This is a genomic window from Ruegeria sp. CDSA034 (assembly GCF_059612275.1).
The window spans coordinates 625,274-737,974 of record NZ_JBXWQH010000001.1; the positions used below are offsets into that span (position 1 = coordinate 625,274).

The window sequence follows — 112,701 nt, forward strand, 5'->3', positions numbered from 1 at the left end:
AAACCGCGAACTCGATCGATCGCCTATTCATGACTGCTCCTTATTGTGAACTTCGTTGCCTTAAGTATCCCCACCGACTCCGCAACGCTGACATTTAAGAAAAGGAGCGTCAGTAGTCCAACGTGCACGTCACTTGTAACCAAATATCCGACAAAACAACCGTTTCATCAGCACTCCTACCCAGTTTTTGAGTTCTTGATGTCGGCTAAAAGCTTGTTACGCATCAGTAAGAAGGCAGCAACCAGGATCAAGGCCACGTAAAAAACTAGTTTCTCGTGGGAGGCGTATGGCTTTGGGAGGAAGTCGACGTCGGGGATTTCAATGCCGAAGAACTCTATTGGTAACGTGTACCTGACCGCTACTAGGTAAGCTACTGCGCTGAGAATATAGCAAACCTTCAGGGCGACCTTTTGATTAATCATAACGCCTCCACCCTCCTTATTGTGAACTAAACCAATGGACCACGTGGAGGAGCGTTCCCACAACCAGCAAAAATAACGATATTGTCTGGGCACAGATAAACACCCAAGTAATTGCCGATAGCTCATCCGTCTTTTCAAAAAAGTTACCGAAAAATACGAGTCCCAGATATGAAAGAACAAAAACCAAAGCCAACCATTTCAAAGCCCTACGCCTCCACATTGTGAACTAGCTCAAAAAATTCAGGAGGGCTTGTGACCCAACTGCTAAGAACGCAAATGCCGCTGCAAGCTTACCCCGGCCACTGATCACCTCTTCACGGTTCGTCACCTGCTTAGGTAGATGGTAAGAGGCGGTATACCAGTTGAAGGCTGAGAATCCGCCGAATATCACCACAGCCCATTTCAACACTTTAACAAAAAAATCAATTCTCCTTATTGTTGACTTAGAACGTCTGGTCCGAGCCCATTTTAATCAATACTGCGCGTTCGATAGATGACTGCTTTGCCGGTCATTTTGCAGCTCACTGTAAGGGCAGACGTCTTCTTCAAATGGAACATAGCGGCGGCGAAAGCTAGTACCTTCCACGGCTGCTGGAAGACTGATCCTATCCATCCTGAAATGCCGAAAATCCTCCCTTACCGGGTCCCAGCCCACGAGGTACCATAAAGGGGGCAGGATCAGCATTGCCTGTGGCTCCACTTTGCGGCGGGTCCGCCGTCCTTTTGCATCGCGATACTCAAACGAGATGAGCCTGCGTCCAAGGAATGCCACTTCAACGGCGGGAAGCAACTCAGTATCCATTTTGCCCAAGTCCGAAAGGTCTTGCAGCGGGGACAATTGACCAATGTGTAAGCAGTCCAAGAAAGCGCGCAGGTCGCGCACTTTGTCTGCGGGCAGGGCCTTTTCGATCTTGGCTAGTCCGGCATCTGCCAGTTCCGAGAAAGGAAGGTTTCCCGCCGCCCGCATGGCTGCCACGCTGATGAGCAGTGCAAAGACCTCAGGCACCGATAACTTGGCCGTTGTCTGCATGGATTGCGGATCAAGCTGCAAGCCGCCACCCCGCCCCACGTCGGAATGGATCACATAGCCTTCATCCCGAAGCGCGCTGATATCACGAAGGACTGTGCGGCGGGACACGCCCACCCCATCAGCAAGGGCATCAATAGTGGATGTACCGTTTCGGCGGAGGGTCCGCACAATCTTTTCGTGTCTGAGTCGAACATTCATTCTGACACGATAGCACAAATGGTGACAACTTTTGTCACTGTTTTGATTTAAACCGGTTCCAGAAACGCAAAAAATGGAGAATTCGACATGGAACGGACTGCAGTGAATCCCTGGGAGTGGTCGCTCAAACTTGGCTACAATCAGGCCGAGGTGATCAAAGGCACGACACGTCAGGTCATTTGCGCAGGGCAGACAGCGGTGGACGAGAACGGCGCGCCCCAGCACCCTAGCGATATGCGTGCGCAGATCGATTTGGCCCTGGACAATCTGGAAGCCGTAATCAAAGAAGCTGGCATGGATCTGAGTAATGTCATCAAGCTGGGCGTCTATGCCACTGATGTGGATGAGGCATTGAAGAACTTCGATCTGCTGGGGATGCGCTTTGGCCCGCATCGGGTCGCCCCGCCCATGACCTTGCTGGGTGTCACACGCCTCGCTATCCCCGGATTGCTGTTTGAGATAGAAGCAACCGCAGCTGCATAGGTGAGATCATAGCGGCCATTTGATTTCGAAAACCAAGTGGCTGCCATGTCCCGCATAGCGGACCTATCCCTCCCCCCGCACCAGCACATCCAGCATGCCCGAGATATCCTCAACCTCTTCCGCGATCACATGGGTCACCGAATGCGCCCGCTGCATCCGGCCCGTGACCCGCAGCAGCCGCCCCGAGATCACCGCCCGGCGGAAGGTTTCGTAAATTTTGCGCCAGACCACCACGTTCACGATGCCGGTCTCATCCTCGAGCGTGACAAAGATCACCCCCTTGGCCGTCCCGGGCCTCTGCCGCAGGATCACCAGCCCCGCGACCGCCACCAGCGCGCCCTCAGGCGGGTCGTTCAACCGGTTGGCGGGCAGACACGCGGGCGGCCGCGGCCAGTTCCGGTCCGAAGACACAGGGCGGGTAGGTAACGCAATCATGAGAACAAAAATAGAACAAACGCAAGGAAAGTCCATAGGCGGCTTGACGAGTCGCAAATGAGGCTGGAAAGACCTAAATGCCTTCACTATGGAAGAATTCGACAAGCGAAAGAGGAAGACGCACGCAATGGCAAAGATTACCTATGTCGAGCACGGCGGTACCGAACATACAGTCGAAGTCGCCAGCGGCCTGACCGTCATGGAAGGGGCCCGTGACAACAATATCCCCGGCATCGAGGCCGATTGCGGCGGCGCCTGCGCCTGTTCGACCTGCCATGTCTATATCCACCCCGACTGGGTCGAGAAGGTTCCGGCCAAGGACGACATGGAAGAGGACATGCTGGATTTCGCCTTTGAACCCGACCCGGCCCGCTCGCGCTTGACCTGCCAGATCAAGGTCAATGACGAATTGGACGGGCTGGTTGTTCAAATGCCCGAAAAGCAGATCTGATGCTTTTCAAAGCGATCGCGGCTGCCGCGATCGCAATTGGAATCTTTCCGAGCGAGACAAGATCTCAGCAGCCATGGCAGTATGAGCCGCTGGGTTCGGCAGAGTACTCCGAACCCACTGTGCGATACCCGCACGGGGTACTCGGTGATCAGATTGAATACGGCGCTCTGATCCTGCAATATGCGCCGGAATGGGCGAAATACACAATCCGGCTGCCAAAAGAGCGCGTTTTCGAAGATATCCGACCGCGCCTGATTGATATTGACAACGATGGCCGTCGCGAAGCTCTGGTGGTTGAAAGCCATCGTGACAAAGGTGCACGGCTTGCAATCTACAATGGCGGCGGCCTGATTGCCGCTACGCCCTACATCGGAACCCGCTTTCGCTGGCTCGCTCCGGTCGGAGCGGCCGACATGGATGGCGACGGCAACGTCGAGATCGCCTATGTCGATCGCCCTCACTTGGCCAAAACCCTGCGCATATGGCGATTTGCAGACGGCGAGCTGACCGAAATCGCATTGCTGCCCAATCTCACCAATCACCGTATTGGAGAAGATTTCATCTCCGGCGGTCTGCGCGATTGCGGCGGCACTCCGGAACTGATCCTCGCCAACGGCAACTGGACCCGCGTCATCAGCGTCACTTACGAAAACGACTGGACCACCCGCGACCTCGGCGCGTTTACCGGCCCCAAAAGCCTGAACAACGCGCTCAAGTGCTGATCCGCCTCTTCATCTGGCTAAAAATTTCCTGTGAGTGAGGCGATAGGCCGAAGGGGCAAAGCCCCCTGACCTACCGACTGTTCAAAGAGCCCGCCAGCCGATATCGCGGCGGTAAAAGCCTTCGGGCCAATCCACACCTTCAATCATCGCATATGCCCGATCGCGCGCCTCTTGCAGAGTATTCCCGCGCGAGGTCACATTCAGCACGCGCCCGCCTGCGGCTTGAACCTGCCCATCAACGGCCTTAGTGCCAGCGTGAAAGACCATGTTGCCGCTGTCCTCAGGAAGCGCATCCAAGCCCTTGATCGCAGATCCTTTTACGTAGGAACCCGGATACCCCTGTGCCGCCATCACAACAGTGATCGCATGATCGTCGGCCCAGTTTACCTGTGTCTCGCTCAAACGGCCCTCGGCCGCGGCATGAAGCAGGTCCAGAACCTGGGCACCAAGCCGCATCATCAGAACCTGGCATTCCGGGTCACCAAAGCGGACGTTGTATTCGACCAACCTCGGTTGGCCGTCCTTGATCATCAACCCCGCATACAAAACGCCCTGAAACGGCATGCCCCGGCGCTTCATCTCGGCCATGGTCGGGCGCACGATCTCTTCCATCGCGCGCGCCTCGATCTCGGCACTCAGGACCGGCGCTGGGGAATACGCCCCCATACCGCCCGTGTTCAGGCCCGTGTCGCCTTCTCCTACGCGCTTGTGGTCCTGCGCCGTGCCAATGGACAGAATGTCCTCGCCATCACACAAGACGAAGAGAGATGCCTCTTCGCCCTCCATGAACTCCTCAATCACCACCTCGGCCCCCGCGCCACCAAAAGCGCCGCCGAACATGTCGTCGATGCCCTCCAGCGCGGTCTGTTCGTCCATGGCGACGATCACACCCTTACCTGCCGCCAAACCATCGGCTTTGACCACGATCGGCGTGCCCTGTTTGCGGACGTAAGCCTTGGCAGGTTCGGCCTCGGTGAACCTTGCATAGGCTGCGGTCGGAGCGTTCGACACGTCACAGATTTCCTTGGTGAAACTCTTCGATGCTTCCAACTGCGCCGCATCTGCCGACGGACCAAAGACCAGCACACCCGCTTCACGCAGACGATCCGCGACTCCAGCGGCCAGGGGCGCTTCGGGGCCGACGACCACGAAGTCAATCGCGTTCTCTTCGGCAAAACTGACAACCGCGCCGCCGTTTTCGACATCCAGTGCCGCGCACTCGGCAATTTGTGCAATCCCTGCATTTCCCGGCGCCACGATCAGTCGGTCACATTTGGGATTTTGCATCACCGCCCAGGCGAGGCTATGTTCCCGCCCGCCGCTGCCGAGAATAAGGATGTTCATGAAGGTCTCCGATCTGCTTGGCCTCGCCTTCCGGGCGTTCTAAGCTGGCCGGGCATTTGACACAAGGCGCTGAAATGTCCGACCTGCTTGATGACCCGATCCCGGGCCAAAACACCCCTGAATACACCGTTTCGGACATCTCGGGTGAGGTGAAACGCACGCTCGAGGGCACGTTCGGGCGAATCCGTGTGCGTGGTGAGGTCGGACGCGTGTTCACAGCGCGCTCGGGGCATCTGTACTATGACATCAAGGATGACCGGAACGTTTTGGCCTGCACCACCTGGAAAGGTCAGGTTTCGGGCCTCTCGGTGGTGCCGGAAGAAGGTCTTGAGGTTGTCGTCACCGGGCGCCTGACGGCCTTTGGCGCGCAATCGAAATACAACCTGAACGTCGATGAGGTCGCGGTCGCCGGGCAAGGCGCACTTATGGCCTTGCTGGAAAAGCGCAAGAAACAGCTCGAGGCTGAAGGTCTGTTTGCGCCCGAACGGAAAAAGCCTCTGCCGTACCTGCCTCAGATCATTGGCGTGGTGACTTCACCATCTGGTGCTGTGATCCGGGACATTCTGCACCGCCTGCGGGATCGCTTCCCGCGCAAGGTGCTGATCTGGCCTGTCGCTGTACAAGGTTCCAACTGCGCACCCGAGGTTGCGCGGGCCATCGACGGTTTCAACAAACTGACGCCGGGCGGCTCGCTGCCCCGGCCCGACCTGATCATTGTCGCCCGGGGTGGCGGATCGATCGAAGACCTTTGGGGGTTCAACGAAGAAATCGTTGCACGCGCGATTGCCGCGTCGGACATTCCGCTGATTTCTGCCGTGGGTCACGAAACGGATACAACGCTGATCGACTTCGTCTCGGATCGACGCGCGCCAACCCCGACCGCCGCGGCTGAACTTGCCGTGCCGGTTCGGATGGAACTTCTGGCCTGGACGGGTGAGCAAGGTGCACGCCTTTCTCGTGCAGCGACGGACGCGGTTCAAAGACGCTCTCAACGGCTTCGCGACCTGTCACGCGCGTTGCCGCGCCCGGATAGCTTGTTGAACACCCCACGCCAACGCCTTGACTTAATTGCGGATCGGCTGGCACCCGCACTAAATCGCGGCGTGCAGAACCGACGTCTGCAAGTTGTCGAGCTGTCTGCACATCTGCGCCCTTCGACGTTGCGCAATCTCGTTTCGACCAGAAACGAGGCCTTACGCAACCTGTCATCCCGTCTGTCTCTGCGCCCAATCCACAGAGAGATCGAACAACAAAAGCAGAATATCAACAGGTTGGCCGACCGTATGAACGCGGCACAGGCCACGCGCCTGGATCGGATGCGGCAACAGCTGGACGCCGCTGATCGCCTGCGTGAAACACTTAGCTACAAGGCGACGTTGCAGCGTGGCTACGCTGTGGTCCGAGCTGAGGGCGAGGTTCTGACAACCAAGAAACAGGCGTCAAAGCACAGCGCATTCGAGATCGAATTCGCAGATGGTCTGCTGAATACGAGCCAGCCCACGACTTCACCGGCGGCACCTAAGAAGTCAGCAAAGAAAGATGCACCGGACCAGGGCTCGCTGTTCTAGCCGAATGCGCCTTCAGACCCCGACTTCGGGGCCGAGACAAACCATTTCTTCATTGATGTCCTCGGCCTCGTACAGCTCGGTGGCGTCCGAGTTGCCCTCGAACAAGGCGATCAGGCCCCCGTCAGACTTGGTAAAGACCCAGCATTGCGGGTCAATCCGGTCTTCGTAGACAAAGCAGATCTGGCCCGCTTGTTCGTACCAGACACCCTCTTTGCAATTGCCGTCCAGAAAAGACCAGATCACGCGGCGATTGGGCAAATAGCGTTCGACGCCGTAAACCGTTCCCTGAAACCCATAGAACATGGTTTTTCCGCGCGTATAACTGTCGAATTCAGCCCCAGACAAAGCTGACTGAGCCGCTGCCGTCTGCGCAGAAAGTGTCAGAAGAATCGCAATACGCCTGAGCATGGGAACATTCTGACAGATGCCGGTCAGCATCGCCAACAGACAATCCCCTAAAACCGGCTGCCTTAACGTCACCGCTTGAGTTGTAATGGCGATCCCGGTGATGCTGCCAAAAATAGCCAAATGGGGGGCATTTGATGACAACCGCTCTTTTCTGGATCGCTGCCGCGAGCGCGCTGGCCTATTTGCCGATGTCACCGCGCCCGGCCAGCCCCCTGCGATCCCTCTTCAAGACGGCCTCTGTCGCGCTACTGGCGCTGGTTGCTGTCTTAAGTGGCGCCCCCATGCTACTGACCCTTGCGCTAGTCCTGTGCGCCTTGGGCGACGCGCTGTTATCACGCGAGACGGACTCGACCTTCATGGCAGGGATTGGTGCATTTGCAGCAGGCCACCTGGCCTATATCGCTCTGTTCCTCAGTCACCCATCCAGCGACACTGCTCTGATCTTGGACAAGCCCGGTTTTTTTTGGTCGCTGATCATCCTCGGGATCGTTGCCGCAACCCTGCTCGCCCCCCGCGCCGGTGACCTCAAGGTACCGGTTCTGGGCTATATCCCGATCATCCTTGGCATGGGCATTACGGTCCTCGCCTTGCCCGAGGCGGGCGCGTTACGCTGGGCCCTGCCCGCCGCACTGGCCTTCATCGCGTCGGACCTGATTCTGGCGACTGAAAAGTTTCTGCTGCCTGACGGCCATCCGGCGCTACGCATCACGCCCTATATGATCTGGATCCTGTACTGGGGCGCGCAAGCGGGGCTGTTGATTGCGTTTTTGTGACCCTTTGCAACTGCCGCAAATCCGCATTAGGTGAGGGGAACACCTGCGGAGACTAAAAATGGCGTTTTTCTCAAAGCTCAAGGACAAGCTGTTCAAATCCTCGTCCCGCCTCGAACAGGGGCTGGATGCCATCGTCGAAGATGGTGGCGAGGAAACGACCGCCCCCGATCCAGTTATCCCCGAGCCTGAGCCGCAGCCGGAACCGGTTCCCGAAGTTCCACAGCCGGTGCCAGAGACACCTGAACCCGCCCCTGTGCCACAGCCGGTCGAAACACCTGAACCCGCACCGGTCGATCCAACCCCTGCCCCGCCGCCGCCTGAGGCCGCGCCATCCAAAGGGGTGTTGGGACGCCTGTTTGGCCGGAACGAAGCCAAGGCCGTCATCCGTCGTACGTTGGACGACGATATGCTTGAGCAGCTAGAGGAACTGCTGATCGCCTCGGATATGGGCGTCGACACCGCTTTGCGGGTCACATCCAACATGGCCGAGGGGCGGTTGGGCCGGAAACTCTCCACGCAAGAGATCAAGCAATTGCTCGCCCAGGAAGTCGCCCGTGTGATGGAACCGGTTGCCAAGCCTCTGCCCATCTACCCCAAGCGCCCGCAGGTCGTGCTGGTCGTTGGCGTCAACGGGTCCGGCAAAACCACAACCATCGGTAAGCTGGCCAGCCAGTTCAAAGCCGCGGGCAAAAAGGTCGTCATCGCCGCCGGGGACACCTTCCGCGCCGCCGCCGTCGAACAGCTCCAGGTCTGGGGCGACCGCGCCGGCGTGCCGGTGCTGACCGCACCCGAAGGGTCAGACCCAGCCTCATTGGCTTTCGACGCCCTGACCCGCGCGCAGCAAGACGGTGCAGACCTGCTGATGATCGACACGGCCGGGCGCCTGCAAAACCGATCGGATCTGATGGAGGAACTGGCCAAGATCGTCCGCGTGATCCGCAAAATCGACGAGACCGCCCCGCACAACACGCTGCTGGTGCTGGATGCCACCACTGGCCAGAACGCGCTGAGCCAGGTCCGGACATTCCGCGATCTCGCTGACGTGTCGGGCCTGGTGATGACCAAACTCGATGGCACCGCCAAAGGTGGCGTATTGGTTGCACTGGCCGACAAGTTCGGCCTGCCGATCCATGCCATAGGCGTCGGAGAACAGATCGACGACCTCGCCCCCTTCGACCCTGAAGAGTTCGCCGCCGCCCTCACTGGCCTGGACCAAACCTGATCCCCCCTTCATCTGGCCCCAAATATCCTCCGGGGGTCTGAGGGTGGAAAACCCCCAGCCTCTCCTCCCAGCGAAAAGACAGACATTTGAGCGACTGGCTGATTTCTCTCGAAGGCACCGAAGCGGGCCATCAGCTGGCTCTTGGCCTCGCTTTGATGGCCGCCTTCCTGCATGCTGTATTTGGCGCGTTGCAGAAAGGCCGTCACGATCCCTGGCTGTCCCGTGGGGCAATCGACGCCTGCTATTGCCTGATGGCCGCCCCTTTTGCCTTTTTCGTGGTGCCGTGGCCTGAACCCTACATGTGGTCCATCTTCGCCGTGGTCTGGATGATCCACATCGCCTACAAGGTCCTTCAGGCGATGGCCTATACAAAGGGTTCATACACTGTCGTCTACCCGGTCGTACGCGGCACTGGCCCCCTTTTCACGGTCATCGGCGCCTATCTGCTCTTTGGCGAGACCTTTACCGGGATTCAATGGTTTGGCGTTTTGGTTCTGCTGGCCGGTATCTTCGGCCTGGCCGCCTATAATTTGCGTTTTCTGGAAACCAACCGGGAAACGCTGGGCATAGCGCTGGTACTGGCCATCGCAACCGGCCTGTTCGTCGCGCTCTACACCACTTATGACGCCTATGGTATCCGGGCCACCGCCGACCCGTTCACCTTTCTGGCGTGGTTTTTCATGATCGACGGTTTTGCGATGCCGATTTACGCATTCCTCAGATGGCGCGCCATGATCAACCGCCCAGCCGTTGGCCCATTGATGTTGCGGGGCTTGGCCGGAGGCATCATCGCCCCTATGTCCTTCGGAGCAATCATGCTGGCCACCCGCTTGGACAAGGTCGGCGAAGCCGCCGTTCTGCGAGAAACCTCGACGGTCTTTGCGGCGCTGATCGGGTGGTTGGTGTTAAAAGAAACTGTGGGGCCAAGACGGGTCGCGCTGATGGCACTGATTGCATTGGGCGCCGTAATAGTTGAAATGGGCGGGTAAAAATCAGGAAACCGACATGTCAGGCAAAAAAGAAATCAATCCGTTTCTGAAACAGGCGTTAGAGCTTGGGCCCCCACTGGCCTTTTTCTTCATCTACCTACGCCTGCGTGACGACAGTTTCCTGATCGGAGGTACCGAATACTCCGGCTTTATCGTCGCCACGATCATCTTCGTCCCGCTGATGCTGGCCGCTATGGGTATCCTCTGGTACTTGACCGGCAAACTGAGCCGGATGCAGATATTTACCGCCTTCATGGTCATCTTCTTTGGGGGCCTGACTGCGTGGTTCAATGATGAGCGGTTTTTCAAGATGAAAACCACGCTGGTTTACGGTTTCTTCTCGGTCATCCTTGGAATCGGCCTGCTGCAGGGGAAATCCTATCTGGCCTATGTCCTCGAAGACATGCTGCCGATGCGCCATGAGGGCTGGATGATCCTGACCCGCCGGTTGTGCGGCTGCTTTGCGGTTCTGGCCGTAGCTAATGAATTTGTCTGGCGCACCATGTCGACGGACCTGTGGGTCAAAATTGAAACTTTCGCCTTTCCGATCGCGCTGATGGCGTTCCTGATGCTTCAGTTCAGTCTGTTGCAACGCTACATGGATGATCCAGACCACCAATAGGCGAACACTGATAATCGGCGCGCAGCTTATGCGTTTGCTTTCATATTGAGCCGTCACACAGCGCGCAATCAGGCAAACCAATAAAAACCTTGGAATAATAGCCCGGCTGTGGAACATTGGGGCACCACTCAACACCAGCAGCCGGAGACCCCTCAACCACATGAAGGCACTCCCAAACAGCGGATTCCTGTCCGAGGCATCAGACCGACTCAGGGCTATGCTTTCGGCACTCGCGACCGAGATTTCCTTGGATCAGGGCCAGGTGCTGTTTGAGCAGGGGGACGAAGGCGATGCGCTGTATGTGATTTCTGAAGGTACGCTCGAGGTTTCATTCCTTGCGATGAGCGGGCGCAAGCTGTCTTTGACCCTTATGAAGCCGGGCGAAGTGTTTGGCGAAATTGCGTTGTTCGACAGCGGACCGCGGACCGCTACGATAGCAGCGGCCGAGCCATCTAGCGTGCTGCGCGTGCGCCGCAGCGACGTGATGGACCAGATCCGCCAGCACCCCGATCTTGCCGTCGACATGATCCGTCTGGCGGGCCTGCGCATGCGCTGGATGGGGTCACAGCTAAACGAACAAGTGTTCTTGCCGATGCCCATTCGTCTGGCGCGCAAATTGCTGCATCTGTCTGCCCTTCAGGACGACCCCGCCATGCGCATCACCCTGTCCCAAAGCGAATTGGCCGAGTTCGTCGGTGCCACGCGCGAGGCTGTATCCAAGACGATTTCCACTTGGAAACGCGACAATGTTGTCGAGGCATCCCGCGGCGGGTTGATGATCCAGGACTTTAACGCCCTGAAAGAACTGGCCGAATCCGACTTAATCTGACCTTGTGACCTCCTTCACATACGGCGCATGCCAAAATAGCTAATGTCTTAGTTGTTACCGTAGGGGGCCAGAGAATCATCCCCGATATCTGTCCACTGGCCTCTCCCTGTACCAGAGCCATGCGCCTCCCCGGCGTGTGGCTCACTTACTTTCAGCGCCACGTGAAACGGAAAAGGCCGAGGCATTGCCCCGGCCTTGTCACAACGTTTGATGTGGTGCGTTACTCGCCCAAACTCAGCGCCACAAAGCGGGGGTCGCCACCGCGTCGTACAAGCAACAACAGCGATTTACGCCCGGCCTCACGCGCTTCTTCCATGCGTGCTTCCAGATCTTCAATCGACGTCACCTTTTGCTGTCCAGCCTCGGTGATCAGATCGCCGGCGCGCAACCCTTTGGAAAACGCCTCAGACGCTTCATCCACTTCGGTCACAACCAGCCCATCGGCGTCTTCTTCCAGACCAAGATCCGTGCGTAGCGTGTCCGTCAGCGGCGAAATGGTCAGACCAAGAATGTCAGCATTCTCTTCCGTTGGAGCCTCAGACGTTTCCTCCTCGCCCTGATCGGCCCGTTCGGCATCCTCACGGCGCCCCAGAGTAACTAGGACGGTCTGTGTTCCGCCATCGCGATGCACGACAACACGCACGGCTTTGCCCACGGTTGTCTCGCCGACCTGACGCACAAGGCCGCGTGTATCTTCGACCTCGACCCCATCAAAGCTGAGGATCACGTCACCAGCCAGCAGACCAGCATCTTTCGCCGGCCCATCCGGAACATCGCTGATCAGCGCACCGCCCGGTTTGGCCAACCCCATTGCCTCGGCCATGTCCTCGGTTACGTCCTGAATGCGAACGCCCAGCCAACCACGGCGGGTTTCGCCAAATTCACGCAGTTGGTCGACCACCTTGACCACGACGTTGGACGCCATTGAAAAGCCGATCCCGATCGAGCCGCCGTTGGGCGACAAAATCGCTGTATTCACACCAATCACTTCGCCATTCATGTTGAACAGCGGACCGCCCGAGTTGCCCCGGTTGATGGCCGCGTCGGTCTGGATGTAGTCGTCATACGAACCGCTCAGCGCCCTGTTGCGGGCCGAAACGATCCCGGCCGAAACCGAGAAGCCCTGCCCCAACGGGTTGCCCATGGCAATAACCCAATCACCGACACGGGCGACGTCACTGTCGCCAAACTGCACGTATTGCAGCGGGCCCGGGGCCTCGACCTTCAGCAGCGCAATATCGGTTTTCTCATCCGTGCCGATCACCTTGGCAGGCAGTTCCTCCGGCGGCTGTCCATCACCGGGGAAGAACTCCACCAGGATTTCATCGGCCTCGGCGATCACGTGGTTGTTGGTGACGATGTAGCCGTCCTCGGAAATCACGAACCCCGAACCCAGCGCGTTGCTGCGGCGCGGGCGATTTTCATCATCACCGTTCCGGTCCTGAAAATCGCGAAAGAAATCTTCGAACGGTGATCCCTCGGGCACAATGCCCTGCGGGCCGGTCTGGCCTTCGATCAACGTTGAGGTGGTAATGTTGACCACGGCCGGGCTGATCTTTTCTGCCAGCGGCGCCAGGCTTTCGCTCCGCGCCTGCGCAGCGACGGATTGGGCCAGAACAAGAATCATCCCTGCAATGGCCAGCCACATCAGCCGCATGAAACCAACACCCTCGTCCTGCCGGACCGAAATACTGCGTGCGTGTGCCTGCACTTGGGAACTCCTTGTCAACAAGTCTTGTAAAACTGCCCTCGGGCAAATCTTCTCAGGAACTAATGTAGTCGGTTTGTCCTTGCCCGCAACTCGGGATCGCGGGGAAATCACCTGCAAGTGAGGTCACCGCATCAAAACCCAACCTGATAAGCCCCCCATAGCAGGACAAACCCACTAACTACGCTCAGCAGACCGACCAGCCGCCGCGCCTGCTCGGGCAGTGACCGCAGTGCCTCTAACATGCGCTCAATAAGCGAAGGGGCCAGCGCATAGGCCAGCCCCTCTACAATCAATACCAGCCCGAAAGCCAGAAGGATCAGCCCCATTATTCGGAGGCCGCAGCAGCCGGAGCTGGTCGTCCGGTCGGCGAAGCGAGGTAGTTGAAGAACTCTGAATCCGGGCTCAGAACCAACGAGCTATTGCCGCCCTGCAACGCGTTCTCATACGCGGTCAGCGAACGGTAGAATTCAAAGAACTCCGGGTCCGCGCCATAGGCTTCCGCAAAGATCGCGTTACGTTCGGCGTCCGCTACACCACGGGTGATTTCGGCCTCACGACGTGCATCTGACACCAGTTCGACCACGGTCCGGTCAGCTTGCGCACGCACACGCTGCGCCGCCTCGTTACCACGGGCACGTTCGTCTGTTGCTTCACGTTCCCGCTCGGCCTTCATACGGTCGAAGGTCGCCTCAAGGTTGGCCTGAGGCAAGTCGGTCGCCTTCAATCGCACGTCGATTACAGTCACGCCCAGCGCCTGTGCTTCGGCAATCGCGCTGTTTCGGATGCGCAGCATCAGTGCCGCACGGTCCGAGCTCAGGATGTCACGGGACGAAACCGAGCCCAGAACTTCGCGGGTTTCGGCCCGCAAAATACGATCCAGACGATCCTCGGCAACCGGGATACCACCGACACCAACGGCCTGGCGGAACTGGTTCAAATCTGAAATCCGGTACCGTGCGAATGCATCGACAACCAGACGCCGATCGTCCAGAGGGGTCACCTCAAGGGGCTGTACGTCAATAGACAGGATACGGTCGTCATAGCGGACAACTTCTTGAATCACCGGGATTTTGAACGCCAAACCGGGGTCTTCCTTGACCGCGACGACACGACCAAATTGCAAGACCAGCGCGCGTTCACGTTCATCCACGATGAAGATCGAAGACAGGCCAACGACGCCAAGGATCACGACAAGAATGAGGATAATGGGTGATTTACGCATCAGTTGCTCTCCCCGGCTGGGCTACGACGCAGCTCGTTCAGCGGCAGATAGGGCACAACACCCTGCCCTTGCCCGGATGAGTTCTGGTCCAGAATGATTTTGTCAACGTCACCCAGAATCTGCTCCATTCGCTCCAGATACAGACGCTTACGCGTCACATCGGGTGCTTTGGAGTATTCTTCCAGAACTGCGCTAAAGCGGCTGGCTTCACCCCGCGCACTGTTGATCTGTTGGGCACGATATCCTTCTGCCTCTTCCAGAACCTGCGCAGCTTCGCCGCGCGCTTCTGCCAACACCTTGTTCGCATAGGCATCGGCTACGTTCTGCAACCGGTCCCGTTCCTGCGCAGCAGCTTGAACGTCGCGGAAGGCGGCGATCACATCCTGAGGCGGGTCGGCTTTGTCAAAGTTCACGCGGACAATGTTGATCCCTGAATCATAGCTGTCCATTGTGGACTGGATCAGTTCCTGCAAGCGATCCGCGATAACACCACGATCCCGGTTCAGGATCGGTGCAAGCTCGCTTTGAGCGATAATCTCGCGCATCGCTGATTCCGACACCGCACGGATCGTTTGGCGCGGATCACGCAAGTTGAACAGGAACTTCGCAGGGTCGTTGATGTTCCAAACGACTTGATAGTCGATATCGACCACGTTTTCGTCGCCGGTCAGCATCAAGCCATCATCGCTGCCGCGCGCGCCGCCCATATCTTCGTTCTGTTCACGGGTGACCGGGATGACTTCGGCGGTAACGAAAGGCCACGGCGCAAAGTTTAGACCCGGATTTCCGACGGCCGAGAATTCGCCGAGGAACAACTCAACCGACTGTTCTTCGGGCTTGACCGTGTAAAAACTGGCCGCCCCCCACAATACCGCCGCGACGACGACACCAATAAGAACCGTACCTTTTGTGAAGATGGGGCCACCGCCGCCAGAGCCCTGACCGTTGCCACCTCGGCCTGAACCGCCGCGGCCGCCCATAAGGACGCGCAGCTGTTCCTGGCCTTTCTTCATCAGCTCATCAATCTCGGGGATCTGCGGACCATCGCCTTCGGGGGGCTTGCGCCCATCACCGTTGTCACCCCGATTTCCTCCGCCGCCCGAGGAGCCTCCGCCCCCCCAGGGGCCGCCGCTATTGCCCGCCATATGTATCTATTCCCTTGTGTTGGACCGTGTGATCACGGGTTCCCTTGTAACTTGTGTGCGCGCGGTTGCAAATCAAGCAGTGCGCACAGGTTGCCGCATTGTTACCAATTCCTCTGCCATCACCGGATGAACGGCAACCGTGCGGTCGAAATCTTCCTTGGTTGCGCCCATTTTGACGGCAATGCCAGCCAGCTGGATCATCTCACCCGCGCCCGGCGCGACGATGTGACAACCCAGAACCTTACGGGTCGCCTGACTGACGATCAGCTTCATCAGCACGCGCTGTGTTCCACCAGCAAAAGCTTTTTGCATTGGCTTGAACGAAGTCGCGTAAACCTCAATCGGTTCCTGTGCCGCGCCTTCTTCTTCGCTTAGGCCTACCGTTCCGAATTCCGGCTGGGTGAAGATCGCGGTCGGGATCAATTCATGATCCACAGGCGTCGGGTTGCCTTTGAACACGGTTTCGACAAAGGCCATCCCCTCGCGGATCGCGACGGGTGTCAGGTTCACGCGATCGGTCACGTCGCCGATGGCATAGATCGAGGGTACGCCAGTCTGGCTGTACTGATCCACCACGATCTCACCTTTGCGGCCACGTTCCACGCCCAGCGCCTCGAGGCCCAGATTATCCGCATTCGGCGCGCGCCCGGTGGCGTACATAACCACGTCGAACTGATCCTCGGTGCCATCGGTGGCCTTAACGCGGATCTTGTCGCCTTCTTTGGTCATTTCCAGCACATTGGTGCCCAAACGAACATCGATGCCGTTCTGGCGCATCTCTTCACAGATCAGGCCACGCGCCTCTTCGTCGAAGCCACGCAAGATTTGTGCACCGCGATAGAATTGAGTGGTCTTGACGCCCATCCCGTTCATTATCCCTGCAAACTCGCTGGCGATGTAACCGCCGCCGACGATCAGAATGCTTTGGGGCAGTTTTTCAAGGTGAAAGATTTCGTTCGACGTGATCGCCAGGTCCGATCCCGGAAACTCCGGTACGACCGGACGACCGCCTGTGGCGATCAGGATGTGCTTGGCTGTCTTGCGTGTCCCATCCGCCAATTCGACCGTATGTGGATCCACAACGGTCGCCCGCTGGTCAAAACTTTCGACACCGTTGTTCTTCAGGATATTGCGGTAGATGCCTTCAAGCCGGTCCAGTTCAGTCACCAGCTTGCCGTGAAAAGTATCCCAGTTCAAAGCACCGGCCTGAATGTCCCAGCCATAGGCTTGCGCATCACCGACCATGCCAGAAAACTCGCTGGCGAAGACCATCAGTTTCTTGGGCACACAGCCCCGGATGACACAGGTGCCGCCGTAACGGTCTTCTTCGGCCAGCCCCACCTTGGCACCGTTCTCACCAGCTGCCACACGTGCGGCCCGGACCCCGCCTGAGCCTCCGCCGATTACGAACAGATCATAGTCAAAGCTCATTTGTCCTGCCTCTTCCAAATTTCCGCAAGTGCCCGCAGGCCTTGCATGGGGTGTACTCTATCTCGCGCTGCTGTCCAGAGTGATCGCCGGGGCGCCGGCCTCTTCGATTTCTCGAACTTGCGCAGGGAACCGCTGCAGCGTTGTGAACAAACGCCCAGATATGGTTGCTTTTGTTTTATTCAACGACGGCCTCCGCGTCTTGGATTGGTCAAACCAAGTGCCAACTTGTACGTGTCCCAAATCGTTCGCGGTCACGACTTCACTCAAAGCAATGTAGTGTCCGAATAAAACAAGGGAAGAATAGCGATCTGTGTCTGCTCCGCTTAATCGGCCAGATCCGAGAACAAGTTCTCGCCTGCCTCCACCGCCTGATCAAGTTCGATCGTTCCATCGTTGATATCGCGCAGCTCGACCCGACCATCGCCGTGGCCGATCACAACTTTGTCACAGATGTCGATGAACAAACCATTCTCGACCACACCCGGAACCTGATTAAGCACCAGCGCCAGTTGCCTGGCATTTCCGATGCGCTGAAGGTGCAGATCCAGAATGTGATTGCCCTCATCCGTGACAAACGGCGCCTCTCCGTTCATGCGCAGCGCGGCTGAGGTGCCGAGAACATCCATCGTATCCAGCGCCTCTTGGATCAGCGTTCGCGTAGTCTGCCAGCCAAAAGGGATAACCTCGACCGGCAAAGGGAATGCGCCCAGTGTTTCGACCTCTTTCCCGGCGTCAGCAATGACGATCATCTGATCGCTTGCCGTGGCAACGATCTTTTCCTGCAGATGGGCGCCGCCGCCGCCTTTGATTAGGTTCAGATCGCCGTCAAATTCATCCGCGCCGTCGATGGTCAGATCCAGCCAACCCGCCTGATCCAGCGAGACAACCTCGATCCCCAACTCACGGGCCAGTTGCGCGGTACGGGTTGAGGTCGGAACAGCCTTGATCCGCAAACCTTCCTGCTGCACCCGCTCTCCCAGACGGCGGACCATCCAGGCGGCCGTTGATCCGGTGCCCAGCCCAACGCGCATCCCGTCCTGAACCATGTCAGCGGCCCGTCGCGCCGCGGCATATTTGGCTTTGTCTATGGGTGACAAATCTCCGGTCATTGTTGCATTCCCCCTTGGTATTGCGGAATTTATACGGAATGTCCGACGCAACTGCGAGCGCCAATTCGCCGATCCAGCAGGCCAACTTGTCGCGAAACTACGCGTTTCCTATTGGAAACGTCGCAATCGAGACGTTCGACATCCCTGCTGGTGTATACATACAGCCCATGAACGCGCCCTACAGATTGCACTTTGCCCCCGACAATGCCTCTCTGGTGATCAGACTGGTGCTGGAAGAGATGGGCCTGCCTTATCAGACGGCTTTGGTGGATCGACGGCAAAACGCACAGGATGGCGCGGCTTACAGAGGGTTGAATCCGAACGGCCTGATCCCGGTTCTTGAAACGCCACAAGGTCCGATCTTTGAAACAGCCGCCATCCTTTTGTGGCTGGCAGATACACATGCGCAACTGGCTCCCGCCTCTGACAACCCGGATCGGGCTGCGTTCCTGAAATGGCTCTTTTTCGCATCGAACACTTTACATGCCGATCTGCGCATCCTGTTCTATGCCGAAAAATACATCGACACGGCACAGGCCGAAACCTTGCGCAACGGTATTCGCCCGCGCCTGCGCCAACATCTTCGGGTTCTGGATGACGTTGCTAAAACTGCGCCCAGCTGGTTGCACGCCGATCAGCCCTCGGTCCTTACATACTACCTTGCCTGCCAGATGCGGTGGATGTCCCTTTACCCGGAGCGCGCTGATCGCAGTTGGTATCAATTGGCGGATACGCCTTACCTGCAATCCATTCTGATGCGCCTGGAAAGCCGTCCCGCAATCCGGGCTGCCATCGCGGCCGAGGGGTTGGGGGTTACCCCCTTCACCAGTCCATCTTATGCTCACCCTCCAGAAGGCTCTGCTAACTGATATGTTCTTGTCTGTTTTTGATATGTTCAAAGTGGGCATCGGCCCGTCCTCGTCACACACAATGGGGCCGATGGTTGCCGCCGCACGGTTTCTGGACCTGATGCGCGCCTCGCCGTTTGAATTCGCCGGTCTTCGCGGATCGCTGCACGGATCGCTGGCTTTTACTGGCGTAGGTCACGCAACAGACCGGGCTACGATCCTTGGGCTGGCCGGGTTTGTTCCTGACACCTATGACAACGACAAGGCCGAGGCCGCGTTGGCTGCTATTGCTGAAACGCACTCAGTCACGCCCGAGGGGTTGCCGACCCTGCAATTCGATCCAAAGGCCGATCTGATCTTTGACTACGACCACAACCTGCCGGGTCACGCCAACGGTATGATCCTGATGGCTACCGACGCACAAGGCGACGTGATCCTGCGGCAGGTCTATTATTCCGTAGGCGGCGGTTTTGTTCTGACCGAGGAAGAACTGGCCGAAGGCAAAGCCACCAATGACGGCCCTGCCGTGCCTTTCCCGTTCCACTCGGCGGCCGAAATGCTTGAGATGGCAAACGCCAGTGGCAAAAGCATCGCCCAGATGAAGCGCGAGAATGAAATCGCGCGGGGCTGTGCGGACAGTTTCGCCAAAGGCACCGCGCGCCTTTGGGAAGTCATGAACAACTGTATCGAACGTGGACTGAAGACGGATGGCATTCTGCCCGGCGGCCTGAAAGTGCGCCGCCGCGCCAAGGGCATCCACGACGCGTTGTTGGCCGAACGGGGTATGAACTTGAACGCGCCGCACACCATCAACGACTGGATGAGCGTCTATGCGATGGCGATAAACGAGGAAAACGCGGCTGGCGGGCAAGTCGTCACTGCGCCCACAAACGGGGCAGCTGGTACGATGCCTGCCGTACTGCGCTACTACCTCGATCACGTTCCGGGTGCCTCGGAAAGCCATATCGAGGACTTCCTCCTTACGGCAGCTGCCATTGGCGGGCTGGTCAAATACAACGCCTCGATCTCAGGCGCTGAGGCTGGGTGTCAGGCTGAAGTTGGAAGCGCCTCGGCAATGGCTGCAGCGGGCCTCTGCGCCGTGATGGGTGGTACGCCCGAGCAGGTCGAAAACGCCGCCGAAATTGCATTGGAGCATCATCTGGGCATGACCTGCGACCCGGTCGCTGGTCTGGTGCAAGTTCCTTGCATCGAACGCAACGGTTTGGCGGCCATCAAAGCCGTCTCGGCTGCTTCACTTGCGCTGCGTGGCGATGGGAAACACTTCGTGCCGCTGGATTCAGTGATCGAAACCATGCGCCAGACCGGGCATGATATGCATGAGAAGTACAAGGAAACGTCTCTGGGCGGGTTGGCCGTAAACGTGCCAAACTGCTGACAGTGACAGCAATGGAGGTCAACGATGCAAGGACATTGCCTGTGCGGCACCATCCGCTACGAGGTTGATCCTCCGGTCCTGTCCTGCGTGAGCTGCCATTGCGATAGTTGCCGCAGGCAATGTGCGGCGCCGATGACGACCTATTTTGGCGTGCGCGACGGGCAATGGCGCTGGACTGGCGAGTCTCCGAAAACCTTTAATTCCTCGCCCGGTGTCGAGCGCAGCTTTTGTCCCAATTGCGGCACGCCGATCTCGTTTCGATCCCAAGCAATGTCGGACGTGCTGCATTTGTATGTCGCCACATTAGAGGATCCCAACCAATTGCAGCCCACACTGCACGTGGCCCATGAAGAACGGCTGGATTGGCTGAAACTGGACGACGACCTGCCCGTCTGCATCGGACCCGACTACACGAAGGTGCAGCCGATTTCATAGACGCTTTCAACCGGGTGCCAAAACCCGTAGCGTCGCCGCATGACCCAGGATCGTCCCGTCTTTGGCATCTTCTTGATGCTGTGTTTTTGCGTGCTTGCACCGATGGGCGATTCCATCGCCAAGCTGCTGGGTGAGACGACACCGGTCGGCGTTCTGGTGTTTATTCGCTTTGCCGTTCAGGCGTTGATCCTGATACCTTTGGTGGCCCTGACCAGGCGGCACTGGCGCATGCGTGGACGTCTTGTGTGGCTGGCGTTCATCCGAACGGTTCTGCATATCGTCGCTATCGCGGCAATGTTCAGCGCACTGCAATACTTGCCGCTGGCGGATGCAGTCGCCATCGCCTTTGTCATGCCCTTCATAATGTTGTTGCTGGGCAAGTACGTGCTGGGTGAAGAGGTCGGTATGCGCCGCCTGATCGCCTGCGGTGTCGGGTTCGTGGGCACTCTGCTGGTCATCCAGCCCAGCTTTGTACAGGTCGGTGCCGCCGCTCTGTTACCCTTGGTCGTTGCAATTGTCTTTTCCCTTTTCATGTTGGTGACACGACAGATTGCCAAGGAAACCGACCCGATCGCCTTGCAAGCCGTGTCCGGAGTGATGGCGACGGTTCTGCTGCTGCCGGTTCTGGCGCTGGGAACACTCGGCAGTGTTTGGGAGCTGTCTTTCATTGTTCCCGAGCGTGAAAGTCACCTGCTGCTGATCGGAATCGGTGTCCTGGGCACTGTCGCGCATCTATTCATGACGTGGTCGTTGCGCTATGCGCCGTCCGCCACGCTGGCCCCCATGCAGTATCTTGAGATCCCAGTGGCGACGTTCTTTGGCTGGTTGATCTTCCATGACCTTCCGGATGGCATGGCCGCTGTCGGCATTGGCATCACCGTCGGCGCAGGCCTGTATGTCATTCTGCGCGAGCGGGCCAGCGCCCGGTCTGCCCCGACAGAAACGCCTGCGTAACCTGATCTAGAGCGTATCGCGGCACCATCACCAGCAATCCCGGCGCATCCACCGTCAGTTCAACATCCGCCAGCGCGCGGTTGGACGTGCCTACCTGCCCGCCTGGTTCCATCACCAAATCGTCGATGGGCCACTCCAGCCCTCTGCTGGTACCGGTTACCCGCTGAAACGGAAAAAATGAAACGACATCGCCAGGGGTGATACACAGGGAAATCTGTGGAGGCGCATGGAAGACGACCTCGGTCTCGCCCAACAGGACACAGGGGCGATCCTGTCTCTGAACCAACGTGTTAAGAACAGCAAGCTGATGGTCCAACCTCCCGCCCAAGAACCCTGCCCCCAACACAACAGGCGCGTCGATGCTGCGCAGAGCCTTGTCAAAATCCGTGCTGTTTTGTTCCCGTATGGGATACAACCGGTCCACTGGAATTTGGTCTTTGTGTCGGCTGTCCAGCGAATCGAAATCACCAATCACGGCATCAGGGAGGCGACCCGATTCTACCAATGGGGCGGCTCCACCATCGGCCGCCACGACCGTATTGGCGCGAATCAGCATCACCTCCAGGTCGTCAGGGCCGATTTCCCCACCTCCGACCAGTGCAATTGGCTCAAATGACCGTACAATTGGGCGTTTTTTACTTAGATTGATCATTTTTCCCGGATTTGGACACATTGAGACCACAAAATGATAGGTTCATGCAGAGAGTTCCGAGCCAATAGGTGTGCCTGCATAAGGTGGTTGGCTCTCGTAGTTTGTAGAGGACGTGCGTCTGATGGTACAGAACAACAAGGTATTGACCGTTTCTTATGGAACCTTCTCCTGCACTTTGGAAGGATTCGACGATTCATTCGAAACGATGAAGGCAATCGCAGAATACTTCCGTGATCTTTCTGCCGACGATCGGTATTTTGGTTCTGAACCCCCACAGCCTGACGCAGAAATGCTGACCCGGATCGCACAGCGTGACGCCGCAAAACATGTAGAAGCCAGCCAGAGCGATTCCGGCCTGTTGCTGCGCGCGACCCAGCAGGCTGCAAAGCCAACCCCTGCTGTGGTTCCAACCGCTGCGCAAGCAGACCCCCAAGTGATGAACCCCAGTGCCACCCCCCCTGCACAAGGGGCCGAGTCGTTCTTTGCTGATGCCGAGCCGGTTGAAAGCGCGCCTGCCCCAGCTGCCGACAGCATTGCCGCGAAACTACAGCGCATCCGCGCCGTCGTTTCGCATTCCGAAGAAAACTCGGTGATTTATACTGAAGACGAAGACACAAGCCTGGGTAATCAGCCAGCTGCTCCGAAGGATGCGGTCGCCGCCGCGTTTGAGGCGGGTTCGCTCGAGGCGTCGGACCTTTCGGAATCGGACAAGCCCGAAGCAGCCGCTGAAACTATGGCACCAGCTTTTGAGGCAGAAGAAATCGAGGACACCCCTGCCGTGGCAGAGCCAGTGGCAGAAGCCGAAACAACGGAAGAACCGGTAGAACCCGTGCAGCCATTCTCGATGCAGCAGGACGCCGACTACGAAGACGAGGAAGAGGCGCCCACGCCATCGGCACTGTTCACCGATCTTGAAGAAACGGCCGAAACCGATGAGCCCGGCAATATCCTGAGTGAAGAGACCGAAGAGGATCAGATCGAAGAGGTCGCAGAGACCCAAGAGGGTTATCTGACCGCCGAGGATGAGGCCAATGTTCTAAGCGAGATTTCGAAGGTCGAGGCCGCAATGGACGGTCAATCATCGAACGAAAATGCACTGGATCAGGATTTGTCCCGCCTGATGGACAAGGCCGACAGCCAGATGGATGACCCGGCGACCAGCACGCAGCGCGAAACCTATTCGCATCTGCGCACGGCCGTCGCCGCAACCGAAGCTGAGCGCGAGGATCGGCCCCAGCAAGAAGAGTCCGAGGAAAGCGGATATCGCGGCGATCTGACCTCGGTCGTCAGCCCGCGCCGCCCCGAGATTCAAGTCACCAGCATGCGCCCTCAGTCGGACACCTCGTCGCCACTGAAACTGGTTGCGGAACAGCGTGTCGACGCAAGGGAACAGGACTCCGGTCCAGTGACCCCGCGCCGCGTCACGTCCAAGTCAGAAGACGAAGCAGGCGACTCCAACGAAGAAGGTGGTTTTGCCCTGTTTGCACAGGAACAAGGCGCACAATCGCTGCCCGACCTGTTGGAAGCTGCAGCCGCCTACTTGTCGTTCATCGAAGGTCAGGAACAATTCTCGCGCCCGCAGTTGATGAACAAGATTCGTTCGCTCAAGCAGGATGACTTCAACCGTGAAGAAAGCCTGCGCTCGTTCGGTCAATTGCTTCGGGACGGCAAGATCGAAAAAGCCGGTGGAGGTCGCTTCGCTGCATCAACGCAGATCGGGTTCCGTCCTGACGATGAGCGCGCCGCAGGCTGAACTTAAATAATCAAAAGAAAAAGGGGCCGATGCAATCATCGGCCCCCTTTTTTTGTAAGGTAAAAGAAGTGCTCTCTCAATCTTCCGATTGATCCGGGTCTGCTTGCCCAACGCCTTTGAACACGAACTTGAAGGGCAAGGCCCACACGATGCCCAGACCGACATAGACCAGCAGTTCAAGCCAGATCGGCGGGCGATCAAGCCAGTTCACAACCGTCACCACAGCCACGATGTAAAGCGGCAATCCAATCAGCAAAAGCGCCAGAGACCAACGGCGGCGCGCCTTATAGCTGAGGCCTTGTTTCTGTTCCTCTGCCATCAGTCTGCAAACGGGTCTGTCACCAGAATGGTGTCATCCCGCTCCGGGCTGGTGGACAAAAGGGCGACGGGACAATCGATCAGCTCTTCGACCCGGCGCACGTATTTGATGGCATTGGCGGGCAGATCCGCCCAGCTGCGCGCGCCTTCGGTGGATTCGCTCCAACCCGGCATCTCTTCATAAATCGGCTTGCAGCGCGCCTGTTGGTCGGCCGCAGTCGGAAGATAATCCAGACGTTCTCCGTCCAGCTCATAGCCAACGCAGATTTTCAGGGTTTCGAATCCGTCCAGAACGTCCAGTTTGGTCAGTGAGATACCGTTCACACCGCTGGTCGCGCATGTTTGGCGCACCAGGCAGGCATCGAACCAACCACAACGACGTTTGCGGCCTGTGGTCGTCCCGAACTCGTGCCCACGCTCACCAAGCCGCTGACCATCGTCGTCGTCCAGCTCGGTTGGGAACGGCCCCTCGCCTACACGGGTTGTGTAGGCTTTGACGATGCCCAGAACGAAATCGATAGAACCCGGACCGATTCCTACGCCTGTGGAAGCTTGACCGGCGATAACATTGGACGACGTCACAAACGGGTAAGTTCCGAAATCAATATCCAGCAACGCACCTTGCGCGCCTTCGAACAGGATACGCTTGCCGGCCTTGCGCTTTTCGTTCAACACTTTCCAGACGGGTGCAGCAAACGGCAGAATTTGCGGCGCGATCTCTTTAAGCTGAGCGATCAGAGCATTACGATCAATCGGCTCCAGCCCAAGGCCGTTTCTCAGCGCGTTGTGGTGAACCAAGGCGCGATCAACTCGCAATGCCAGCGTTGCATCGTCTGCAAGATCAGCCACTCGGATCACACGTCGGCCAACCTTGTCTTCGTAGCAAGGACCAATGCCGCGGCCGGTTGTCCCGATTTTCGCAACCGAGTTTTGACTTTCACGCGCCCGATCCAGTTCACCATGGAACGGCAGGATCAGCGGTGTATTTTCAGCAATCATTAGATTTTCAGGGGTGATTTCGACGCCCTGAGCCTGAATGGTTCCGATCTCTTTGATCAGGTGCCAAGGATCCAGCACAACACCGTTTCCGATGACACTCAGTTTTCCGCCGCGAACAACACCGGACGGCAGCGCATGCAGCTTGTAGACTTCACCATCGATGACCAGCGTGTGACCGGCGTTATGTCCGCCCTGAAAGCGTGCAATTACGTCTGCACGCTCGCTGAGCCAGTCGACGATCTTGCCTTTTCCTTCGTCACCCCACTGGGCGCCGACAACAACCACATTGGCCATATCCGGTCCTTTTGCGCTGAGATATCAAACTCGGCTCGTATAACGGGGGTAACGCGACAGGGAAACCGGTAATTCGACGCAGTTGAGCAGTTCCGAGAACTACTTGTCCGTTAGCTGCACCGGATTGCCGTGTGGGGTTGTCAGATATGCGTCTTCCCAGGCGTTGCGCAGCCGGTTTACGTCGTCGGGCATGGCTGTGCCTTGCTCGGCCAACAATGCCTCAAGCGTTTCCAGCCACGCGAAAAAGTAGTCGTTCCCGCCGTTCAGTTCCCGATCCAGCCCATGGCGCTTCAGGGTGTCCGAGAACCGCGCAGCCCAATCGGGCCAATCAAACCGGCCCGTCTCATTCAGTGCGACCGTCACGGCAAACACCTGCGCATGCCAGGGTTCAGCAAAAACAGGCTCAGGGGCGGAATGGGCAACGCAATTGCTCATGCCGGGCCCAGATAGCTTTGCCAAAGATCCAAAACCACCTCGTCATTGGGATGTTCCGGGTTGGTCCAAAGTTCGGATGCCGGGAATACAACAGCATATAGTGGCTCAGGCGCGTCTCCCAATCTGTGAGCGCTGGAATCCGGCAGCACGTGCGTCCCGTGCATCATTAGAATGCGCCCCTTCGCTCCGGCGGCATAGTGGGGCAACCGAGTATGACCGCCGTCGACCAAGCGGTTGGCAGTTGGACGTGTTGTCACGACCTCCTGCCCGATCGCATATTCCGCCGGGACGTTCGAAGGTCTATCCGCAGGACCGCCGCTGGCCAGCACACCAGCAACCGCTTCGGCCTTCATCTTACGGCTCGCCAGCGGGTGTTCTTCTTTGTCTGCCTCGCCACGTAGGTCTTCTTCGGTCAGCACGCCGCTTTCGACCAGCAGGTCCGTCAGGGCTGAAATCCATTTCTCATAATAAGAAAATCGCGTGTAGTCCTTGGGTGAGAGCCTTTCGCGTGCGTGACGTGAGATATCAATGTTCCATTGCCCCAGCGATCCAGCGGCCAGCGTGACTGCCAATGCCCGCGCATGCCAGTCTTCAGCAAAAACCGGGGCATCATCGGGTTCGGGGTGCACAGGTCCATCGCCGAACTGCCCCCCCATATCGTGAACTCTGGTCATGAAGGCACCTTTGGCAGGCCGGTTCCGATCATGCTGTCGCGTGTGACAAGTGCCGCCAACTCGTCTTCGGTTAAGCCATCCGTGTCTTCTGGCCGCATCGGAAGCACAAGGTACCGCACCTCGGCCGTCGAATCCCAAACGCGAACCGAGGACGTCTCGGGCAGGGTCACCCCGAACTCAGCCAGAACCTTGCGCGGCTCACGCACAGCCCGCGCCCGATAGGCATCGGATTTGTACCAACCCGGCGGAATACCAAGCAGCGGCCACGGGTAACAGCTGCACAAGGTGCACACGACCATGTTGTGCTGTTCAGGTGTGTTTGCGACGACAACCATGTGTTCGCCCTGACGCCCGTAATAACCCAGATCGGCGACAACCGATGTGGCATCTTTCAGCAACGCGGCTTTGAAGTCCGGGTCAGTCCAGGCTTTGGCAACGACCCGCGCGCCGTTCTGCGGGCCGATCTTGTTCTGATAGGTATCAATAATTTCATCCAGCGCCGCCGGATCGATCAGTCCCTTGCGAGTCAGAATCGTTTCCAGCGCCTTTACGCGCAACGCAGGATCAGGTGGCAAAAGGGTGTGCGGGTGGTCGTGATCATCATGTGGCATGGCCGCAGCCTGCGCGAGGTGCGGCCATGCTGTCCAGTCCCTTTGCCGTGATCTGAAACATCACCGTTCTTGATGCCAACTCCTCCCTTGCCCCCGCTGGAAAACTTGCATAAGTACCACGCGATACACGCCACGCTGTACAGGAACACCATGGAAAACGTCGTTCTCATTATCCACCTCCTCTTGGCTCTGGGCCTGATCGCCGTCGTTCTGATGCAGCGGTCCGAAGGCGGTGGCCTTGGCATGGGCGGCGGGGGTGGCGGCGCCATGACCGGACGCGCCGCAGCGACTGCTTTGGGCAAGGTGACGTGGATCCTGGCCGCTTGTTTCATCGTGACATCAATCACGCTGACCATTCTGGCCGCTCAGAAATCCTCGGGCAGTTCGGTGATCGACCGTTTGGGCGTTCCGGCCCCGGCACCAACCGAGGAAAGCACACCTGCGGTTCCGTCGGCTGACGATCTGCTGCCTCCGGCAGATGGCGACAACGCGCCGCTGATCCCACAAGCCAACTGATCCACAAAACCTAGAAACTTGAAAGAGAACTGCAACAGCATCTTGCGGTTCTCTTGCGCTATTGGCGCGAATCCTTTATATGTGAAGTCCCGTGGTGCAGCGGTTTTTCGGAACCGTCGGGCAGCTGATTTTGACGTCTCACGGGAGCAGCCGAAAACATGGCGCGTTTTATTTTCATCACTGGTGGTGTGGTTTCGTCTTTGGGTAAAGGACTGGCTTCGGCGGCTTTGGGCGCGCTGTTGCAGGCCCGAGGGTATTCGGTACGTCTGCGCAAGCTGGACCCCTATCTCAACGTTGACCCCGGCACGATGTCGCCGTTCGAGCATGGCGAAGTGTTCGTGACCGATGACGGGGCCGAAACCGACCTAGATCTTGGTCACTACGAACGATTCACCGGTGTGGCGGCCCGCAAGACCGACTCGGTTAGTTCAGGTCGGATTTATTCCAACGTGCTCGAGAAAGAGCGCCGCGGTGACTACCTGGGCAAGACCATTCAGGTGATTCCGCACGTCACCAACGAGATTAAAGACTTTATCTCGATCGGTGAGGATGAGGTCGATTTTATGCTGTGCGAGATTGGCGGCACCGTCGGCGATATCGAAGGCCTGCCCTTCTTTGAAGCTATCCGTCAGTTCAGCCAGGACAAGCCGCGCGGCCAATGCCTGTTCATGCACCTGACCCTGCTGCCCTACATCAAAGCCTCGGGCGAATTGAAAACCAAGCCGACCCAGCACTCGGTGAAAGAGCTGCGCTCGATCGGTCTGGCTCCTGACATTCTGGTCTGTCGCTCCGAGGGTCCCATCCCGGTCAAAGAGCGCGAAAAGCTGGCGTTGTTCTGCAACGTGCGCCCGGACAGCGTGATCGCGGCACAGGATCTGTCGACCATTTATGACGCCCCGCTGGCCTATCACCGCGAAGGTCTGGATCAGGCGGTTCTGGATGCGTTCCAGATCAGCCCTGCCCCCAAGCCTGATCTTACAAAATGGGAAGATGTCAGCGACCGCATCCACAATGCCGAAGGCGAAGTTAAAGTCGCCATCGTCGGCAAATACACGCAGCTTGAAGACGCCTATAAATCGATTGCCGAGGCACTGACCCATGGCGGTATGGCCAACCGGGTTCGCGTCAAAGTCGAATGGGTCGATGCCGAGGTGTTTGATACCGAAGACGCAGCCCCGCATCTGGAAGGATTCCACGCGATCCTCGTTCCCGGTGGATTTGGCGAACGCGGCACTGAAGGCAAGATCAAAGCCGCGCAATACGCGCGCGAACACAAAGTGCCCTACCTGGGAATCTGCCTTGGTATGCAGATGGCTGTCATCGAAGCAGCCCGCAACGCCGCTGGCATTACCGAAGCGGGCTCGGAAGAGTTTGACCACGAAGCGGGCAAAAAACGTTTTGAGCCTGTTGTTTACCACCTGAAAGAATGGGTGCAGGGCAACCACAAGGTCGAACGCAAGGTCGGTGACGATAAAGGCGGTACCATGCGTTTGGGCGCCTATGACGCGGTACTGGCCGATGGCTCGAAAGTGGCAGAGGTATACGGCGGCACCAATATCGAAGAGCGCCACCGCCACCGCTATGAGGTGGATATCAAGTATCGCGACAAGCTGGAAAAGGCTGGTCTGAACTTCTCGGGCATGTCGCCCGATGGTCGCCTGCCCGAAATCGTCGAATGGTCTGACCACCCTTGGTTCATCGGCGTCCAGTACCATCCGGAACTGAAATCCAAACCATTTGAACCGCATCCACTGTTCCGCGATTTTGTGCGCGCAGCGAAAGACACCTCTCGTCTCGTTTAAGAGCTATCTGTGTCGGACTGTCACCCCGCATTGTTTTGTGGGGTGTAACCTCCTAACTATTTGAACAAGCAGGCCCGCGTGCCGCGTAATTTGATGCAGTTCAAAGATTCAGGAGTATTCCGATGAGCAATTCGACAACGATCACAAACCTCCAACAAGCGCTTCACATGGAAATGACAGCAGCGCATCAGTACCAGTTGCATGCGCATGTGCTGAATGACTGGGGCTTGGACATCCTGGCCGAGAAGATGCGCGGCGAGATGCAGGAAGAACTGGGGCATTCTGATGCCTATATCGAACGCATTCTTTTCCTGGGCGCAAAGCCAGAGCTTGAGCTTCAGAAAAACCCAAAGGCGGCGGACGACCTGGAAGAGATGTTTACCGCAGACCTGAAGGATGAAATGGAAGCCATCGATTTCTACACCCAAGCCGCAGCACAAGCGGCCGAGGCTGGCGACGTTGGAACCCGAACATTGTTTGAACGAATTTTGCTGGAGGAAGAAGGCCACAAAGCATGGCTGGAGACCGAGTTGTCACTTCTCAAGCGGCTAGGCGAGTCGGCGTTCAGCGCCAGATACGTATCTGGCACTGCCGGCCAAGACTAAATCATCTTCAACTGATCTCACCATGTCGCAGAATTCGGGCCAACAAATGTTGGCCCATTTTCTTTCGTCACCGCAAAGTGACGGTGTGCGGCCAAAAAACACTACTCGGGCACAGTTCCACGTGGTTACTGTTGGGTAAATGATGACAGGAGAGGCCCAAATGACCGATCAAATCCAAAACGCGGAAACCTTTGCGGCCCTGCACAAAAAGGGCGATCCGGTCATCCTTTTTAACATCTGGGACGCTGGCAGCGCCGGTGCCGTGCGGGATGCAGGCGCCATGGCATTGGCGACCGGCAGCGCACCCGTTGCAATGGCGCAGGGATTTGGCGACGGCCAGAACATCCCGCTGGATGTCGCTTTGGACAACGTCGGCCGAATCGTCAGCGCCGTAGACCTTCCTGTTTCTTTGGATTTCGAGGGGGCCTATGCCGAGGACGCGGTGGGAATCATCGCCAATGTCCAAAGTGCACTTGAAACAGGTGTCGTCGGCTTCAACTTCGAAGACCAGATTGTCGGCACCAAGGACCTATACGACATCGAAACCCAGGCGGCTCGCGTTGGTGCGATGCGCGAAGGGTGTGACGTCGCTGGCGTCCCCGCCTTTATCAACGCCAGAACGGACATCTTCCTGAAGGCTGCGCCGGAAACGCATGTCGAGGCGATGCTGGACGATGCGATGGCACGCGCCAAAGCCTATGCCGACGCGGGTGCCAGCGGATTCTTTGCACCCGGCCTCAAGGATGAGGACATGATCGCCCGGCTTTGCGAATCGACTGATCTACCTGTGAATATCATTGCCCTGCCCGGGACGCCGGATACCGCGACGCTTGCGTCACTGGGCGTCGCCCGGATCAGTTATGGGCCTGTGCCGTACCGGAAGATGCTGGGCTGGCTACAGGAACAAGCGAAACAGGCGCTGCAGTCAGGCGCCTAGCCAGCGGGTAGATACCGATACAAGCGGATACCGGCAAAGTTGTGACCATTCACGGCTATGACGGGTAGTCAGCGCTTGGCGGGCCACAAAATATGGAATAACCTCGCGGCATGTTGAAAAAATTCCTTCAGGCGTTTCGCCCGCCACAGCACGACCATTTGCCCGATCCTGACGCCGAACTGGCCTTGGGTGCTTTGATGGTGCGCGTGGCGCAGGCGGATCGGGATTACAAGCTGGAAGAAATCAGCCTGATCGACCGTATTCTTGCGCGGCTCTATCAGCACAACGCGATCGAGGCCGCCAAAGTCCGCGCCACCTGCGAAAAATTGCACGCCGCCGCGCCAGACACCGATACATTCGGCAAGTTGATCCGCGAAACAACCGACCTGCAGGAACGTCTCGCCGCGCTGGACGCCTTGTGGGAGGTCGTTCTGGCCGATGGCAATTCGGACGAAGGCGAAATGAAGATCGTCGAAGAAGCCCGCATTGCCATGGGCCTGAGCTTTAAAGACAGCCAAGAAGCGCATGAACGGGTACAAACGCGCTTGGAACAGAAGTAGTCCGCTTCTATAACCAATTCATGTTCAGCGATTTTCTGTCCCGGCTCACCCAGCCGCAGCCCGACCCTCTTGCCGATAACGACGCCCGTTTGGCCCTGACGGCCCTTCTGGTGCGCATCGCCAGATCCGACAACGACTATGCCGACACGGAAATGGCACGAATCGACCGGATATCGGCGGAACGCTATGGCCTATCCCCTTTTGAGGCCGCAGCCCTTCGCGCCAGCGCCGAAGATCTAGAAGCCGAAGCCCCCGATACCGTCCGCTTTACCCGCGCAATCAAAGAGGCTGTCGCTTACGATGACCGATTGGCCGTGGTTCAGGCGATGTGGTCGGTCGCACTGGCCGATGGGCACCGGACCGGCGAAGAAGATTCGCTGCTGCGTCTGGTGGTCAGCCTGCTGGGTGTCAGCGACGTCGATTCCGCCCTGGCACGGCAAAAGGCAGCCAAATCGTGATTGCAATGCTGGGCATGTATGACATGCCCGCGCTGCAACCAGCCAATGATCGGTTCTGGTCGTTGATTCGGGCGCATCTTGGTTTTGGTCCCTCACATTTGACACGCGGCGCCGACGTTTGGGACGTCTGGCATAGCCCCGACCTTGTTTTCTCCCAAACCTGCGGCATGCCTTACCGCACCCGGTTGCACGGTATAGTTCGGCTTGTTGGTACGCCGGACTACGGTTTGGCAGGCTGTCCGCCAGGGTACTACCAGTCCGTTATCGTGGCCCGAAAAGACGATACCCGCGATCTGGACCAGCTTGCCAACGGCACCTTTGCTTACAATGAAGCGCTTTCTCAGTCCGGTTGGGCTGCGCCCATGGTTCATCTGTCACGACACAGCCGCCTTCCAAGTGGTGTGTTGGAAACTGGCGGTCATGCCCTTTCGGCAGCCGCTGTTGCGGAAGGCCGCGCGGATTATGCCGCGCTGGATGCGCTTACGTGGGAATTACTCAAGGAACACTCGAATTTGGGCCCTGAGCTTCGCGAGGTCGCAGCAACCGAACCTTCGCCCGCCCTGCCCTATATCACGGCCAATTGTCAGGATGCGCCCCAGATTGCAAAGGCGGTTCGTGCAGCCATCAACGATCTTTCCCCCGCCGACCAAAAGATGCTGCACTTGCGTGGTCTGATCGACATTCCAGCCGAGCATTACCTTGCCGTTCCCGACCCGTCCCCTGAGGCTGCCAAATTGATCGATCCGTGACCACTTTGGTCAGAACGTCTGGTCATTTTGACAGTTTGTGGCCCGTTCCGTGTCATTTGCGCATTGCATTGCTCTGAAATTTCAGCCCTAGTACCGCACCAACACCAATAGCAGCTGGACCACCCGTGACAGATTCCACTCCGGTCATCGAGATCAAAAACCTACACAAGAGCTTTGGCAATCTTGAGGTATTGAAAGGGGTGGATATCACCGCCAGACGCGGTGATGTCGTCTCACTTATCGGTTCGTCCGGTTCTGGCAAATCGACGCTTCTGCGCTGCTGCAACCTGTTGGAAGACAGCCAAGAGGGCGAAATTCTGTTCAAGGGCGAACCTGTCCGCTGGACTGGCAACGCACATAACCGCCGTCCGGCCGATCCCAAACAGGTCCTGCGCATTCGCACAAACCTGTCGATGGTGTTTCAGCAGTTCAATCTGTGGGCCCATATGACCATCCTGCAAAACGTGATGGAGGCCCCCGTGACCGTCATGGGCCGCGACAAGGCCGAGGCTGAAGACAGCGCCCGTAGGTATCTGGAAAAGGTCGGCATCGGCGACAAATGCGACGCATATCCCGCGCAACTGTCAGGTGGTCAGCAGCAGCGCGCCGCGATTGCGCGCGGCCTGTGCATGGAGCCTCAGGCCCTGCTGTTCGACGAGCCCACATCGGCGTTGGACCCCGAACTGGAACAGGAAGTGATCAAGGTGATCAAGGATCTGGCCGCCGAAGGCCGCACCATGATTATTGTAACGCATGACATGAAAATGGCTGCCGATATCTCGAGCCATGTGGTGTTCCTGCATCAAGGCCTCATCGAAGAAGAAGGCCTGCCGGAAGACATCTTTACTACCCCTGAATCCACGCGACTTCAGGGTTTTCTCTCCGCCACCATGGCGGCATAAATTCAGGACAGAACCAAAAAGGGGAGTAACAATGAAAAACCTGATTCTGACCACAGCAGCACTGGCGCTGAGCGCCGGTATGGCCATGGCCGATACGGTCCGCATGGGCACCGAAGGCGCCTACCCTCCGTGGAACTTCATCAATGACGCCGGCGAGATCGACGGTTTCGAGCGTGAGCTGGGTGACGAGCTGTGCAAGCGCGCAAACCTGGAATGCGAATGGGTCAAGAACGACTGGGATTCGATCATTCCGAACCTGGTGTCTGGCAACTATGATGTCATCATCGCGGGCATGTCGATCACCGACGAGCGTGACGAAGTGATTGATTTCACTCAGAACTACACGCCTCCGGATCCGTCGGCTTATGTTGCAACCTCCGACGACGTTGATGTCGCGAACGGCGTTGTTGCGGCACAGACCGGCACCATTCAGGCCGGCTACATTGCCGAATCCGGTGCAACTCTCGTCGAGTTCGCCAGCCCCGAAGAAACCATCGCAGCCGTGCGCAATGGCGAAGCTGACGCTGTTCTGGCCGATAAGTCTTTCCTTGCGCCGATTGCAGATGAAGACGCGGACCTGCGCTTTGTCGCCGAAGATGTCCCGCTGGGCGGTGGTGTCGGCATCGGTGTGCGCGAGTCGGACGGTGATCTGAAAGAGAAGCTCAACACTGCCATCCAGTCCATGAAGGACGACGGCAGCCTGAACGAGCTGATCACCAAATGGGAAGTGTCCTCGACCTTCTGATCTGAATCAGGTTGCGCGCCCCAATACCGGGGCGCGCCGCCCCTGAGCCTTAGCACCTCAAGAGGCCCGCCATTTTCTCGTTTTGCACTGATCCCGATACGCTGGGCACGTTCCGCTGGTTTTCCTGCTACCTCACCAACGGCGTGCACTGGTCGTTCTACCTGTCGTTCCTGAAGGTCCTGCTGTTGCTGGCCGTCACGGCGCCCGTGGCGTTGAGTTTCGGGTTCGTGGGTGCCATGGCCGCCCGTTCGCATATCCCTCCCATCAGCTGGCTGGGCAAAGGCTATATCGCGATTGTACGGGGTGTGCCGGACATCGCCTTCTTCATGTTCTTCGTGATCGCTCTGGATCAGGCTTTTGAATGGACGCGCCATAAGATCCTTTGCCCCGATTGGCCGGACCCGATCCGCCAGGGCAACGACTTCATCGTTTGCCAGTCGGCAAAACTTCCGCTCAGCACCGCGCCGGAATTTGTGCATGAGACCTATGGTTTCTTCCTCGCAGTCATCACATTCTCGATCGTTTTCGGCGCTTTTGCGGCTAACGTGTTGTTCGGCGGCATGCGTGCGGTTCCCCATGCCCAGCTGGAAACAGCAGCTGCATATGGTCTGTCCCCCAGCCAGACATTCTGGCGCATCCTCGTGCCGCAAATGTGGGTTTACGCCCTGCCCGGCCTGTCGAACCTGTGGATGGTGCTGATCAAAGCCACCCCACTTCTGTTCTTGCTTGGTATCGAAGACATCGTCTATTGGGCCCGCGAATTGGGCGGGACCAAGACCACGAAATTCACCCAATACCCCCATGGCGACTGGCGCATGTGGTACTTCCTGGCTCTGCTGGTCTTCTACCTCGGCATGACCCGCGTCTCGGAAATCGGGCTTGAAAAGCTGATGCGCCGTCTGTCCCACGGACAGGCCACATCAGGCGGAGAGCTTCTGCGCAAGGAGACCACCGCATGAGCTGCATTCAGACCATCCAGGATTACGGCCTGCGTTCCCTGGGCCTTGGTGAGCGGCTACTGCCGCGCAACGATTTTACCCTGTGCGAGCAATTCACCCTGATCGGTTCAGGCATGATCTGGAATATCTATTTCGGCATCATGGCTCTGGTCACCGGGTTCTTTCTGGCAACCGCCGTGGCAATGGGCAAAGCATCCACCAACAAGTGGCTGCGCAAGCCGTCCGAGTGGTTCATCTTTATCTTCCGCGGTTCGCCGCTGTTCATCCAGTTCTTCTTTGCCTACTTCTTCTTCCTGTCGCTGAAGAAATCTTACCCGATGTTCGATGCCCTGACGTCGGCATGGCTGGGGGCGTTGATCGTTTTGTTCCTGAACACCGCCGCCTATACCGGTGAGATCTTCTATGGTGCGCTGCGCTCGATCCCCAAGGGTGATATCGAGGCCGCTGATGCCTATGGCATGTCCGGTTGGTCGCGATTCCGCCGGATCATTTGGCCCACCATGCTGCGTCTGGCCTGGCCTGCCTATACGAACGAAGCAATCTTCCTGTTTCACGCCACCACGCTGGTCTTCTTCTCGGCCTTCCCCGCCTGGCAGCAACGTGGCGACGCGCTGTACTACGCCAGCTATTTCGCCGACAAGACGTTCAATCCGTTCATCCCCTACCCGATCTTGGCCTTCTACTTCATCCTGCTGACGCTGGTGGTGGTCGGGGTGTTCGGGCTGATCAACAAACGACTGAACCGCCACTTGCCAGCGGCCAGAAAGGCCAAGATGAGGTTCCGTCTGAACCTGGCGCGCTAAGTCAGGCAACCACACAATTCGGCAGCCGGGCTTGTTTTTGGCCCGGTTTTTTCTTGCCGAGAATCTCAGGAAAGTACTGAGAAAGCGTTATGAATAAGGGAAAATGGTACCGCCTGCTGGATTCGAACCGGCGACCTCTGGATCCACAAAATCTCACCCCCCATTTTAATCTTATTTTCTAACAAATAGTTATGGACATCTCTAACCGCCAACTGTGGGAAAATCAGCTAGGAAAAGGCAAAAAACGGAACGAAAGTACCTCTGGATTTACCAACAAGAGGACCTCTGATTATCAAACGACGTCTTGTATTCCTTGTCGGGAAGCTGAGTATGGTCGGTTTTCCAGTCTTTTCGGTGCAAACCTGCTCCAAACGATAGCAAGCATGGTCGGCTACCCGTCGTTAGCGTCGACTACTCCACACCTCTCTAGCGCAAACACCTCAAGAGAGATTGCAATTTACCAATTTTTCCTCATAGTTGCAAAAAATATCGAGGAACGCAAAGTGGAAAGCATTGAATACAAACGTAAAATTTTAATTGACGAACCTTCAAGACAAGACCTATTTCAGGGCAAAGGGCACCAAAAGACTGCGGAATTTCTTGCGTTGGCAATCTCCGAGTTCCAATCTCAAGATCGAGCAATCGGCCTGGACGGCCCATGGGGAAGCGGCAAGTCAAGTATTGTTGAGATTGCCGAGAAGTCTCTGGCTGAAAACACATCGTCGGGTAGCACTAACTTTAACTTCTTTACCTTCGATATATGGAAGTCACAAGGAACGGCCTTCCGACGGACATTTCTGGAACATCTTCTGGATTGGTCAAAACAGAAATTTAAGAAAAAAGCAGCAAGGCTCGAGGAAATCGAGAAGGAGGTAAAAGGTAAAAAGCGGGAGCTCAGCACCGACAACCACACTGAGTTAGACTGGTACGGAATAGTAATTCTCCTAACATTACCATTTCTGCCCATTTTCTACTTTTGGGCTAGGTCGGAATACTTGGCTGCTGAAAAAGCTAATAAGACTAGTGGCGCCCCTTCTGGTTCTGTTGCCACTACAACTGCCGCTACCGGAACTGAGTCCTTTTTATTCTCCTGGCCGATGCTGCTGCTATACAGCTTCGTGCTCCTGACAATTATTAGGGCACGGATAAAACAAAAGTCGGGATCAGATCGATCATTTCGCGGCTTTTTGAACGCACTGTCTAGGACACTGCTAATCGCATCCAAACAGTATGAAAATCAGACAATTACACAGCGCATCAGGGAAGTAGACCCCAACGACTTTGAGTTTCAAGAAACCCTTCATAAAATCCTTGAGACAGTGCAGGACAGTGAAAACAAAATTGTCATGGTGTTAGACAACATCGATCGGTTGCCTGCGGATGAACTTACTAATTATTGGTCGGCGGTCAGGTCGATCTTCTCAAACAACTCTCAGGGAAAACCAAAAGTCAGTAATTCTGTCATTACCGCTATCGTTCCTTACGATAGAAAACACATCCTAAACAACACGGATATTGGAGTTTCTGCGTCTAACGAATCCGAAACGAAGGATGATAAAAACAAAGCTTCAACCTTGGCTCTGGAAAAACGCGAACTTTTTTCCAAGACATTCGATGAAGTTTTGTACGTTGCTCCCCCTGTTATGTCCAACTCGCGTGAGTTCTTTGAAACCAAGATAGAGGAAGCACTTCCAAACTATAAAGATAGTGACGAGCTTTTCCGCACCTACCTAATTTTTTGCGCTCAATTGACTGGAAAAAATGGGCATTTCACGCCAAGGCAGATTATTTCATTTATTAATGAGGCCACCGGAATGTTCTCCATGCACAAGGGAATTTTTCCGCTCACCACAGTGGCCGTGTACATTTGCTTTCGCGAAGAAATCGAGACAGATCCTACAGTCCTCACTGAAGCAAGCTTCCTAGACAAAAAAATTCGAAGGCTGGCACCTGATCCTGAAATTGAAGAAAACCTTGCGGCAATACTCTATAATGTTGATGCTAACCTTGCACTCGAACTACTTCTCGACAATAGAATAGCCGCTGCCGCAACGTCATCCACCTCTTCAGAACTGATCAATTTGTCCGCATCGAAAGGATTCGATTTACGAGTGGACGAAGTCATTCAAATCAACTCATCCGCATGGATAAGTAGCGGCGAATACGAGCAAGTGATCCAGAACTTTTTTCAGCTACTCACTGACTATAGCGGCGCGTCAAGATCTCAGATTTCTAACAGCTTAATCGAAGCATTCGATGAAGTTTCACAGATTCCGTTCAATGACAGTGCGTATGGACCATATCTATTGCTGCTGCTGCTGAGAGATGACGGGCAATACCCAGAACTAGTTGCTGAAATAATGAAAAAGTTCCTGCCCGACGAGGATGACGCATTAAACTATGGGGTTGAAGGAGGAATTTTGTGGTCGGAATTCCTTGTATCACTGAAGTCGCAACTTGAACGCAGTAAAACCGAGGAACAATTCTTAGATGCTGTAGAAACAATCTCATTGCCTAACGACGCAGACTTCACGCTCGGCATAGCATCAATGGCCGACGAAATTCATGTGCCGCTACGCCTCTACAAAAATGTGACCCTTGATCTCTCCGACGATCACAATGAGATTACTGGTTTCGCTACGGAATACAGCCAAGTTGCGCGTGAGACATTTGCAGAATTGAAACGTGCAAACTTGGTAAAAGTGGATTCATGGAAAGCAATAGGCAATCAAATCGTCAACGATTTGAGGTCGTTCGAACCCGATGAGAGTGCTAAGTTTTCCAACTACTTGGATATTTTAATCGCCGTTTGGATTTATGCAGGAGATGATGGCCGCGGTGAAATAGATACATCCAGCCTCATGCAAACGGCAAACTTCTACAGAAACCTGCATGTATGTTTCGAAAGCAACTTGTCGCACGCCTCGTTGGGGTCCGCAGTGTTCATTGCACGCCAGCAGCATATGAACGGAGACCTACCAAACACTCGCGAACACAATTCAGGGACTATTTCGCCGGAAGCACGAACTGGCCATGAATGGTTCAAATCTGTTCTTGTTGGCCAAGAAGTCGTTGGCCTCGAGGTGATTCACCGGATAGTGGACGATGTTATTGCAGCGCAGAAATTTACAAACTGGATCACGCAAGCAAAAACCAATAGCGACGCATTGATCGAAAGAGTTATTAGAGAGTCCTTTATTCACTCTTCACCTAAAAATACGCGCTTGAACACGTTGCTGGATAACTTCGGATATCTTGAAGGCGTGTTGAAATCGGATTTTCCCCAAGCGTTGGAAGACTACGCTTCAAACAGGGCGAACAAGAACGACTTTGCGGCAGCAGTTGTTCAGAACACACCAATAGGGTTGCTCACTGCAATTAGGGATACGAACCAAGAAGAGTGGGATACCTATAGAAATACTCTCGAAGTAGAGTTCACCTCGAAGAACGACGAGGCTTGGCAGAAGATATTCGAAGAAGACTCACACGGGCTTAGAATCCTCAGTGAATTGATACACACCAACAACTTGAAAATTAGTTCTTTGGAGTATCGAAAGAGCTTTTTGGAGTTCGCTTTGAAGGTTCTAAGTGGCCGGATAACAGATGTAGAATCTGGAGTAAATTTTGACTCTATGCTTCTGGCTATTCCGGAAGAGTTCCACTCGGATATCTTCCGCAGCATTCGGGAAAAACTTTCGGAAGTGGATACCAAAGGTTTGGCTGAGGCTTCAGCCTCTTTTCCAGAAATCCTCAAGTCTGTGCTTTCAAAGGGTCTACCGATTAAAGCAGGTGAAAAGAGCAACTTAGTGCGGCGGTTACTATGCACAGCACTTGAGGCAAACAACCGAAGCGTACTACAGATGTTTGTCGAGTTGGGTCGGTCGAGAGTGGCCGACTATATCAAGGCATCTGACCAACCAACGAAAGAACTCCTCAAAGGTTGCATGGAGACATTTTCCAAGGCCGAGCATGATCGGGCATTTTTCGAGGCGGTTAACAATGTTGTAAATGGCAAAAGACAATTAAAAAGATGGCTCCCATTCACTCCATTTTTTGTTAATGTCGACACTCCAGAAGACTAATTTCAATTGAGCAACGGCCGAGGTATTTCTAGGTCGTTGCTCAGTTCGCTGAAAACCTAGGTGCACACCAAACGACCTGTCGCAATCAAGTTGCTCGTAACAATCTTTTCTTGCGAAGGTAGTGATCAAGGGAACTTGTTTGAGGTTTACAGCAACGAGTTCAACCTATTGCTTTTCAATTGAGAACAGTTGTTCTGGCCTTGCTCCTGGATCAAATTCTTCGACACGTGACTGCGCCCAATCCAACCAATAATCTAAGGACCGGCCCTCAATCTGAAGTGGGCCAATGTTGCTAGAATTCACTCGCAGGCTTTGGATAAAGGACCTCAATCGCTGAGCTTGCTCCCACCGCACACCTGCCTCTTGGAAACGCTTCCAGCGCGCTTCTTCCAACTCTTTCGAACTTCTCCGATGGGCTTCTTCCGCCAATCGCCGTTTTTGCTGTTCTTTTTTCCGAGATTGTTTCAACTCCTTTCTCTGGTTGGCTCGTCGTGCCGCAAATATACAAACTAGTAACCGCTTCAGGCCCTTCTCGTGAACCTGTCTACTGCTGCACGAGAATTCAATTGGATGGATGCAGTCCCCTCTCAAAGAAAATTTGAGATTTTTAGTTGGAAAGAGCCAATCTCCATGGTGCTCGGGCCAACAAGTCCAGTTGTTATGATCAATTCCTTCTCGCCGGAACTCCGACATTTTTTGACGAATAATCGCTACAAGACGAGCACCCCCGACGCTCAATTCAAAGCGCCCATTCAAGTTGGCACTAGTAATTTCTGCACCACCTGCCTCAACTGATGTTAAAAAGGAGCTGGTTACGCGTAGGCGAAAATCATCAAACTCACTCAGAGTTCCCATCGGCATTTCATCTGTCGAGCTACCAGAGACAGCATGTCCTCCCACGCGTAGCCACTGCTCAACTATCGGGTGGGGATTGTCTAAATGCTCTTCAATTCTCGGCGCTGCAACAGACTTAGCGATTTCAGAACGATCCCTCTTCGTTAGCATAGCATGTTCACTCATCGGTGAACTTGTGGGCAACTCTACAAGCACAGCGAGTTCTTCTCGCTTTAGATGCAACGTTGGTATCTCGACCAGAATACCCCGCTCGATCTTCGTCCAATGACCTGCTTTAGGGGTGGGGATGCCATATCTTGAGCAACACTTTGATAACGCGGTATTCGAAATGCCTAGTTCACAAGCGATGTGCACCATAGGCCGTTTCCAGACCAGCTTGTATAGTTCTTCCACTGTTATTTGGCGGTCCATCGACGCCGAATAAACGAAGCTTTCTGCACTCCAACCTTCAACACTCAAAGCAGTTAAATCAGGGTGGACCCACAAACTTAGGTGAGTATTCCCGATTCCTTTCATCTCATTAGCTCAATATTTGGACGGAAAGACCGTGCAAATTAAACTAACTAAAAGACCAAAAAATGTGTGCTAACAAGGCAAGAGTTACTTGCATTAGTGGGGCTGAGAACCTCCGAAATCCTCATTTTCCCACAGTTTTCCCACAGTTCCGCAAGTGTTCCTGACATGTTCATGTTATTTTCCCACAGCATTTTTCAGAATGTGTGGGAAAATAACATTCTGTAAACCCTTGATTTTACTGGGCTTCATGTGCTGTTTTTATGCTTGAAGCTTGGTACCGCCTGCTGGATTCGAACCGGCGACCTCTGGATCCACAATCCAGCGCTCTAACCAACTGAGCTAAGGCGGCACTCGTGAGGGGCGATGTACCGAACACGCGCAGGGAATGCAAGAGAATTAAAGACGAATTTCCCAGCTTTGTTCGACAAGATCACAGCCAAAGGAATGAACCTTTTTGCTGCCGGTTAATTGCCATCCGGAAGCCCTGTAAAGTGCACAAGCTGCCCGATGGCTTTCATGGGTCCATAAGGCCATATCACGATAACCAGAATCGCGGGCGAACCCCGTGCATGTGTTGAGCATGCGTTTACCCAAGCCCTGTCCACGGGCCTCTGGCATCAACAGAAACAACCTCAATTTTGCGGTGTGGTCGTTCAGCGCGACACAAAAGATACTGCCAAGGCGCGCGCCACCCTGCTCCGCGATCCAGCCCCGCTCTCGTGTCGCATCGTGCGCGTCAACGAATTCCGCCAGAATCCGTTCAACGAGGGGCGCGAAAGTGTCATCAAACCCCTCGTCTAGCTGATAGAGGCGACCGTGCTGTTCGACCAACCAGGGCGCATCATCTGGCCGAAATGGTCTGATCAGAATATCATTCATACCTTACCTGACCTCAAAGGCGGCTTGATTCTCAACCCTTTGCGCGCTAGCAGGAACGCTCAGTCCCGGAGGCGCAAATGGGCATCAACACCGAACGTGACATTCAGGCAAACCTTCAGATCGGCCCGACCGACCACGGCATGGTGCGCCTGTTCATCGAGGCCGACGGCGTCGAAATTCCGATGGATTTCGAACCTGAAGAAGCGGAAGAAATCGCGGACGAAATCCTCGCCGCTGTGCAAGCTGCCCGGATCGTAAAAGACTGACAGTTCAAATTCTTGGATCACGCAATGCCTGCAATCTGCGGGCTGTATCTGTTGCAAACTTCTGAATCATCTTCTTGCGCCGCGCAGGTGCCAGCTTATCTTCCGGTGCTATTCGGATAATTTCGGCGTCATATGCATCTGCGATGATCAGCCCGGTTTCCTCGGGCAACAGATCGGTTGGGAAATCGGTATCGACGGCCCAGAAAAAGCGATCACACCAATCCAGATACCCCTGCCATTTGGAATCCGTCAGATAATCTGCGCGGCTAGATTTGCACTCGATCACCCACAGTTCCCCCTTGGGGCCCAATCCCATGACGTCGACGCGCAAACCGCGGGTGGGGACAAATTCCTCAACAGATACAAAGCCATGCGCCAACAAGTGGCGCGAAACCCCACGGGCCAGTTTTTGTCCGGGCTGTAAATCCAGTGTCATTCCTGAAATGTGAACAATTGGTGAACAAAAATCAAGCGCCTGAAAGACCCTTGACATGATACCATATGGTATCTCATAAATTGCAATACCAAATGGTATCACTATTGAGGTGACCAATGCAGACGCAAATTCAAAACGCGTTCCGCGCCCTTGCGGACCCAACCCGACGGGAGATTGTCCAAATCCTTGCCTCTGGCGACATGACGATCGCTCAGCTGACCGATCAGTTCGATATGACCCGTGCAGCGGTCAAAAAGCACCTGAACGTTCTTTCCGACGGCGGCCTCATCACCGTCGAGGCGCGTGGACGCGAGCGCATTAACCGGCTGGAGCCGAACGGATTGGCCCCCATCCTCGACTGGTTCAGCTATTTTGACCAGTTCTGGGATGATCGCCTGAATAATCTGAAGGAAGCTATTGAAAGGAATAAAAAATGACGAATGCAGTTCTGCAAAAACAGATTTTCCTGAGGGCCACGCCGGAAACCGTTTGGGCCTATTTGACCGAACCCGCCCGCTTGGCAGAGTGGTTTCACAAACCGGAGCGTCCGTTGGTCGCCGGTCAGAAGCTTGAGATGTTCGGTACATCCAGTGGCGATCTTCTGATCTGGGGTGAGGTACGCGCTGCCCGTCCGCCCGAATATCTCGAATATACATTTACCATCAAACCCATGGGAGACGCTGTTAGTGTCGTAAAATGGACGCTGGACCCGGTACCGGGCGGTACCCGGCTGGGCTTGGTTCACGAAGGGCTGCCGCAAGGCGCAGAGGCATTTGGCCTGATCCTTGCACTCGATGACGGTTGGGACGAACATTTGGGCAAGATGCGCAATGCGCTGCACGAAACTGTTGACGCCTGACCCCTTGTGCAAACCCGCCGCAACCCCTACTTAGGCCCGTGGCGGGTTCTGCCCTTCTTGTGATTGGTAGCATTCTGGTGGCCTTAAGCAATTCCGAGGGGGCTGGCTCTGTTCAGGTCCTGGCCTGATTACCTGGCGCCCACCTGTACATACAGGTCCTCGGGAATCACACCGCACGGTTGACTGGCGGTCCCGCCACATGAACTTATCCCTCGCCCGGTCAGGGAGAGTCTTCATTTTCCGAAATAGGTTGGCTCAGCCCTTGTCCACCGCCACGCGGGCGGGTTCGAATTTGGCCGCAATAGGTGTACCGCGTCTAGGGCCCTGCGGCTTTTCCGCCATACTCATGATCGCGTAAGCGAACTGAACACCGGCGAAAACAATGCCATTCATGAACCAGATCATTGCCAGAGCGATTAACCCGATCTCGGATCCGAAAATCAGGCCGCGCAAGTTGGCCACGTTCAGCGCCAGCAGCACCCCGACAAACAGGGCTGAGATGACAAATCCCCATGCAACTTGCGTGATGTAAAGGCGGATCAGTTTGGGCACGACAAAGCTCCTTGTCTGATACCGTGATGATAGCGCATGGTCGTGCTGAGTAAACCGCGGCCACAACGGGTGCGACACTATATTCGGAGTCTCTATGAATGCCCTCAGCCTGTTCACGCTTGATCTTCTCGAAGAGCTGTCATTGCGCCATGATGATCAGGAACGTTGGGAGTTCACGTTAGACCGTCTGAATGAGATCGGGTTTAACGCCCTGAACATGCTTTGCTTCACACCCGAGACTGGCGCCATTCATTGGGTTCGAAGTTCAATGTCCAAAGGTTGGCTGAACCGCTATGACAGCCAAGGGTACGCCGAAGCGGATCCGATGCTGGCGCAGGTTCAAAATAGCAAGGAAAGCCTCTACGTGCAGGCCGCAAGCCTCCGGTCCGCGGACGGCCATTCCTCCAAGGCGCTGGGTCTGAACCACGATCTGGAAAAGGCCGGATATATTCACCTTTACTCTCTGGTGGTTCCCTGCCCTAACAACGAGGCCAAGTTGGTGGTTCTGTCATCGGACCGACCGGACGCCGAGGCTCAAATGACCGAGCGGCACCGCGAAATGCGTGTCCTGGCAACCGTACTGGCAACTAATCTGGGATCGGATATCCCCAGCAATCACGGTCGTGTGTACGACATCACAAGCATCGCTCCAACCACTCCGGACCTGACACCGCGAGAACTGCAGGTCCTGAACCTTTTGGCTCTTGGGCACCGGAACGACAGAATCGCCGAACTGTTGAACCTTTCGGAAATAACGGTACGAACCCATTTGAAGAATGCGCGCGAAAAATTGAGAGCCCCGACCCGAGAATCCGCACTGGTCCGTGCGATGCAACTTGGCCTGATCAATCCGCCGGGCTATCGGAATCGATAGGTGGCACGCCGGATGCGTTCCGATAAAATGCTGGTGTCTTTGGAAAAACTGTGAGTGGTGGAGGCCGAAGACTTGTTTGAACAAGCGTATTATTAGATTTCAGGCGCAGCGCTTTGTGTGGCTGCGCCTTATTCATCTGGACTAAGGCTTAACTCAAAACGCCTCGGGCTGCGCCTCGCGGGCCATGTGATCCAAAACTGCGTTGACAAATTTCGGTTCTTTACCTTCCGGGAAGAACGCGCGCGCCACATCAACGAACTCGGTGATGACGACCTTTGGTGGCGTATCGCCTTGGGTCAGTTCGGCCCCGGCTGCACGGAAGGTGGCGCGCAGGGTCGGGTCAATGCGCGCGATGGGCCATTTGGCGACCAAAGCGCGGTCGGTCATCTGGTCAATCGGAGCCTGATAATTCACCGCGTCTTCAACCAACTTGCGGAACACGCGGATGTCGCCGTCCAGCATTTCCTCGCCCTCATAGACAGCGCCAAACCGATGATCCAAAAACTCGTTCACGACTGCTTCCGTCGTTTGGCCCGATTGCTCCATCTGGAACAGCGCCTGCACGGCATAAAGCCGGGCGGCGGATTTCATCAGGCGTTTCTGGTTGGCCGGTTTCGGCGCGTCTGTCTGGGTCATGCTGTCGTGGGTCCGTTGTTGTCGCCCGCCACAAGGATGGACTCGGACGGCGGCTTGAACCCGACGCCCTTTTTGGAAGAGCCCCACTTACGGCTGAGTGCAATCAGATGCAAGGCCGCAGCTGCAGCGCCGCCACCTTTATTCATCTTTTTAGGATTTGCGCGGGCTTCTGCCTGATCGTCATTTTCGACGGTCAGGATGCCATTTCCAATAAGAAGACCCTGCAGACCCATCAACTGGATCGCCCGGCTGGAATCGTTGCACACCGTTTCATAATGCGTGGTCTCACCCCGGATGACACAGCCCAGCGCCACGTAGCCATCATAGTTGCACTGGCGATCCGCCATGGCGATGGCGGTCGGGATTTCCAGCGCGCCTGGAACTTCAACAACTTCGCATGTGCCGCCAGCGGCTTCGATCTCGGCCTTGGCACCAGAAACCAGATTGTCGGCAATGGCCCGATAGAAGGGCGCCACCACAATCAAAAGTTTCACAGGCTTGTCGAATGTCGGCGTTGGCAGCACGCCGTGTTTGTCTTGTTCAGCCACGATCAATCATCCTTGAGAATGGAACGGGTTCCGACGATGGAGATTCCAAACGCGTCGAGACCCAGATATTTCGTTTCCGGTGTATCGGTCAGCAACACCAGTTCCTGGATACCCAGCTTGGACAGGATCTGCGCCCCTAGACCGGTTTGCTTGATGGTGCGCGGGCCTTCATCATCGGTTGCGTATAGCGCGTTGCGCGGTTCACGAAACAGGCAAACCACGCCACGTCCTTCGGCGGCGATCTTTTCCATAGCACGCGGCAGTTCCTGCGGCGATTTTGGACCCAGGCCCAGAACATCAGGCGCTTCATGCAGTGCATGGGTTCGGGTCAAAACCGGCTCGGGCGTGGTGATGTCACCCTTGATCATGACGACATGTTCGATGCCATGTGTCTGATCCGTGAACAGACGCATTTCCCATTCGCCGCCGTATTCTGACGTCACAGTCCTGCGCGAGGTTTCGACGACCAGATTGTCGTTGCGCGAGCGATACGTGATCAGGTCACTGATCGTGCCGATCTTCATGTCATGTTCTTTGGCGAACGCGACCAGATCAGGCAGGCGCGCCATGGTGCCGTCGGGCTTCATGATCTCGCAAATCACCCCTGAGGGGTTCAACCCGGCAAGCCGAGAGATATCGACCGCCGCCTCTGTATGACCGGCGCGCACCAGCACCCCGCCCCGCTTGGCGCGCAGCGGAAAGATATGACCCGGTGTCGCGATGTGCGCCATCGTATTTTGCTCGTTGATCGCCGTTTCAACGGTCAGCGCGCGATCTGCTGCCGAGATGCCGGTCGACACGCCTTCGCGCGCCTCGATAGAAACGGTAAACGCGGTTTCGTGACGGGATGAGTTGTTCACGGCCATCATCGGCAGGCCAAGGGCATCGACGCGCTCTGCCGTCATCGGCAGGCAGATCAACCCGCGCCCATGGGTGGCCATAAAGTTGATCGCCTCGGCATCCGCAAACTCGGCCGCGATGACCAGATCACCCTCGTTCTCGCGATCTTCATGATCGACCAGGATATACATCCGGCCCTTGCGCGCCTCTTCGATGATATCTTCGATCGGGCTGATCGCGTCGCGCAGCTGGGCCTCGACGGGACCGGGGGTTTCAAAGCTCATGGGGCAGCCTTTCACAAGAGCGTGTCTGGACGGCTGGATAGACCACCAAGCGCTCAAATACCAGAGCGCTTGCGGCCACGGATCGTCAAAACGCGGCGTCGAAACCGGCGGGTCAGGACATCTCGGCCAAACGGGCGACGTAGCGCGCCAACGTGTCAATCTCGAGGTTCACCTGATCACCGACCGAGACATCGCCCCAGGTTGTCACCTCTTTGGTGTGGGGGATGAAATTGATCCCGAAATCGCAACCGTCCACGTCATTGACCGTCAGCGAGGTTCCGTTCAGCGCAACTGATCCCTTGGGCGCTATAAAGCGGGCCAATTCCCTGGGCGCGCGCAACGTTACACGGGTGCTGTCGCCTTCGTCCTGCAGGGCAACAACCTCGGCCACGCCGTCGATATGGCCGGAAACAATGTGCCCACCCAGTTCGTCCCCAACCTTGAGCGCGCGTTCAAGGTTCACGCGTTTGCCAACTTGCCATGTGTTCAGATTGGTTTTCGACACCGTCTCGGCGCTGATCTGCACATCGTACCAATCATCCTCAAGGGCAATCACAGTCAGACAGACGCCGTCACTGGCGATGGATGCGCCAATATCAATACCCGCAGTGTCATAGCCGGTTTTGATCCGAGCACGCAGATCCCCTTGCTGGTCCAAATCGGTAACAATTCCGATATCGGTGACGATCCCTGTGAACATTGCTTTCACCCTTAGCTTATAACCTGTGCGTATGTGTAACCGCCGAGGTAAGCCCAAGAAACGCTGCGGGCAAGCCCTGCCTTGCCCGGATTGATGTATACAGGCATAATTTTGGTACCAAACGATAAAGAGCAGACCAGGATGCATCCACTCGCCTCGCGCTCGCATCGCCGTGTCTTCCTGTTTTTGCAGGGACCGCATGGCCCTTTCTTTAGCGCACTGGCACGCGCTTTGCGCGCCGCCGAGGCTGATGTTCTGCGCGTGGGGTTTAACGCGGGCGATGAAGCGTTCTGGTTTGATCGCAGCACCTACATCCCGTTTTTAGACAACTCCGAGCAATGGCCCGAAACCCTTAGGGAACTGATCCGGTCACGGTCGGTCACAGATATCGTTCTATACGGCGACACCCGCCCGGTTCATGCCAAAGCTGCGGATGTTGCGCGCGAAGTGGGCGTGACTGTCCATGTCTTCGAAGAGGGGTATCTGCGCCCGTGGTGGGTCACTTACGAACGGAACGGATCAAATGGACACTCACGGTTGATGTCTTTGGACGTCGCCCAGATGCAAGATGCGCTTGACCAGTCCGAGGCACCAGTTCCACCGCCACCGTCCCATTGGGGCGATATGCGGCAACACATATTCTACGGTGCGCTTTACCACTGGTTTGTCCTGTTCCTGAACCGGAGGTACTCCAACTTCAAGACGCACCGGGAATTGCCGGTATCAACAGAGTTTCGCCTGTACTTCAAACGGCTTGCGCTGATGCCTTTCCACAGAATTAGGCGTCGCTGGGCAACCATGCGCGTTCGTCAAAACGGCGCACCCTATCACCTAGCCTTGTTGCAACTGGGTCATGACAGCTCGGTGCAGGCCCATTCAGATTATACCTGCATGTCGGATTTTCTGGAGCATGTAATATCGGGTTTTGCCAAAGGCGCTCCGGCCCATCACCTTCTGGTTCTGAAGGAACATCCGCTGGAAAACCATCGCGAGCCACTGCGCCGCAGGGCGCGCGAAATAGCCCGCGCGCACCAAGTGGCGGATCGCGTACACTACGTTCCCGGCGGCAAACTGGCTGGATTGCTGGATGACGCGAACACAGCAGTGACGATCAACTCTACGGCTGGTCAACAAGTTCTGTGGCGCGGAATCCCGTTGCGCAGTTTTGGAAAATCCGTCTACGACAAACCTGAGTTTGTTTCACAGCAACCCATTGCCCAGTTCTTTACCGATCCGGACGTACCGGACCACGGAGCCTATCGGGCTTACCGGCAATTTCTATTGAAAACCAGTCAGTTACCCGGCGGCTTTTATTCACTGCGTGGGCGACGGCAACTGCTGCGCCGCGCCGCCGACATGCTGTTGCAGTCGCATGATCCCTACCAGTCCGTTTTGTCCGACAACGAGGCGTCGACGCCACAGTTGAAACTCGTCGAATAAGCTGGGTTGGTTGGTGCTGGATGTTGAACCCCGAACAAGCTAAGTTGACGCAAACAAAAGACGACTGAGGATAATCGGCAGTGCAGTGCTTTCCAATTCGCTGGGTGCGAGGGGCCGCCCTTGTGGCTGTATGTGGCGTGCTGGCCGCGTGCCAGCTCCCTAAATCTGGCCCCAACAAGTCCGAGATTTTGGCGGGTTCAGTTGAAAATGGTGGCAATGCCTTTGTCGTCGAGGTGGATGACAGGGTCGCACGAGCGACATCCAAAATCCCCCAATTCGGTTTCTCGTCTTCCTTCACCAGCGCGCAAAGCCTGACGGCGGATACCGTTCGCCCTGGAGACGTGTTGGGATTGACGATCTGGGAAAACGTCGATGACGGCCTGCTGTCAGGTGAAGTCGGATCCTCGACCACGCTGAGTGAAGTTCAGGTGGACGCCGACGGATTCATCTTCGTGCCATATGCCGGACGTGTGCGTGCGTCTGGAAACACACCCGAGCAGTTGCGTCAGGTGATCACTGCAAAACTACAGGATCAAACGCCAGACCCTCAGGTCGAGGTCCGCCGGTCCGCCGGGGATGGCGCAACTGTCGCGGTGTCTGGAAGCGTCGCGGCGCCGGGAATCTATCCAATCGAACTCCCGACCCGCACGTTGACCGGCATGCTGTCAGAGGCCGGAGGTGTATCAACTGGTGTAGGTGCATCAGGTGGTACTGACATTTCGCTCGTGACATTGATCCGCGGAAACCAAAAAGGGACCATCTGGTACGATGACCTGTTCAGCAATTCCAAGCTGGATGTGGCCCTTCGCGGCGGTGACCGCATTCTGGTCGAAGCGGACAGCCGGTCGTACATTGCCCTTGGTGCAACTGGCGGCCAGTCGCGCGTGGCGTTTGACACGCAGGACCTTTCGGCGCTTGAGGCTTTGGCGCAAGTCGGTGGCCTGCTGTCGCTGTCTTCCGATCCAACGGGGATATTTATCTTGCGTGACGAACGTCAGGATATCGCACGCTCGGTGATGGGCCGTCCGGACCTGCAGGGCGATCAGCGTATGATTTACCTGCTGAACCTGACAGCACCAAACGGTCTGTTCATTGCACGGGATTTCGTCATTCGCGATGATGACACTATTTACGTGACCGAAGCACCATATGCGCAGTGGACCAAGTCTATTTCCTTGATCTCCGGTGGCCTTACACCCCTGGCCAATGTCGCCACGCTGACAGGCAACTGATGTCGCCTGAAACAACAGCCGGGTCTGAACGTACCCGGTTGTTTGTCTACAATGGCGGCTTCCTGACATCCCGCCGAATTCGCCGAATGTTGTCCCTGTCCGGTTACGACATCCGGATTGGCCTGCCCAAAGACGGTGATGCCGTCGGAGTTTGGGGCAACAGCCCGACGGCCCACCGCGGCCTTGCTGTTGCGGCTCGGCATAATGCCCCAGTGCTGCGCGTCGAAGACGCCTTTCTTCGGTCTTTGCATCATGGCCGCAGCGGAGAGCCGCCTCTTGGCCTGTTGCTTGATCGATCCGGCTTACATTTCGATGCGGCTCAGGCGTCCGATCTGGAAACGCTGTTGGCCACCGATCCCTTGGACGACACCGCCCTGCTGAACCGCGCACGGGGCGGGATTGAACGGATGCGCGACCTGCATCTTAGCAAATACTCGGCCTTTGATCTGACCGCTCCGCCCCCTGACCCCGGCTATGTACTGGTGGTGGATCAGGTCCGCGACGATGCGGCTGTGACGGCCAGCGCCGGGGATGAGGCCCGGTTTCGCGAAATGCTGGTCATGGCGCAGGAAGAGAATCCTGGCGCCAAAGTTCTGATCAAGACACATCCCGAAACCATCGCCGGGCATCGTTCAGGCTATTTCACCACCGCTGACCAAACCGATCGCGTCTCGGTCATCAGCACACCGGTTAGTCCGTGGGCTTTGTTGGAAGGTGCGGTTGGCGTTTACACCCTGTCCTCACAGATGGGGTTCGAGGCGATTTTGGCCGGACATAAGCCGCGTGTTTTTGGCCAGCCCTTCTATGCAGGTTGGGGACTGACGCAGGATGAAGCACACCTGCCACGCCGCCAACGCAACCTGACGCGCGCGCAATTGTTCGCTGCAGCGATGATCCTCCATCCAACCTGGTACGATCCATACCGGGACCAGCTGTGCGAGTTGGAAACTGTTCTGGACACGCTTGAGGCGAGAACCCGCGCCTGGCGTCAGGATCACAAGGGATGGACCGCCTCGGGTATGCGCCTGTGGAAACGCAAAAATCTGCAACGGATGTTCGGGCGTGAGAAAACGGTCCGCTTCACCGACGATCAACCAGCGCAGTCAGATCGCCCTCACATGGTCTGGGCAAGTAAAGCCAAGGGCACGGAAAGTGCCGTCCGGGTCGAGGATGGCTTTCTACGCTCGCGCGGGCTGGGCGCAAAACTTGTACCGCCCCTGTCATTGGCAACGGACAATCAGGGGATCTATTACGACCCGACGCATCCCAGCCAACTGGAAGGGTTTATTGCCGCACGGGAAACTCTGCGGCCAGATCAGGAATTGCGTGCCGAAAGGCTGATCGCTCAAATCGTGTCCGCCCAAATCACCAAGTACAACACAGGGGTCGGCGCACCGGATTTGCCTGAGGGGCATCGCATACTCGTCCCCGGTCAGGTCGAAGACGATGCTTCAATCCAGTTGGGCACCAGTACTGTTCGCACAAATACCGATCTTTTGCACGCCGTGCGCGAGGCAAACCCAAACGCCATTCTGATCTACAAACCGCACCCCGATGTCGAAGCGGGCTTGCGCGATGGGGCAGTAGAGGCCGCAGACCTCGCCGATGTCATCGCCACCCATTGCGACCCGGCAGCTCTGCTGTCGCAGGTCCAGGAGGTCTGGACCATGACCTCATTGCTAGGGTTCGAGGCTTTGATGCGTGGTGTCAGTGTGACCACCCTGGGCGCGCCTTTTTATGCGGGTTGGGGGCTTACGAACGATTTGGGAACCGTCCCTGTCCGCAGGGGCGCACGACCAACGGTCTTAGGTTTGGTTCACGCGGCGCTGATCGATTATCCCCGGTATATGGACCCTGTGACAGGTGAGCCCTGCCCCGTAGAAGTTGCGGTTGAATGGCTTTCGCAAGGTGCTGCACCCGCAGGCGGTCCACTGCTTCGAGTTCTGTCAAAACTACAAGGCGCATTCGCGACCAATGCACATATCTGGCGTCGTTAACGCAGCGCCCGCGCCCAACGGTGCATGATGTCCGGCCCGATGACCTGTGTCTCGATCAACTCAAAACGCGGGGCATTGTCCAACTTGTCCAGCCCCAGCGTGCCGATGGCTGACAACCCTTCGGCACCGATCGCAAGCCCGGCGGTGAACCCGACCATTTCATCGACCATATCCGCGGCAAGTAGCGAAGCGGCCAAAGCCGCCCCGCCTTCGCAGAACACGCGGGTCAGACCTGCTTTACCCAACTGCTGCAACAAGTCCGCTGCATCGATCTGGTGATCGTCCAGCGCGCAAGGTAGCAGTTGCGCCCCAAGCCCGTCCCACGCGCGGGCACGCTCGGCATCCGGGGATGGGCCGTGACATAGCCATACGGGTATCTCAGCAGCCGTGCGCGCCAGCTGCCCCAACAAGGGAATGTCCAAATGGCGCGAGACCACAATTCGCACAGGCTGAGCCTCGACCCCTATATCCCGAACGGTCAAGGATGGGTCATCGGCGCGCGCGGTACCTGCCCCGACCATCACCGCATCATGACGTGCTCGCATGGCATGCACGGCACGCCGCGCCTTTGGGCCGGTGATCCATTGACTGTGCCCCGTGGCGGTGGCGATGCGCCCATCAAAACTGCTGGCCAGTTTCAGGGTTACGAAAGGACGCCCCTGTTCGGTTTTCAGGAAGAACCCCGCAAGATCCTGGGCTGCTTGATCGGCCAGAACACCGGTGACAACTTCGATCCCCGCCTCGCGCAGCATGGCAAAGCCCTGCCCTGCAACACGCGGATCGCTGTCTTCGATGGCCGCGACAACACGGGCCACACCGGCAGCGATCAGAGCCTCGGCGCAAGGGGGTGTTTTGCCGTGATGGGCGCAGGGTTCAAGCGTGACATAGGCAGTGGCACCCCGTGCCGCGTCTCTGGCTTGTGCTAGCGCTTGCGGTTCGGCGTGCGGGCGGCCACCCGGCTGGGTCCAGCCGCGTCCCACAATGCGCCCGTCACGCACGATCACGCATCCGACGGCTGGGTTTGGCCAGCACGTCCCTTGACCGCGCCGCCCCAAAGACAGGGCAAGCGCCATGTATCGCTTATCTGTTTCGCTCACTCGTCCGTCGAAGGCTGCGGCGGGCGCAGTTCGTGGACAAACTCCTCGAAGTCATCGGCCGCCTGGAAATTCTTGTATACGCTCGCAAAGCGAACATAGGCGACGGTGTCGATCCGCGCCAGAGCTTCCATGACGATCTCGCCAATTTTGCTGGACGGGATGTCGGTCTCGCCCATGCTTTCCAGGCGACGCACGATACCAGAAATCATCTGGTCAATACGTTCCGGATCAATCGGGCGTTTCTGCATCGAAATGCGGATCGAACGCTCCAACTTGTCCCGATCAAAATCTTCGCGTTTGCCGTTGGTTTTGATGACCACCAGATCACGCAACTGGACACGTTCGTAGGTCGTAAACCGCCCCCCACACGCGGGACAGAACCGACGCCGACGAATGGCCGCATGGTCCTCTGCCGGGCGTGAATCTTTGACTTGAGTATCGATATTTCCGCAAAACGGGCAGCGCATCCACCGTCTCCTCGTCCCTGGTTCCGCCTCTTTTTGTAAGCACTATGACTTACTTATCCACAACTATAGGGTAGCCGCTAGGATTTGGGTAGTCGGAAATTTCCACCGCAACATAAAGGGGTCAGGCGAAATGCGCCGCGACCTTTCGCACATGCGCTGCGGTGCGGTGTTCAAACAGGTAAATACCCTGCCATGTTCCCAGCACCGGTTGCCCCGCAGACACGGGAACAGAAAGCGATACAGGTAAAAGTGCCGCCTTGATATGGGCGGGCATGTCGTCGGGGCCTTCGTACGTATGGCGCAGATAGGCCATAACCGGGTTATCAGACGGCGGCACCAAACGTTCAAAAAAGGCGTGCAGATCTGTTTGCACCTCAGGATCAGCGTTTTCCTGAATGGTCAGCGAACACGACGTATGCCGCACAAACAATGTCAGCAAACCATCGCCTGAGACCGAGTTAAGCCAGTTGCGCACGTCCCGGGTGAATTCGTACAACCCTGGTCCGTTCGTCGAAATAATAAACTCGGTCTGCATATGGCGATCAGTCCTAGATCAGTCGCGGAACGGGCGGATGTTGCAACGTCCGTTTGCCCCCTGAACCGACATGCTTTCGCCAGCCTTGAAACCGACTGAGATTGAACTGCTTTGCTGGGCAACGTTTGTAGGTTGCTGCAGCGAGAATTGAACGGCCGTGCGGCGACCCGTTGCTTCGCTGGGACCATAGCCGCGCACCACATAAATACGTTGCTGCCAACCTGCACCCAAAGTCCGGCGCGCAAAGTCTGCAGCCGCGCACCAATACCCGTCCACGTCCTGACGGGCCCGCGGGATCACTTCGAACATATTGCTGTTGACGGCAACCGTCTGAAATCCGTTTCGCGCAGCCGAGGCCGACGATAGGGGCACAGACAGCAAGATCGCGGCAGAAACCGCCAATGTCATAACCTGTTTCATAATCATACTCTCATTCATTTCGAGGTAATTTCTCAAATAGTATACATTCTTACCGGGCAAAGCTGGTTCACAATCAATTCAGTCAACGCGGGTCCTCGCGTGATCGAACGTTAGCCAGCCCTGATACCGGATTAAAGCCCCAACAAGCGGCATCCGGGCCGACACGTCAAACCGGAACCGTCCTTCATCATCCTGCCATTCCTCGGTCTTTGATTGCGGCAGAAGCACCTTCGGGAAAGGAACTCGCAACAGGCTGAGGCGCATGATCTGGATCTCTAACCTCTCGGGTACAAATACCGGCTTTAACCATACGGAGACCTGCCCAAACTGCTCGCAGACGCATCCCTGGTCCTGGTCCAAAGTCAGCCGCGATCGGGTGATGTGACCATCGAAATCGCGCGTCCATATCCAAGCGTTCCCCTCTTGCTCGACCCTGAGACGCACCGGGATGTCGTCACCCCCGGACGGCATGCCGGCAAAACGCAACGCGAGTTTGGCCAGCCACCCCTTGCCCGGCGTGACCGAGCATCGCCCGGAATAAATTCCGCCCGTGCTGTGCAAGGCCTGCAGCGCCCTGGGCAGGTTCGTGCCCACGGGCAAGGCTTGCATAAAGGGATCAGGGTGCACTCAGAACCCCTCAGGCAGAAAGCGAGCTTGCAGCGTTTTGTCTGGGATCATGCAGGTCGGCGAACGTCCGAAGATTGCATACCGGTTTCTGGCGACTACGTAATACAGCGGGTCTTTGATGATGCGAGGAAGAAACCTGCAGATCGAAAGAACCCACCAAAACCCCGGCAACTTGCGCATCGCAGCTGCGAAAGCATCCAACCGCTGATGAACCACGCCATCGGTAACGACGAGATTGGTTTCAAAGTCCCGCGTCGGTAGTCCGAGGTGAGAATACAGCCTTTGCCCCAATGGCGACTGCGCGGTGGCAAATTTGAACCGCTGCGCCTTGTCTCGCGCGACCATGAAACGAAAGAAGCCCGAACAGAGAACGCATTCGCCGTCAAAGACAATGAAATCCTGACCATCCGCCGCATCTGTTGCCAGTTTGGTCATGCCAGTTACGCTCATTAACCCGTTTTGACGCACATTCGCATCACTGCGCGTTCCGGGCAATGCGACACTGGGCCATCTTTGCGAATTGATATGTGTCGGGGAGCCGCGGGTCATCTGCGCGACAAGTTTCCTGGGCTCTGACCTCATCCCCACAAGGCTTAACCCGACAGCACGCGGAAAATACGTAAGACACCCAATGTAGTCTTGCGAAATTCTGCCATTGTTATTTGAATAGATGACAGCGGCCGGAACAAAGGCCGCGAAATGAAATACGCTGCTAACTCGGGTTTGAACATGGACGTCGATATTGCCCGCATTCAAGTGTTGTCCAAAACACTAGATCTAAGGGCAGAAGATCCTTCGATTGGTGATCGCGTGCTGGCCAAATCCGGTCTGAGCCGCAGCGACATTGCGCCACCTGCAACAGCCTATAGCGCGCACAAAGAGGCGTTGTTTGTCCGCTACGCCTGCGACGCGCTGAATGACATCACCTTTTCGGCCAGTGCTGGGCTTGGCTTCAGGTCGTCCTCCAGCCTGACGGCGTATATCAGTAAATACTCGCGTGATCTGAAGCAGGTGATCGAAAACTCGTCGCGGTTTCACGGGATGATAGACCCGGCTTTGTACTTCAGCCTGCGCGTTTCTGGAAATTTTGCTTCAATCGAAGCCGACTGGAAGGATGCCAGTTTTGCCCGATATCACCGTCGTACCGAATTTTTGATTTTCGCGGCCCTCGCCCGCATTCGCTCGTTAACGCAGACAAGTTTCTTTCCTATAGAAATCCGCTTTCAGCACGAGGTCGGCGAAGCCAGAAAAGAGTTTCAGAAACTAGCGGGCTTTCCTGTGTCCTTTGGTGCAGAACGGTTGGAAATAATACTGACGCTGTCCTCATTGGATCTGCCGGTGCCAACATATGACCCCTCTCTGCGCGAGCATCTTCTGTCATATGGCGACAGGGTTCAGGCCGAAAGTGACCAGCCCGCGCAAAAACTCAGGGCGCAAGTCGAGGGGCTGATCACCCGGTCTATGCCCGGCGCGATTATTCAGGCGGACGACGCAGCCTCGAACCTTGGGATGAGCCCGCGCACGTTTGCCAGACGGTTGAATGATGAAGGCACAAGCTATCGTGAGATTGTCGAAGACTTGAGGTGCGATCTGGCGCAGACTTTTATCACCAACGGGATGCCCTTATCGGAAATCGCCTATTCGCTGGGCTACGCGGATCAACCTGCGTTTTCTACGGCTTTCAAACGCTGGACCGGTCAGGCACCCAGCACGTTCCGCACTCGGTTGGAACCGTAATACGGAAAGGGTGGCCGGGGGTCGTCAGCGGCACAGCCTCGCCCCGGCCTGTCCCATGAGTGGACAAGGCAGAAATAGGGGCCACATCGCCGCATGACTTGTGAGTTCTCGCCAATTTGAGGTTTGAACCGGTCACCGTGATCAACGCGTGAACGGATAAGAAAAAGGCGCCTCGGTTGAGGCGCCTTTTCGATTACTGATCCAGGAACGACCGCAATTTGCGCGATCGGCTGGGATGTTTGAGTTTGCGCAGCGCTTTCGCCTCGATCTGACGAATACGTTCGCGGGTCACGCTGAACTGTTGACCAACCTCTTCCAGAGTGTGGTCGGTATTCATACCGATGCCAAAACGCATCCGCAGAACACGTTCCTCACGCGGCGTGAGCGAGGCCAGAACCCGTGTAGTCGTTTCCTTGAGGTTTTCCTGAATGGCGCTGTCCAAAGGCAGCACGGCATTCTTATCCTCGATGAAATCACCCAGTTGGCTGTCTTCCTCGTCGCCGATCGGCGTTTCGAGGCTGATCGGTTCCTTGGCGATTTTCATCACCTTGCGAACCTTCTCAAGCGGCATCTGCAGCTTTTCGGCCAGTTCTTCCGGCGTCGGCTCACGTCCGATTTCGTGCAGCATCTGGCGACCGGTCCGGACCAGCTTGTTGATCGTTTCGATCATGTGAACCGGGATACGGATCGTACGGGCCTGATCCGCGATGGAACGCGTGATCGCCTGACGGATCCACCAGGTCGCATAGGTCGAGAACTTGTACCCGCGGCGGTATTCGAACTTGTCCACCGCCTTCATCAGGCCGATGTTGCCTTCCTGAATAAGATCAAGGAATTGCAGGCCACGGTTCGTGTACTTTTTGGCAATCGAGATCACCAGACGCAGGTTGGCTTCGACCATTTCCTTCTTGGCCTGACGCGCCTCTTTTTCACCCTTTTGAACTTGCTGCACGATGCGACGGAATTCAGGGATGTCCAGGCCGACATACTGACCGACCTGAGCCATATCGTTGCGCAGTTCCTCGACCTTGGCGGTCGAGCGTTCGATGAACATCTGCCAACCCCGGCCCGGCTTTTCTGCCATCTCGGTCAGCCAGTTCGGGTCCAGTTCGCGTCCACGATAGGCGTCGATAAACTCACGACGATTGATGCGCGCCTGATCCGCCAGTTTCACCATCGAGCTGTCCAGAGACATGATGCGACGGTTAATGCCGTACAGCTGGTCGATCAGCGCTTCGATACGGTTGTTATGCAGATGCAGACCGTTCACCAATTCGACGATCTCAGATCGCAGCTGTTGATAGGTCGCCTCTTGTTTTTCCGAGAAGGTGTCGTCTTCGTTCAGGGTCGCCGAGATCCGGCTATCCTGCATTTCCGACAGCATCGAGAAGTCGGTTGAGATCCGTTCCAGCGTGGTCAGAACCTGATCTTTCAGCGCGGCTTCCATCGCGGCCAACGACATGTTGGCCTGCTCGTCGTCGTCGTCGTCGTCATCATTGTTCAGCGGGTTGCCGTCGGCGTCCAGCTCGGGGCCGGTGTCCTTGGCGGGTTTTGCCGCCTGAACCGCAGACGTGTCGACAACCGGTTCTTCGACATCGCCGTCTTCGTCTAACTGGTTGCCAAACGTGGCCTCCAGATCGATGACGTCACGCAACAGAATGTCTTCGGACAACAATTCGTCGTGCCAGATGGTGATCGCCTGGAAGGTCAGCGGGCTTTCGCACAGACCGGCAATCATGGTGTTGCGACCGGCTTCGATCCGTTTGGCGATGGCAATCTCGCCTTCGCGGCTTAGCAGTTCGACGCTGCCCATCTCACGCAAATACATGCGGACCGGGTCATCTGTGCGATCCAGCTTTTCAGCACCAGCACCCGCCAGCGCAACCTCTCGGTTGCTTTCTGCAGCAACCAGTTCGGTCGAGCCTTTGTTCTCTTCTTCCTCGGCTTCTTCATCTTCGATGATGTTGATGCCCATCTCGGACAGCATCGACATAACGTCTTCGATCTGTTCCGAGCTTACCTGATCAGGCGGCAGAACCTGATTGAGCTGGTCGTAGGTGATGTAACCTTTCTCGCGGGCCTCGGCGATCATTTTCTTGACGTTGGCCTGGCTCATGTCCAGCGAGATTTCCTGTTCCTGCTCGTCGGATTTGCGGTCTTCGTTTGTATCCTTGGCGGCCATTCAATGCTCCTGCAGGGATGGGTGATTCGTTTGTACCGAATCATTAGCGCGTAGAAGTGATTCGGCCACCCGTTTACCCGTTTTTCTTTTCCAGTGCCTTACGAAAACACCACTTTAGCGACGTTTCCGTTCAAAATTGATGCCAGACATGATCGCCTGAAACGCGTCTTTCTCGTCGCGGTTGATTCGTGCGCCGTTATCGGCGATGTCGAAAACCGCCCTATCCTCGTTCTGACTGCGGCTTGTGCGGTTACGCTCTTCGGCGGCCTGGGCCAGCCGGTATGTCAGCGCTTCATCAGCCAGATCAGACAGTTCCTCTGCAGCTTCGGCAATCTCGGCATCCAATCCCCGGAGCGCTTTGATTTTCGCGAGTTCCTCGGCCAGAGTCATCTCGGCCTTTTCGACGTCGCCTGGTTTGAACACACAAGGGATTACTGCGACATGGCGAAGGGCCAGCAGGTTTTCAAGGATTTCGCCGCCCAAAGTTTCAAAAATGTGGTCTTTCAGATGCTCTGGGTCATCGATCGCATGCCGAAGGATGGCGGCGCGCAAGGCGGCATGATCGGGATCATGGCACTCCATTTCTTCAAGCTGATGTTCGAACTGGATCACAACGGTGGGATTCAGGATGGCTATTGCCAAAATAGCAGCCTCGCGCATCTGGATATCCGCGGTTTCTGAAGACGCCAGAAAAGATGAGCGCGCACCAGGGGTTGCTGGCTGTTTCGAAGGTTGCCACTTACCGCGTGGCTGCCATTGGCGATTTTGCGGCTGACGTTGCGGGCGGAACAGTTGCCAGCGCAGGTCTTTGATCTCTTGCCCGTAATGCGCCCGGATTGAGGGGTCGCGGATCAGTTTAATCTTGTCCCTCAGCGACTTATCCAACGCAGCTTTGCGTTCCGGACTGTCGAACACCTTGCCCTCTGTCTCACGCTGCCACAGGAGTTTAACCATCGGGATCGCGCCTTCAAGCACTGATTTCACAGCTGCCGGACCCTCAGCCCGCAGCAGATCATCGGGATCCTTGCCCTCGGGCATCAGGGCAAACCGCAGGGATTTACCCGCCTCCAGCAGCGGCAAGGCCAGATCAACCGCGCGCATCGCGGCACGCAGACCGGCCGTGTCGCCATCCAATGCGATGATCGGCTCATCCGAGACACGCCAAAGGAGTTGCAATTGATGCTCGGTGATTGCCGTGCCTAACGGGGCGACCGACGCCCCGAATCCAGCTTCGGCCAGTGCGATCACATCCATGTACCCTTCGGCCACGATCAGAGGTTGCCCTTTGCCTGCGGCCTGACGCGCAGGGCCGTGGTTATAAAGGCTGCGCCCCTTGTCGAACAATTCCGTTTCGGGCGAGTTCAGGTATTTCGCATTGTCATTGGGGTCCATTGCCCGACCGCCAAACGCGATGCACCGCCCGCGCGGATCGCGGATAGGGTACATGATCCGATTGCGGAACGTATCATAAGGCTTTTTGCCCTTGTTCGAAGGTTTGGCCAGCCCTGCCCCAAGGATCAGGTCCTCGGCCACGTTCTTTCCGCGCAGGTGATCCCACAACCCTTGCCAGCCATCCGGCGCAAACCCGATCTCCCACCGGTCCAACGCCTGTGCATCCAATCCTCGACGGGTCAAGTAATCGCGCGCGGCGCCCCCTGCCCCGGTCTTGAGTTGCAAGCGAAAGAATTGCGCGGCCTGCTCCATGACGTCGGCCAGTTGCGACCGGTGGTCCTGTTTTTCCTGTGCCTTTGGATCGCGTGCAGGCATGGGCAGGCCTGCCTCGCGCGCCAAAATCTCAACAGCTTCGATGAATGAGACATTCTCGGTCTCTTTCACAAAGCTGATCGCATCGCCTTTGGCATGGCACCCGAAGCAGTAGTAGAACCCCTTTTGGTCATCTACGTGGAAGGACGCGGTCTTTTCGTGGTGAAACGGGCATGGCGCCCACATGTCGCCCTTGCCTTGATTGGACTTGCGCTGATCCCACATGACTTTGCGCCCGACGACCTGAGACAGGCTTAGGCGGGTGCGCAGTTCATCCAGAAATCCGGGGGGCAGTGACATGGGTCAAACCTGACAGAAACAAGAACGCGCGCCAAGGGTATGACGCGCGTTTGTCCACAGGGAAATGATGGGGCTGTGGATTATTGCTGCAAACACAGCTCAAGCCAGGCGGCGCCCAGATCCTTTTTGCGCACGTCGCGCATCTTTTGTTCGTAGACCCAAGGCGCGATCAACGGGATGGCAGCATTGTAATTTTCGGGCCAAGTCGGGCTGGTTTCGGCAACTGCCTGGGGCACGTTGCGCTCTTTTACACGGTCCAGCCGTGCCTTCTGGATCGCCGCAACAACGTCTGCCTGATATTTGCAGCTTTGCTCTTTGGTCTCTTCCGCAGCTAATGGGGTAGCCAGCAAAGCGGCGGCTAAGGCGATACGCAACATAGAAAACTCCGGTAATCGATTCTGTCGCTGCAGCTTACCTGTCGCAGGCACGGCCCGCCATTACCGTTTTCGGCGTATCTGCCGGGGTTGAGGCCGCCAGCCCTTATCGTAGGGGCAGCCTGACAAAGCCAGGCTGCCCCTGATTTCAAACCATCATAGCCCTTTAGCGCGATAGCTTTTGGACACACGGTCGATGGCCACAATATAGGCCGCCGTCCGCAGATCCTCGACATCATCACGGCTGTGCCAGACTTCGCGCATGGATTGATAGGCAATGCGCATCGTGTCATCGAGGCCCGAGCGCACCAGTTCCAACTCGTCCGCACCGCGAAGGTACTTGGCCTTAAAGTCCGGCGACATCGACCAGGCATCGCCTAGGTAACGATCCAGCCGCTCCAGTTCGCTGACGATCAACTCATGCCGCGCCTCTTCTTGACGGCGCTGCATACGGCCAAAGCGAATATGGCTGAGGTTCTTGACCCATTCGAAATAGGAAACCGTCACACCACCCGCGTTTGCGTACATGTCCGGAATGATCACCGTGCCCTTCTTGCGCAGAATCTCATCCGCACCGGCAGTCACCGGGCCATTCGCAGCCTCAATGATCAAAGGCGCTTTGATCCGGTCTGCATTAGACAGGTTGATAACCGCTTCCAGAGCAGCCGGGATGAGGATATCGCATTCTTCTTCAAGAACTGCACCACCCTCGGCCGAGTGCGTCGCATCTGGATAGTCACTGACACCGCCATGCTTGACGATCCACTGGCGTACGGATTCCACGTCGATCCCGTCGGGATTATACAGCGCACCATCCCATTCGATGATGCCGACAATTCTGGATCCATCCTCCTCGCTCAGGAACTTTGCGGCGTGATAGCCCACATTGCCCAGTCCCTGAACAATGATACGTTTCCCATCCAGCTTGCCGGACAACCCTGCCTTTTGCATGTCTTCCGGGTGGCGGAAGAACTCTCGCAGAGCGTATTGGATGCCACGGCCCGTTGCTTCGACCCGGCCGGCGATGCCGCCCGCATTCAGCGGTTTACCGGTCACACAGGCGCGCGCATTGATGTCCGTCGTGTTCATCCGGGCGTATTGGTCCGCCATCCACGCCATCTCACGCTCACCCGTTCCCATGTCGGGAGCGGGAACGTTTTGCGAGGGGTTGATCAGATCGCGCTTGGCCAGCTCATAGGCAAAGCGGCGGGTGATCTGCTCCAACTCGTGCTCTTCGTATTTACGGGGATCGATGCACAATCCCCCTTTGGATCCGCCAAAGGGTGTTTCGACCAGAGCACATTTGTAAGTCATCAGAGCGGCAAGCGCCTCGACCTCGTCCTGGTTCACAGCAAGGGCGTAACGAATACCGCCCTTTACAGGCTCCATATGCTCGGAATGAACCGAGCGGTAGCCGGTGAAAGTATGAATATCGCCGCGCAGGCGGACGCCGAACCGAACGGTGTAGGTGGCGTTGCAGACACGGATCTTTTCCTCAAGCCCCGGCGGCAGGTCCATAAGGGACGCCGCCCTGTTAAACATCAAATCTACACTTTCGCGAAAGCTGGGTTCATTAATGGCCGTCATGTAATCCTCCGTGCCGACGAACGACGAGCGTTCTGACGTTTTGTCGCACCCATTGGCTAAACGATCAATAATTAAGCAACAATAAAACCCGAAATCGCCACGAAAGCTCTCGGACCGGGCTGAGTCGCGCACGGCGCTTAACTTTGGAAGAATTGTCGCCTGACCGAAAACAGAGGCAAAAAAGCCGTTCAATTATCTACGGTTCGCGCCCAAAGTTGCCATATCTTCGGCACTTCCGCCCAATTCACGCCACGATTCGCCGTTAGTTTTCAAACGTTAACTTTTCCTTAGCAGCGCCGGATGTCTGCTCAGCGAGGTCGGCCAGATGAAAATGCGCATATTTAAGTGCAACACCAAGAATTTTAAGAAAGCAGCTGCGTCTGCTGATCGTTTTTCCCGCGACGAGGATGGCGGGGTCTTTACGATCTTTGTTGCCGTCGGATTTATCCTCATCATGGCGACAGCCGGAATCGGTGTGGACATAATGAACTTTGAGCGTGACAGGGCCAGCCTCCAAGGTACGCTCGATCGTGCGGTTCTTGCTGCAGCGAACGTCAAACAGGAACTCCCACCGGTGGAAGTGGTTAAATCCTATATCGAGAAGTCTGAGGTCCGGGGCAAACTAACCGGAGAACCTGTGGTGGTCGATGATCCTCGCGGTGGATCAAGGAAGGTCACGGCCAACGCTGAAGTAGACGTTAAAACACACTTCCTGACGTTTTTTGGATACGGAACGCTTACAGCCGCGGTCACAAGTGTCGCGGAAGAGTCTATCGGCTCGATCGAAATCGCGATGGTTCTCGATATCTCCGGATCGATGAGCTGGGATTCCGCGACGGAAAACAAAACAAAAATGGAAGCTCTTAAGGACGCCGCTACACAGTTTGTGACGACGATGTATCAGAAAGAGAATCCGGACAAGATTTCGATCTCGATCATACCGTACAACAACCAAGTAAACGCCGGTGCAAATATCCTGGGCAACATGCCCGGTGTAACGACCGAGCACGACTATTCGCACTGCGTTGACTTTGTGGATAGCGATTTCAGAGAACACTGGATTGACCCGGACAAAAGTCTCAATCGTACGGCGCATTTCGACCGCAGAAACTATTATGACGATTACAATGACGAAAGACACCAAATCTCGCGCTCGGTTTGCACCACCCGTGCGGGCAGCGATGTTACAGCAGTGACGAACGTTGTTTCCGAATTGCACGATCAGATCGCGGCGATGACTCCAGGCGGAAACACTTCGATTGATATCGGAGTGAAATGGGGGGCCGCGCTGCTGGACCCTCAATTTCAGCCTGTAATTAACAAGCTTTCCCGACAAAACGCCGATCCTGATTCTGTAGATCCGGATACGGGTCTGGATGTCACCACGGGCCTTGATCCTAAGAAGATTGTTCCGGCGGTGTTTGACAACCGTCCGATGAAGTATGAATCAGACGTCAAAAAAATCTTGATCGTCATGACCGACGGCGAGAACACTGAAAACTGGGTTTTGAACGAGGCATACCGCGATGGGCCTTCGGATGTTTGGTACAACCCAAATTATGAGCATGAGGTCAGAAGTTGTTGGTATAATAGGTGGGGTCAACTCCGCTGTAGAACCGACAGGTACGGCGGCGAATATAGCGTCCGCACATCTGCCCCTGACGAGCCGCCTGCGTACTATTGGACCAGACAGGAGTTGGAGGGCCAGACCGAACCCTTTGGCGGTGAAGCGGCAGATCAATCAGTGCGCCTGACCTACCCGCAACTGTGGAATCGCGTCACTTTGGACTGGAACGCCGAGTACAACTACGCTTGGCAGTCCAACCACAATCAAACTTGGTATGACAACGCATTCACCGAGATTTACCGGACCACGAAAGACACCCGGTTGAGCGATATCTGTACCCAAGTCAAGGGTAAGAATGTTGATGTCTATGGCATTGCATTTGAAGCGCCCGACGTGGGTGTTACTGCGATTAGAAATTGTTCCAGCGGCGCAGGGTTCTTTTACGAAGTCAAAGCGAGTGGCGGCCTGGGCGATGACCAACGTACGATTACAGAGGTCTTTGACTCAATTGCTACGGCAATCAAACGCCTGAGGTTGACGCAATGATCCGCAAAGCTCTGGGAAAAGTTCTTCGGTTCAAACGCACTGAGGACGGTGGCTTGACCATTGAGTTCGTCATTTGGTTCCCCGTCTACATGTTCTTCATTCTGGGCGTCATCGAATATTCGCTGGTCACAATTCAGCAGGCGATGCTGGATCGTTCAATGGACCTGGTTGTGCGTAACATTCGACTTGGGATCGGCTTGGAGGACACGCAGCACGATACAATCAAAGACGCGATCTGCGATGAAATGGTCATCATGCAAGATTGCTCCAAAAACCTGCAGTTGGAGATGATTGTTCAAGACCCATATGGGGGGGTGAACCTCCCTGTCGAAGCGGACTGTGCAGATAGGGCGGAAGAGGCCAAACCGGTCCGAGAGTTTTCAAGTGGCGGGGCGAATGCACTGATGATCTTGCGCGCTTGCGCGAGGGTCGATCCGCTTTTCCCGACGACGGCATTAGGACGGGGTGGAACGGACATGAGCCGGGCTTTGTCAGACGATGATGGCCTGATCACACTTACGTCAACGACAACCTTTGTTCAGGAGCCTTGATATGACGCGTCTTTATTCATGCCTCCGACGCGCTTTCGGGACTTTTGTGCGTCGCGAAAGCGGTAGCCTGACGGTGGAATCGGCTCTGTTAGCTCCGATGCTCGTATGGTCCGTAGTGATGACTTATGGGTATTTTGACGGATTTCGCGAAAGCACCGCCAACCTGAAAGCTGCGTTCACGGTCAGCGACTTGATCTCGCGAGAAGCTGAGAACGAAATTACCGACACCTACGCGAGCTCCATGTATGTGATATTCAATCGAATGGTGCGCGATAACACGCCCCTGAAGATGCGTTTGTCACTGGTCAGGTACAACGCCGAAGACGATCTTCATATTGTTGAGTGGTCGACACATTGCGGGTTTACGGGTACTTGGAACAATGGAAACGTCAAACCATTGGCTGACACCCTGCCAGCGATGGCGGACTTGGACACTTTGATCGTTGTGGAAACATCCAAAGACTATGATCCGCCGATTAACACTGATTGGTTGGCCAGTCCGCATAAGTTTGACAACGTGGTTTTCACGCGCCCACGATTTGTCCCGACAATTAAGGCAAACGTTTCTGATCGGTTCTGTCAGCAGGATGTAGTGGGTGTAGCACCTGGAGCATAAATTTGGTTTCGGCGGCCGTGGTCAGGCCGCCGATGCCAACACGGCACCCCAATCGCCACCACAGTCCCGGTGCCCAGCTGTTTCCTGCGCTTTCCTTTGTCCTCAACAAAAATCCATTTGACGGTTTGAACGCAAACACCCCCTGATCGATGGTCTCGATATCTTCGATACGCGTAATCACCTGCCCCGATCCGGTCCGCAATTCAGTCTCTGTCAGCTCGATCCAGTCGCTGGTGGCTTGCCACATGCGATAGGCTAGCCAGAACGCCGCCACACCAACGACAAGCAAAAAAACAAGCCAGGCCGGTTCCGGTGGCGTGGTCAAAGCGACATAGATGACCAACACACCCACGGTCGACAGCATTCCCACCCCTATCCAACGCCTGGATGATGAAGGCCGAACCGTGGCCAGAATTTCTTGTTGCATTGACGTCCCCTGCTCTGCTCTGTCCGGGTTTATCCGCTTTGTGTGCCGAAAAACAGAGGGAAGCCGACTATGGAATTGCGCACAGCACCCGTGTTTGCACGCAAATTGACGCATATCGCCAACAGCATACATGATGCCCACAAATTCAGGAGGCCATCATGTCCCTTAGACCAACATTGGAAACCCGCAAGGCCGTGCCGACCATGGAAGGCGCAGGCGTCAAATTGCATCGGGCTTTCGGATTTCAGGACCCGTCCGAGCTTGACCCGTTCCTGTTGTTCGACGACTTCCGCAATGATCACCCCAAGGATTATCAGGCGGGCTTCCCGTGGCATCCGCATCGCGGCATCGAAACCATCACCTATGTCCTGTCCGGCTCGGTCGAGCATTCGGATTCGCTGGGCAACACCGGCACCTTAGGCGCAGGCGACGTTCAGTGGATGACCGCTGGGTCCGGAATCCTGCATCAGGAAATGCCCAAAGGAAACGGTGCGGGCCAAATGCACGGGTTCCAGCTGTGGGGCAATCTGCCGTCAGATCAAAAGATGACAGCGCCCCGCTATCAGGATGTTCAAAGCAAAGAGATCCCCGAGGTCACTGATGATGATGGCACCACCGTGCGCGTTATTGTTGGTGAGTTCTGGGGCAAGGCCGGCCCGGTAGACGGTATTGCCGCCGACCCGCAGTACTTGGATATTCAGGTTCCGGCTGGCGTGAAAAAGACCTTTCGCATCGACACCTACCGCCGGGCGTTTGCCTATGTGTTCCAAGGTCAAGCGGCCTTTGCCGACGCATCACAACCTACCGGCGTGCTTTTGGAAAAAGAGGTCGCGGGACAAGAGGTCAACATCCGCGATCTGTCCGGTGACCGCACTCTGGTTCGGTTCGGCACCGGCGATGAGGTCACAGTTCAAGCTGGTCCCGAAGGTGTTCGGTTTCTGTTGATCTCCGGCGCGCCGATTGATGAGCCTGTCGCATGGCATGGCCCAATTGTCATGAACACGCGTGCCGAACTGGAACTGGCATTCAAAGAACTCCGAAATGGCACATTCATCCGCGCCGCGCACTGATAGGGCAAAGTTGGTCAGGCGGTTACGGCGCGTCTGACCATATCCCAATACACCTGCTCAACTTCGTCCAGCGACAAGCGTCCGCCTGCACGGTACCAGGTCATCACACCGTTCAGCATCGCGATCACGGCCAGGGTCGCGATTTTGGTATCGGCAACGGCAAAGAGCCCAGACTTCTGCCCGTCCTGCAAGATGGCTTCAAGTGAATCCTCATAAGCCCGGCGCAGGCCTTCGATTTCCGAGAAGTTTTCGGGTGAGAGGTTGCGCAGCTCCATATAGGCGATAAAGACTTCATCCGGTCGCTCCATATGAAACCGAATGTGAAAGCCGACAAAGCGGCGTAGCGCGGTCTCGGCATCGGCGGGTTTTTCAAGTTCACCATAAGCAGCCAACAGATCCTGCATGTGATCCTGCATCAGGCGAAACAGCAGGCTTTGCTTGTCAGGCGTGTAGTTGTACAGCGCCCCCGCCTGCACACCCACATCTTTTGCGATCTGGCGCATGGATACAGCGGCATAGCCATGTCGGGCAAACAGCCCCAACGCTGCTTTTCGAATGCGCGGGCCGGTGATATCGGAGTGTGAGCCTTGGGTACGTGCCATACCGTCATCATATATGAACAAGCGTTCATATAGAACCCCGCTTGAACGACCGCCGCAAAAGGTGCATCACGGTGCCAGTCGTCATTGAAAGGGTTCAGCATGAAGCCCCTGCCACTTTTGGTTCTGCTTCTAACTTGCGCAGCCTGCGCGGACTTCCCGGAATTGGAAGGACGCGAACAGCCAAATGTACGCTCGGCCGCGTACCCGAAGCTGGTCCCACTTCTGGACGTTCTTGGCCCGCCCATAGATCCCGTGAACGAAGCGGCCGAGGTTGAAGAAGACCTGACCGCGCGCCGCGAAGCGCTGGCCAAAAAGGCCGAAGCGCTGCAAAACGCGCAAACCAACTGACCTTTCGCGTTTCAACCGACTGTTACCGCTGTCTCGGATTGCGCCTCGACGCCGAACCCGTTAAGGCACCTTTGAACGGGCAAACAGCCCGAAACCAAGGACATTCGAGCGGAAAGGAACCCACGGGATGACACAGGCGCTGCGGCTGGGAATTGCCGGCTTGGGAACAGTTGGCGTGGGTGTCGTGCGGATCGTGCGCCGCCATGCCGACCTGCTGCAGGCGCGTACAGGTCGCGCGATCGAAATCACCGCTGTTTCTGCGCGCGACGCAAACAAAGACCGTGGCGTGAACCTGTCGGAGTATGCATGGGAGACTGATCCCGTCTCATTGGCGCAGCGCGACGATGTCGATATTTTTGTCGAACTTATGGGCGGCGAAAACGGCCCCGCCAAAGCATCTGTCGAGGCCGCGTTGGCCGCTGGCAAGGATGTGGTGACCGCGAACAAGGCTTTGTTGGCCATTCACGGTCAGGAGCTGGCTGAAAAAGCCGAGGCCGCAGGCCGTGTGATCCGTTTTGAGGCCGCCGTTGCGGGCGGTATCCCCGTGATCAAATCCCTGACCGAGGGGCTGGCCGGGAACGAGATCACCCGCGTCATGGGCGTGATGAACGGCACCTGCAACTATATCCTGACGCGGATGCAATCGCAGGAACTAGGGTATAACGCGCTGTTCGAAGAATGCGCCGAATTGGGCTACCTCGAGGCTGACCCGAACCTGGACGTGGGCGGCATCGACGCGGCGCACAAGCTGGCGCTGTTGTCCTCGATCGCATTTGGCACCAAACCGAATTTCGACGGCATCCAGATCGAAGGCATCCAGCATATCAGTCTGGATGACATTCATCAGGCAGCCGACATGGGCTATCGTATCAAGCTGCTGGGTGTCGCTCAGCGCTCGGCACGCGGTCTGGAACAGCGGATGCAGCCCTGCCTTGTACCCAGCGGCTCGCCCCTGGGTCAGCTGGAAGGCGGCACCAATATGGTAGTTATCGAAGGCGACGCGGTCGATCAGGTTGTTCTGCGCGGCCCTGGCGCAGGCGAAGGTCCGACGGCAAGCGCCGTGATGGGCGACGTCTGCGATCTGGCGCGGGGATTGCAGATCCCAACTTTTGGCCGTCCCGCCACGACACTGGAAGAGGCAAAACCTGCCATAACCGGTCTGCCCGCCCCCTACTATCTGCGCCTTGCACTGTTCGACAAACCGGGTGCTCTGGCGAAAGTGGCGGCTATTCTGGGTGATGCAGGTGTCTCGATCGACCGGATGCGCCAGTACGGGCACACCGAAGCCACCGCGCCGGTTCTGATTGTGACCCACAAAACCACGCGGGCCACTTTGGATGTCGCTTTGGAAGGGCTTCGCGCGACCGATGTCGTGTCGGGGGAACCCGTCGCATTGCGGATTGAAGAGGTTTGACCCTTGCGGCCTGCATAAAACGCAGGCTATGCCCGATGAAACGCCTTTATTGACCTGAGGATACGTAAAATGAGCGCTGCCAAAATCGATTTCAACGACCGCCTGTTGTCTCTGGGCCTTGCACGGGTCGCAGAGCAGGCCGCACTGGCCTCGGCCTCGCTGGTCGGACGTGGTGACGAAAAGGCTGCGGATCAGGCGGCTGTAAACGCGATGCGCGAACAGCTGAACCTGCTGGACATTGCCGGCGTGGTTGTCATCGGCGAAGGCGAGCGTGACGAAGCACCGATGCTGTATATTGGCGAGGAGGTCGGCACCGGAAACGGCCCCGGTGTGGATATCGCATTGGACCCGCTTGAGGGCACGACTCTGACCGCCAAGGACATGCCGAACGCGCTGACCGTGATCGCGATGGGCCCGCGCGGCTCGATGCTGCACGCACCCGATGTTTATATGGACAAGCTGGCCATTGGTCCGGGCTTTCCGGAAGGCGTCGTGAACCTCGACATGAGCCCGCGCGAGCGCGTTGAAGCGTTGGCCAATGCCAAAGGCTGCAAGCCTGCCGACATCACCGTCTGCATTCTGGAGCGTCCCCGCCACGAAGCGATGATCGCTGAAGTGCGCGAAACCGGCGCCTCGATCCGCCTGATCACCGATGGTGACGTGGCCGGCGTCATGCACTGTGCCGAAAGCGAAGAGACCGGCATCGATATGTACATGGGGCAAGGCGGAGCACCCGAGGGCGTTCTGGCCGCTGCCGCGCTGAAATGCATGGGTGGGCAGATCTTTGGCCGCCTGCTGTTCCGCAACGACGACGAGCGTGGCCGCGCCGCCAAGGCGGGCATCACCGATCTGGACCGCGTTTACTCTCGCGATGAGATGGTAACCGCAGACGTGATCTTTGCCGCAACTGGCGTGACCGGTGGCTCTTTGCTGCCGCGGATCAAACGCCAGCCGGGCTGGGTTGAAACCACCACCCTGCTGATGCGTTCCAAAACCGGTTCGGTGCGCCGCATGTCCTACCGCACGCCAACCTGGCCGCACGACAACGCGTGATGGCTTGCACCTTTGCCTTTGGCAGAGGTTTCGATAGATACAATGAGGCCGGATCCGAGAGGGTCCGGCCTTAGCATATGAGAGGCAGGCATGAGCTTTTTAGGGGTTGAGCAGTCACTGACCGGGCGGCGTTGGATCGGACCGGAGGCCGAGGTCGAACGGGCCACGGAAATGCTGGTGCAACAGTCCGGGCTGCCACGTGCGTTATGTCAGGTTCTGGCACGGCGCGGAGTGCCACCCATGGAAGCCGAAAGCTTTCTTGAACCAAAGCTGAAGGAATTGCTACCCGATCCCCGGTCCATGAAGGATATGGAGACCGCCGCAACGCGGTTTTTGGAAGCTGTCCGAAACAAGCAGCGGATCGCGGTTTTTGCCGATTACGACGTCGATGGGGGCAGTTCGGCGGCTTTGTTGCTGGTCTGGCTGCGTCAGATGGGGCTGCAAGCCACGTTGTATGTGCCGGACCGGATCGATGAAGGCTATGGGCCGAACATACCAGCAATGCAGGAACTTGCGGCCGCACATGACCTAATCATCTGCGTGGACTGCGGAACACTCAGCCACGAACCGATCGCGGCGGCAAAAGGCGCGGATGTCATTGTGCTGGACCACCACCTTGGTGGTGAAACGCTGCCCGATTGCGTGGCGGTCGTGAACCCAAACCGGCAGGATGAGAGCGGTGACTTGGGGTATTTCTGCGCTGCCGGCGTGGTGTTCCTGATGCTGGTTGAGGCCGGGCGGCTACTGCGTGAGGCTGAGGTTAAGGGTCCCGACCTGATCGGGCTGCTGGATCTTGTGGCATTGGCAACCGTTGCAGACGTGGCCCCGCTGATTGACGCGAACCGGGCGCTGGTGCGGCAAGGCCTTAAGGTCATGGCACAGAGGCAACGACCAGGGTTAGTGGCGCTGTCGGATGTGGCGCGTATGGATTCAGCCCCTACCAGCTATCACCTGGGTTTTCTTCTGGGTCCGCGCGTCAATGCGGGCGGGCGGATCGGTCAGGCCGATCTGGGCGCGCGACTGCTGAGCACGGACTCGATGACCGAAGCTGAAGCGCTGTCTCAAAGGTTGGATGAGTTGAACACCGAGCGTCGTGATATCGAAAACGCGGTACGAGCGGCAGCACTGGAACAAGCCGAGGAACGCGGATTGGAAGCTCCTCTGGTTTGGGCGGCGGGCGAAGGATGGCATCCCGGCGTTGTCGGCATCGTGGCATCCCGCCTCAAGGAAAACGCCAACAGACCCGCCATTGTCATCGGCTTTGATGGTGATGAAGGCAAGGGTTCAGGGCGGTCGGTTTCTGGCGTTGATCTGGGGGCATCAATCCAACGATTGGCGGCTGAGGGACTTTTGGTCAAAGGCGGCGGGCACAAGATGGCCGCAGGGCTGACCGTTATGCGGGATCAGTTGGAACCGGCCATGGAACGCCTCAGCGAGTTGTTGGCCAAGCAAGGCGCGGGCAAAGGCGGTCCTGCAGACATGAAGCTAGACGGAGCGCTTATGCCGGGCGCAGCTTCGGTCGATCTGATCGAACAGATAGAAAAAGCCGGTCCTTTCGGGGCCAGCGCCCCTGCCCCACGCTATGCGTTGCCGGACCTGCAGGTGCGCTTTGCCAAGCGCGTCGGCGACTCCCATCTGAAACTGTCGCTGTCCGACGGGGTTGGTGGTGGCCTTGATGCCATTGCCTTTGGAGCTTTTGACGGACCGATGGGGGAAAAGCTGTCCAACCATGGCGGCGCGCGCTTTCATTTCGCCGGACGGCTTGAGGTGAACACATGGGGTGGACGGCAAAGCGTTCAGCTGAGACTGGAGGACGTGGCAGAGGCAAACTGAGCCCATATCCAGCCTTGCCAAAAAAGTTTCGCATCCCTGCATTTTTCGGCTTGCGGGGGTCAGAGGTAAACCGTAAAAGGCCCTCCACAAGCCAGCGTGGCCCGTTCGTCTATCGGTTAGGACGCCAGGTTTTCAACCTGGAAAGAGGGGTTCGATTCCCCTACGGGCTACCACTTGTGCTAATGCCACTACCAGATGGCCCGTTCGTCTATCGGTTAGGACGCCAGGTTTTCAACCTGGAAAGAGGGGTTCGATTCCCCTACGGGCTACCATTTCCCTGACCTACACTCCAAATTTTTCACTGCTCAGGTCCTGTATCTGCACCCACAGCGATTTGAATTCCGGTGTGTTTTCCGCGGCGTAGTGGAAGTTCTTCATAAGACCTGTGAGCTGGGTGAACACCTGACGCACTTCACCCTTATCTTCGAATTCCGCAGTTGATTGCGTAACATCATAGATCAGCTTGAACGTCATCTTCTGGCGCTCCAGCGGAACGGTTGCATCGACTTTGTCAAAGGCATCCTGCTGTAGGTACACCATGTCCACGAACAGCGCTTTTTGCTGCGTGACGAAGTCCTCGATGGTGACACCTTCTTCGCCGGTCACCTGCATCATCTGGTCGACCTGTTCGCCTTTTTCAATCAGGGCCAGTAGATCGCGCACCTTGCCTGTCCAACCGGGCTCAGCGTTCTTGTCGTACCAATCCGAGAGCTGATCGGTGTATCGCGACCAGCTAAGCATTGGGTCAACCGCAGGATAGAACCGTTTATAAGCCCGTTCCGAGGACAGCCCCAGAAAGCACTTCACGGTAGACAGCGTGGACTGCGTCACAGGCTCGTCAAAATTGCCACCCGCTGGTGAAACCGTTCCAATCAGCGTCAGACTACCCAGATCGCCATCATTGGTCCTCATCGCCCCTGCGCGCTCGTACAGGCCCTTGATCGAGCTTTCCAGATAGGCAGGGAAGCCCTCTTCACCGGGGATTTCCTCCAGCTTGCCTGAGGTCTCGCGCATGGCTTGAGCCCAGCGGCTGGTGCTGTCAGCGATCAACAGCACGTCATAGCCCATCTGGCGGTAATACTCGCCCAGGGTGATGCCGGTGAAGATCGAAGCCTCACGTGCCGCTACAGGCATGGAAGAGGTGTTACATATGATGATTGTCCGGTCCATCAGACTGCCGCCCGACATCGGGTCGGTCATCTTGGGGAATTCGTGGATCGTTTCCACCACCTCGCCCGCACGCTCACCGCAGGCCACCACGATCACGATATCCACTTTGGAGTTCCGCGTGATCAGGTTTTGCAGCACGGTTTTGCCCGCACCGAACGGGCCGGGAATACAGGCCGTGCCACCGCGCGCTATGGGGAAGAACGTGTCGATCAGGCGTTGCGAGGTCAGCACGGGTTCCGTTGGGTACAACCGTTCCGACAGGGCGCGTTTCAGGATGGTTTCAGGTAACGGTCGTCGTACCGGCCACTTTTGGCACAGGGTCAGCGTGTGCTCCCCACCCTGCTCGTCTTCAAGACGCGCGACAATCTCGTGGATCGAGGCTGCACCTTTCTGTACCCACACAACATTGTAGTCGCCGACCCAGTTGAAAGGCAGCATGATTTTGTGGGTAAACCGGCCTTCGGGAACAGTACCGATGCTGTCGCCGCCCTTGACCATATCGCCAACTTTGACTGTGGGAGTGAAAGACCATTTTGCCTGATCATCCAGCGGCGCCACATCCGCCCCGCGCGGCAGGAAAGTCCCGAACTCGGCCGCAACCTTGGTCAAAGGCGATTGCAGGCCGTCAAAGACCTGCCCCAAAAGCCCCGGCCCAAGTTCGACCGAAAGCAGCTGTCCTGACTGTTCAACCGGATCACCAACCGCTACGCCGTCCGTGCTTTCGTAGACCTGAACGTCGGCAGTATCGCCGCGCACGCGCAGCACCTCAGCCTTTAGGCGTTCCTGACGCCCGCCCGGGCCCGGACGGGTAGGAAGGATGAACACGACCTCGTTCTTGACCAGTTGTCCCGGAACGCCGGCGGCGTCTTGGTTGGCCTGAATTTTCACAAGCCCTTCCTGGACAGAGACAACGCGGGCGGTTGCGGTTTGAACCGAAGATGTTTGGGCAGTCATGCGCTTACTCTCTCAAAATCGAAATCTGCGACATTGCTCATGGCTTGCTGGGCCAGCTTCTCAAATCTTGCGGCCGCATTCTGCGCGTTGCTTTGCGCCCAGCGATCGAAAATGTTCCAGATCAAGACATAGATGGCCACGGCCTCAAAATCGAACAGGTGACGGGCGGCGTGTCGTTTCAGTTGCTTATGGCTGACTGACAGCAGCAGTCGTTCCAGACCCAAGGGGTCCTCGGCCTCAAGCAACTGGCGTGCTTCCTTGATCCACGGCATCGCCGTGGACAGACGGAAATCCGGGTCACCCCAATTGGCGGGGATGTGACGGCTCCAACGTCCAAACCCATACGCACCGGACAGCGGATTGCCACCCTGCCCGCGCAGGCGCAGTGCTGCAACAACAGTACGCAGGTCCATCCGTTCAAGGAACAGGCGGCGCAAGGATGGTTGCGGGATTTCGGCCAACGCTTGTTTGCACCTCAATACAGCCTGCGCGTCAGTGACATCCATGTCATATGCGCTCCAGTTCAGAGCATGCTCCATAACCTTCAGAACCTTAGCGTCTTCGAACGTCAGCGCCTTGAGGCGACGGTCCAGCCGCAGCCGCGACAGCGGAGGTTGTTTGGCCACGAACAACCGCTCAGAGCCCGGCAGGCTGCTGATCAGGGCGATATAGGCGTCTTGGTCAGACATCTCAGCGGATCACACCTTCCAGCACGGCGCGAAACCGGGGCTGCAGATGCTCCATCAGCAACGAGGCGACCGCCTTGTCTGTTAGATCAAGTACAACGCCCTGATCTTCGGCCCGCACGCGGATACCACCCTGCGCGTCATCCGATGCATGCAGCTCTACCTGTTCACGCAACATGTCGGCTGTCAGGCCGAGGACGTATTTGGTCAGCTTACCGGATTGAATGTCATCGGCGTTCTGCTTGATGTCTTCTTGCGTTGCGACTTTGGCGGGCAGAATAACCTGCACCTTGCCATCCAGATTGACGCCTTCGGATTCGCGGCCGACGACCTCCAAAATCATCTGTTTCAGCAGGCCCGGCTCAGCCATTTCCTTGGTCACCAGACGTTCGACATCTTCGCGAAAGCGGTCGGTCAATCCACCCTTCATGGTCAAAACCGCATCACGCATGGCGGTGTTAAGCGCCTCTTCTCCAGCAGCGCGATATTTGTCGGAATCGGTGCGTGCCTTTTTTTGATAGTCGTCCGCCTCGCGTTTGGCATCCGCCAGAATTTTGGCGGCTTCGGCCTTGGCTTCAGTGCGCAGTTTTTCGGCGTCGGCCTGACCAGCAGCCACGCCATCATTGCGCAGCTTATCGATCAAGGCATCCACGCCATGAGAAATCATGCCATCCTGTGCCATCAACTGATCCCCGCACTGATGACAAGGGCAAAGACAAAGGCGAACACGCCAAACCCTTCGATGATCGCTGCCGGGGCAAGCGCCAGGCCAAAGATCTCGGGCTTTTCCCTGGTGGCGTTGATCGCCGCAGCACAGGCCCGACCCTGCCAGATCCCGCAATACATCAATGCGATGCCCGACAGGATACCAATCCCGAACAAACCGCCCGCGTTTTCAGGCGTCACCTCGCGGTTTAGGGTAAACATGATGACGATGCCATAAATCACCATCGTCGAAGGAAAGGCCGAAACGCCGACAAAGCGGCCATAGCCGCCGTCGGTTTCCGTCATGGCCCCAATACTGGCCATGCCCGCGATCGAGCATCCGACGGCGCTGGCGGCTGCGCCCAGCGCCATGGGCGCGTAGATGCCAAGCCAACCCAATGTCAAAACAAGCTCATTCATTCCTGAACCTCCTTGCGGGCGAACGGTCGAAAGACAATGCCTTCGTCCGGCAGACCCCATTTAAAGAATTCGATGTAATTGAGACGCAAACCGTGGACGACGCCGCTCATCATGGCGAGCGCGAAGTTGAGAATATGGCCGATGATCAGGATCAGCAAGGCGAACAGAACGCCCACCCCCTTGAGCGAATGCATGACTGAAACCGCCAAATCGTTGAACGTGATCGCCAGTGAGGCCGAGGCCAGACCCAACGCAAACAGGCGCATGTAGCTTAGCACATCGCCAAATGCGCCCATGGCCCCGGCAAGGCTTTGCAGCCCTTCGATCAGACGCCAAACCCAGTCGGTGGGCTTATTAATGACCCGCTCGCTTGAGAACCAGACGATGGCCAGCGCACCGATCCCAATAAATGCCGCGCCCGGCACCGGAGAATTACCTTTCATGTAGCTGAGCCACAGAACGAACCCGCCAATCAGCGCAGCGATCCAGCCCAGATTGGCGATGGCCTTCCGGTGCCCCCATGCCGCCCGTGCGGCAAGCGCATTGGCCAGTACCAAATGCAAAACGCCAACGACAATCGAGACCATCATCATCGCACCGAAATTGTTCAGGTCGAGCAATTTGAGCTTGGACCAGAACGACCCCTCGGCTGGCGACACGCCGAAATAACTGCCGACGAGGACGCCATACAGGATTGTTGCGCTGGAAATGATCACCCCAAATCGTCGCCAGGATCGTTCACCCGGTGTTGCATCAAGCCGCTTCCAGAATAGTAAAAGGCCCAACAGGATAATCGCGCCGTATCCCGCGTCGGCTACAATCATTGCGAAGAAGACCGCAAATGAAACGGCGACGATGACACTGGGGTCCCAGTCCTTGTAACCCGGCACTTGATAAAACAGCGCCAAGTCCACGGCAGCACTGCGCTTTTCTGGTTGTTCCAACAAAGTAGGCGGGCTGTCTTCGGGGCCGGGTTCTTCGATCAGCACAGCGGCATCCTTAGCGTTTGCCATGTCCAGAACCGCATCTATACGATCCTCGGGCACCCAGCCCTGAAGGGCAAACATCGCCTCTTCGTCGCGCACCTTTTGCGTGGCATGGGCCAGCTCAGCCGCGCTTTCGGCAACCGAAAGGTTCCGGCGCATCAGTGTTAGGTATCGGGTTTGCGCAACGCGTTCAGCCTCAAGCGCTTCGATCGCGATCTCGGCTTCTTCCAGTTGTGCCTCAAGCTCGTGAATGGGCAATGATCCGGTGTGCGTGCGCAGAACCGGAAGGATATCGTCATCCGGCTCATCTGGCACAATCAGTACGGCGTAGATGAACCTATGGTCCTGCTCGAGTATGGCCCAGGGTATATCCAAGGCCTCCAACGCATCGCGATACTTCAGTGGCAGTTGATAAAACCACAACCGGTTCCCCGCTAAAACATCGTCGGGTGGAAAATCCAAGTCCCCCCAAGGGCGAACCTGCGCGATCCGGTTGGCCAGAAAATCCCTTTGGTCCGTCATGTCACGGGTCCGTTGCATCAGGTCCAGCACATCCTTGACGAACTGCTCCATTTCAAAACCGGGGTCGCGTTGTATCTGGCGGCGCGGTTCGGACACGTCATGCAGGAATCGCAGCGCCTTATAGGCATTGCGCGCGCCGCGCTCACTGATCTTTTCCGGCTCAGCGGGTGGCGAAGCCAGCGGCAGGACGTGCATGCAGCCCAGATTCTGCAGCGCCTCAAGGGTCGCAGCCTTCTGGCCTGCTTGCCCGACCAGCGACAGTTTTTTGAGCCTCGCAACACTCACGACACAGCCTCCTGCGCATGTTTGCGTTTCGAGATTTTCGAGCGCACGACGGCCTGCATCTGCTCATCACTCAGATAGATGCGGATTTTCTTGATGTTGGCTTTGGCGCGCGGGATCAGAACCTTTTCGAACAGATTGACACGCTGGGTGATGGTGGCCACAGCCCTATCGAATATCTTCACCCGCTCTTCGGCCACTTTGACCCGTAGACGCGCCTCGATCATATCGTGCAGCAACCGGGCCGCCGCATCGACCCAATGAGGTTTGGCCAGATAAGAATACGGACGCACCGCAACCTCAATCCGGTCCAGCGCAGGCATCTTAACCCCCACGACGTTGACCTCTTTGACTTTGTAGTCTTTCAGCTCGACCAACCCGTCCAGATCAACGCCTTGCTGCGCCAGCATCGGCAGTTTTTCTCCAACCTTTTGCGCCAGTTCCTGCACCTCATCCTGAAGGCGCTGCACATCTTCGCGCGCCTTCGCGCGCTCTGCCATCAATTGCTGACGCTTAAGGTCCAGCGATGGCAGGAACCGCTCATAGCTTTTCAGCTGCGTCTGCTCGCGCGCGAGCGACGATTTATTCAGCTGCAACCGCGCCATCGGCATCCTTTGGAAAATACTTGTCGATCAGGGCCTGCTTCATCAGTAGCTGCCCAGGTGCGAAACACTCGGCCAGAGTTTTCCACCCCAAATCCAGCGCATCTTCCAGCGGGATTGAAACGTTGATGTCCATGAAACGGGTCTTGAACAGGTCGCCAAACTTCAGCAGCTGATGGTCATAATCCGACAGGTCAAAGGCCATCGCCTGTTTCTGCGCGGCGTCTCGGCTTTCGGAATAGAACCGGATCATGGTGTTCATGATCTGCCCGTGATCCTCGCGCGTTGTCTTGCCAATCACGTTCTGCTTGAGGCGCGAGAGACTGCCGAACGGGTCAATCACGCCCGAATGCAGATAGATCTGCCCTTCGGTGATATAGCCCGTGTTATCCGGCACTGGATGGGTCACGTCATTGCCCGGCATCGTTGTCACGGTCAGCACAGTGACCGATCCGCCCTTGGCATAGTCACAGGCTTTTTCGTACCGGCGGGCCAGTTGGGAATAGAGGTCCCCCATGTATCCACGCTGCGAGGGTACGCGTTCCTGGCTGATCCCGACCTCTTTCATCGCATCGGCGTAGGCGGTCATATCGGTCAGCAGGACCAGAACGCGCTTGCCTTCTTCTACCGCGAATTTTTCGGCCACGGCCAGTGCCATATCGGGTACCAGCAGCCGTTCGACCAGCGGATCCATCGCCTGATTGACGAACATCACTGTTCGGGAAAACACGCCCGCATCCTCGAAGGACGTCCTGAAGGTAAAGTAGTCGTCAAAGATCAACCCTAGCCCGCCGAACACCACGATATCCGCGTCCGCCTGAACACCAATTCTGCTGAGGAACGCGTTGAACGGCTCACCCGAGACGGAAAAAATCGGGATTTTCTGACTTTCGACCAGTGTGTTGAACACGTCGATCATCGGCACGTCCGTCCGGATCATCTTGTTGGGCACGGCGCGTTCCGCCGGGTTCACGGTTGGCCCGCCAATATCCACGCGCGGCTCAGACGACAGGTCAGGTCCACCATCAATAGATACACCCGCGCCGTCAAAAACGCGGCCCAGTATGTTCTGGGAATATGGCGTCTGCATCGGGTGGCCCAGGAACGTCGCCGTCGCCTCGGTCGAGATGCCCTTGGTGCCGGAAAACACCTGCAGGGTGACAACATCCCGGTCAATAAAAATGGCCTGCGCCAGTGTCTTGTGGCCGTCCACGGTTTCGATTACGGCCAGATCATTGAAACGCACTGCTGCGTCAGTCGATCCGTCCAGAGGCACCCTGACTTTGATCGTGTCTCCGACAATCTCAAGAACACGCGTGTACTTCAAAAGACTTCCGGACATTGCTCATCCTCGGTCGTTAAAGGTGCTATTTAAATCAACGCCCCGAAACAACTTGGCGTTTTTTGCAATCATAAGTTCAGCTTACAACGAATTCATGAATTGGCAAATGAGGATGCCTTGGCTGCAAAAAAGGAGACAAAAGTCGCTTCTGGTGACCAAAAATCATTGGTGTTCCAGCGCCCGGGACAGTTCACCACCCCCTGCGCCCAAACAGGGATTGCAGCCGGCTTTGCCCGGCAAATGGGTCGATCTCTGTTGGCGCAGTCAGGCCCGAGACAACGCCGCGCACCATTACCCAGCAGATTGCAGCAAATATCACACCGCCCAGCGCCTGCCCCAACAACACACCTGGAGCGCCAGCCAAATAGGCCCCGGCGACCGCAAAGGGCCACGTGCCCAGCGTATGTCTCCCCCAGTTAACCCACGTGGAATAAATGGGATAGCCAAGGTTGTTGAAGCTTGCATTCGCAACAAAGATCACACCGTTGAAGAACGACGCCAGGGCCAACGGCCCGCAGAACAGATAGATCAGCGCCCGCGTCTCGCCTTGGGCCTGAAACAAGTCGGCGATGGGGGCACGCAGGACGAACAGCACCGCCGCCATCAGAACCACATAGACGGCGGTGAATTTTACGCCTGCCAGGAATGCACCCTTCACCCGACCATATTGCCCTGCCCCAAAGTTCTGCCCCACGATCGGGCCTATGGCCCCGGACAGTGCAAACACGACGGAAAAGGCAACAGGCATCAGCCGTCCTATTACGGCCATGCCTGCCACGGCATCGGTGCCAAACTGCGCAACCTCACGGATCACGATGGCGTTGCCGACCGGCGTGGCGACATTGGTCAGAACCGCCGGTATCGCAATCGCCCGCACCGGCTGGAGGTCTTCCCTCAAGTGCCTCAGCGACGGTCGCGCAAATCCACGGTGCACGCGCACGGCGGGCCGGACCGCTGCTATCAGCATACAGATACGCGCAATGACCGAGGCAATCGCCGCCCCATCCAGGCCAAGACCAACAGCAAAGATCAGGATCGGATCCAAAATTGCGTTTGCCAGCCCGCCGTAAATCGTAGCCTGCATGGACCGGCGCGCATCACCGTGCGCACGCAACACAGCCATACCCGTCATTGCCGCAGCCATCACCCACATGGTCGGCAGAATGATGCTGACATACCGTGCGGCCAATTGCAGAACCTCACCCTGCGCGCCCAGCAAAGACAGCAGAAACTTGATATTAATCATGACCATGGCAGACACAATCAATCCCATCAGAATACCAAGAAGGGCAACGCTGGTTCCGAATTGCCGGGCTTTTTCGGGCCGCCCGGCCCCCAACTCGCGGGCGACAAGAGCCCCGGCTGCGATGGACAGCCCCACATTGATCGAGTTGGTGAAAAACAAAAGCGTGCCCGCATAGCCGACCGCTGCGGCCAACGCGTCGTTGCCCAGCATCGAGATGAACACCATGTCCACGAAATCCACGGCAAAGATTGCCATAAGACCAATGCTGGTGGTCAGCGACATTCGGGTCACGTGCCGCATCAAACTGCCGGTCAAAAAGACAGCCATGCCCTTGGATTGTTGTGTCATTGGCTGGTCCGTCCCTTTGCCCTCACCAGCAATCTGCCCGTGATGGGCACCAATCAGCAACCTCAAACCGCATCTGCGCGCGCCGGAGTCGCCCAATGTTTATTCAATTTGCGAATTAGGCCGCCTTTGCCCATCAATGATCATAGCCCTATCGGCCAGTTGACTTGCGCGCGGCCATTTTCATGCCATACTATGCAGAATTGTTATTCTACGCTGATTTTCAGCCACTTGTTTGTTTGATGAGTAAAAAGGTCAACCTGTTGTCATGCAGCGCGTATCTTTAGACGAAGCCAGCTCTCGTGAATGGGACGTGATAATCGCAGGATCCAGTTTCTCAGCGATGTTCTTCGGTCATGGGCTTCCGCCGGACCTGAATGTGTTGTTCGTCGAAAAGGGCGATGAATACACTCATTCAGACCAGATCGAAAACGGCCCCGCGGTTCAAGAAGCTTTTACACAAAGAAACACGTCCGGGCTGAAAAAAAATTGGCTCGCCTACACTCTACTTGGTGGAAACTCGAATTACTGGTGGGGCAATGTACCCAGGTTCCATCCAAACGACTTTGCCCTGAACAGCAAGTTTGGTGTCGGTATTGACTGGCCTATTAGTTACGATGATCTCGAACCTTATTGGGAACGTGTCGAAGATATCATCGAAGTTGCCGGCGGTCAGTCACAGGATATTCTTCCACGCCGAAAGCCATTTCCCTACCCCGCACATACTCCTTCGCGTGCTGATGCTGCTTTACAGGAATCTTCGCCCCTATGGGTACCTGCATCCAACGCGACGTCAAACGGCGGTTCACGACCAACGTGCTGTGCAAACGGGGTATGTCGGACGTGTCCTATCGACTCCAAATTTACCGTATTGAACAGTTTCGACAAACTCACCCATCCTGGTTCGCACTACCTACTTGGCACCGAAGTGAGGGCGGTAGATATCGAAGGCGGACGCGCACGCGGTATTCGCGTCAAAAGTAACGATGGCAATGAAGTGCGCCTTCGCGCCGACACAGTTGCGCTGGGTACCAATGCAATATTCAACGCAGCCATTTTGAAACGCTCGGACGTTCGCAATGACGCGCTAGGACGGTACCTTCACGAACAAGCGGCAGTGAAAGTCCTAGTGGACACAGCCAAACTAAAGGCTTTTTTTGGTGGCACATCGGAAACCGGACTTGGCTATCATTTTTACCATGACGTAGATCGTAGAACGTCCGCAGCGGTGCTCATCGAAACCATAAACGCACCTGTATCGATCCGAAAAGAACCAGGCAAATGGGCAAACCGTATTAACCTGCGCCTAGCAGTTGAAGATCTTCCCATCGCCGAAAACCGCGTCATTTTGGAAGATGATGAACCAGTCATCGAATGGACTGGATATTCCGACTATGCCAAACGCGGTATAGAGCGAGTAAAGACTGGTCTGCCCGACATAATTCCGGACACAATCGAACATCTGTGGTTTTCAGACATTCTGCCATCTGACGCTCATATCCAGGGCACGCACCGGATGGGCGTTTCCGCCGAAGACTCAGTCGTTGACGACAGGCTGCGCCTACATTCCGCACCCAACGTCTTTGTACTTGGCTCGGGTGCATTCCCCACCTGTTCGCCCGCCAACCCGTCGCTGACAATCTCGGCGCTGGCGCTTCGCGCATCGGAGGCGGTTACATGAAGTTTTCCCGTCGCAAGGTAATCGCGTTAGGTGCAGGGGTCGTCGGCCTTGGCCTGGCATATCGGGGGATCAAAGGGCATGGCATCGCAGCGCATGCGCTGGAGGTGATCCGCGACGTCTACGGCCCCGAGATCGCCGATGATCCGGTAGCACATGAATTTGCACAGGCGTACGAGGATTTCGTCCTTGAGAAAGGTACGCAAGGTCAGGTGTTGGATGTGGTTTACTGGACCGGTCTTCAGGACGTTCCTTTTGTAGACGAAAGGCTCGGCCGGATAAAAGACAGCGTCGTGGACAAGTTTGCGACCTCAACTAATGTGATCCTTGCTACCGAACTCGGCAAGCCACTGGAATTCGTTGCCTTGTTCGATCCATTTCTCAACTCCTGCCAGAACCAACTGGGCGCGCAGGGGTATACCCTGGCGTGATCGCACCACAGTTTCCGATGCGGTATGCGACGGTTCGGGCCTGCAAGCATAAACCACAAAACCGGCGTGGATACTTCTGTTTCGCTACAACTTTCGGGGCGACCTTACCCGTATTCGAGCTGTATTTGAGTTGGTTATCCAAGCACCCCCACCCGCAAAAGGCACCGGCCTGCGCTGGATGCAGGTCCCATGGTAGAAAAATCAGTACAAAAGTTCGTCCAATACATTATAAGAAATGAATATACTGAATTTACGATATTCGATTTGCGCGACGACCTGGGGAGGATTCAATGCTTCGACTTACAACCTGTTTGATCTCTTTGCTGACATTACCATCACTTGTATGGGCAGACGCGGTCCCCAGCAAAGAGGCTGCCGAGGGCACCTTTGCCGACCGCCCATATTCGCCTTACGCCAACCGATCATTTCCTGAACGGCCACTCTGGGGTGACACACACCTGCACACCGGTTTGTCGCTGGATGCGGGCGCATTCGGAAACACCTTGCTTCCTGATGAGGCATGGCGGTTCGCAAAGGGGGAACAAGTTATTTCGTCAACCGGTCAGGCCGTCAGGCTGGCGCGGCCCCTGGATTGGATGGTGCTGACGGATCATACTGATTTGATGGGTTTCGCCCCGGACCTGCAGGCCGGTAAACCTGGCGTTATTGGTGACCCAAAAGGCTTGGAGTGGTACGAGGGATACAAAGCAGGCGGTGAAGAAGCCGGGAAAGCGGCCTTCGACATTATTACAAATTTCTCTCAAATGACCCTGCCGGAAATCCTACTTGAGTCATACAGCCCAGGCGCGGACGCATTCGCATTTACATGGGAAAACATCGTTATGGCAGCGGAACGGCACAACGACCCCGGCAATTTCACCGCCTTTATTGGGTTTGAATGGACGTCCGTTCCCAAGGGGTTCAACCTGCACCGCAATGTCATGCTACGTGACGGACCAATTCGGGCACTGCAAATGGTGCCACCCGTGACTCAGCCTCCTTACGGCGACACCGACCCCAAGGCGCTTTATGCGTGGCTTGAAGAATATCAGGGTAAAACCGGCGGTCGCGCGGTTGCTTTTGCACATAACGGCAACCTGTCAAATGGCTGGATGTTCCCCACTGAGGATACTTATCACGGCGGCAAGGTAGACGAAGAATACGTGCAGAACCGCGCCAAGTGGGAGCCGCATTATGAGGTCACCCAAATCAAAGGCGACGGAGAAGCACACCCCTTCCTAAGCCCGGAAGACGAATTTGCGGACTATGAAAACTGGGACGTCGGCAACCTCGACATTACCGAGCTGAAAACAGAGGACATGCTGGCCGGTGAATATGCCAGAGAAGCCTTGAAACGTGGCCTGATGCTGGAAGAAAAATTCGGGGTGAACCCTTATAAGTTCGGAATGGGTGGGGCAACAGACAGCCACACATCGCTGGCAACAGCTGAAGAGGACAACTTTTTCGGAAAATCCGTCAGCGTTGAACCGTCGGCCACAAGAATCCAGCACCCCTTCATCGCCAATGATCTTGGCGAAATCCCCGGCGACCTTCTTGTCGCATCTGGTTACACTGCCGTCTGGGCCACCGAGAACACGCGTTCCGCGATCTTTGATGCTTTCAAACGGCGTGAAACCTATGCCACGACTGGTCCTCGGATCGGTCTGCGGTTCTTTGGTGGATGGGAATTTGACGAAGCAGATCTTGAGACCCGGTTCCTTGCGGACGTTGGCTACACCAAAGGCGTTCCGATGGGCTCGGACTTACGCCCTAACGAAGGTGATGGAGCGCCTTCATTCCTGATTGCAGCGCTACGCGATCCGGTTGGGGCCAATCTGGACCGGGTACAGGTCGTAAAAGGGTGGCTCGATGGCGAAGGAGAGTTGCACGAGAAAGTCTACGACGTTGCATGGTCGGATGACCGGGCTGCTGATGAAAACGGCAAAGTCCCGGCTGTCGGCAACACCGTCGATATCGAAACCGCCAGCTGGAGTAACACGATTGGAACCGCCGAGCTTGTGTCGGTTTGGGCCGATCCAGACTTTGATCCAAATGCGCGGGCCTTCTACTATGTCCGGGCGCTTGAAATCCCCACACCCCGTTGGGTCCTGTACGACAAGGTCCGGTTCGGTATTGAATTGCCGGAAGAGGCGCAGCTGATCCATCAAGAGCGCGCGTATTCGTCGCCAATCTGGTACACACCTAGCGAATAACCGAACAATACACTAATGACATTGCCGGGCGGTCAATCCCGCCCGGCAATATTGCGACACGACATTGAGAACCCGAATGCAAATTCTAAAACAGCCGTTATTCCACTTCATTTTGATCGGGGTTGCCATTTTCGCTTGGTTTGCATGGGTTTCCCCGCAACAGGACGTCGCTGAAGAAACCGACACGATCACAGTCGACGGTAATGATGTCGCCCTCCTGAAAACACGTTTCCAAAACAGCTGGAACCGCCCACCGACGGAAGATGAGTTACAGGCCCTGATAGACGGGGCGATCCGCGAAGAAGTTCTTGTGCGCGAAGCACGCAAGCTGGGTCTGGATCAAGGTGATCAGGTCATCCGTGCTCGCCTGGCGCAGAAGATGGATTTTCTAACTGACGCAATCGCAGCTTCGATCGAACCCGAGCCCGAAGTGTTGCAAACCTTTCTGAACGAAAACCCGGAACGGTTTACCAAACCGGCACAGATTGCTTTTGATCAGATCTACCTGAACGAGAACGCTGATCTGGATGCCATCGAAAGCGCGATCGAGGCTGCAAACACTCAGCAGGACTGGAGCAGCATCGGATCGACAACTTTACTTCCAAAGTCTATGCCTCTGACAGTAGTGCGAGTGGTGGACGCAAACTTTGGCACTGGCTTTTCGGCGGCTCTGAATTCGTTGGAGCCAGGCAACTGGTCCGGCCCAGTCCGATCCGCATATGGCATCCACGTCGTTCGCGTTACAGACAAACAAGACCCCATATTGCCAAAGCTGGAAGATATCCGCGATACCGTTTTACTGGAATGGCGCCGCGAAGCCGGGTCGGACCTAGCGCAGGCGCAATATGAAAACCTGGCGTCGAATTACCAGGTCGAAACACCCGACATGGGCAAGACGGTCGAATGAAGCGGCTCTTTTGCCTGTTATTTTCGGGCTGGCTGATGTTCGCCGCACAAGCGGGACATGCACATGCACTTGACCCCGGTTATTTGGACCTGCGGCAATTGGCGAGCAACACCTGGCAAGTGCTATGGCGCAAGCCTGATGTGAATGGCCGCCCCATGGGTATCAATGCCATCCTCCCCGCTCACTGTGCCCAAAACCGAGGACCCGAGCCACGGTCCGACGGAACAGCTTGGATCGCGACCTGGGTTCTTGAATGCGAGGACGATATCGCCGGTCACACCATCACCATTGAAGGGCTGGGGCAACAACGAAACGACGTTCTGCTGCGCATCCAACCCATCTCGTCGGAACCATCCACTTTGCGGTTCACGCCCGAGACGCCTGCTTTGATCATACCAGAACAGCCAACGACCTGGTCGGTTCTGAGCAGTTACTTCCGCCTTGGGTTCGAACATATTCTAGAAGGTTGGGATCACCTTCTGTTTGTTTTCGCCTTGTTTGTGCTGGTTCGCGACCCATGGCGCCTGGTCGGGGCGGTGACCGCCTTTACCGTCGCGCATTCCATTACGCTGGCGCTTGCCACACTAGGCGTTCTGAACGTGCCCGGCCCACCGGTCGAAGCCGTGATCGCCTTGTCAATCGTGTTCCTCGCTCTGGAAATCCTCAACCGAAAAGATGGTGAGCTGCGCCTGTCCGAACAATATCCCTGGATCGTCTGCTTTTGCTTCGGGCTGTTGCACGGGCTGGGGTTTGCCGGCGCGCTGGCCGATATTGGAGTTCCAACCGAGGATATCTTCGCCGCACTGCTGGCTTTCAACATCGGGGTTGAGGCCGGTCAACTTTTGTTTATTGCCGTTCTGTCGGCCCTGATCTTAGTGTGGCGCCTTACGCTGCCCGCAATTTCCCAAAGGGCTGGCGTAGTCGCCGTACCCGTCACAGGATATGCCATCGGCTGCGTGTCGATATACTGGTTGGTTGAACGCGTCAGCGGGTTTTGATTGGAGCGACCTCTACTTCGCGGCCTCTTGCTGCTGCAGTAAACGCGCCTGAACCCGGTCCGTTTCCACCTGAGCCCAGCCTTCGTTGGTTAGTTTCTGGTGCTTGCGTGCCTCGATCAATACCTGCTGGGCACCCTCGGGATCACCGGCTTTCAAAATCAGCTCGGCGATTATAGTCAAAAGGAACGGTTTGTAGTTCCCCGCACCACTGCCCCACCAGGCCTCGGCCGCCTGACGTACCGCGCTGATGTTGTTAAAGGTCGGCAGATCATAAGCAGTCGCCCAACTGCGCCACAGATTGGCAGTAACAGTCATGAAGGTAAACGAGTGCCTCTCGGACACCTCTTCAAGCTGTTGAGCGGCTTTCAAAACATGATCCGGTTCACGACGCAAAGTATGCAACATGCAAAGATAGGTCAGCGCCTGGGCGATACTGTGGGCATGCTTTAGGTCCTTGGCGGCATCGACTGCCCTTCGCTGGATATCTACGGCTCGGTCAGGATCGCCTTTCAACCACAGCGCCATGCTTAAAAAACACGACGTTATCGCTGCGTGGTCGGATCCGTAGACATAAGCAAGCCGTCCATGCAGATCGGGTTGATAAAGGTCCATCGCCAACTGTAGATGTTCATGCGCCGCGTCCAGATCACCGATATGCAGCAAGACCGCCCCCATCGCGCGATGGGCAATCATGACATGATGCGCCTCGTCAGACTGACCTGCCAGATCGAGGATTTGCCGCGCTGCGTCCTTTGCCAAATCATATTCGGCCCGCACCAGATGGAACGAATAAAGGCCATTGAGAACAGGAAACAGGTTCTCGGTCTCGTCCAAGCGGTTGCACAGCTTTCGAATTCGGGCATAGACAGCGCCCGTTTCGTCGGCGGCAATGCCAGCCGTCGAACGGGTCACGCCCGCGCGAAGCACTTGTATCTCGACCTCTTTGCGGTCACGTTCAACGGTGCTTTCCAACTCGTGCAACTGCTGTATCGCATGTCCCAGCTGGGTCACCGCTTCGACATTCGCAGAGCGCTCGGCTGCGCGTTGACCTGCAAGGTGCCACTGTTCGATGGCCTCGCGGGGCATTTTCGCCATGGTGTAGTGGTGCGCCAGAACTTCGGGGCCTGCATCTGCGTGACTATGCGTTCCGTGATGCAAGGCCTCTGCTACGCGCGCATGCAACCCGCGGCGTTCGCTTTTCAGGAGGCTGTTATAGGCCGTGTCACGAATAAGAGCGTGACGGTAGGCAAATGTCTCTTCTGCCTTTTTCTGCGCCACGGTGACAATGCCCGCGTCGACCAGCAGATCCAGACCCGCGCGTAACGCTTTATCCCCAAACCCGGACACGCCGGAAATCAATTGATAGGTGAAATGCGGGCCGATCACGGAACCGATTTGTGCGACTTCCTTCGCCGAACTCAAACGGTCCAATCGCGCCATCAACGCATCCTGTAACGTGCTGGGGACCAAAGGCGCGGGACCGGGCGCGCCATCCAACCCAAGTGCATCTGCCCGATCGGCCAATTGACCAGATTCCAGCAAATCCTTTGTCACCTCTTCAACATAGAGGGGAATACCGTTCGTCCGCCCCGCGATCACGCCGAACATTTCGGGCGAGATCGGCTTATCCCCAGCCACCTGATGAACAATCTCGCGGACCTGCGCGAAATCCAACTGCCGGAGAGGGACATGAGTGACGTTGGGCTTGGCGGCCCAATTCGGATCAAAAGCCGTCCGGTACGTCATGACGATCAGAACCGGTACTTCCTGAATTCGGTCCACGATCCGGTCAAGCAAGGTTTTCGTCGTCGGATCAATCCAATGCGCGTCTTCAATGAGGCACAGGATGGGCTTTCGCGCGGCCCGTGCAATAAGCTGACCGGCTAACATGTCCAGGGTCTGATCCATGACTTGCTGTGGTGTCAGATCCAGCGAACCAAGTTGGTCTTCGAATGGGACAGACAAAAGTGCCGCTGCCAGCTTCACGCTGTGGTCAGGCGGATCTTCCAGATGTTTGGCAATTTTCCTGAGCCGGACACTTCCTGTATCTTCAACACGCAGGTCCGCAGCGTTTTCAATCTGACGGATCACAGGGTAGAGCGCACTTGTCTCATGATATGGTGAGCACTGAAACCGCACTTGCAACGCTTCTGCCTTGGCAACACCCAAACGCAGCTCTTCGATCAAGCGGGATTTACCGATACCTGCTTCGCCGGATACCAATGCGACCTGCCCCTGGCCTGCCCGGGCCAGCGCCAATTTGCTGCGCAGAATGTCAAACTCCGGGTCGCGTCCAATCAACGGGCGCAACGCGGTATTGTCCGTCGTCATGAACCGGCTGATCGTCTCTCGTGTTCCTGTGACCTGCCAGGCCTCAACTTCTTTCGCGAAGCCTTTGAGTTTGAACGCACCGCGCAAAACATACTCGAACGCGTCGCCTGCCAGTTGGTGCGTGGTCGGAGCGACGATCAGAGTGCCCGGATCGGCCATAGCCTGAAGGCGCGCTGCCAGGTTTGGCGTTTCGCCCATGGCGGTGCCGTCTTCGAACATGTTTTCACCGCGCAGGTCGCCGACAACGACCAACCCCGTCGCGATCCCTATCCGCACTTCGAGCTTTGCGTGGGTCCGAACTTCCGGCATTTCCTCAATGATCCTCAGCGCCGCACGTATCGCGCGTTCGGGGTCATCCTCATGCGCATGCGGAAAGCCGAAAAAGACCATAATGCCATCGCCATAATAACTTGCGATATGGCCGTCATACGCAGCCACAGCCGCCGCGCAGGTTTCCTTGAACAGGCGCAGAACCTCGGCCAGATCCTCGGGGTCCAAGCGCTGCGCGATCTCGGTGGATCCGACGAGGTCGATGAACATGACAGTCAACTGCCGCCGTTCGGCAACGATTGTCGGGCTGAGGGTCGAATGTAGTGACGGAACGCCAGCCCCGGATTGTTCGCGCAAGGCTTTTGCAAACCGTCGCCTTGGCCCAAGCGGCAGTCCAATTGCGACAAGATCGTCTTCTGTCAGCTCAGGCAGATCACCCACCACTATTTCATGACGGGCGAAGGCCTCGGCGTATTTTGACAGGCCGTTTTTTTCCAGCCAGATCTCGATTTCAGACATGCAATCGTTTCACTTGCGTCCATCCAAACAGGGCTCATTCAAGCGAACGTTCCCTGATTGCGCCCAGGATATCGGAATTGCCGGTTCAGTTACCGGCGTGACCGACAGGGCTTGTCACCATCAAGGACGACCCCAAGGCTTTGGTCAAGTGAAACGAAAAAGGCGGGTCAACAGTTGAAATTGGCCGGAACCTACGCGACGGAATGGTGGTAACCAAAGCCGATACGCTCTTAACTCGGACGAAATCCGGAGAGAAACGGGAGGGGGCCGGTACGACCGGTTCGAAAATCGATTGATCATCAAAGCGCTGAAAATCATCGCAGGCACGCTTATTCTGGGTGTCGTCGCAATTGTGGGCTATCTGCTGATCGCCCCGCCTGACCTCTTGAAGGTTGGGACGAACTATTCGGCCAAGATCGTCTGTTCCAACGTCTTCATAGCCGGGCGCGACCCGGAAGAGGTTTTGACCGTCGATGTTCAGGCCCCGGGGCATCCACTGCTTAGGCAGATCTCGATCGACGTGGACGCCGAAGCCCAAACCGTGACGGCACGTATTTTCCGGTTCTTTGCCCCCGCGACCTCGCAATATCGCGAGGGGCTTGGCTGCACCAATGTCCATGACGCGACGCTCAGCGACGCGACCCTGACCGCGATTGAGCCCTTGCCCACTGGAATCTGGCCCGTCGGTAACGAAGTTCTACTGTCACAAGATCCTGAAGTTGCGCGTATCCTGGCAGATAGCACCCTTCTGGGCGAAGGATACCGCGCAGTGGTTGTCGTGCGGGGTGGGCGTATCGTTGGCGAGACCTATGCGGAGGGGTTTGACGAAAACACGCCTTTGCTTGGGTGGTCGATGACCAAGACGGTTACTGCGGGCTTGATCGGTACCCTGATCAAATCCGGCCAGATGTCGCTGGAGGATACGCTGACCGACAGTTATCCGGACTGGGCACAGGACGGACGCAAAAACATCACCCTTAAGGACATGATGGCCATGTCCAGCGGTCTGCAATGGAATGAGGAATATGGCGACGTCTCGGACGTGACCAAGATGCTGTATCTTAATGATGACATGGCAGGTTTTGTCTCGGGCCGTCCGGCGGAAAGTGAGGTTGGGGCGGACTTCAACTACTCATCGGGGACGACCACAGCCTTGTCGCGCGTCTGGCAGAACAAGCTGACCGATGGCAGCCTAACCTATCCGCAAGAGGCTCTGTTCGAACCATTGGGCATGACATCCGTCGTGCTCGAGACCGACGCGGCGGACACATTTGTCGGGTCCAGCTATATGTATGCCACTGCGCGCGACTGGGCGCGTTTTGGGCAACTTCTATTGCAGAAAGGCGAATGGAACGACCAACAAATCCTGCCCGAGGGTTTTACGGACTGGATGTTTGAGCCGGTTGCCGCATCTGACGGAATGTACGCCAAAGGTCATCTGTGGCTGGACTCTCCGGGTGGGTTACCACCCTATGAAGATGCCGTCTGGCTTCAGGGGCATGACGGGCAGTTTATCGGCGTATTTCCATCCCAAGACATGGTCGTTGTGCGGCTGGGTCTAACACCCTCCCGGCACGGATATTCCTCGTTGCCGCTGGCCGAAGCGCTCATCTCTGTCTTGCAGGATTGATAAGAAGGACCCGCTGGTCGGGTCCTTTTTGCTATTCCAGAATTTGCGTTGCAATACCGGTGCTTGTCAGCTCATCTTCTACAAGGGCATAGATCTGATCCGGCGGCGTGTTCAGAGAATACAACATCAATGCAGGATCGACACCCATGTCGATCAGATGCTGCATCGTCTCGCCCTGTCCTTTCTGGATGCTTTCAACGGCAAAGACCACGGGGATCAGGCGCGGTTGGTCATAGTAATGCTGATGAAGTCCGACAATGCCTTGCAGTGACACGATACGCGCGACCCCACCGGCCAGAATATATGGACAGGCGGACATGCAGACCGCGCCGGGCAGTACGGCCGATGACAACCCGGCCTCGCGTATCTGCGCGCCGATCAACAAAGCTTCGGACACTTGGCCGCCCGGGCTGTGCAGCGCGATCAGGTCGGGTTGTTCTTGCATCTCGGACAAATAGGTATCGAACCGATCAGCATCACCTGTTTCGATCTGACCGCTCACCAGAAGGACCCGCCCCAGATCACCGGCTTGCTTTTCAATAAATTCCAACCGCTTGGGAAAGCTCTGAGGCACCGGCACATCCAGCGGTTGGTCCTGCGGCAACAGCGACGGATCGGTGCGGTCAGTGCGGTACTCGCGCCGCTGATCCCCTGGCGAGATGGGGCCTGTCGGCAGTTCAACCCTTGGCGTAAACGGGTTGGAAACAACGTCGGCCACTTCCGACAGGATCAGAATACCTGCGATCACCAGCTGGAACACCAGCACGTATCGCAGCCCCCTGCGCACATCAATTCGGGACAGGAAGCCCATTATGTTTCGTCTTTTTTCGGCGTGGCGCGATCCAGAATTGCGGCATCTGCGACGCCCATGGTTGCCTCGACATCTTTCATCGCATTCATGGCCGCGCGCAGGTCAGACAGCGTTAACGTGTCCTCAATGCTCATACCGTCCTTCCCGCTTCGGATAGCGGCTTGGGTGATCGCCAGCACGAACACAAGAACGGCTGGCAGCAGGTCGATTGCGATGGCTCCGGCCCAGGACGGCACAAAGTTGTGCGCATACTTGATTACCGCATCTGCACTGGAAATGGGATTATAGGCCGTCTCAATTGGCGGCTCGATCTCCAGAACCTCTTCAGCAGCGGTCCGAAGGGTTTTGCCACGCTGATCAAGTGCGTTCAGGACCGAGTTGATGGTCGATGACTGGGCATCGCGCACCTCGGAACTGCGCCCATCAAGTTCGGGCAGCACGACCGACGACGGCAAATCCCCGGCAGCGCGCGCAACAAGCGGCGCCACGTTGTATTGGTTCAGACGCGAAATCACCCCGGCCAGCTTCACGCTTTCTTCGGAAAACTGCACTGACCGGCGATCAACCGGCCCCGGGGCAACGGTAAGCTCACGCATTCGGGCGAGGATTTCGTTGCCCTGCTGGAACGCATCTTCGATCAGCGGCTGTTGATTGGCGATCTGCTCTTCCAGATTGCGCAGCTCTTCGGCCTTTTGGGTCAGCACGCGAAACACTGCCCCACGGCCCGCCGTGCCCGAAAGATCACCGGATTGCTCCAGCTCGGCCAGTTCCTCGAAGCTTTGACGCGCACGTTCGACCTCGCGCCCCAGCGCCTGACCGCTGAGTGCAATGTCATGCGCCTGCTCAAGCGCCGCCTGGTAGTCGCGCACGGTGTTTTCAAGGTGCTGTTCGACCGCAGCCGCGCCGGCCAGGGCAGCAGCGTTAAGCCAGCTGGACATGGCGATGATTGCAACGGATCCAACGATCGTCGAGACCGTCAGGCCTATGAAACCACTGGCCGTGCGCATCGACGGCAGTAAGCGCAGCATATAGCTCCAGAACACAAAGATGCCGACGGACACTGCGATCGAATAGGCGACCGCAGCGAAGAAGGTCACCGCGCCATTGTCTTCCAGCAATGATGAAACGCCAAGGTAAGTGTAAATACCTGAGGCTATGGCCAAAACACCCAAAGCGGCGGGCGTGAACGTGTCCAACCACGCTAGATGCGCCTCAAGCTCTTTGGCCGTCCGCAGACCCCTCGCCTCCTCCGCGGTCAGTCGGTCCCTTTTCTCTGTCATGTCACCCCACGCTCCAAATCGTTAATCTTTGTTAATCACTAGATAATAACGCACGGGACCATTTGATATGGTCCTATGCGTAACTTCAAGTTGAGCGGGTTGGGGCGAAGTTGTTTGATGGTCGCTGGATTACCCGGAAGGATCCAAAACACCGGTGAGCCCAGCATGACAGAACTGCAACAGGTTCCGGATTGCACCCTCGGCGTCGCGTTTATGGTCAGGGCCGGAAAGTGCCCTGATCCGCCATTCCGACGTGCACAACGCCAGCATGGACGACACCGAAAAAACCAGCGCCCCGGCAACGTTCGCTGGGTCGGCCTCGGGGTATTTTGTGCACAGCTTTTGAACGACCAGCGAGGCGACGGGATCAAAATGGGTTTTCGCCAGCGTATGCCAACGCGCATCAGCGGAAACTATCGCCACAATGCGCGCATAGGCCAGCCATTGGGGATCATTACTGAATGCGCGGGCCAAAAACGGCCTCATGAAGGCTGACATCAGGTCCGCGGCGTCCCAATCGCCGCACTCCTCCAATCGGCTGATGGTTTCACGGCGCTCTTGCGATAGTTCACTGGCGCGACGCGCAACGATGCGTTCAAAAAGCTCATCCTTTGGACCGCCGTGAAAGTTCACGTTGGCCTTCTGAACCTGCGCCCGCTCGGCGATGTCGCGAATCGAGGCACCGTCGAATCCCTGCTCGGCAAAGACCAGTTCCGCAGCGTCAAGAATACGCTCCCGTGCCGCAATGGATCGCTGCGAAGGCGCCCTTTTTCTTTCTTTTACAGCGTGTTGTGCCATTTCAAAAACTAATTTGCCTTATTTCGAACGATCGTTCAAGATAAATAGTGTCGCAGGAGGAGAAACGAATGGAACAGGTGCAAGTCGGAGCGGGCCAGCCGGTCACGGTGAAGGCCCGCCCGGAAGAGTGTTTTGCTCTGATCGGAGCCGGGCCCATGGGTCTGGCAATGGCCAAGACACTTGTCGAGCAGGGAGTGCCATTTCAAGGATTTGAACTGGCTGATGATGTGGGTGGCCTGTGGAACATCGATGCCCCTCGGTCTACGATGTACGAGACCGCCCACCTCATATCGTCCAAGAAAATGACCGAATTCACCGACTTCCCTATGCAGGAAGAAACGGCGGAGTATCCATCACATCGCGAGCTCAAGACGTATTTCCACGACTTCGCAAACGCATTTGACCTGTACCAGCACTATCACTTTGGTGCCGAGGTCCTGAGTACCTCACCGCTGGATGCAGGCGGATGGGAGGTGAAATGGCGTGACAAGGCAGGCACTGAGCACTGCCAGATCTTTGCGGGTATCCTGATCGCCAACGGCACATTGTCCGAACCCAACCTACCCAAGTTTGAGGGAGAGTTTTCAGGCGAGCTGATCCACGCCTCGGACTATCGTTATCCGACGCAATTCACAGGCAAGCGGGTTCTGGTCATCGGGGCCGGAAACTCGGGCTGCGATATCGCGGTTGACGCCATTCACCACGGGCAGTCCTGCGATATCTCGATGCGCCGGGGGTACTATTTTGTACCCAAATACGTCTTCGGTGTTCCGGCCGACACGATGGGTGGGAAGATCAAACTGCCCATGTGGCTGAAACGAAAAGTCGACGGTGCAATCCTGAAATGGTTCGTGGGTGATCCGCAGAAATATGGCTTTCCCAAGCCAGATTACGCCCTGTACGAGTCCCACCCCGTCGTCAACTCGCTGATCCTGTTCCACGCCGGGCATGGCGATTTGAAGGTGCGCCCTGACATTGAAAGATTTGACGGCAAGACGGTCCATTTCCGTGATGGCACCAGTGCTGAATACGACATGGTTCTGGCCGCGACCGGATATAAACTGCACTACCCGTTCATCGATAAGTCACACTTGAATTGGCAGGGCGACGCCCCGCACCTGTACCTGAACTGCATGCACCCGACCCGCGATGATCTGTTCATTCTGGGAATGATCGAGGCGTCGGGCCTTGGGTGGCAAGGACGGCACGAACAGGCCGAGATGGTGGCGCGCTATATCGCGGGACTAAGATCCGGAAACTCTGCCGCAAAGGCCATTCACTCGACCAAATCCCAAAAATTCGAACGTGCGACCGGCGGCATGAACTATATCGACCTGCCCCGGATGGCCTATTATGTCGACAAAGCGACCTACCGCGGTGAAGTGACCCGACAGATCGCGGCGTTAAAAGCGGCCCAGTCATGAACGGGATCGACGATGTCGCGCTGAACTTCGATGCAGGCAACCTAAAGCTGCTGAACGTCATCCTTGCCGTCGTGATGTTCTCAATCGCGCTGGATCTTAGGATGGATGACTTTCGCCGGATCCTGCGCGGACCGAAACCGTTGCTTGTTGGGCTGGCGTCCCAGTTTTTGGTTCTACCCGCACTCACGTTTCTGATGCTGCTGGTGGTCAATCCACTACCGTCGGTCGCGATGGGGCTGATCCTTGTAGCGGCCTGCCCGGGGGGGAACATCTCGAATTTCATGACGCACCGTGCTGGCGGAAACGTGGCGCTTTCGGTGTCGATGACAGCTTTCGCAACCGTGGGCGCGATCATCATCACGCCCGCTAATGTTGCGTTGTGGGGGAATCTTTACGCCCCAACACGAGAAATCCTGCAAAGGACAGAAATCGACCCGGTCGCAGTGGCCATTACGGTCGGCTTCATGCTGATCCTACCGCTGATCCTTGGCATGCTGGTCAATGCGCGTTTCACAGCCGTCGCCGATAAAATCCGCCGCCCGATGCAGTGGCTCTCGATGGCGATCTTCATCACTTTCATCCTGGTGGCGCTCGCTGCGAACTGGGGAATTTTTCAACATTTTGCGACCGCGATCATCGGAATCGTCATCCTGCATAACGCGCTGGCTTTTATGGGTGGGTATCTGACCGCGACGGCCGCTAATCTGTCGGAACGCGACCGCCGGTCTGTCACAATCGAAACTGGGATACAGAACTCGGGCCTTGGCCTCATCCTGATTTTCGCCTTTTTCGGAGGGCTTGGCGGAATGGCGGTGGCCGCCGCACTTTGGGGCATCTGGCACGCAATCTCGGGGCTGGCTCTGGCCGCCTTCTTCGCAAGACGAGAGGTGCCCGAATGCGCCACATCCTGATCACCGGAGCCGCTGGTGCGGTGGGCACTGCCCTGCTGCAACGACTGGGCAACCGCGCCGACGTCACAATCACCGCAACAGATATTCAAGAACCCGCCGACCTGCCGAAAAATGCACGGTTCGTACGGATGGATGTCACCGGCAACGCGCCTCTCAACGTCATTCTGGCCGAAGAACCGGACACCATTGTTCATCTGGCGTCCATCGTGACCCCCGGTCCGAGCTCGACCAGAGACCATGAATATCAGGTTGATGTCGAAGGTACCAGAAATGTGCTGAGTGCGGCGATTGCCGCCGGGGTCAAGCGTTTGGTGGTTACCTCTTCGGGGGCCGCTTATGGGTATCATGCCGATAACCCGGTTCCCTTGCGCGAAACGGATGCGATACGAGGCAATCAGGAGTTTGCCTATTCCTGGCACAAGCGGCTGGTCGAAGAAATGCTGGCCGAGGCCAGACAAACCACGCCCGGTCTCGAACAGGTTGTTCTGCGCGTGGGCACTGTGCTGGGGCCAAAGGTTGAAAATCAGATAACGGCCCTGTTTCACAAACCCCGTCTGCTGGGGCTGAAAGGATTAGACAGCCCGTTTGTATTCATCTGGGATGAAGATCTGGCCGATATCCTGGTTCGTGCGGCGACTGACGGGCCTGCCGGTGTTTTCAACGTTGCCGGCGACGGCGCGCTGACCATCTCACAGATCGCATCACAGATGAGCAAACCGTTGCGTCGGCTATCTCCGGCGGTGGTCAGGGCCGCTCTGACCATTGCCCGCCCGCTGCGTCTGTCGCGTTATGGCCCAGAGCAAGTGCGTTTTCTTCTGTATCGCCCTGTATTGAACAATACCGCGCTGAAAGGCGAATTCGGCTATCACCCCAAATTCACGAGTGCCGAGGCGTTCGATCGCTGGTGGGAGGCTACCCAATGAAACCAACCGCTGTCATTACAGGAGGAGCCGGAGGGCTGGGCCGTGCATTGTCCGCCGCGCTAAGGGCCGACGGTTGGCATACCGCATTGATTGATTTACCGGGGCAAGAACTTGACGCGCTTGCCAATCTGGATGACGTTAGCACCTATGCCTGTGATCTGACCGACGCTGATCAATGCAAAGACACCTGCACCCGGATCATTGCGGCAAGAGACTCCATAGATCTGGTGATCTACAATGCAGGTGTCTCGCAGATTTCCGCGTTTTCGGACAGCGATATGCGCTCGCACCGAAACTTGTTCGAAATCAACTATTTCGCTGCAGTTTGTTGCGCTCAGGATTTTCTGGACGCGGTCAGGAAAGCCAAGGGTACACACCTCGCGATCTCTTCCGTTGCAGGTTTTGCACCCCTCATTCATCGAACCGCCTATGCAGCCAGCAAACACGCGATGGAGGGGTTCTTTAAGTCCCTTCGCGCCGAGGAATCCGCCCACGGGGTTCGCGTTTCCATCGCCGCGCCATCCTTTGTGGCGACCAATATCGGGCGACCGGAGGCCGCAGACGCTGGGTTCGTTCGTCCCGGCTCTGCCTCGGATGGTATCGACTACATGGAGCCGGAAGCGGCGGCGCAGGTAATCTTGCAAGGTTACCGGCGACGTAAAGACTACATCCCAGTCGGGCGGATCGCACAGATCGCCAATCTGGTAAACCGTCTGGCACCAAAGCTCTATTTCCGTCAGATGATGCGGACGGTAGGTAAGCGACGAACGCCCTGACCTGTCAACTGACCGAAGCCTCTAACACGGATTTTAGCTTTTGTGCATCAATCGGCTTGTGCAGCAAAAGGTAGCCTGCCGTCTTGCAAGAGGCTGCCAATTCGGTCGAACGATCAGCGGAAATAATGCAACCGGGCAGTTGCCCGAATTCGCGTGTCAGTTCGGCAATGGCTTTGGTCCCGGTCTTGCCGCCGTCCAGTTGAAAATCGGCGACAATGACATCCGGTAAAATCCCGATCTCGTGCAGCAGGTTTGCCGCCTCATCTTTGCTGGCAGCTTCCAATACCTGAACGCCCCAGTTTTCCATCGTCATGCACAGCGCCCCGCGCAGGTTGTCATCGTTTTCTATCAGCAAGGCAACCGTCCTGTGCAGCACGTCTGAGCGCGGCTGTATCGACGGCTCACCGCTATTCAGCGCATCGCGTGCCTGGCCTGCTGATGGAACCGTGATTGAAAAAACGGTTCCGCGCCCCAGTTCGGACTGCAAATGTATCGGATGTTTCAGCAAACCACAGGCGCGTTCCACAATGGCAAGGCCCAAACCCATCCCTTCGGCCGCACTGGCATCTGAATGAATACGTTTAAACTCTTGAAAAACAAGGTCTCTCTGGTCTGGCGCGATCCCAATCCCTGTATCCCAAACCTGGATCGAAACGGTCTTCCCCAGTCGTCTTACACCGACCAGAACCCTGCCCATTTCCGTGTAACGGATCGCATTTGACAGCAGGTTTTGCAGAACACGCCGCAGGTAACTGGCATCACTTCTGACAACTGTATCAGTGCCGACAAATCGCAACCCAAGCCCCTTGGCTTGCGCCATAGGCCTAAAGGCGTCCTCCATCTGGGAAAAAAGCTCACCGACCGGGACCGAGGATAAGTGAACCGATGCCCGTCCGGAATCCAGTTTCGAAATATCCAGCAGCGCCTCAAGAATGTGTTCGACACTGTTTAGGGCGCTCTCTGCTTTCACCGCGACTGCGCGCGCATCGGCCTTGTCCAATCCACTGCCCAATGTCGAGACGTAGAGTTTTGCAGCCGACAGAGGTTGCAACAGGTCGTGGCTGGCGGCCGCGACAAAGCGCGATTTTGATGCGTTGGCGCGTTCTGCTTCGTTCAGCGCGTCCGCGAGCTCCATTGTCCGCGATGCAACGCGCTGTTCCAACAGTTCCTTGGCCTCGACCAGGGCTTGCGCGGATTTTCTTTCAGCCGTCACATCGGTGAAGGAAATCACGAAACCCCGATCCGGCATTTCCTGCGCGAAGACTGACAATATCTTGGCACGACCGCTGTGCATCTGGAATTGCAACGGCGGGCGCTCGGTCGAGCGATTGACCCAGGCCAACAGGTCAGCGTCGCTCACGCCGCCCTCAAAACTGATGGTCGCGCTTAACCGGTGAAACAACGTCTGGAACGGTGCTCCCATCTGAAATTGCGCATTGGGAATGGCCAGAAGTTCGCTAGCGCGGTTGTTCCACCCGACCAGACGCAGCTTGCTGTCAAAGATACAAACCCCCTGATCGATATGTTCCAGCGTCGCGCGGATCAGCCGGGCCTGGTCATCTAGGATACGATCCCTTTCCTGCCGTTCGACCCGCATGATGTCGGTTACATCCGTCTGCAAAATAACGGTACCGCCATCCGGCGTCCGGTGTTCGGACACCTGCATCCAGCGGTTGCCACTAAGGCGGATGTTAAAGACGACGTGATCTTCAGCATGGCGCGCCATGCGCCGTTGCACCCAGTCTTTTGGGGAAACTACTCCAGGCAGGGACAGGAACCTGGACTGGCTGACCAACTCGACATAATCGGTGAACCGCAGCCCCGGTGTCAGCTTGGTTTGGATGTCAGGCATATGCAGGCCAAAGCGGCTATTGCACAGGACCATTTCTTCATCCCGGTTGAACAGCGCAAACCCTTCCTGCACCGCCTCGATCGCATTGGCGAGGTTTGCGCGGGCGGCTTCGGTTTCCTGATTGGCCTGCGCCAAGCGCGCGTTCGAGTCGTTGAGCAAGTCCAACGCCCGCTCAAGGTCATCTGTCCGGGCCCGCACTTCCTGTTCCAACATGGCCGCCCGCTGAAACTGAGCATAAGCCGCACCCGAGGCATCAGTGGATTCTTCAACCCGCCGCATCAGGGCCGCGACGATTTTCAGCAGCTTTTCATTTTGCCGATCAAGCGGATCATTGGGGTCGGTCAGGGATTCAATCATCGCCTACCCGTCTTCCGGAGGGTAAATCGCGACGCCGGTCAGCGTCTGGTTCACATGGATCGAGTTGAATTGCTCGCCATAGGTCGAAAACCCGACAACATGGTTCTCGGCAAGCAGTCGCGAAATCTCGCCCGTCTTTTGCTTTTCCTGTGCTTCCAGCCGGCGCAGGATGCAATCGCAGCCCAGGATCGTGTCCGGACGGGTGGCCTGTGTCAACGCAGCGATTTCTTCCTCGAGATGCGAAACCATGTCCCGAGGTTCAGCCAGCGTCAGCACCAGCCCTTCATCAATCGCGGAAAAGAACACAAGGTCACCATTGCCCGCGACGCGCTGGATGGCCCGTACATGATGCTGGCCGCCGATCTGCACAACCAGCGGGTGGGCCGCAAAGGTAAAGGTCGTCAGCTGTTCAGGGTCTTTACCAAGTAGACGGGCATATTCGCGCGCGGCTGGCTCGGCGTTGATTTCCTGCACGATACGGTTTGCCGGATCGGCCTTGGTGACAACCATACGCCGCGCCGTTGGTACCAGGTGATCCGTCTTGAACACTTTGATCGGGCAGCGCGTGCGAACCTGTGTCAGGATCGCCGCGTTTTGCATGGCCTGACCGTCCATCAACACATAGGTCGCGCCGAAATGGGTTCCGTCCCCTGCGGACCCGCCGAACAAGGGCACCGGCCCCAATCCAACGGCGAGTTCCGACGTCAGCGCATCCTCTTTCGTCGACAGCCCGTCGATCATCAAAAAGGAAAACTCGTGTTTCCAATCCGGTGCGGACGCCGCCATTTCGTTACGGTTGCGGATCATCTGGTCGATGATGTCCTGCGCTGAGAAATTCCCAAGGTCGGGCACCAACAGGGTGCGCACCTCGAAATGCGAAGACGGTAATCCGATGGCGACAATCTGATCTTCGCCATAGCCGCAATCTGCAAGCTCGCCCGCTGTGGTGCATCCGATCACAGGCGTTGGCGCAAAAGCATCGACTGCCTCGGAAATAACCGCCGCCGCATCCGCGCCTGAGCTCACGAACAGAATAACCAAGGACAAAAGATCATCGCCCAACGATCCGGCGAGTTTTTCGATCGCCTGATCCGTGTCGCGATGTACAAAGCCCGTTTTGACGATACCTGGCGCACGGGCAGCAGCTGTCGCCCACCCGACTGCTTGGTTCATCCTGCCCTCCTTCCTGAAGCGCAACGTCTTCATATGATATGGCGCGAGGGCTTATTCTTGCAAGACGCTGGCAAGAGAAGCCTTCTTGGCAAGCAGCACGGCCTGCGTACGACTTTGCACGCCGAGTTTACGCATGATTGCAGTTACATGCGCCTTGACCGTGGTTTCGGCAATGGACAGATCAAACGCAATCTGCTTGTTCAGTTTGCCTTCACAGATAAGCTGCAGAATGCGCGATTGCTGATTGGTCAAAGTGGCAAGCCGATTGGCGGCGTCGCTGTGTTCGGTATCCGCATCGTCGTCAATCAGTGCAAAACCGTCTGGCACGAAGACGTCTCCGGAATGAACTGTCTCGAAAGCTGTACGAAACACGTCTCGCTGGCTGTGCTTGGGGACATAACCTGAGGCACCCGCACGGATCACCTGACTGATCACACGGTTCTCTGAAATCGACGACACCACGATGACCGGTGCATCGGTGGCCGCTTTGACACGCACCAAACCTTCAAGCCCGTCCACATCCGGCAGGTTGAGGTCCAGTATGACCGCATCTGGTCGCAACCCACCGGCAATCAGAGCAATCGCGTTTTCCAATCGATCTGCGGTGTGGATTTCACCGATGCGAGTGACACTTTGCAGCGTCATCGACAAAGCATCACAAAACAGTGGATGGTCATCGACGATCAGGACCTTGTCAAAATCAATCTGTCCGGCGGTTTTTGCAAACATGAAACTTGGCCTTCGCAATCTGGTTGTCCCAACCCTAGCAACCGTCGGGTGCCGCGCCTACTGGCGAAACGTCGTATAGCCGGAACCAAAGTTTGGCTATGCCTCGGGGCTTTGGGGCAAAATCGATTGACGTAAGATCGCTGTCACTTTGGCTCCGATCTGGGGGGCTTCACTTTCTCTGGGGCCAGCGATGTTCAATATCGTAATAGGCCTCGCCATGACCCATTGCTTTACTTGGCGCGCACACGCCTCAAGCCCCTGCCCTAGATCAACGACCAGATAAGGCTTTCCGATCTCTTGCGCAAAATCGATCGTCAACTGCGTTCCCGGACTGGTCGATCCATCCACAAACACCAGCAAAGCGTCACAGGCCAAAACGTTCAGCTTAGTGCGTTCGGCGACATCCGCGGACTGTGTTTCATTCAAACCAGAGAAGCGATCCGGAATGCGGCCCGCCTCATTCAAGCGGCCTTTCGGAACCCAGCCGCCATAGGGAATGTCGTTTTCCAAAGCGAACTGGAAAGCCGCCATATCAACGCCTGTTTGTCCGCCGGTTATGATTTTCACAAGACGCTCCTTACCCTAAATCAGCGCCTTGCTAGCCCAACAGACCGATTTCATGCCCGTCAATGATAATCGCCAGATCCCAGTATTTTCTGATTTCTTCCTCGGCGGCCTGGGCTGCAGCAGCCTCTTCGGGAACGCGTTCGACCCGAAACCCGAACCGTTCAAGCCCGCAATAGTCCACTCGGCTGAGAATGACGGGAAAAACCTCCCGCTCCATCGCGGCGGCGGCCAACAGCCTTGCGATACGATATGGCGTTTCTGGTGGTTCATGCACCCGCACGCCGATATGCACCGGGCCGCCGGGTTCCCGATCCCACAGCATGAGCGAGGGGGCCAGCCGCATATTTGGAAAGATAACCTTGCCAAGCGGCTTGGTGTCACGATCCTCATTGATCAGATCGTCCAGCGGCTCGGGTCGATTTGGCGACGCTCTGCTGAGGATTTCGAACCATAGATCACTGGTCATATCCGCGCCCCCAATTCGGTTAGCAATTCGGCGGCCTTGACTGCCCCCGTTTTGGGCAGCTCAAAACCATTCAATGCAGATCGGTAAAATTCGGCTCCGTCGTGATCCAGCCAATCTGCCACTGTGCGCTCGAGCGTCATGAATTCGTGTTCGGTGATGATGGCGCACAGGTCACGGTCGGCCATGGCTGTGGCGCGCCGTTCCTGATCGTCCAGATAGGGGGCTGACTGCGGAATAAATATCGCCGGGATGCGATGGTACAGCATCTCAAGGACCGAGTTGTATCCGGCCGCAGATATGACCACGTCTGCGGCGAGGCTAAGCTTGGTCGCCTCCAGTGTCTGAACCACGCGGGTGTTTTTCCAACCGAATGTGGCAGGCTGAACCGTGCTTCCGGGCCACGTTACAACCAAGTGCAGGCAATCATCGCGCGCCTCAAGCATGCCCGAGATCGCCTGCAATTGCGCAGACCTGTCCGAGGCAACGCCGCCCCCCAGCATGCTGACAACCAGCTGCTTGAAGTCGCGCCCGAAACGTTCCGCCAGCCGGGCCCTGAGCTGTTCTTTTTCCGCGGCGGACTGTTCCACCTGACGCACGATTGGCCCGACATAATGGACATGGTCACCATAGCTGTAGGCGTCGTTCAGCTCGTCAAAAGCCTCAGAGGGCACGATGACACGGTCAAACACGCTTTCGCGGCGCAGCATAGTCTGCCTTGACCGGCCTTCAGGCCACAACCCGCGCCGGATCCAAGCCGCCGACAGTTTGCGTTCACGGATCACCCGATAGACGGAGTCAAACACGTAGCCGCCGTCAAAAACCAGTGTGTCGTTTTCTTGAAGCACCGCACCAAGGCGCCGATATGTCAGAACGTCATTGCCATCTGAATTGGTCTTTGTATCGGTGCGCTGAACCAGTGGGATACAGTCGATACCCTCACGGCGAACAAGCGGGACGCAGCTGGGAAAGGCCGCGAACATTTTTGTCATGGTGTCCGGCATTTCACGGGCAATGATGCTGCACCGCTGCGCGTGGCCCAGCCCCACGCCATTCGTCGGGAAAAACAGGGTTTTGCGCTTGTCCTGTTCTGTCTGACGCTGTTTCGGCTGCAGACCTGCAGCCGTTTCCAGGCGCGAAATGTCAACTGTGTGCAACCACTGGGATTTCGAGGCCTGTTCGACAATTTGCGGCACGTTTCCGATCACATTGCCGATCAGGTACCCATCCAACGCGAACGGAGTCTTGGGCCCAAGCAAAGCAGGTGCGCCCGAAGACATCAGAACCTCATCGTCGGTACAGTCGATCGCAACACCGCCGGCTGCAATCAGCTCGACCGCAAAAGCGGCCATGCGAACCCCGGCGATCCCGTGACCGAACATCGCCAGAATGTCCGTCGAATTCGCCAAGGTCAGCGGTGACAGCCCGGTATACAGATAGGTCGGCAAATCGTGAAACGGCGACGCCTTGATCGCCTCATTCTGCGCGCCGCTGACGATGAGTTTCAGGTTATAGCCACCCTGGCTGCTCATGCGGGAAAAGCAGGACAGCGTCTCGGGATTGTCCAACTCCATCGAACCCAACACAAGGGTCACGTTCGGCACCACCCTTTTGGACCGCCGCGATACGGGCCGAATATCCGCCACCAAAGGGCTAGAGGTCGATGGCAGCACTGGGCGTGGTTGAAAATCTGTCAGGTCAATCACGTGGGCTTCGCGCCCAAGCGCATAGGCCAGCCGGGCCTTGGCCGCGATATAGCTTTGCTGGGTCAAAAAGCGGCCCGTCGCAACAACCGGAACACTCGGGTCGAGTTGTTTGTTCCGCAGCGACGCAAGAAGAAAATCGTCAATCTCTTCGGCACCCAGTACGAATATGGTCTGCGCCTTGTTCTCGCCCGGGTCGACAAGGAACTTGGCTGCCTCGTATATCCTGCCACGCCCTGCATCCTCGGGCAGATAATCGGCATCAATGCACACATTGAAGCCACGTGCGGCAAGCTGCTCGGCAAAGATCAACTGCGTGTCAAACGACCGCAATGAGCGTGTGCCGACTTCGACATAGATCATTTATTCACCTCGCTGTCGGCGGATAAAACCCCCGACAGCATCGCCTTGAATTTACCTGCAGAGTAGTTCTGTAGCGCCAATTGCGATCTGGCCACCTGATCATGGTATTTTTGCGGTTGGGCGATCAGGTCGGCAATGATTGTGTCCACCTGAGAGGGCTGGCAAGTCAAGACGGCATTTCCGAACGTGGCACCAGTATCGGGGTTGGTCAGAACAACCTTACCTGCGGCAACCGCCTCGGCTACAACGCGACCAAAACTTTCTTGCCAGGTCGGTGCCGTGAAATATACAAAAAAGTCAATCATTCCAAAGAACTCTTGCACAGTTATGGCGTCAAAGGGAAGCAAGGTCCAATGCGCGCGAAGAACACGGGCATTCAACAAGGCATCGGCTCCAAGAATTACATTGCACTGAGAGTGGCTTGGAAAACAGCTGTCCAAATCAGCAATAACCGGGAACTTCTCGAATCCGGGTCGTGAATGACGCCCACGGCGGTCCTGTGGCGTTTCACACGGGGCGCTCATCTCGGTCTCGCAAATGTTGAACCAGTCAGAGCCCAAAACGTCCCATTGCCGCGCCACGCGAGACGTTGCCAACCAGTCAACGACACCGTTTCGGTTATACGGTGATATCGGTGCGAGTGTTTTCCTGAGAGAAATTGTTGAGGCTTCGATCTGGCTTAGACAGTTTGAAACATCAAACCCCTCTGCCCCGCCTGGACGCAGAAAATTCTCATGCGTGATCACGTACAGCTCGCGCGCAATGATCCTTGTGCCAAGCGTGTCCTGAAATTTCAGAAAAGACGGGTTGTGCAAAAATACGAAATCCGCGCTGATCCGTGGCGCGTCCCAAATGATCGGAATATTCAATTCGTCCAGCACCCGCCGTAAAACCGGCGAGACTTGCTGCTTGGTGCCAAATGTTTTGGATGTGATCGCGTGGACGACCACCTGCCCGAATTCGGCGGCCACAGGCAATTCGGCGGCCACAGCCGCAGAAGTCCCGCCAGAAAACCGCGGCTCGATGACATAAGCGATCGTAGGAATGTTCGATCGCTCAAGGGCAAGCATTTCCGACATCCGGCTCAGTGTTGCAGCGACGCGGCGAATGCATTCTCAGTCGAACGGTTCTCGTCGCTGGCCGGTGCGCTGGAGGCATAGCTGAAATCCAGATCTCCAACCGAGGCGACCTCGTGAAAGCTCCGCAGCTCCAGCGACAGTTCATCATCGCCGCTCAATAGCTGGGGGTTTTTGTCGAGGTAGGAATACAGTGCCTGAATGTCATTGGTGGACAGCATTTGGTCGATGACCAGCAGGTGCTCAAGCGTAATCTCGGCACGCGCGTTTTGGGTCGTCGACAAAAATAGCAGAGCAGTTACGATGCCGATAAGTCGTCTATCCGTCATTGTGGATACCTCGTCGGAAATAATTAACAGTACACAAAATTGAATCAGTCCTTTTCAGTATAGCTCAAAACACAGTTATTGGGTTGTCGCTTTTTTTAGTTTGCTCAAGACCTGACTTTTCAGGCGATTGACGCGGTTGGGGGATTGAGCACTGCTCGTGGATCGCGTAGTGGTCCGCTTGACCGCGGCGACGCCCGAACCTTCCCCTGCCAACCATAACTCAATGATCCCATTAGGGGTTTTGACGTTGGCCCCTGTGAAGTCCCGCAGCAATGCGCCCGAATCCCTGGCGAGTGCGGCCGCTCTTTCCTCGTCCTGCCTGTGATAGAAGCGAACGTTTGACTGAGTGATCCCAAACCCCACACGGGCCTGTCCGTTCAGCTCGTGCCCCGTCGACGTCAGGTTGGTCACCATAGAATCAACAACACCCTGCGGCACGTTGGTTGGCGCATAGATCCGGAAGGCCACCACAGAATTTGCTGGTGCCGGCTCTGGTTCTGATGGGGTGATTGCCTCATCCGGCAAAACTGAGCGTTCGATAGGCTTTGATGGCGCTGAAGCTTCTTGCAGCAAGGGCGCCAATGACACCACGGCATCCAACGGAAGTGGTGCTTGGGGCGAGTTTGGCGTTTCCAGCGGGTCTGGTCTCTGCGCAAGGATAGGTACCTGCAAAGCGGAAGATGTCTGCGAGGGGGCTGGTATCATCAGCGGAGACGGCGCGCCGGACAGTTCCGGCGCAACAGGCAGAGCCGCCAATTCTACAGGTTCCGGCTGAGGCTCGGATGGCAGCGGTTGCGCGATCTCGGCAGAAATCCCTGTGCCGTCCTGCTGCACGGCAAGGTCCGATGCAACCGTGTTCGACGACGTTGCGCCGGGCTCAACCAGAACGCGCGCTTCCGGCGGTTCTTCGATTTCAAGCAAAGCCAGGTCTTCCGGCAGGGAAAGGTCCGAAACAGTTGCTTCGCCTGTCTGGGTGCCCACGTCCGGCTGATACGCACGCGCCAGCTCAGGCGCAATCTGGTGGACATCCAATGGCACCTGCGATGCCGCATGCTCCAATGCACCAGGCTGGATCGGAATCACGGGTGATCGCATTGCAGTTATGCTTGCTGTCGCCGTGACGGTTGCGGCTTCCAGGAACTCTTCGGGTTCTGCCGCCGACACAGTCGTTTCAAGCAAAGCGACAGAAGTGCTGAAAATCTCGGGCGTGGATTGAAAGCGGACGAAACCCAGGTTCACTTCTTCCCGAGGTCGATAGCTTAGCGGGGTTATCGGCAGCGGCGGCTGGACAAGGGTCGACACGAAAGACCGGACATTAGGGGCTAGGCGTGACACCTCTGGTTCGATGCCGTCCAACGGCCCGGACGCCTCTAATAGGGGCAATGACAGCGACGCCAAGTCTTCTGGCGCGCCCGTGTCATTGTCAGACGAAATCGAATCAGATGACTTATCGAATACGGTCGTGGAGGTTACAGCCAGATCCTCCGTGCCGCGCGTTACATCAGAGGTCGCCGGAAGCTGGGCCCTTTCGGCGTCTTGTTGCGTGATCGCGCTTGTCGCCATGGCCTCCTGGCTCGTCAGGCCCACATTTTCGTTTGGGCCGGACGCGCTCAATCCAGACAGGATCAGAAAAACCGAAGACGACGCAACCACACCGATGCCGCACCCCGCCGCCATCATACCCAACCGCATCTTGCGACGAGAACGTTTCTGGTCTTCGATCCTTTCAAGAAGGTTCTTGCGCAAACGATCCGCAACTTCATCCTCGGACAGTTTTAGGCTCGGCTCGGGGTTGATCAGATCCTCTGGGATATTGTCGGGATGTATGCCCGGCACGGGCCCGCCATTGGGCAGTGCGGCGCTTGCTTCGCCTCGTTCATCGCGTGGGACGTTTTCGGCCGCGTGGCTGTTATTGTTGACGGATTGGCTGCCAGACCCCCCTGCCGTGGTATTTTGAACCGACTCACCGACCTGGCGTGAATTGGTTGCCTGGGTCGGCGTACCGGCGGTTTTAGGCTGGCCCGCCGATGTATTTTGCGCGTTTGTCAGCTGCGAACCAGCGGTTGATTGCGTCGGTTTTTGTCCGCCCGGCCCTGCCGGCTGCGCAGCGCCACCGTTTCTTTTGCCTGCCGGGGCATCATTTTCTTGCTGTTTGCGAGCGTTATCAAGCACCTCCTGCCATTCAGGAGATTGCACAAAGTCATAAACACCCGACACTTTGTTAGCGTCTTTTTTGGCAACTTCAGGGCGAGCTTTTGGATCGCTGGCCTTTGTCATCAATACCCCCGAACTGGCCG

The 112,701-nt window shown here is 56.6% G+C and carries 110 protein-coding genes and 3 tRNA genes; 54 read left to right on the forward strand and 59 right to left on the reverse strand.

Features of this window, described 5'->3' with window-relative positions; genetic code table 11:
- Positions 1–894 precede the first annotated feature (894 nt).
- A complete protein-coding gene (locus AC2FLJ_RS02990) occupies positions 895–1,650 on the reverse strand; it encodes a helix-turn-helix transcriptional regulator (RefSeq protein ID WP_496704490.1) in 756 nt (251 codons plus the stop codon).
- Between the two features lie 87 nt (positions 1,651–1,737).
- Here AC2FLJ_RS02990 and AC2FLJ_RS02995 point away from each other — a divergent pair, with 87 nt between their 5' ends.
- Positions 1,738–2,133 carry a RidA family protein gene (locus tag AC2FLJ_RS02995; RefSeq protein WP_496704405.1) on the forward strand — a complete coding sequence of 132 codons (396 nt, stop codon included), beginning with the start codon at positions 1,738–1,740 and terminating at the stop codon, positions 2,131–2,133.
- Positions 2,134–2,196: 63 nt separating this feature from the next.
- Here the strand turns inward: AC2FLJ_RS02995 and AC2FLJ_RS03000 are convergent, their stop codons facing one another.
- A complete protein-coding gene (locus AC2FLJ_RS03000; protein ID WP_496695016.1) occupies positions 2,197–2,568 on the reverse strand; it encodes an OB-fold nucleic acid binding domain-containing protein in 372 nt (123 codons plus the stop codon).
- Between the two features lie 127 nt (positions 2,569–2,695).
- Here AC2FLJ_RS03000 and AC2FLJ_RS03005 point away from each other — a divergent pair, with 127 nt between their 5' ends.
- Positions 2,696–3,019 carry a 2Fe-2S iron-sulfur cluster-binding protein gene (locus AC2FLJ_RS03005; RefSeq protein ID WP_496704406.1) on the forward strand — a complete coding sequence of 108 codons (324 nt, stop codon included), beginning with the start codon at positions 2,696–2,698 and terminating at the stop codon, positions 3,017–3,019.
- Positions 3,019–3,741 carry an FG-GAP repeat domain-containing protein gene (locus AC2FLJ_RS03010; RefSeq protein ID WP_496704407.1) on the forward strand — a complete coding sequence of 241 codons (723 nt, stop codon included), beginning with the start codon at positions 3,019–3,021 and terminating at the stop codon, positions 3,739–3,741. Before AC2FLJ_RS03005 ends, AC2FLJ_RS03010 begins: the two co-directional genes overlap by 1 nt.
- Positions 3,742–3,822: 81 nt before the next feature.
- On the opposite strand, the gene purD is transcribed toward AC2FLJ_RS03010, so the two are convergent.
- A complete protein-coding gene (gene purD, locus AC2FLJ_RS03015; RefSeq protein ID WP_496704408.1) occupies positions 3,823–5,085 on the reverse strand; it encodes a phosphoribosylamine--glycine ligase in 1,263 nt (420 codons plus the stop codon).
- 74 nt (positions 5,086–5,159) lie between these two features.
- Here purD and xseA point away from each other — a divergent pair, with 74 nt between their 5' ends.
- A complete protein-coding gene (gene xseA / locus AC2FLJ_RS03020; RefSeq protein ID WP_496704409.1) occupies positions 5,160–6,653 on the forward strand; it encodes an exodeoxyribonuclease VII large subunit in 1,494 nt (497 codons plus the stop codon).
- Positions 6,654–6,665: 12 nt separating this feature from the next.
- On the opposite strand, the gene AC2FLJ_RS03025 is transcribed toward xseA, so the two are convergent.
- Positions 6,666–7,091, reverse strand: a complete 426-nt coding sequence (locus AC2FLJ_RS03025) for a hypothetical protein (protein WP_282118867.1) — start codon at positions 7,089–7,091, stop codon at positions 6,666–6,668.
- Positions 7,092–7,195: 104 nt separating this feature from the next.
- On the opposite strand from AC2FLJ_RS03025, the gene AC2FLJ_RS03030 reads away from it, so the two are divergent.
- The 5 genes from AC2FLJ_RS03030 to AC2FLJ_RS03050 all read left to right on the forward strand — a co-directional run bounded on the left by AC2FLJ_RS03030 (position 7,196) and on the right by AC2FLJ_RS03050 (position 11,496).
- Entirely contained in the window at positions 7,196–7,834 is a 639-nt protein-coding gene (locus AC2FLJ_RS03030) for a lysoplasmalogenase family protein (RefSeq protein ID WP_496704410.1), read from the forward strand.
- Positions 7,835–7,892: 58 nt separating this feature from the next.
- On the forward strand, positions 7,893–9,056 hold the full coding sequence (ftsY, locus tag AC2FLJ_RS03035) for a signal recognition particle-docking protein FtsY (RefSeq protein ID WP_496704411.1): 1,164 nt from the start codon (positions 7,893–7,895) through the stop codon (positions 9,054–9,056).
- An 86-nt stretch (positions 9,057–9,142) separates the two neighbouring features.
- Positions 9,143–10,045 carry a DMT family transporter gene (locus tag AC2FLJ_RS03040; RefSeq protein ID WP_496704412.1) on the forward strand — a complete coding sequence of 301 codons (903 nt, stop codon included), beginning with the start codon at positions 9,143–9,145 and terminating at the stop codon, positions 10,043–10,045.
- Positions 10,046–10,061: 16 nt separating this feature from the next.
- Complete coding sequence (locus AC2FLJ_RS03045; RefSeq protein WP_496704413.1) at positions 10,062–10,667, forward strand: inner membrane-spanning protein YciB; 606 nt, start codon at positions 10,062–10,064, stop codon at positions 10,665–10,667.
- 160 nt (positions 10,668–10,827) lie between these two features.
- Entirely contained in the window at positions 10,828–11,496 is a 669-nt protein-coding gene (locus AC2FLJ_RS03050; protein ID WP_058274845.1) for a Crp/Fnr family transcriptional regulator, read from the forward strand.
- 220 nt (positions 11,497–11,716) lie between these two features.
- Here the strand turns inward: AC2FLJ_RS03050 and AC2FLJ_RS03055 are convergent, their stop codons facing one another.
- From AC2FLJ_RS03055 to rpiA, 6 genes are all read right to left on the reverse strand, one after another.
- The gene (locus AC2FLJ_RS03055) at positions 11,717–13,153 is read right to left on the reverse strand and encodes a Do family serine endopeptidase (protein ID WP_496704491.1); all 1,437 of its coding nucleotides are present in this window, start codon (positions 13,151–13,153) and stop codon (positions 11,717–11,719) included.
- A 185-nt stretch (positions 13,154–13,338) separates the two neighbouring features.
- Entirely contained in the window at positions 13,339–13,533 is a 195-nt protein-coding gene (locus tag AC2FLJ_RS03060; RefSeq protein WP_496704414.1) for a DUF2065 domain-containing protein, read from the reverse strand.
- A complete protein-coding gene (hflC, locus tag AC2FLJ_RS03065; RefSeq protein ID WP_108858947.1) occupies positions 13,533–14,429 on the reverse strand; it encodes a protease modulator HflC in 897 nt (298 codons plus the stop codon). The genes AC2FLJ_RS03060 and hflC overlap by 1 nt, the downstream gene beginning before the upstream one ends.
- The gene (gene hflK / locus AC2FLJ_RS03070; protein ID WP_108858948.1) at positions 14,429–15,574 is read right to left on the reverse strand and encodes an FtsH protease activity modulator HflK; all 1,146 of its coding nucleotides are present in this window, start codon (positions 15,572–15,574) and stop codon (positions 14,429–14,431) included. The genes hflC and hflK overlap by 1 nt, the downstream gene beginning before the upstream one ends.
- A 72-nt stretch (positions 15,575–15,646) precedes the next feature.
- Positions 15,647–17,005, reverse strand: coding sequence for a glutathione-disulfide reductase (gene gor / locus AC2FLJ_RS03075; protein WP_496704415.1), 1,359 nt, complete (start codon positions 17,003–17,005; stop codon positions 15,647–15,649).
- Positions 17,006–17,328: 323 nt separating this feature from the next.
- Positions 17,329–18,114, reverse strand: coding sequence for a ribose-5-phosphate isomerase RpiA (gene rpiA / locus AC2FLJ_RS03080; protein ID WP_496704416.1), 786 nt, complete (start codon positions 18,112–18,114; stop codon positions 17,329–17,331).
- A gap of 167 nt (positions 18,115–18,281) precedes the next feature.
- On the opposite strand from rpiA, the gene AC2FLJ_RS03085 reads away from it, so the two are divergent.
- From AC2FLJ_RS03085 to AC2FLJ_RS03100, 4 genes are read left to right on the forward strand one after another with little or no spacing between them, the layout of a single operon-like run.
- The gene (locus AC2FLJ_RS03085) at positions 18,282–18,983 is read left to right on the forward strand and encodes a glutathione S-transferase family protein (protein WP_496704492.1); all 702 of its coding nucleotides are present in this window, start codon (positions 18,282–18,284) and stop codon (positions 18,981–18,983) included.
- 1 nt (position 18,984) lies between these two features.
- Positions 18,985–20,358, forward strand: a complete 1,374-nt coding sequence (locus AC2FLJ_RS03090) for an L-serine ammonia-lyase (RefSeq protein WP_058274837.1) — start codon at positions 18,985–18,987, stop codon at positions 20,356–20,358.
- A 24-nt stretch (positions 20,359–20,382) separates the two neighbouring features.
- Positions 20,383–20,793, forward strand: coding sequence for a GFA family protein (locus tag AC2FLJ_RS03095; RefSeq protein WP_109311724.1), 411 nt, complete (start codon positions 20,383–20,385; stop codon positions 20,791–20,793).
- A 39-nt stretch (positions 20,794–20,832) separates the two neighbouring features.
- Positions 20,833–21,747, forward strand: coding sequence for a DMT family transporter (locus AC2FLJ_RS03100; RefSeq protein WP_496704417.1), 915 nt, complete (start codon positions 20,833–20,835; stop codon positions 21,745–21,747).
- Here AC2FLJ_RS03100 and AC2FLJ_RS03105 read toward each other — a convergent pair.
- Positions 21,692–22,399 (reverse strand): thiamine diphosphokinase, encoded by a 708-nt coding sequence (locus AC2FLJ_RS03105; RefSeq protein ID WP_496704418.1) that lies wholly within the window; start codon positions 22,397–22,399, stop codon positions 21,692–21,694. The two genes, AC2FLJ_RS03100 and AC2FLJ_RS03105, sit on opposite strands and share 56 nt — an antisense overlap.
- A 121-nt stretch (positions 22,400–22,520) precedes the next feature.
- Here AC2FLJ_RS03105 and AC2FLJ_RS03110 point away from each other — a divergent pair, with 121 nt between their 5' ends.
- Entirely contained in the window at positions 22,521–24,152 is a 1,632-nt protein-coding gene (locus AC2FLJ_RS03110; RefSeq protein ID WP_496704419.1) for a hypothetical protein, read from the forward strand.
- A 76-nt stretch (positions 24,153–24,228) separates the two neighbouring features.
- Here the strand turns inward: AC2FLJ_RS03110 and AC2FLJ_RS03115 are convergent, their stop codons facing one another.
- The 5 genes from AC2FLJ_RS03115 to nthA form a co-directional block, all read right to left on the reverse strand.
- Positions 24,229–24,471, reverse strand: a complete 243-nt coding sequence (locus AC2FLJ_RS03115; RefSeq protein WP_109311720.1) for a DUF2842 domain-containing protein — start codon at positions 24,469–24,471, stop codon at positions 24,229–24,231.
- A complete protein-coding gene (locus AC2FLJ_RS03120) occupies positions 24,471–25,763 on the reverse strand; it encodes an adenylosuccinate synthase (RefSeq protein ID WP_058276100.1) in 1,293 nt (430 codons plus the stop codon). Before AC2FLJ_RS03120 ends, AC2FLJ_RS03115 begins: the two co-directional genes overlap by 1 nt.
- Before the next feature lie 99 nt (positions 25,764–25,862).
- On the reverse strand, positions 25,863–26,198 hold the full coding sequence (locus AC2FLJ_RS03125; protein ID WP_496694991.1) for a nitrile hydratase accessory protein: 336 nt from the start codon (positions 26,196–26,198) through the stop codon (positions 25,863–25,865).
- Positions 26,195–26,872 (reverse strand): nitrile hydratase subunit beta, encoded by a 678-nt coding sequence (gene nthB, locus AC2FLJ_RS03130; RefSeq protein ID WP_496704420.1) that lies wholly within the window; start codon positions 26,870–26,872, stop codon positions 26,195–26,197. Before nthB ends, AC2FLJ_RS03125 begins: the two co-directional genes overlap by 4 nt.
- Positions 26,869–27,483, reverse strand: coding sequence for a nitrile hydratase subunit alpha (nthA, locus tag AC2FLJ_RS03135; protein WP_058276103.1), 615 nt, complete (start codon positions 27,481–27,483; stop codon positions 26,869–26,871). Before nthA ends, nthB begins: the two co-directional genes overlap by 4 nt.
- Positions 27,484–27,633: 150 nt before the next feature.
- Between nthA and secG the strand changes: the two genes are divergently transcribed.
- The 12 genes from secG (at position 27,634) to AC2FLJ_RS03195 (ending at position 40,601) form a co-directional block, all read left to right on the forward strand.
- Complete coding sequence (gene secG, locus AC2FLJ_RS03140) at positions 27,634–27,999, forward strand: preprotein translocase subunit SecG (RefSeq protein ID WP_058276104.1); 366 nt, start codon at positions 27,634–27,636, stop codon at positions 27,997–27,999.
- Between the two features lie 158 nt (positions 28,000–28,157).
- Positions 28,158–29,801 carry a CTP synthase gene (pyrG, locus tag AC2FLJ_RS03145; protein ID WP_058276105.1) on the forward strand — a complete coding sequence of 548 codons (1,644 nt, stop codon included), beginning with the start codon at positions 28,158–28,160 and terminating at the stop codon, positions 29,799–29,801.
- A gap of 122 nt (positions 29,802–29,923) precedes the next feature.
- On the forward strand, positions 29,924–30,406 hold the full coding sequence (locus AC2FLJ_RS03150) for a bacterioferritin (RefSeq protein ID WP_058276106.1): 483 nt from the start codon (positions 29,924–29,926) through the stop codon (positions 30,404–30,406).
- 160 nt (positions 30,407–30,566) lie between these two features.
- Positions 30,567–31,343: an isocitrate lyase/PEP mutase family protein gene (locus tag AC2FLJ_RS03155; RefSeq protein ID WP_496704421.1), complete on the forward strand. Its 777-nt coding sequence runs from the start codon at positions 30,567–30,569 to the stop codon at positions 31,341–31,343.
- 110 nt (positions 31,344–31,453) lie between these two features.
- Complete coding sequence (locus AC2FLJ_RS03160; protein WP_058276107.1) at positions 31,454–31,903, forward strand: tellurite resistance TerB family protein; 450 nt, start codon at positions 31,454–31,456, stop codon at positions 31,901–31,903.
- A gap of 20 nt (positions 31,904–31,923) precedes the next feature.
- Positions 31,924–32,361 carry a tellurite resistance TerB family protein gene (locus tag AC2FLJ_RS03165; protein WP_496694985.1) on the forward strand — a complete coding sequence of 146 codons (438 nt, stop codon included), beginning with the start codon at positions 31,924–31,926 and terminating at the stop codon, positions 32,359–32,361.
- Positions 32,358–33,110: a phosphate/phosphite/phosphonate ABC transporter substrate-binding protein gene (locus AC2FLJ_RS03170; protein WP_496704422.1), complete on the forward strand. Its 753-nt coding sequence runs from the start codon at positions 32,358–32,360 to the stop codon at positions 33,108–33,110. The genes AC2FLJ_RS03165 and AC2FLJ_RS03170 overlap by 4 nt, the downstream gene beginning before the upstream one ends.
- A 125-nt stretch (positions 33,111–33,235) precedes the next feature.
- On the forward strand, positions 33,236–34,012 hold the full coding sequence (locus AC2FLJ_RS03175; protein ID WP_058274821.1) for an ABC transporter ATP-binding protein: 777 nt from the start codon (positions 33,236–33,238) through the stop codon (positions 34,010–34,012).
- 31 nt (positions 34,013–34,043) lie between these two features.
- Entirely contained in the window at positions 34,044–34,757 is a 714-nt protein-coding gene (locus AC2FLJ_RS03180) for a transporter substrate-binding domain-containing protein (protein WP_058276110.1), read from the forward strand.
- A 71-nt stretch (positions 34,758–34,828) separates the two neighbouring features.
- Positions 34,829–35,716, forward strand: a complete 888-nt coding sequence (locus tag AC2FLJ_RS03185; protein ID WP_496695639.1) for an ABC transporter permease — start codon at positions 34,829–34,831, stop codon at positions 35,714–35,716.
- Positions 35,713–36,519 (forward strand): ABC transporter permease, encoded by an 807-nt coding sequence (locus tag AC2FLJ_RS03190; protein WP_282118774.1) that lies wholly within the window; start codon positions 35,713–35,715, stop codon positions 36,517–36,519. Before AC2FLJ_RS03185 ends, AC2FLJ_RS03190 begins: the two co-directional genes overlap by 4 nt.
- 191 nt (positions 36,520–36,710) lie before the next feature.
- A complete protein-coding gene (locus AC2FLJ_RS03195) occupies positions 36,711–40,601 on the forward strand; it encodes a P-loop NTPase fold protein (protein WP_496704423.1) in 3,891 nt (1,296 codons plus the stop codon).
- A 165-nt stretch (positions 40,602–40,766) separates the two neighbouring features.
- On the opposite strand, the gene AC2FLJ_RS03200 is transcribed toward AC2FLJ_RS03195, so the two are convergent.
- The 3 genes from AC2FLJ_RS03200 to AC2FLJ_RS03210 form a co-directional block, all read right to left on the reverse strand.
- A complete protein-coding gene (locus AC2FLJ_RS03200; RefSeq protein WP_496704424.1) occupies positions 40,767–41,972 on the reverse strand; it encodes a hypothetical protein in 1,206 nt (401 codons plus the stop codon).
- Between the two features lie 272 nt (positions 41,973–42,244).
- Positions 42,245–42,321 (reverse strand) — tRNA-His (locus AC2FLJ_RS03205).
- A 47-nt stretch (positions 42,322–42,368) separates the two neighbouring features.
- Positions 42,369–42,851 carry a GNAT family N-acetyltransferase gene (locus tag AC2FLJ_RS03210; RefSeq protein WP_496704425.1) on the reverse strand — a complete coding sequence of 161 codons (483 nt, stop codon included), beginning with the start codon at positions 42,849–42,851 and terminating at the stop codon, positions 42,369–42,371.
- 77 nt (positions 42,852–42,928) lie between these two features.
- On the opposite strand from AC2FLJ_RS03210, the gene AC2FLJ_RS03215 reads away from it, so the two are divergent.
- Complete coding sequence (locus tag AC2FLJ_RS03215) at positions 42,929–43,117, forward strand: DUF6324 family protein (protein WP_058274816.1); 189 nt, start codon at positions 42,929–42,931, stop codon at positions 43,115–43,117.
- Positions 43,118–43,121: 4 nt separating this feature from the next.
- On the opposite strand, the gene AC2FLJ_RS03220 is transcribed toward AC2FLJ_RS03215, so the two are convergent.
- Positions 43,122–43,553 (reverse strand): MmcB family DNA repair protein, encoded by a 432-nt coding sequence (locus AC2FLJ_RS03220; RefSeq protein ID WP_496704426.1) that lies wholly within the window; start codon positions 43,551–43,553, stop codon positions 43,122–43,124.
- A 116-nt stretch (positions 43,554–43,669) separates the two neighbouring features.
- Here AC2FLJ_RS03220 and AC2FLJ_RS03225 point away from each other — a divergent pair, with 116 nt between their 5' ends.
- Together AC2FLJ_RS03225 and AC2FLJ_RS03230 are read left to right on the forward strand one after the other, a co-directional pair.
- On the forward strand, positions 43,670–43,990 hold the full coding sequence (locus AC2FLJ_RS03225; protein WP_282168592.1) for an ArsR/SmtB family transcription factor: 321 nt from the start codon (positions 43,670–43,672) through the stop codon (positions 43,988–43,990).
- Entirely contained in the window at positions 43,987–44,412 is a 426-nt protein-coding gene (locus AC2FLJ_RS03230) for an SRPBCC family protein (protein ID WP_496694981.1), read from the forward strand. Before AC2FLJ_RS03225 ends, AC2FLJ_RS03230 begins: the two co-directional genes overlap by 4 nt.
- A 255-nt stretch (positions 44,413–44,667) precedes the next feature.
- On the opposite strand, the gene AC2FLJ_RS03235 is transcribed toward AC2FLJ_RS03230, so the two are convergent.
- Positions 44,668–44,964 carry a hypothetical protein gene (locus AC2FLJ_RS03235; RefSeq protein ID WP_282168594.1) on the reverse strand — a complete coding sequence of 99 codons (297 nt, stop codon included), beginning with the start codon at positions 44,962–44,964 and terminating at the stop codon, positions 44,668–44,670.
- 94 nt (positions 44,965–45,058) lie between these two features.
- Between AC2FLJ_RS03235 and AC2FLJ_RS03240 the strand changes: the two genes are divergently transcribed.
- A complete protein-coding gene (locus AC2FLJ_RS03240; RefSeq protein WP_496704427.1) occupies positions 45,059–45,838 on the forward strand; it encodes a helix-turn-helix transcriptional regulator in 780 nt (259 codons plus the stop codon).
- Positions 45,839–45,991: 153 nt separating this feature from the next.
- Here AC2FLJ_RS03240 and nusB read toward each other — a convergent pair whose 3' ends face one another.
- The 4 genes from nusB to AC2FLJ_RS03260 form a co-directional block, all read right to left on the reverse strand.
- Complete coding sequence (nusB, locus tag AC2FLJ_RS03245; protein WP_058274810.1) at positions 45,992–46,474, reverse strand: transcription antitermination factor NusB; 483 nt, start codon at positions 46,472–46,474, stop codon at positions 45,992–45,994.
- Positions 46,471–47,022, reverse strand: coding sequence for a 6,7-dimethyl-8-ribityllumazine synthase (locus AC2FLJ_RS03250; protein ID WP_496694976.1), 552 nt, complete (start codon positions 47,020–47,022; stop codon positions 46,471–46,473). Before AC2FLJ_RS03250 ends, nusB begins: the two co-directional genes overlap by 4 nt.
- Before the next feature lie 2 nt (positions 47,023–47,024).
- Positions 47,025–48,146: a 3,4-dihydroxy-2-butanone-4-phosphate synthase gene (gene ribB, locus AC2FLJ_RS03255; protein WP_282118783.1), complete on the reverse strand. Its 1,122-nt coding sequence runs from the start codon at positions 48,144–48,146 to the stop codon at positions 47,025–47,027.
- 112 nt (positions 48,147–48,258) lie between these two features.
- Complete coding sequence (locus AC2FLJ_RS03260) at positions 48,259–48,846, reverse strand: riboflavin synthase (RefSeq protein WP_496694972.1); 588 nt, start codon at positions 48,844–48,846, stop codon at positions 48,259–48,261.
- Positions 48,847–48,987: 141 nt separating this feature from the next.
- On the opposite strand from AC2FLJ_RS03260, the gene AC2FLJ_RS03265 reads away from it, so the two are divergent.
- The 3 genes from AC2FLJ_RS03265 (at position 48,988) to AC2FLJ_RS03275 (ending at position 53,515) form a co-directional block, all read left to right on the forward strand.
- The gene (locus AC2FLJ_RS03265; RefSeq protein ID WP_496694970.1) at positions 48,988–50,286 is read left to right on the forward strand and encodes a capsule polysaccharide biogenesis protein; all 1,299 of its coding nucleotides are present in this window, start codon (positions 48,988–48,990) and stop codon (positions 50,284–50,286) included.
- An 80-nt stretch (positions 50,287–50,366) separates the two neighbouring features.
- Positions 50,367–51,518, forward strand: a complete 1,152-nt coding sequence (locus AC2FLJ_RS03270) for a polysaccharide biosynthesis/export family protein (protein WP_282118786.1) — start codon at positions 50,367–50,369, stop codon at positions 51,516–51,518.
- The gene (locus AC2FLJ_RS03275) at positions 51,518–53,515 is read left to right on the forward strand and encodes a capsule polysaccharide biogenesis protein (RefSeq protein ID WP_496704428.1); all 1,998 of its coding nucleotides are present in this window, start codon (positions 51,518–51,520) and stop codon (positions 53,513–53,515) included. The genes AC2FLJ_RS03270 and AC2FLJ_RS03275 overlap by 1 nt, the downstream gene beginning before the upstream one ends.
- On the opposite strand, the gene ribD is transcribed toward AC2FLJ_RS03275, so the two are convergent.
- From ribD to AC2FLJ_RS03305, 6 genes are all read right to left on the reverse strand, one after another.
- Positions 53,512–54,612 carry a bifunctional diaminohydroxyphosphoribosylaminopyrimidine deaminase/5-amino-6-(5-phosphoribosylamino)uracil reductase RibD gene (ribD, locus tag AC2FLJ_RS03280; RefSeq protein WP_496704429.1) on the reverse strand — a complete coding sequence of 367 codons (1,101 nt, stop codon included), beginning with the start codon at positions 54,610–54,612 and terminating at the stop codon, positions 53,512–53,514. The two genes, AC2FLJ_RS03275 and ribD, sit on opposite strands and share 4 nt — an antisense overlap.
- Positions 54,609–55,079, reverse strand: coding sequence for a transcriptional regulator NrdR (gene nrdR / locus AC2FLJ_RS03285; protein WP_058274803.1), 471 nt, complete (start codon positions 55,077–55,079; stop codon positions 54,609–54,611). The genes ribD and nrdR overlap by 4 nt, the downstream gene beginning before the upstream one ends.
- Positions 55,080–55,200: 121 nt before the next feature.
- Complete coding sequence (locus AC2FLJ_RS03290; RefSeq protein WP_109311975.1) at positions 55,201–55,614, reverse strand: secondary thiamine-phosphate synthase enzyme YjbQ; 414 nt, start codon at positions 55,612–55,614, stop codon at positions 55,201–55,203.
- A gap of 18 nt (positions 55,615–55,632) precedes the next feature.
- Complete coding sequence (locus AC2FLJ_RS03295) at positions 55,633–56,034, reverse strand: hypothetical protein (protein WP_282118790.1); 402 nt, start codon at positions 56,032–56,034, stop codon at positions 55,633–55,635.
- Positions 56,035–56,112: 78 nt separating this feature from the next.
- Positions 56,113–56,661 carry a DUF4166 domain-containing protein gene (locus AC2FLJ_RS03300; RefSeq protein ID WP_496704430.1) on the reverse strand — a complete coding sequence of 183 codons (549 nt, stop codon included), beginning with the start codon at positions 56,659–56,661 and terminating at the stop codon, positions 56,113–56,115.
- On the reverse strand, positions 56,662–57,210 hold the full coding sequence (locus AC2FLJ_RS03305) for a thiol-disulfide oxidoreductase DCC family protein (RefSeq protein WP_496694961.1): 549 nt from the start codon (positions 57,208–57,210) through the stop codon (positions 56,662–56,664).
- 150 nt (positions 57,211–57,360) lie between these two features.
- On the opposite strand from AC2FLJ_RS03305, the gene AC2FLJ_RS03310 reads away from it, so the two are divergent.
- On the forward strand, positions 57,361–58,398 hold the full coding sequence (locus AC2FLJ_RS03310; protein WP_496694959.1) for a helix-turn-helix domain-containing protein: 1,038 nt from the start codon (positions 57,361–57,363) through the stop codon (positions 58,396–58,398).
- A 193-nt stretch (positions 58,399–58,591) separates the two neighbouring features.
- On the opposite strand, the gene rpoD is transcribed toward AC2FLJ_RS03310, so the two are convergent.
- The 5 genes from rpoD to AC2FLJ_RS03335 form a co-directional block, all read right to left on the reverse strand.
- Positions 58,592–60,580 (reverse strand): RNA polymerase sigma factor RpoD, encoded by a 1,989-nt coding sequence (gene rpoD / locus AC2FLJ_RS03315; RefSeq protein ID WP_058277324.1) that lies wholly within the window; start codon positions 60,578–60,580, stop codon positions 58,592–58,594.
- A 114-nt stretch (positions 60,581–60,694) separates the two neighbouring features.
- Positions 60,695–62,644 (reverse strand): DNA primase, encoded by a 1,950-nt coding sequence (gene dnaG, locus AC2FLJ_RS03320; RefSeq protein ID WP_496704431.1) that lies wholly within the window; start codon positions 62,642–62,644, stop codon positions 60,695–60,697.
- An 80-nt stretch (positions 62,645–62,724) separates the two neighbouring features.
- On the reverse strand, positions 62,725–63,021 hold the full coding sequence (locus AC2FLJ_RS03325) for a hypothetical protein (RefSeq protein ID WP_496704432.1): 297 nt from the start codon (positions 63,019–63,021) through the stop codon (positions 62,725–62,727).
- A 153-nt stretch (positions 63,022–63,174) separates the two neighbouring features.
- Complete coding sequence (locus tag AC2FLJ_RS03330; RefSeq protein ID WP_496704433.1) at positions 63,175–64,605, reverse strand: Glu/Leu/Phe/Val family dehydrogenase; 1,431 nt, start codon at positions 64,603–64,605, stop codon at positions 63,175–63,177.
- A gap of 262 nt (positions 64,606–64,867) precedes the next feature.
- On the reverse strand, positions 64,868–65,122 hold the full coding sequence (locus AC2FLJ_RS03335; RefSeq protein WP_496704497.1) for a hypothetical protein: 255 nt from the start codon (positions 65,120–65,122) through the stop codon (positions 64,868–64,870).
- Here AC2FLJ_RS03335 and AC2FLJ_RS03340 point away from each other — a divergent pair.
- Genes AC2FLJ_RS03340 through AC2FLJ_RS03350 form a run of 3 tightly spaced genes read left to right on the forward strand, consistent with a single transcriptional unit; the run spans position 65,060 to position 67,885 of the window.
- On the forward strand, positions 65,060–66,718 hold the full coding sequence (locus tag AC2FLJ_RS03340) for a hypothetical protein (protein WP_496704493.1): 1,659 nt from the start codon (positions 65,060–65,062) through the stop codon (positions 66,716–66,718). The genes AC2FLJ_RS03335 and AC2FLJ_RS03340 overlap by 63 nt on opposite strands.
- Entirely contained in the window at positions 66,715–67,269 is a 555-nt protein-coding gene (locus AC2FLJ_RS03345; RefSeq protein ID WP_496694953.1) for a TadE/TadG family type IV pilus assembly protein, read from the forward strand. The genes AC2FLJ_RS03340 and AC2FLJ_RS03345 overlap by 4 nt, the downstream gene beginning before the upstream one ends.
- A gap of 1 nt (position 67,270) precedes the next feature.
- Positions 67,271–67,885, forward strand: a complete 615-nt coding sequence (locus AC2FLJ_RS03350; protein ID WP_496704434.1) for a TadE/TadG family type IV pilus assembly protein — start codon at positions 67,271–67,273, stop codon at positions 67,883–67,885.
- Here AC2FLJ_RS03350 and AC2FLJ_RS03355 read toward each other — a convergent pair.
- Positions 67,821–68,312: a hypothetical protein gene (locus tag AC2FLJ_RS03355; protein WP_496704435.1), complete on the reverse strand. Its 492-nt coding sequence runs from the start codon at positions 68,310–68,312 to the stop codon at positions 67,821–67,823. The genes AC2FLJ_RS03350 and AC2FLJ_RS03355 overlap by 65 nt on opposite strands.
- Before the next feature lie 158 nt (positions 68,313–68,470).
- Between AC2FLJ_RS03355 and AC2FLJ_RS03360 the strand changes: the two genes are divergently transcribed.
- Positions 68,471–69,382 (forward strand): pirin family protein, encoded by a 912-nt coding sequence (locus AC2FLJ_RS03360; RefSeq protein WP_496704436.1) that lies wholly within the window; start codon positions 68,471–68,473, stop codon positions 69,380–69,382.
- Positions 69,383–69,396: 14 nt separating this feature from the next.
- Here AC2FLJ_RS03360 and AC2FLJ_RS03365 read toward each other — a convergent pair whose 3' ends face one another.
- A complete protein-coding gene (locus tag AC2FLJ_RS03365) occupies positions 69,397–69,984 on the reverse strand; it encodes a TetR/AcrR family transcriptional regulator (protein ID WP_496704437.1) in 588 nt (195 codons plus the stop codon).
- A 99-nt stretch (positions 69,985–70,083) separates the two neighbouring features.
- Between AC2FLJ_RS03365 and AC2FLJ_RS03370 the strand changes: the two genes are divergently transcribed.
- The 6 genes from AC2FLJ_RS03370 (at position 70,084) to AC2FLJ_RS03395 (ending at position 74,904) form a co-directional block, all read left to right on the forward strand.
- Positions 70,084–70,332: a hypothetical protein gene (locus AC2FLJ_RS03370; protein ID WP_496704438.1), complete on the forward strand. Its 249-nt coding sequence runs from the start codon at positions 70,084–70,086 to the stop codon at positions 70,330–70,332.
- A gap of 127 nt (positions 70,333–70,459) precedes the next feature.
- Complete coding sequence (locus AC2FLJ_RS03375; RefSeq protein WP_282168610.1) at positions 70,460–71,746, forward strand: homoserine dehydrogenase; 1,287 nt, start codon at positions 70,460–70,462, stop codon at positions 71,744–71,746.
- A 69-nt stretch (positions 71,747–71,815) separates the two neighbouring features.
- Positions 71,816–72,799: a class II fructose-bisphosphatase gene (glpX, locus tag AC2FLJ_RS03380; protein ID WP_058274789.1), complete on the forward strand. Its 984-nt coding sequence runs from the start codon at positions 71,816–71,818 to the stop codon at positions 72,797–72,799.
- 90 nt (positions 72,800–72,889) lie between these two features.
- Positions 72,890–74,632, forward strand: coding sequence for a single-stranded-DNA-specific exonuclease RecJ (gene recJ, locus AC2FLJ_RS03385; protein ID WP_496704439.1), 1,743 nt, complete (start codon positions 72,890–72,892; stop codon positions 74,630–74,632).
- 98 nt (positions 74,633–74,730) lie between these two features.
- A tRNA-Glu gene (locus AC2FLJ_RS03390) sits at positions 74,731–74,805 on the forward strand.
- A 24-nt stretch (positions 74,806–74,829) separates the two neighbouring features.
- Positions 74,830–74,904: transfer RNA gene (locus AC2FLJ_RS03395), tRNA-Glu, on the forward strand.
- A gap of 10 nt (positions 74,905–74,914) precedes the next feature.
- On the opposite strand, the gene AC2FLJ_RS03400 is transcribed toward AC2FLJ_RS03395, so the two are convergent.
- The 8 genes from AC2FLJ_RS03400 to AC2FLJ_RS03435 all read right to left on the reverse strand — a co-directional run bounded on the left by AC2FLJ_RS03400 (position 74,915) and on the right by AC2FLJ_RS03435 (position 83,895).
- On the reverse strand, positions 74,915–76,756 hold the full coding sequence (locus AC2FLJ_RS03400) for a V-type ATP synthase subunit A (RefSeq protein WP_496694944.1): 1,842 nt from the start codon (positions 76,754–76,756) through the stop codon (positions 74,915–74,917).
- Positions 76,753–77,445 carry a hypothetical protein gene (locus AC2FLJ_RS03405; RefSeq protein WP_496694942.1) on the reverse strand — a complete coding sequence of 231 codons (693 nt, stop codon included), beginning with the start codon at positions 77,443–77,445 and terminating at the stop codon, positions 76,753–76,755. Before AC2FLJ_RS03405 ends, AC2FLJ_RS03400 begins: the two co-directional genes overlap by 4 nt.
- 1 nt (position 77,446) lies before the next feature.
- A complete protein-coding gene (locus AC2FLJ_RS03410) occupies positions 77,447–78,124 on the reverse strand; it encodes a hypothetical protein (RefSeq protein WP_282168614.1) in 678 nt (225 codons plus the stop codon).
- Entirely contained in the window at positions 78,124–78,567 is a 444-nt protein-coding gene (locus tag AC2FLJ_RS03415; protein ID WP_496694940.1) for an ATP synthase subunit C, read from the reverse strand. Before AC2FLJ_RS03415 ends, AC2FLJ_RS03410 begins: the two co-directional genes overlap by 1 nt.
- The gene (locus AC2FLJ_RS03420) at positions 78,564–80,360 is read right to left on the reverse strand and encodes a V-type ATP synthase subunit I (protein ID WP_496704440.1); all 1,797 of its coding nucleotides are present in this window, start codon (positions 80,358–80,360) and stop codon (positions 78,564–78,566) included. The genes AC2FLJ_RS03415 and AC2FLJ_RS03420 overlap by 4 nt, the downstream gene beginning before the upstream one ends.
- Positions 80,357–80,962, reverse strand: coding sequence for a V-type ATP synthase subunit D (locus tag AC2FLJ_RS03425; protein ID WP_282168616.1), 606 nt, complete (start codon positions 80,960–80,962; stop codon positions 80,357–80,359). The genes AC2FLJ_RS03420 and AC2FLJ_RS03425 overlap by 4 nt, the downstream gene beginning before the upstream one ends.
- Entirely contained in the window at positions 80,940–82,301 is a 1,362-nt protein-coding gene (locus tag AC2FLJ_RS03430; protein ID WP_109311955.1) for a V-type ATP synthase subunit B, read from the reverse strand. The genes AC2FLJ_RS03425 and AC2FLJ_RS03430 overlap by 23 nt, the downstream gene beginning before the upstream one ends.
- Positions 82,302–82,491: 190 nt before the next feature.
- Positions 82,492–83,895, reverse strand: a complete 1,404-nt coding sequence (locus AC2FLJ_RS03435; RefSeq protein ID WP_282168617.1) for an MATE family efflux transporter — start codon at positions 83,893–83,895, stop codon at positions 82,492–82,494.
- Positions 83,896–84,274: 379 nt separating this feature from the next.
- Here AC2FLJ_RS03435 and AC2FLJ_RS03440 point away from each other — a divergent pair, with 379 nt between their 5' ends.
- From AC2FLJ_RS03440 to AC2FLJ_RS03460, 5 genes are all read left to right on the forward strand, one after another.
- Positions 84,275–85,573 carry a GMC oxidoreductase gene (locus AC2FLJ_RS03440; protein ID WP_496704441.1) on the forward strand — a complete coding sequence of 433 codons (1,299 nt, stop codon included), beginning with the start codon at positions 84,275–84,277 and terminating at the stop codon, positions 85,571–85,573.
- The gene (locus AC2FLJ_RS03445) at positions 85,570–86,001 is read left to right on the forward strand and encodes a hypothetical protein (protein ID WP_282168619.1); all 432 of its coding nucleotides are present in this window, start codon (positions 85,570–85,572) and stop codon (positions 85,999–86,001) included. The genes AC2FLJ_RS03440 and AC2FLJ_RS03445 overlap by 4 nt, the downstream gene beginning before the upstream one ends.
- 290 nt (positions 86,002–86,291) lie before the next feature.
- Entirely contained in the window at positions 86,292–88,214 is a 1,923-nt protein-coding gene (locus AC2FLJ_RS03450; RefSeq protein WP_109311954.1) for a DUF3604 domain-containing protein, read from the forward strand.
- 76 nt (positions 88,215–88,290) lie between these two features.
- The gene (locus AC2FLJ_RS03455) at positions 88,291–89,121 is read left to right on the forward strand and encodes a peptidyl-prolyl cis-trans isomerase (RefSeq protein ID WP_496704442.1); all 831 of its coding nucleotides are present in this window, start codon (positions 88,291–88,293) and stop codon (positions 89,119–89,121) included.
- Positions 89,118–90,119 carry a HupE/UreJ family protein gene (locus tag AC2FLJ_RS03460; protein ID WP_496704443.1) on the forward strand — a complete coding sequence of 334 codons (1,002 nt, stop codon included), beginning with the start codon at positions 89,118–89,120 and terminating at the stop codon, positions 90,117–90,119. Before AC2FLJ_RS03455 ends, AC2FLJ_RS03460 begins: the two co-directional genes overlap by 4 nt.
- Positions 90,120–90,131: 12 nt before the next feature.
- On the opposite strand, the gene AC2FLJ_RS03465 is transcribed toward AC2FLJ_RS03460, so the two are convergent.
- Complete coding sequence (locus tag AC2FLJ_RS03465; protein WP_496704444.1) at positions 90,132–93,239, reverse strand: ATP-binding protein; 3,108 nt, start codon at positions 93,237–93,239, stop codon at positions 90,132–90,134.
- A gap of 292 nt (positions 93,240–93,531) precedes the next feature.
- Here AC2FLJ_RS03465 and AC2FLJ_RS03470 point away from each other — a divergent pair, with 292 nt between their 5' ends.
- Entirely contained in the window at positions 93,532–94,869 is a 1,338-nt protein-coding gene (locus AC2FLJ_RS03470) for a serine hydrolase domain-containing protein (protein ID WP_496704445.1), read from the forward strand.
- Between the two features lie 31 nt (positions 94,870–94,900).
- Here AC2FLJ_RS03470 and AC2FLJ_RS03475 read toward each other — a convergent pair whose 3' ends face one another.
- The 3 genes from AC2FLJ_RS03475 to AC2FLJ_RS03485 form a co-directional block, all read right to left on the reverse strand.
- On the reverse strand, positions 94,901–95,680 hold the full coding sequence (locus AC2FLJ_RS03475; protein ID WP_496704446.1) for a COG3904 family protein: 780 nt from the start codon (positions 95,678–95,680) through the stop codon (positions 94,901–94,903).
- The gene (locus tag AC2FLJ_RS03480) at positions 95,680–96,960 is read right to left on the reverse strand and encodes a hypothetical protein (RefSeq protein WP_058274775.1); all 1,281 of its coding nucleotides are present in this window, start codon (positions 96,958–96,960) and stop codon (positions 95,680–95,682) included. The genes AC2FLJ_RS03475 and AC2FLJ_RS03480 overlap by 1 nt, the downstream gene beginning before the upstream one ends.
- A 129-nt stretch (positions 96,961–97,089) precedes the next feature.
- Positions 97,090–97,758: a TetR/AcrR family transcriptional regulator gene (locus AC2FLJ_RS03485; RefSeq protein WP_496704447.1), complete on the reverse strand. Its 669-nt coding sequence runs from the start codon at positions 97,756–97,758 to the stop codon at positions 97,090–97,092.
- Between the two features lie 68 nt (positions 97,759–97,826).
- Between AC2FLJ_RS03485 and AC2FLJ_RS03490 the strand changes: the two genes are divergently transcribed.
- From AC2FLJ_RS03490 to AC2FLJ_RS03505, 4 genes are read left to right on the forward strand one after another with little or no spacing between them, the layout of a single operon-like run.
- Complete coding sequence (locus AC2FLJ_RS03490; protein ID WP_496704448.1) at positions 97,827–99,182, forward strand: flavin-containing monooxygenase; 1,356 nt, start codon at positions 97,827–97,829, stop codon at positions 99,180–99,182.
- Positions 99,179–100,093: a bile acid:sodium symporter family protein gene (locus AC2FLJ_RS03495; protein WP_282150874.1), complete on the forward strand. Its 915-nt coding sequence runs from the start codon at positions 99,179–99,181 to the stop codon at positions 100,091–100,093. The genes AC2FLJ_RS03490 and AC2FLJ_RS03495 overlap by 4 nt, the downstream gene beginning before the upstream one ends.
- Positions 100,078–101,016, forward strand: a complete 939-nt coding sequence (locus AC2FLJ_RS03500; protein WP_496704449.1) for an SDR family oxidoreductase — start codon at positions 100,078–100,080, stop codon at positions 101,014–101,016. Before AC2FLJ_RS03495 ends, AC2FLJ_RS03500 begins: the two co-directional genes overlap by 16 nt.
- Positions 101,013–101,792, forward strand: coding sequence for an SDR family NAD(P)-dependent oxidoreductase (locus AC2FLJ_RS03505; RefSeq protein ID WP_282150872.1), 780 nt, complete (start codon positions 101,013–101,015; stop codon positions 101,790–101,792). Before AC2FLJ_RS03500 ends, AC2FLJ_RS03505 begins: the two co-directional genes overlap by 4 nt.
- A 4-nt stretch (positions 101,793–101,796) precedes the next feature.
- On the opposite strand, the gene AC2FLJ_RS03510 is transcribed toward AC2FLJ_RS03505, so the two are convergent.
- The 9 genes from AC2FLJ_RS03510 to AC2FLJ_RS03550 all read right to left on the reverse strand — a co-directional run bounded on the left by AC2FLJ_RS03510 (position 101,797) and on the right by AC2FLJ_RS03550 (position 112,681).
- Positions 101,797–104,001 carry a PAS-domain containing protein gene (locus AC2FLJ_RS03510; protein ID WP_496704450.1) on the reverse strand — a complete coding sequence of 735 codons (2,205 nt, stop codon included), beginning with the start codon at positions 103,999–104,001 and terminating at the stop codon, positions 101,797–101,799.
- Between the two features lie 3 nt (positions 104,002–104,004).
- Positions 104,005–105,174: an FIST N-terminal domain-containing protein gene (locus tag AC2FLJ_RS03515; protein WP_496694910.1), complete on the reverse strand. Its 1,170-nt coding sequence runs from the start codon at positions 105,172–105,174 to the stop codon at positions 104,005–104,007.
- Positions 105,175–105,225: 51 nt separating this feature from the next.
- Positions 105,226–105,903 (reverse strand): response regulator, encoded by a 678-nt coding sequence (locus AC2FLJ_RS03520; protein ID WP_282150869.1) that lies wholly within the window; start codon positions 105,901–105,903, stop codon positions 105,226–105,228.
- Between the two features lie 96 nt (positions 105,904–105,999).
- Positions 106,000–106,470, reverse strand: a complete 471-nt coding sequence (locus AC2FLJ_RS03525; RefSeq protein ID WP_496694908.1) for a putative molybdenum carrier protein — start codon at positions 106,468–106,470, stop codon at positions 106,000–106,002.
- 31 nt (positions 106,471–106,501) lie between these two features.
- Positions 106,502–106,936 carry a hypothetical protein gene (locus AC2FLJ_RS03530; protein ID WP_058277356.1) on the reverse strand — a complete coding sequence of 145 codons (435 nt, stop codon included), beginning with the start codon at positions 106,934–106,936 and terminating at the stop codon, positions 106,502–106,504.
- A complete protein-coding gene (locus AC2FLJ_RS03535) occupies positions 106,933–108,999 on the reverse strand; it encodes a glycosyltransferase (protein ID WP_496704451.1) in 2,067 nt (688 codons plus the stop codon). The genes AC2FLJ_RS03530 and AC2FLJ_RS03535 overlap by 4 nt, the downstream gene beginning before the upstream one ends.
- The gene (locus tag AC2FLJ_RS03540; protein ID WP_496704452.1) at positions 108,996–110,069 is read right to left on the reverse strand and encodes a glycosyltransferase; all 1,074 of its coding nucleotides are present in this window, start codon (positions 110,067–110,069) and stop codon (positions 108,996–108,998) included. The genes AC2FLJ_RS03535 and AC2FLJ_RS03540 overlap by 4 nt, the downstream gene beginning before the upstream one ends.
- Before the next feature lie 14 nt (positions 110,070–110,083).
- Complete coding sequence (locus AC2FLJ_RS03545) at positions 110,084–110,404, reverse strand: hypothetical protein (RefSeq protein WP_282118828.1); 321 nt, start codon at positions 110,402–110,404, stop codon at positions 110,084–110,086.
- A gap of 75 nt (positions 110,405–110,479) precedes the next feature.
- Positions 110,480–112,681: a hypothetical protein gene (locus AC2FLJ_RS03550; protein ID WP_496704453.1), complete on the reverse strand. Its 2,202-nt coding sequence runs from the start codon at positions 112,679–112,681 to the stop codon at positions 110,480–110,482.
- Positions 112,682–112,701: the final 20 nt, after the last annotated feature.

What these genes read in the sequence shown, in the direction of transcription:
- AC2FLJ_RS03005 (WP_496704406.1), top strand. Translation starts at nt 2,696, where the DNA reads ATGGCAAAGATTACCTATGTCGAGCACGGCGGTACCGAACATACAGTC.
- AC2FLJ_RS03520 (WP_282150869.1), bottom strand. Translation starts at nt 105,903, where the DNA reads ATGTTTGCAAAAACCGCCGGACAGATTGATTTTGACAAGGTCCTGATC.
- AC2FLJ_RS03430 (WP_109311955.1), bottom strand. Translation starts at nt 82,301, where the DNA reads ATGTCCGGAAGTCTTTTGAAGTACACGCGTGTTCTTGAGATTGTCGGA.
- AC2FLJ_RS03545 (WP_282118828.1), bottom strand. Translation starts at nt 110,404, where the DNA reads ATGACGGATAGACGACTTATCGGCATCGTAACTGCTCTGCTATTTTTG.
- AC2FLJ_RS03010 (WP_496704407.1), top strand. Translation starts at nt 3,019, where the DNA reads ATGCTTTTCAAAGCGATCGCGGCTGCCGCGATCGCAATTGGAATCTTT.
- rpiA (WP_496704416.1), bottom strand. Translation starts at nt 18,114, where the DNA reads ATGACCGGAGATTTGTCACCCATAGACAAAGCCAAATATGCCGCGGCG.
- AC2FLJ_RS03365 (WP_496704437.1), bottom strand. Translation starts at nt 69,984, where the DNA reads ATGGCACGTACCCAAGGCTCACACTCCGATATCACCGGCCCGCGCATT.
- AC2FLJ_RS03200 (WP_496704424.1), bottom strand. Translation starts at nt 41,972, where the DNA reads ATGAAAGGAATCGGGAATACTCACCTAAGTTTGTGGGTCCACCCTGAT.
- AC2FLJ_RS03095 (WP_109311724.1), top strand. Translation starts at nt 20,383, where the DNA reads ATGCAAGGACATTGCCTGTGCGGCACCATCCGCTACGAGGTTGATCCT.
- AC2FLJ_RS03275 (WP_496704428.1), top strand. Translation starts at nt 51,518, where the DNA reads ATGTCGCCTGAAACAACAGCCGGGTCTGAACGTACCCGGTTGTTTGTC.
- AC2FLJ_RS03480 (WP_058274775.1), bottom strand. Translation starts at nt 96,960, where the DNA reads ATGACAGAGAAAAGGGACCGACTGACCGCGGAGGAGGCGAGGGGTCTG.
- AC2FLJ_RS03215 (WP_058274816.1), top strand. Translation starts at nt 42,929, where the DNA reads ATGGGCATCAACACCGAACGTGACATTCAGGCAAACCTTCAGATCGGC.
- AC2FLJ_RS03150 (WP_058276106.1), top strand. Translation starts at nt 29,924, where the DNA reads ATGAGCAATTCGACAACGATCACAAACCTCCAACAAGCGCTTCACATG.
- AC2FLJ_RS03305 (WP_496694961.1), bottom strand. Translation starts at nt 57,210, where the DNA reads ATGACCCGCGGCTCCCCGACACATATCAATTCGCAAAGATGGCCCAGT.
- AC2FLJ_RS03345 (WP_496694953.1), top strand. Translation starts at nt 66,715, where the DNA reads ATGATCCGCAAAGCTCTGGGAAAAGTTCTTCGGTTCAAACGCACTGAG.
- AC2FLJ_RS03000 (WP_496695016.1), bottom strand. Translation starts at nt 2,568, where the DNA reads ATGATTGCGTTACCTACCCGCCCTGTGTCTTCGGACCGGAACTGGCCG.
- AC2FLJ_RS03510 (WP_496704450.1), bottom strand. Translation starts at nt 104,001, where the DNA reads ATGATTGAATCCCTGACCGACCCCAATGATCCGCTTGATCGGCAAAAT.
- AC2FLJ_RS03060 (WP_496704414.1), bottom strand. Translation starts at nt 13,533, where the DNA reads ATGGGGCTGATCCTTCTGGCTTTCGGGCTGGTATTGATTGTAGAGGGG.
- AC2FLJ_RS03055 (WP_496704491.1), bottom strand. Translation starts at nt 13,153, where the DNA reads ATGCGGCTGATGTGGCTGGCCATTGCAGGGATGATTCTTGTTCTGGCC.
- AC2FLJ_RS03105 (WP_496704418.1), bottom strand. Translation starts at nt 22,399, where the DNA reads ATGATCAATCTAAGTAAAAAACGCCCAATTGTACGGTCATTTGAGCCA.
- AC2FLJ_RS03410 (WP_282168614.1), bottom strand. Translation starts at nt 78,124, where the DNA reads ATGGCACAGGATGGCATGATTTCTCATGGCGTGGATGCCTTGATCGAT.
- AC2FLJ_RS03265 (WP_496694970.1), top strand. Translation starts at nt 48,988, where the DNA reads ATGCATCCACTCGCCTCGCGCTCGCATCGCCGTGTCTTCCTGTTTTTG.
- AC2FLJ_RS03225 (WP_282168592.1), top strand. Translation starts at nt 43,670, where the DNA reads ATGCAGACGCAAATTCAAAACGCGTTCCGCGCCCTTGCGGACCCAACC.
- AC2FLJ_RS03190 (WP_282118774.1), top strand. Translation starts at nt 35,713, where the DNA reads ATGAGCTGCATTCAGACCATCCAGGATTACGGCCTGCGTTCCCTGGGC.
- AC2FLJ_RS03455 (WP_496704442.1), top strand. Translation starts at nt 88,291, where the DNA reads ATGCAAATTCTAAAACAGCCGTTATTCCACTTCATTTTGATCGGGGTT.
- AC2FLJ_RS03110 (WP_496704419.1), top strand. Translation starts at nt 22,521, where the DNA reads ATGGTACAGAACAACAAGGTATTGACCGTTTCTTATGGAACCTTCTCC.
- hflK (WP_108858948.1), bottom strand. Translation starts at nt 15,574, where the DNA reads ATGGCGGGCAATAGCGGCGGCCCCTGGGGGGGCGGAGGCTCCTCGGGC.
- AC2FLJ_RS03125 (WP_496694991.1), bottom strand. Translation starts at nt 26,198, where the DNA reads ATGAGCAATTGCGTTGCCCATTCCGCCCCTGAGCCTGTTTTTGCTGAA.
- AC2FLJ_RS03220 (WP_496704426.1), bottom strand. Translation starts at nt 43,553, where the DNA reads ATGACACTGGATTTACAGCCCGGACAAAAACTGGCCCGTGGGGTTTCG.
- AC2FLJ_RS03045 (WP_496704413.1), top strand. Translation starts at nt 10,062, where the DNA reads ATGTCAGGCAAAAAAGAAATCAATCCGTTTCTGAAACAGGCGTTAGAG.
- AC2FLJ_RS03415 (WP_496694940.1), bottom strand. Translation starts at nt 78,567, where the DNA reads ATGAATGAGCTTGTTTTGACATTGGGTTGGCTTGGCATCTACGCGCCC.
- ribB (WP_282118783.1), bottom strand. Translation starts at nt 48,146, where the DNA reads ATGAGCTTTGAAACCCCCGGTCCCGTCGAGGCCCAGCTGCGCGACGCG.
- AC2FLJ_RS03500 (WP_496704449.1), top strand. Translation starts at nt 100,078, where the DNA reads ATGCGCCACATCCTGATCACCGGAGCCGCTGGTGCGGTGGGCACTGCC.
- AC2FLJ_RS03310 (WP_496694959.1), top strand. Translation starts at nt 57,361, where the DNA reads ATGAAATACGCTGCTAACTCGGGTTTGAACATGGACGTCGATATTGCC.
- AC2FLJ_RS02990 (WP_496704490.1), bottom strand. Translation starts at nt 1,650, where the DNA reads ATGAATGTTCGACTCAGACACGAAAAGATTGTGCGGACCCTCCGCCGA.
- AC2FLJ_RS03090 (WP_058274837.1), top strand. Translation starts at nt 18,985, where the DNA reads ATGTTCTTGTCTGTTTTTGATATGTTCAAAGTGGGCATCGGCCCGTCC.
- nthA (WP_058276103.1), bottom strand. Translation starts at nt 27,483, where the DNA reads ATGCCACATGATGATCACGACCACCCGCACACCCTTTTGCCACCTGAT.
- AC2FLJ_RS03535 (WP_496704451.1), bottom strand. Translation starts at nt 108,999, where the DNA reads ATGATCTATGTCGAAGTCGGCACACGCTCATTGCGGTCGTTTGACACG.
- AC2FLJ_RS03180 (WP_058276110.1), top strand. Translation starts at nt 34,044, where the DNA reads ATGAAAAACCTGATTCTGACCACAGCAGCACTGGCGCTGAGCGCCGGT.
- AC2FLJ_RS03505 (WP_282150872.1), top strand. Translation starts at nt 101,013, where the DNA reads ATGAAACCAACCGCTGTCATTACAGGAGGAGCCGGAGGGCTGGGCCGT.
- AC2FLJ_RS03120 (WP_058276100.1), bottom strand. Translation starts at nt 25,763, where the DNA reads ATGGCCAATGTGGTTGTTGTCGGCGCCCAGTGGGGTGACGAAGGAAAA.
- purD (WP_496704408.1), bottom strand. Translation starts at nt 5,085, where the DNA reads ATGAACATCCTTATTCTCGGCAGCGGCGGGCGGGAACATAGCCTCGCC.
- AC2FLJ_RS03160 (WP_058276107.1), top strand. Translation starts at nt 31,454, where the DNA reads ATGTTGAAAAAATTCCTTCAGGCGTTTCGCCCGCCACAGCACGACCAT.
- AC2FLJ_RS03360 (WP_496704436.1), top strand. Translation starts at nt 68,471, where the DNA reads ATGTCCCTTAGACCAACATTGGAAACCCGCAAGGCCGTGCCGACCATG.
- AC2FLJ_RS03230 (WP_496694981.1), top strand. Translation starts at nt 43,987, where the DNA reads ATGACGAATGCAGTTCTGCAAAAACAGATTTTCCTGAGGGCCACGCCG.
- AC2FLJ_RS03530 (WP_058277356.1), bottom strand. Translation starts at nt 106,936, where the DNA reads ATGACCAGTGATCTATGGTTCGAAATCCTCAGCAGAGCGTCGCCAAAT.
- pyrG (WP_058276105.1), top strand. Translation starts at nt 28,158, where the DNA reads ATGGCGCGTTTTATTTTCATCACTGGTGGTGTGGTTTCGTCTTTGGGT.
- AC2FLJ_RS03490 (WP_496704448.1), top strand. Translation starts at nt 97,827, where the DNA reads ATGGAACAGGTGCAAGTCGGAGCGGGCCAGCCGGTCACGGTGAAGGCC.
- AC2FLJ_RS03050 (WP_058274845.1), top strand. Translation starts at nt 10,828, where the DNA reads ATGAAGGCACTCCCAAACAGCGGATTCCTGTCCGAGGCATCAGACCGA.
- AC2FLJ_RS03475 (WP_496704446.1), bottom strand. Translation starts at nt 95,680, where the DNA reads ATGGGCTTCCTGTCCCGAATTGATGTGCGCAGGGGGCTGCGATACGTG.
- AC2FLJ_RS03240 (WP_496704427.1), top strand. Translation starts at nt 45,059, where the DNA reads ATGAATGCCCTCAGCCTGTTCACGCTTGATCTTCTCGAAGAGCTGTCA.
- AC2FLJ_RS03485 (WP_496704447.1), bottom strand. Translation starts at nt 97,758, where the DNA reads ATGGCACAACACGCTGTAAAAGAAAGAAAAAGGGCGCCTTCGCAGCGA.
- AC2FLJ_RS03030 (WP_496704410.1), top strand. Translation starts at nt 7,196, where the DNA reads ATGACAACCGCTCTTTTCTGGATCGCTGCCGCGAGCGCGCTGGCCTAT.
- xseA (WP_496704409.1), top strand. Translation starts at nt 5,160, where the DNA reads ATGTCCGACCTGCTTGATGACCCGATCCCGGGCCAAAACACCCCTGAA.
- AC2FLJ_RS03325 (WP_496704432.1), bottom strand. Translation starts at nt 63,021, where the DNA reads ATGTTGCGTATCGCCTTAGCCGCCGCTTTGCTGGCTACCCCATTAGCT.
- AC2FLJ_RS03025 (WP_282118867.1), bottom strand. Translation starts at nt 7,091, where the DNA reads ATGCTGACCGGCATCTGTCAGAATGTTCCCATGCTCAGGCGTATTGCG.
- gor (WP_496704415.1), bottom strand. Translation starts at nt 17,005, where the DNA reads ATGAGCTTTGACTATGATCTGTTCGTAATCGGCGGAGGCTCAGGCGGG.
- AC2FLJ_RS03260 (WP_496694972.1), bottom strand. Translation starts at nt 48,846, where the DNA reads ATGTTCACAGGGATCGTCACCGATATCGGAATTGTTACCGATTTGGAC.
- AC2FLJ_RS03370 (WP_496704438.1), top strand. Translation starts at nt 70,084, where the DNA reads ATGAAGCCCCTGCCACTTTTGGTTCTGCTTCTAACTTGCGCAGCCTGC.
- AC2FLJ_RS03405 (WP_496694942.1), bottom strand. Translation starts at nt 77,445, where the DNA reads ATGTCTGACCAAGACGCCTATATCGCCCTGATCAGCAGCCTGCCGGGC.
- ftsY (WP_496704411.1), top strand. Translation starts at nt 7,893, where the DNA reads ATGGCGTTTTTCTCAAAGCTCAAGGACAAGCTGTTCAAATCCTCGTCC.
- AC2FLJ_RS03330 (WP_496704433.1), bottom strand. Translation starts at nt 64,605, where the DNA reads ATGACGGCCATTAATGAACCCAGCTTTCGCGAAAGTGTAGATTTGATG.
- AC2FLJ_RS03295 (WP_282118790.1), bottom strand. Translation starts at nt 56,034, where the DNA reads ATGAAACAGGTTATGACATTGGCGGTTTCTGCCGCGATCTTGCTGTCT.
- AC2FLJ_RS03435 (WP_282168617.1), bottom strand. Translation starts at nt 83,895, where the DNA reads ATGACACAACAATCCAAGGGCATGGCTGTCTTTTTGACCGGCAGTTTG.
- AC2FLJ_RS03165 (WP_496694985.1), top strand. Translation starts at nt 31,924, where the DNA reads ATGTTCAGCGATTTTCTGTCCCGGCTCACCCAGCCGCAGCCCGACCCT.
- AC2FLJ_RS03445 (WP_282168619.1), top strand. Translation starts at nt 85,570, where the DNA reads ATGAAGTTTTCCCGTCGCAAGGTAATCGCGTTAGGTGCAGGGGTCGTC.
- AC2FLJ_RS03085 (WP_496704492.1), top strand. Translation starts at nt 18,282, where the DNA reads ATGAACGCGCCCTACAGATTGCACTTTGCCCCCGACAATGCCTCTCTG.
- AC2FLJ_RS03350 (WP_496704434.1), top strand. Translation starts at nt 67,271, where the DNA reads ATGACGCGTCTTTATTCATGCCTCCGACGCGCTTTCGGGACTTTTGTG.
- nrdR (WP_058274803.1), bottom strand. Translation starts at nt 55,079, where the DNA reads ATGCGCTGCCCGTTTTGCGGAAATATCGATACTCAAGTCAAAGATTCA.
- AC2FLJ_RS03425 (WP_282168616.1), bottom strand. Translation starts at nt 80,962, where the DNA reads ATGGCGCGGTTGCAGCTGAATAAATCGTCGCTCGCGCGCGAGCAGACG.
- AC2FLJ_RS03460 (WP_496704443.1), top strand. Translation starts at nt 89,118, where the DNA reads ATGAAGCGGCTCTTTTGCCTGTTATTTTCGGGCTGGCTGATGTTCGCC.
- AC2FLJ_RS03540 (WP_496704452.1), bottom strand. Translation starts at nt 110,069, where the DNA reads ATGCTTGCCCTTGAGCGATCGAACATTCCTACGATCGCTTATGTCATC.
- glpX (WP_058274789.1), top strand. Translation starts at nt 71,816, where the DNA reads ATGAGCGCTGCCAAAATCGATTTCAACGACCGCCTGTTGTCTCTGGGC.
- hflC (WP_108858947.1), bottom strand. Translation starts at nt 14,429, where the DNA reads ATGCGTAAATCACCCATTATCCTCATTCTTGTCGTGATCCTTGGCGTC.
- AC2FLJ_RS03155 (WP_496704421.1), top strand. Translation starts at nt 30,567, where the DNA reads ATGACCGATCAAATCCAAAACGCGGAAACCTTTGCGGCCCTGCACAAA.
- AC2FLJ_RS03290 (WP_109311975.1), bottom strand. Translation starts at nt 55,614, where the DNA reads ATGCAGACCGAGTTTATTATTTCGACGAACGGACCAGGGTTGTACGAA.
- AC2FLJ_RS03375 (WP_282168610.1), top strand. Translation starts at nt 70,460, where the DNA reads ATGACACAGGCGCTGCGGCTGGGAATTGCCGGCTTGGGAACAGTTGGC.
- AC2FLJ_RS03195 (WP_496704423.1), top strand. Translation starts at nt 36,711, where the DNA reads ATGGACATCTCTAACCGCCAACTGTGGGAAAATCAGCTAGGAAAAGGC.
- AC2FLJ_RS02995 (WP_496704405.1), top strand. Translation starts at nt 1,738, where the DNA reads ATGGAACGGACTGCAGTGAATCCCTGGGAGTGGTCGCTCAAACTTGGC.
- AC2FLJ_RS03550 (WP_496704453.1), bottom strand. Translation starts at nt 112,681, where the DNA reads ATGACAAAGGCCAGCGATCCAAAAGCTCGCCCTGAAGTTGCCAAAAAA.
- AC2FLJ_RS03355 (WP_496704435.1), bottom strand. Translation starts at nt 68,312, where the DNA reads ATGCAACAAGAAATTCTGGCCACGGTTCGGCCTTCATCATCCAGGCGT.
- AC2FLJ_RS03100 (WP_496704417.1), top strand. Translation starts at nt 20,833, where the DNA reads ATGACCCAGGATCGTCCCGTCTTTGGCATCTTCTTGATGCTGTGTTTT.
- AC2FLJ_RS03340 (WP_496704493.1), top strand. Translation starts at nt 65,060, where the DNA reads ATGGCGACAGCCGGAATCGGTGTGGACATAATGAACTTTGAGCGTGAC.
- dnaG (WP_496704431.1), bottom strand. Translation starts at nt 62,644, where the DNA reads ATGTCACTGCCCCCCGGATTTCTGGATGAACTGCGCACCCGCCTAAGC.
- AC2FLJ_RS03515 (WP_496694910.1), bottom strand. Translation starts at nt 105,174, where the DNA reads ATGAACCAAGCAGTCGGGTGGGCGACAGCTGCTGCCCGTGCGCCAGGT.
- AC2FLJ_RS03450 (WP_109311954.1), top strand. Translation starts at nt 86,292, where the DNA reads ATGCTTCGACTTACAACCTGTTTGATCTCTTTGCTGACATTACCATCA.
- secG (WP_058276104.1), top strand. Translation starts at nt 27,634, where the DNA reads ATGGAAAACGTCGTTCTCATTATCCACCTCCTCTTGGCTCTGGGCCTG.
- AC2FLJ_RS03115 (WP_109311720.1), bottom strand. Translation starts at nt 24,471, where the DNA reads ATGGCAGAGGAACAGAAACAAGGCCTCAGCTATAAGGCGCGCCGCCGT.
- AC2FLJ_RS03210 (WP_496704425.1), bottom strand. Translation starts at nt 42,851, where the DNA reads ATGAATGATATTCTGATCAGACCATTTCGGCCAGATGATGCGCCCTGG.
- AC2FLJ_RS03465 (WP_496704444.1), bottom strand. Translation starts at nt 93,239, where the DNA reads ATGTCTGAAATCGAGATCTGGCTGGAAAAAAACGGCCTGTCAAAATAC.
- nthB (WP_496704420.1), bottom strand. Translation starts at nt 26,872, where the DNA reads ATGACCAGAGTTCACGATATGGGGGGGCAGTTCGGCGATGGACCTGTG.
- AC2FLJ_RS03400 (WP_496694944.1), bottom strand. Translation starts at nt 76,756, where the DNA reads ATGACTGCCCAAACATCTTCGGTTCAAACCGCAACCGCCCGCGTTGTC.
- AC2FLJ_RS03495 (WP_282150874.1), top strand. Translation starts at nt 99,179, where the DNA reads ATGAACGGGATCGACGATGTCGCGCTGAACTTCGATGCAGGCAACCTA.
- rpoD (WP_058277324.1), bottom strand. Translation starts at nt 60,580, where the DNA reads ATGGCCGCCAAGGATACAAACGAAGACCGCAAATCCGACGAGCAGGAA.
- recJ (WP_496704439.1), top strand. Translation starts at nt 72,890, where the DNA reads ATGAGCTTTTTAGGGGTTGAGCAGTCACTGACCGGGCGGCGTTGGATC.
- nusB (WP_058274810.1), bottom strand. Translation starts at nt 46,474, where the DNA reads ATGACCCAGACAGACGCGCCGAAACCGGCCAACCAGAAACGCCTGATG.